Raw genomic sequence first — 113,145 nt, forward strand, 5'->3', positions numbered from 1 at the left:
AGCACACGTGGGGCACGGCTGTCGGTGCTGGTGCTGAACGCCGGTGCGCGGCGCCGGAGGGAGCTCCGGAGGGTCGGCTCGGCTCCAGCAACTCCGTTCAGCAGTCGCGGAGTTCGGGCGACTGGTTCAGCAACTGACCCCGCACGGAGGTGAATCGGGCCAGCCGCCGGTCGGCGGCCGGGTCGAGCGGGAACACCGCGACCCGGTGGCAGTTCTGGAAGGCGAGGCGCACACCGAAGTGACGCTCCAGCGAGCCGCGGATGGCGTCGCTTGCCAGCGCGCGCAGGAGCTGGCCGCGCGCCTGCTCGTCCGGCGGCGGCGTCTGGTTGTCGGCGAACTCGCCGCCGTCCGCCTCCAGCCGGTCCACCAGTGAGCTGATCATCCCCCACGCGTAGGGCAGGGACGTCCGGACGCAGTCGACAAACGCGGCTTCGTCGACCTCGCCTCGCTCGGCCTGTTCGAGGAGGGCCGGTGAGACGTCGAGCGACATGAGGTTCTCCTCTCGCGGCCCCGCCGGGACGGACGGGACCTCATGGATGGGACAAGGGGAAATCGCGACAGAGCGTGTTCGCACCGCGACCCCCCGCGTCAACGGTATGCCGCGCAAGGGGTCCGCACCAGGAGATTGCACATACAACCGGCCATGCACGGGCGCCGGGGGTGCGGCGGTTTCCCCCGTAAAGGGCCTCCGGTCCGGGGCCGAATCGCGCCGGCGGCCCCGCTTCGAGTAGCGTGGCGCACCATGCGTCTCGTCATCGCCCGCTGCTCCGTGGACTACGCGGGGCGGCTCACCGCTCATCTGCCCTCCGCCCCCCGCCTGATCCTGGTGAAGGCGGACGGCTCCGTCTCCATTCACGCGGACGACCGGGCCTACAAACCCCTGAATTGGATGTCCCCGCCCTGCTCCCTCAAGGAGGGCGACGGCGATGTGTGGACGGTGGAGAACAAGGGCGGCGAGAAGCTCATCATCACCCTTGAGGAGATCATGCACGACTCCTCGCACGAGCTCGGCGTGGACCCGGGGCTCATCAAGGACGGTGTGGAGGCGCACCTCCAGGAGTTGCTCGCCGACCGGATCGAGACACTGGGCGAGGGCTACTCGCTTATTCGGCGTGAATACCCCACTGCCATTGGCCCGGTGGATATCTTGTGCCGGGACGCCGACGGGCAGACCGTCGCCGTCGAGATCAAGCGGCGCGGTGAGATCGACGGCGTCGAGCAGCTCACCCGCTATCTCGAACTCCTCAACCGGGACCCGCACTTGGCCCCGGTGAAGGGCGTCTTCGCAGCTCAGGAAATTAAGCCGCAGGCCCGGGTGTTGGCCACCGACCGCGGCATCGGCTGCGTGGTGCTGGACTACGACGCGCTGCGCGGCATCGAGGACGACAAGCTGCGACTGTTCTGACCGCCCGCTGAAGGCCCGTACGACGACGGCCCGGTACGCGATCCGTCCGCCCGGTGGGCGGGGGTGCGTACCGGGCCGTCGTGGCGTTGTGAGGCGCGCCGGGTGGGCCGGGTGGTGCGGGCGGGGCCGCTGGGTCAGCCGGTCGGGGCGCCCTGCCCGGTGGCCCCCTGGCTGGAAGCCGCCTGGCCGGAAGACGACGGTGCGGCGCCGGAGCCGTTCCCGGTGCTGGTGGACGGCGCCACCGCGGAGCTGCTGCCGGAGGGGCTCCCGCCCGTGGAGCCGCCGGACGTGGCACCGCCGGACGTCGAGCCACCGCTCGGGGAGCCACCGGACGTAGAACCGCCGGACGTGGAACCACCGGATGTGGAGCCACCACCCGTCGAACCACCGGACGTAGAACCGCCGGACGTGGAGCCACCACCCGTCGAACCACCGGACGAGGAACCGCCGCCCGTCGAGCCGCCGGACGTCGACGGGGTCGGATCGGTCGGGGTGGGGTCGGGGCTGTCCGTGGGGGTGTGCGAGTGGGTCGGGTGGCCGCTGGAGGACGTGCTGCCGCCGGTCGGGGAGCCGCTGCCGGAGGTCGGTCCGCCCGTCGGGGTGCCGGGGCCGGTGGGGGCGCCGGTGGTGCCGGGGGCGGACGGCGAGGTGGTGGGCCGGTGGCTCGGGGTGCCGGGGCGGGTGGTGCCGGAGCCGGTGGGCGGCAGTCCGGTGCCCGTCTCCCGGGCCGGCTGACCGGTGTCGTCGCTCGGGGTCGAGGACTGCTCGGTGGTGACCTTCTTGTCGTCCTGCGGGCTGGTGTTGTCGGAGGCCATGCCGAGGGTGACGACGGTGCCGAGCGCGGCGGCCAGCAGCACTCCGGCGCCGGCGGCGAGGAGGTTGCGGCGGCCGGTGCGGCGCAGGGCGTGCCGGACTCCGCCGGTGGCCGAACCGCCGCCGGCCGCCGCGGACTTGGCGCTCGCGCCGGTCGCCGCGGCCGGGGCCGCCGCCACGGGGGTCCGCGCCGTCTTGGCGGCCTTGGCGGCGGGCAGGGTGACGGTGGTCTCGCCGGGCGTGGCGGCCGCGGGGGCGGCCCCCTTGGGCCCAACGGCCTTGTGCAGCTTGGCCGTTGACACCGCGTCGGGCGACGACTCGGCGACCGGCGCGGCGGCCGTCTCATGGCCCGTGGGCGCGTTGGCCTCCTCGGGGGTCGGCGTCGCGGCGACGGGGGCGATCAGGGCCGTCGGGGCGTCCGCGGAGGCGGCCCGGGCGCGGTCGATGACCAGGGCGAGGGCCCGCCGCCCGGCGACCGCGCCGTCCCGGTCGGAGAGCACCCCGCGCAGCCCGATGGACGCCTCCAGTTCGGCCCGCGCCCGGTCGACGTTGCCGCTGCACAGCGCCAGCACGCCCAGGTCGTGGTGGAAGTACGCCTCCTCGGCGACCTCGCCGGCGAGCCGGGCGGCCTCCTGACCGTGCCGCAGGCTGCGTTCCCAGGCGCTCCAGTGCAGCGCGGCGGCGAACGCGGGCGCGGCGGTGCGGGCCAGCAGCACCGCGGCGGCCGGGTGGCCGCTCTCCCGGCTGCCGGTCAGCACGCCCATGGCGGCCAGCACCGCGTCGGACTCGGCGGCGGCCCGCTCGGGGGTGACCGAGGGGTGCCCGGCCCACCAGGCGTAGTGCTGGGCGGCGGCGTGCGCCCGGGCGGAGGCGTCCTCGGCGTAGCCGGCGGCGGTCAACTGGTCCTGGACGGTGGCCGCGAGGCGGTAGTGACCGCCGGCCGGGCTGATCAGGCCGCAGCCGAGCAGCTCGCCGAGGGCGGCGTCGGCCTGGGTGTCCTGGGTGAGGGCCGGCAGATGTGCCTGGTGCGGCAGTTCGCCACCGAGGGCGACCGCGAAGCGAAGCGCCTCTTGGGCGGCGGCGCCGAGCCGGGCGGCGAGCAGCGGGGCGGGCGCGGCGGCCTCCCCGAGGGCCGGCAGCGGGGCCTCGGGGCGCTGCTCCGGGTCCGCGGTGCCGTCCTCGGGGAAGAGGCCGTAGCCGTCGTCGAGGGCGCCGGGCGCGGTCCGGGCCTTGTCGCGCTGCCGCAGCAGGGCGGCGCCCTGGACGAACCGCAGCGGCAGCCCCTCGGACTCGAACCACAGGTCGGCGGCCCAGGACTTCTCGTCCCGGGTGAGCGGGCGGTCCACGGCGCGCTCCAGCAACCGGACGCCGGCGGCCTGGCTGATGCCGCCGACGAAGACCTCCTCGACGTGCGCGTCGGCGCTGGGGGCCGGCACGTCGGGGGTGGCGGCCAGGAGGAAGGCGCACTCGGGGGTGGCGTCGAGCAGCTCGTCGAGCGCCGTGCCGCCGAACTCCAGGTCGTCCAGGACGACGACGGCGCCGATCTCGCCGAGCAGGCGCAGCAGTTCGGGCCGTTCCGGCCGGTACTGCGGGGCCCGGTAGACGGCGGCGAACAGCGCGTACAGGACGTCGGCGACGCTGCGGTGGTAGCCCGACAGCCGGACCACGCCGTCCGGGGCGAGGTCGGCGACGCCGCCCGCGACGGCGTCCAGCAGCCGGGTGCGGCCGGAGCCGGCGGGGCCGGTGACGCGGACCGAGCGGCCGCGGGTGAGCAGCCGGATCAGTCGGGCGACGTCCTCGTCGCGCTCTTCGAGGGGGATCGCGTGGCCGGCGAAGGAGAGCGGTCCGGTGGGCGCCGGCGGCAGCGCGGCGCGGGCCGTCTCGGCGCGGTCCTGGGCGTCGCGCTTCTCCGGCGTGGCGGGGCGCTCACCGGGCGGGCAGGGCTGTATCTCGCAGCCGTCGACGGGGTTGACGGTGACCAGGTAGGGGCCGGTCACCAGCCGGACGACGCGGGCCGCGCCGTCGGAGCCGCCGGGCCGGCCGGCGGACTCGGGGACCGGCCCGGCCGGGCCGCCCTGCTCCCCGTACTCTTCGGGCCCCGGGTGGGTGTTCGGGTCCATGCTGCAAGCTCCCAGGATGTGCGTGCCGTCGGTGCTTCCGGCCGTCCGCACTCCCCCGGCTCCGGCGATTGTCCTCAGCCGTCGCGTCTGGTCCGGTGCCCCGCCGCGGATGATGACACACGGCAGGCAACCGAACCATAGACCGTTCCCCGACCCGGGGCACGGCCGGGGTACCACCTTGCCGGAAACGACCGCACATCAGGCACAATGCACGATTCGCCGGAATTGCCCGAGAATCGGCATCGACCCGTGCGGGCGCGCCCGTTGGTCCGTGACGACCACACCCGCACCCCCGACCTCACACCCGGGGAAGCGACTCCGCCTCGATCCCGCCCTCGATCGCGAGGATGCGGTGGAGCCGGGTGGCGACCAGGAGCCGCTGCATCTGCGGCGGCACCCCGCGCAGCACGAGCCGGCGGTTGTTGCGGCCGGCCCGCCGGTGCGCACCCATGATCACGCCGAGGCCGGTGGCGTCCCACGAGTCCAGCTCGGTCAGATCCAGCACCAGATCACCCCGACCGGCGTCCACGGCGGTGTGCAGGGCCGTACGGGCGTCCGCCGCGCTGCGGACGTCGAGGCGGCCCCCGACGACCAGCTCGGCGTGGTCGCCCCTGATGTGCATATGCGCTCCCCGATGTCATGGGTTGTGGTGCATTGTCGTCTACCGATCTGACTGCCTCTCCCACGGCGAAGTTGCCGTCTGTGAGCGAACCGATACCGAAATCACCCCGCGGGGTGACCCCGTGGGAGTACGTCCCTGACGCGGCATCAGTGTGCGTAGAACCCCTGCCCGCTCTTGCGGCCGATGTCGCCGGCGTCGACCATGCGGCGCATGAGCTCCGGCGGGGCGAACTTCTCGTCCTGCGACTCGGTGTAGATGTTCTCGGTGGCGTGCAGCAGGATGTCGACGCCGGTCAGGTCGGCGGTGGCCAGCGGGCCCATCGCGTGCCCGAAGCCCAACTTGCAGGCGGTGTCGATGTCCTCGGCGGTGGCCACCCCGGACTCGTAGAGCTTGGCGGCCTCGACGACCAGCGCCGAGATCAGCCGGGTGGTGACGAAGCCGGCCACGTCGCGGTTGACCACGACGCAGGTCTTGCCGACCGACTCGGCGAACTCCCGCGCGGTGGCGAGGGTTTCGTCGCTGGTCTTGTAGCCGCGCACCAGCTCGCACAGCTGCATCAGCGGCACCGGCGAGAAGAAGTGCGTGCCGACCACTCGCTCGGGCCGCGAGGTGGCCGCGGCGATCTTGGTGATCGGGATCGCCGAGGTGTTGGAGGCCAACACCGCCTCGTCCTTGGCCAGTTTGTCCAGCGTCTGGAAGATCTCCCGCTTGACCTCGATCTTCTCGAAGACCGCCTCCACCACGAGGTCCGCGTCGGCGACCGCGTCCAGGTCGGTGGTGGTGGTGATCCGGGCCAGCGCCTGTTCGGCGTCGGACGCCGTCAACTTCCCCTTGGCGACGAACTTCTCGTACGACGCGGCGATGCCGCCCCTGCCGCGCGCCAGCGCCTCGTCGGTGACGTCGCGCAGTACGACGTCCCAACCCGCCTGGGCCGAGACCTGCGCGATACCGGAACCCATCAGTCCGGCGCCGATGACGGCCAGCTTCTTTGCCACTGCTGTCCCCTCACACCCTGTGCATTTGACGGTCCTGAGCGACGTTAGCGGTCGGCGACGATCGATTGGTCGCTAAGAGATGCGCGTCACGTCTCGAATGACGGACATCACACTCAGGGGGCGCGGCGCCCCCCGCCGGAACCCTCAGCCGGCCGCCCGCACCGGGTAGTTGAGGCCCCGTCCGGTCGCTCTCGCCACCCTCGCGCCCGGCAGCCCGAGCGCGTCCCGGAAGACCTCCGCGGGCGCCGCACCGAGGCCGGCCATCGACGCCACCGACCAGCGCGCCGGCACCCCGGCCCACGGCCGAGGTCGACGGCCCCGCGCACCCGCGCCCTCCCCCGACCCGCGGCGTAGTCTCACTCCTATGGTGAATCTGACCCGCATCTACACCCGTACCGGAGACAAGGGCACCACCGCGCTCGGCGACATGAGCCGCACCGCCAAGACCGACACCCGGATCGCGGCGTACGCGGACGCCAACGAGGCCAATGCGGCGATCGGGGTGGCGCTGGCGCTCGGCGCGCTGCCCGAGGAGGTCGCCGCGGTGCTGCTGCGGGTGCAGAACGACCTCTTCGACGTCGGCGCCGACCTGGCGACCCCGGTGGTGGCGGACCCGGAGTACCCGCCGCTGCGCGTCGAGCAGTCCTACATCGACAAGTTGGAGGCGGACTGCGACCGCTTCCTGGCGGACCTGGAGAAGCTGCGCAGCTTCATCCTCCCTGGCGGCAGCCCCGGCGCCGCCCTGCTCCACCAGGCGTGCACCGTCGTCCGCCGGGCCGAGCGCGCCACCTGGGCGGCGATGGAGGAGCACGGCGAGACCATGAACCCGCTCACCGCCACCTACCTCAACCGCCTCTCCGACCTCTTGTTCATCCTCGCCCGCACCGCCAACAAGGAGACCGGGGACGTGCTGTGGGTGCCGGGCGGCGAACGCTGAACCGACCCGCTGGGCACCGGCCATGACCCGTCACCAACGTGCCGGGACAGCACACCTAGCGCAGCGACTTCTCCCGGGGCCGGTCCGCCGTCTCCTCCGGCGTGGTCCGGCCCTTGGGGTCCTTCTTCTGCCAGATGAGGTAGGTCAGCGCGATCACCGCGTGGATCACCACGATGCGCAGGCTCATCGCCTGCCAGTGCCGCAGCGACGACACGTCCCCGTCCTGACCGACGTACCAGATGGCGCCCTGGAGCAGCGCGGCCGCCACCCCGGCCATCACCACCGTGCGCACCCACAGCTTCAGTTCGTGGACGAAGCGCTGCATGCCGTAGTGCTTGACGGGGCTCGGGCCGCCGGCGAAGCGGTGGGCGAAGTGCCCGTCGGCCCACTTGATCGTGTAGTGGCCGTAGGCGACGGTGTAGCCGATGTAGAGGGCGGCCAGGCCGTGCTTCCAGTCCGCACTCGCCCCGTTCTTCAGGTCGATCGCGGTGACGATCAGCAGCGCCAGCTCCAGCAGCGGCTCCAACAGCAGCACCGCCGCCCCGGTCCTGGGCATCCGCGCCAGATAGCGCAGCCCCAGGCCGACGGCGAGCAGCACCCAGAAGCCGACCTCGCAGGCGATGATCAGGGTGACGACCACGGCATGTCTCCTCTCCGGCCGCTCCGCGTCCCGGGCGGCCGTGGCGCTTTGGCTCAGCGGGGCGGTCCCTCAAAGGTTCGCAGCCGCCGGCGCCCGGTGCGTCGTCGGCGGCGACGATCCCGAGCTGCATCTTTCGATGTACGCGACCGGCGGGCGGGAGGAGGCGGCGCGGTGCACGGGCCCGGCCACCGACCCGCCCGCGGCGTAGCCGGACGCGGGCGAGGTGGCGGCGCCCGGCCCCGACGCCGTGTTTGATGGAGGAGTGATCGTCCACCATCCCGCCGCGCCGGGCCGGCCGCACCGCCTCGACGTCCTCATCGCGGCCGGCGGACTGTCCACCGGGGTGCTGCTGTGGGTCCTCGGCCTGCACGGCGGTCCCCCGCTCTTCGGCCTGCCCTCGTCGGTCACCCTGCTCGCGCTCACCGTCATGGCGGCGGCCGAACTCCTGCGCCGCACCGCCCCGTTGGCCGCGCTGACCCTCGCGGTGCCGGCGCTGGCGCTGGACGTCTGCACCGGCACGCTGATCGCCACCGTCCTGATGTTCACGGACGTCGTCTACGCCGCGGTGCTCTACGGGCCGCCGGCCGCCGCCCGCCGCATCCCGGTCCACTCGGTGCTGGTGACGGTGCTGGCCACGGCCGCGACCGCGGCGGCCTGGCCCGACCCGCAGGTGGTGCTGATCGGCATCGGCCTCGCGCTGATCACCGTGGCCCCCGCCTGGACCGGCGTGATCATCCGCGGCCATCGGGACGCCGCGCAGAACGCCCGGCTACGGGCCGAACAGACCGCGCTGCTGGCCGAGATGGACCGCACCCAGGCGGTGGCCGGCGAACGCGCCCGAATGGCCCGGGAGTTGCACGACCTGGTCGCCAACCACCTGTCCGCGATCGCCATCCACGCCACCGCCGCGCAGACCATCGACGACGCGTCGGCGACCCGCGCGGCGCTCGCCGTGATCCGCGAGAACAGCGTCCAGGGCCTGGCCGAAATGCGCCGCCTCATCGGGCTGTTGCGGGACCCGAAGGCCACCGCCTGCGAGGAGCCGGCCGCCACCCCCACCCTCGACGGCCTGGAGGCCCTGGTCGAACAGGCCCGCGCCAACGGCGTCGCCAGCAATCTGCGGTTCGTCCTGGACGACGACCGGAAACCGGCCGACCAGGGCGGCGAACGGCCGCCGGCGCCGGTGGAGTTGGCCGCCTACCGCATCGTCCAGGAGTCGCTGACCAACGCGCTCAAGCACGCCGCGCCCGGCACGGTCCGGGTGCGGGTCGCCGACGGCCCCGACGGGGCGCTCACCGTCACCGTGCGCAGCCCGTACGGTGAGCGTTCGGGCCCCCGCGCGCCCGGCTCCGGGGCCGGGCTGGTCGGCATGCGGGAGCGGATCGCCCTGCTGGGCGGGGAGTTCGAAGCCGGCCCGGAAGGCGGGCCGGACGGAAGAGTCTGGCTGGTCCGGGCCGCGTTGCCCGCCGCCGGAGAGGAAGAGCAACGATGACAGGCGCCGCCACCCAGCCGATCCGGATCCTCGTCGCCGAGGACCAGTCCGCCGTACGGGCCGGGCTGGTCCTCATCCTGCGCTCCGCGCCCGACATCGAGGTGGTCGGGGAGGCGGTGGACGGCGAGGAGGCGCTCCGCCTGGCCCGCGCGTTACGACCCGACCTGGTGCTGATGGACATTCAGATGCCGCGGCTGGACGGCGTCTCGGCCACCGGGCGGATCACCGCGGAGGGGCTGGCCGACGTCCTGGTGCTGACCACCTTCGACCTGGACGAGTACGTCTTCGGCGCGCTGCGGGCGGGGGCCGCGGGCTTCCTGCTCAAGGACAGCGACGCGGCAGCGCTGCTGACCGCGGTGCGCACGGTGGCGGCCGGCGAGGGGCTGATCGCACCGTCGGTGACCCGGCGGCTGATCGCGGAGTTCGCCCGCCCGCGCCCGGCGGGCCGACCGCCACGGGACCGCCAGACACCCGACCCGGCGGCGCTGGACGCGCTGACCCCGCGGGAGCGGGAGGTGCTGGGCTGCCTGGGCCAGGGGCTGTCGAACGCCGATATCGCGCTACGGCTGGCGATGGCGGAGGCCACCGTCAAGACCCACGTCAGCCGCCTCCTGGCCAAACTGGACCTCCGCAGCCGCGTCCAAGCAGCCGTCCTGGCCCAGGAGTTGGGGGTGGAGGCGCCGTAGGGGACGCCCGAACGGATCCCGTAGGGGGCGCCAGGCCCCCCTGCGGGGCCACAACGAAGCCGCGACGAAAGCTATTCCCACCGGGCCGCCCCGGCCCCACAGCCCGTCAAGGCACCGGGCCCTCAAGCCACCGGCCCGTCAAGCCACGTTCACCCGTTGCCCCGGAGGGGCCGCCTCCAGCCAGGCCAGGAAGCCGGTGAGGGCGTCCTCGCTCATGGCGAGTTCCACGCGGATGCCGTCGTGGGCGCAGGCCAGCACGATGGAGTCGGAGAGCAGGGCGAGTTCCTCCTCGCCCTGGGGAGTGCGGCGCTCCAGCACCTCGATCGCGGAGCGCTCCAGCACGCGGCGGGGGCGCGGCGCGTACGAGAAGACCCGGAACCACTCGACCCGGTCGCCGTTGTACCGCGCCACACCGTAGATCCAGCCCTTGCCGCCGGGCTCGACCTCCGGAGCGTTCCAGCGCAGGCTGCAGTCGAAGGTGCCGCCGGAGCGCTGGATGAGCCGCCGTCGCAGTCCGAAGACGAACAGCCCCAGCAGCACGAGCAACACGACCGCGCCGCTCACGAGCAGAGCGAGGACCATCTCGACCGACCTCCTCGCCGTGTATTCGGGAAACGCACCTGCATTGCCTCAGCCGCGGACCGCTCCGGAAGTCCGGGCAGCCCGCGGCTGAGGATCGATCTCGCCGGTGACGGAGCTCTAGTGAACGCCCGTCACCGCACGCAGCCGGACATCGGCGCGGCGCTCGGCGGCCGCATCGGCCTCCGACTTCGCCCGCTCCAGAGCCCGCTCCGCGCGCTGGACATCGATCTCGTCCGACAGCTCGGCGATCTCCGCCAGCAGAGACAGCTTGTTGTCGGCAAACGAGATGAAGCCGCCGTGCACCGCGGCGACGACGGTGCCGTCCCCGCTCTCACCGGTCGTGCGAATCGTCACCGGGCCCGACTGCAGCACGCCGAGCAGCGGCTGGTGTCCGGGCATGACGCCGATGTCGCCCGACGAGGTGCGCGCGACGACCAGGCTGGCCTCGCCGGACCAGACCTGCCGGTCCGCGGCGACCAACTCGACGTGCAGCTCAGCCACGATGGCTCCTCGGGTCTCCACCTGCCTGGTGTGGCAGATGTTGGGTCAAATACTAGTGGTCGTACGGACCGGGGACGGCCAGGCCGCCCCCGGTCCGGGAGCACGGGTCAGGAGACGCCAAGCTCCTTGGCGTTCTTCTTCAGGTCCTCAAGGCCACCGCACATGAAGAAGGCCTGCTCCGGGAAGTGGTCGAACTCGCCGTCGGCGATCGCGTTGAAGGCCGCGATCGACTCGTCCAGCGGCACGTCCGAGCCGTCGACACCGGTGAACTGCTTCGCCACGTGGGTGTTCTGCGACAGGAAGCGCTCGATCCGACGGGCGCGGTAGACCGTGAGCCGGTCTTCCTCGCTGAGCTCGTCCATACCCAGGATGGAGATGATGTCCTGGAGGTCCTTGTACTTCTGCAGGATCGACTTCACGCGCGAGGCGCAGTTGTAGTGGTCCTGCGAGATGTAGCGCGGGTCCAGGATCCGGGACGTCGAGTCCAGCGGGTCGACCGCCGGGTAGATGCCCTTCTCCGAGATCGGACGCGAGAGAACGGTGGTCGCGTCGAGGTGGGCGAAGGTGGTCGCCGGCGCCGGGTCGGTCAGGTCGTCCGCGGGGACGTAGATCGCCTGCATCGAGGTGATCGAGTGACCACGGGTCGAGGTGATGCGCTCCTGGAGGAGGCCCATCTCGTCGGCCAGGTTCGGCTGGTAACCCACCGCGGAGGGCATCCGGCCGAGCAGGGTCGAGACCTCGGAACCGGCCTGCGTGAAGCGGAAGATGTTGTCGATGAAGAACAACACGTCCTGCTTCTGGACGTCACGGAAGTACTCGGCCATGGTCAGGCCGGCCAGCGCGACGCGCAGACGGGTGCCCGGCGGCTCGTCCATCTGACCGAAGACCAGCGCGGTCTTGTCGATGACGCCGGAGTCGGTCATCTCCTCGATGAGGTCGTTGCCCTCACGGGTGCGCTCGCCGACACCGGCGAACACGGAGACACCGTCGTGGTTGTTGGCGACGCGGTAGATCATCTCCTGGATGAGCACCGTCTTGCCGACGCCGGCGCCGCCGAACAGACCGATCTTGCCGCCCTTGACGTACGGGGTCAGCAGGTCGATGACCTTGATGCCGGTCTCGAACATCTCGGTCTTCGACTCAAGCTGGTCGAAGGACGGGGCCTTGCGGTGGATCGCCCAGCGCTCGGTGACGTCGGCGGTCGCCTCGGGCTTGTTCAGGATCTCGCCAAGGGTGTTGAACACCTTGCCCTTGGTGATGTCACCGACGGGCACGGTGATGCCGTTGCCGGTGTTGGTCACCGGGGCCTGGCGGACCAGACCGTCGGTGGGCTGCATGGAGATCGCCCGGACCAGGCCCTCGCCGAGGTGCTGCGCGACCTCCAGCGTCAGGGTCTTGGTCTTGCCCTTCTCGGCCGGGTCGATGACCTCGACCGTCAGGGCGTTGTAGATGTCCGGCATCGCGTCGACGGGGAACTCCACGTCGACGACCGGGCCGATGACCCGCGCGACGCGGCCAGTGGCCACGCCAGCAGGAGCGGTCGGCTCAACAGTGGTGGTCATAGTTGTCAGTCACTCCCCGCGGTCGCGTCGGCCAGTGCGGCACTGCCACCGACGATCTCGCTGATTTCCTGGGTGATTTCGGCCTGGCGGGCCGCATTGGCAAGCCGCGAGAGCGACTTGATGAGCTCTTCGGCGTTGTCGGTCGCCGACTTCATCGCGCGCCGGGTGGCGGCGTGCTTGGAGGCGGCGGCCTGCAGCAGCGCGTTGTAGATCCGCGACTCCACGTACCGCGGCAGCAGGGCGTCGAGGACGTCCTCCGGCGACGGCTCGAAGTCGTAGAGCGGGAGGATCTCGCCCGTCGACTTCTCGTCGGACGCGTCGGCCGCACTGTCCAGGGACAGCGGCAACAGACGGTCGTCCAGCGCGTTCTGCGTCATCATCGAGATGAACTCGGTGAAGACGATGTGGAGTTCGTCCACTCCGCCGTCCGCGGTGTCCTGCTGGACGGCCGCGATCAGCGGAGCGGCGATCATCTTAGCGTCGGCGTACGTCGGGCTGTCGGTGAAGCCGGCCCACGACTCCACGACCTTCCGCTCGCGGAAGCCGTAGTAGGACACGCCCTTGCGGCCGACGACGTAGGTGTCGACCTCCTTGCCCTCGGCCTTGAGCCGCTCGGTGAGCTGCTCCGCGGCCTTGATGACGTTGGAGGAGTAGGCGCCGGCCAGACCGCGGTCGCTCGTGATGAGCAGCAGCGCGGCCCGGGTCGGCTTCTCGACCTCGGTCGTCAGCGGGTGCTGGGTGTTCGAACCCGTGGCAACCGCGGTCACCGCGCGGGTCAGTTCACTTGAGTACGGCGTCGATGCCGCCACCTGACGCTGCGCCTTGACGACGCGCGAGGCGGCGATCATCTCCATCGCCCGAGTGATCTTCTTAGTCGCGGAGACGGAGCGGATGCGACGCTTGTAGACCCGGAGCGAGGCTCCCATGGATCAGGTCCCTTCCGTCGTCACTTGCCGGTGGCGGGGGTGTCCTCGCCGAGCAGCTTGCCGTCCGAGGTCTCGAACTGCCGCTTGAAGGCGTCGACCGCGTCCGAGATGGCACTGATGGTGTCGTCGGACATCTTGCCGCCCTCGCGGATGCTGGTCAGCAGGTCCTTCTTCTCCCGGTGGAGGTGGTCGAGGAGCTCGCGCTCGAAGCGGCGGATGTCCTCGACCGGGACCTCGTCCATCTTGCCGTTGGTGCCGGCCCAGACGGAGACGACCTGGTCCTCGGTGGGCATCGGCGCGTACTGGTCCTGCTTGAGCAGCTCGGTCATGCGCTGACCGCGCCCCAGCTGGGCCTTGGAGGCCGCGTCCAGGTCGGAACCGAAGGCGGCGAACGCCTCCAGCTCGCGGTACTGGGCGAGGTCGACGCGGAGTCGGCCGGAGACCTGCTTCATCGCCTTGTGCTGGGCCGAACCGCCGACGCGGGAGACCGAGATACCGACGTTGAGCGCCGGCCGCTGGTTGGCGTTGAACAGGTCCGACTCCAGGAAGCACTGGCCGTCGGTGATGGAGATGACGTTGGTCGGGATGAACGCCGAGACGTCGTTGGCCTTGGTCTCGACGATCGGCAGACCGGTCATCGAACCGGCGCCCATCTCGTCGGAGAGCTTGGCGCAGCGCTCCAGCAGACGCGAGTGCAGGTAGAAGACGTCACCCGGGTACGCCTCACGGCCCGGCGGGCGGCGCAGCAGCAGGGACACGGCGCGGTAGGCGTCGGCCTGCTTCGAGAGGTCGTCGAAGATGATCAGGACGTGCTTGCCCTGGTACATCCAGTGCTGGCCGATGGCCGAACCGGTGTAGGGGGCCAGGTACTTGAAGCCCGCCGGGTCGGACGCCGGGGCGGCGACGATGGTGGTGTATTCGAGGGCACCGGCCTCTTCCAGCGCGCCGCGGACGGACGCGATGGTGGAGCCCTTCTGGCCGACGGCGACGTAGATGCAGCGGACCTGCTTCTTCGGGTCGCCGGAACGCCAGTTGTCGCGCTGGTTGATGATGGTGTCGACGGCCAGGGCGGTCTTGCCGGTCTGGCGGTCGCCGATGATCAGCTGACGCTGGCCACGGCCGATCGGCACCATCGAGTCGACGGCCTTGTAGCCGGTCTCCATCGGCTCGTGGACCGACTTGCGGACCATGACGCCGGGGGCCTGCAGCTCCAGGGCACGGCGGCCCTCGGTCTCGATCTCGCCGAGACCGTCGATCGGGTTGCCCAGCGGGTCGACGACGCGGCCGAGGTAGCCCTCGCCCACGGCGACCGAGAGCACCTCACCGGTGCGCTGCACCGGCTGGCCCTGCTCGATGCCGCTGAACTCACCGAGGATGACCGCACCGATCTCGCGCTCTTCCAGGTTCAGCGCCAGACCGAGCGTGCCGTCCTCGAACTTCAGCAGTTCGTTCGCCATCGTCGAGGGCAGACCCTCGACGTGTGCGATGCCGTCGCCGGCATCGCTGACCGTCCCGACCTCTTCGCGCGAGGCCGCGTCCGGCTTGTACGCCTGGACGAAGTTCTCCAGTGCGTCCCGGATCTCCTCCGGCCGGATCGTGAGCTCCGCCATCTGGGTTCCCTGCTCTCCTTGTTGGGCCCGAAGTTACGTGCGGTGTCCTGGGGGCGTCTCCCCCGGACCGTTTCCGCTTACGGCCCAACTCGGGCCGCCGTCATGCTTGTGCTGTTTTCCGGGGCGTCGTCCGGACCGCGGCCGGACCTGTCGGTCCGGCGGGTCCGGTCTCCCGCCGCCGGGTGTGCAGCTCTTGAGTTGGTGGCTTAGGTCAGCCGGCCATCCGCCGGGACGCCTCGTCGAGGCGCTCCGCGACGGTCCCGTTGATGACCTCGTCGCCGATCCGTACCTGCACGCCGCCGAGGACATCGGGGTCCACGTCGAGGTTCAGGTGGATCTGCCGGCCGTACAGCTCGGCCAGTGCGGCGCCGAGGCGCTGCCGCTGCCCTTCGCTGAGCGGCACCGCGGAGGTGACCACCGCGACCATGCGGTCCCGGCGGGCCGCCGCCAGCTTGGAGAGGGCGTCGAGCCCCGCCTCCAGGCTACGGCCCCGCGGCTGTGCGACAAGACGGATCACCAGCCGCTCGGTGACCGGGTTGGCCCGGCCGCCCAGCAGCGTGTGCAGCAGTTCCGTCTTGGCGGCGGCCGTGGCGCTCCGGTCCGTCAGCGCACGGCGGAGCTCACCGCTCCCGGCGATGATCCGGCCGAACCGGAACAGCTCGTCCTCGACGTCGTCCAGGCGGCCGTCCCGCTGCGCCGCGACGAGGTCGGCGCTGAACGCCAACTCCTCGATCGCGTCCGGCAGGTCACGCGAGCGCGACCAGCGGGAGCGGACCATGCCGGTCACCACGTCGAGGGTGGCCTCGCCGACCTGGCCGCCGAGCAGCCGCCGGGCCAGCTCGGCCCGCGCCTCGCCGGGCTGCGCCGGGTCGGTGAGGACCCGACGCAACGACACCTCGCGGTCGAGCAGAGCGGTGACGGCAGCCAGCTCCTCGGCGAGCTTCGCGGCGTCGACGGAGGTGTTGTCCGTCAGCGCGTTGAACCGCTCGCGTGCGGAGGCGAGTGCCTCGCGGCTCGCTCCATTCATCGGCCGGCCTCAGCCTTCGTCGCGTCCGATGCCGACTTCTCCTCAAGCTCGTCGAGGAAGCGGTCGATGGTCCGGCTCTGTCGGGCGTGGTCCTCAAGGGACTCGCCGACGAGCTTGCCGGCCAGTTCGGTGGCGAGCTTGCCCACGTCCTGGCGCAGCGCCTGGGCGGCTGCCTTGCGGTCCGCCTCGATCTGGGCGTGACCGGCGGCGATGATTTCCTCACGCTGCCGCTGGCCCTCGGCGCGCATCTCGGCGATGAGCGTCGCGCCCTGCTCCTGCGCCTCCTGGCGCAGGCGCGCGGCCTCGTGGCGGGCGTCGGCGAGCTGGGCCCGGTAGTCCGCGAGCACCTGCTGCGCCTCGGCCTGAGTCGCCTCGGCATCCTCGATACGGCCTTCGATCTGCGCCCGGCGCTCGTCCAGAACCTTGTTGATGTTCGGGAGGAGCTTCTTGGCGAGGAAGCCGAAGACGATGAAGAAAGCGATCAGGCCGATGACCAGCTCTGGAATCGGCGGGACGAGGGGGTTCTCAGGAACCTCCGCCGCCAAGTTCAGGGCGTTCACATCAGTGCCTTCCGTCTGAATGGATAGTCGATGGGTTCCGTTTACTTGTAAACGAAGCCCATGACGATGCCGATCAGGGCGAGAGCCTCACAGAAGGCGAAACCCATGATCTGGTTGGTGCGGATCAGGCCGGCGGCCTCGGGCTGGCGGGCCAGGGCCTGGGTGCCGTTACCGAAGATGATGCCGACGCCGACGCCGGGGCCGATCGCGGCGAGGCCGTAACCGATGGCGGCGACGTTGCCGACGACCGTGGTCTTGGCGGAGTCGCCGGCGGCGGCGAGGTGGTTGGCCATCTCGAGAGCAGCGGACATGCCGTTACTTCCTTCTCGTTTCACGGACCGGTGGGGGTTGGCCACCGGACAGCTGTTGGGGTGGGGAACCGGGGTGCTCAGTGGTGTTCGGCGAGCGCGCCCTGGACGTAGTTGCAGGCCAGAAGCACGAAGACGTACGCCTGGACGGCCTGGATGAACAGCTCGAAGGCCGTCATCAGGATGGTCATGATGAACGACGCGCCGGCGTACACGAAGCCGATGCCGTTGAGCAGGTACCAGCTGGCGACGGTGAACATCAGGATCAGCAGGTGCCCCGCGAACATGTTCGCGAAGAGTCGGACCGCGTGGGTGAAGGGCCGGATGATCAGGTTCGAGAAGAGCTCGATGACCATCAGCAGCGGGAGGACCCAGCCGAGCGACTTGTCATAGCCGGAGAAGTTCTTGAAGGCGCCGACGAAGCCGTGCTTCTTGAAGGTCAGGAAGACCCAGAGGATGTAGACGATCGCCGCGAGGCCCGCGGGGAAGGCGATCACCGACGTCACCGGGAATTGGGCGACGGGGATGATCGACCAGAGGTTCATGATCCACACGAAGAAGAACAGCGAGACCATGAAGGGGACGTACTTGTCGCCCTCCTTCTTCCCCAGCGCGTCATAGACGAGCCCGCGACGCACGAAGTCATAGCCCGCCTCGCCGATCATCTGCAGCTTGCCGGGAACCACCTTGGCGCGGCCGAATGCAGCCCAGAAGAACCACACCACGACGACCGTGCTGAGCAGGGCCAGCAACATCGGCTTGTTGAACTCGAAGCCACCGATGGTGAAGAGCGGCTCGAAGACGAAGTTATGAAGCCCGGGGGCATCAAAGCCGCACCCGGAAAAGATGTGGCAGTCGGTCTCGAAGGCGAGCATCGTTTCAGCACTCACCGCGAGCTCCTTCAGCGTGGCGCATGGGTACGGCAACCTCGTTGTGTCGGCGCGGCGTTGAACCACGGAGCGGCACTGGACTGGTGTTACGGATTAGGGGGCGGCTGGTCGGCGCTAGGCCGGTCCGGATCACAGGCATTGGCCGCGAGAACTTCCCGTTCCTTCTCGGGGACCCCGGGAGCTCAGCCGCCTGCGCCAGCTGCGCCGCAGTTGGCACCGGACGATAGCAGGCCGGCACGAGGCCATTTATCTCGGCCCTACGTGTCACGTCGGCGACCCCGCCGTCTTGGCCGTCTTGGCCTCCGCGGAGTCGGGGTCCACGTACAGAATCTTCGCCTTCATGTGGCCGCGGGTCTGCGCCGCGATCCATACGAGGGTGGCAGCGAGCAGAGAGAACGCAAATGCCTTGGTATCGAAGAGAGTTGTGTCCTTGAAGGCGATGAGGAACACCGCCACGAACAGGATCTGCACGGTGTACAGCAGCAGCCCCATCATCTGGAACAGCTGCGGCAGCTTCTTGGCGGTCTGCTGCAGGACGACGAGCCCGGCCCCCATCACCAGGATGACCAGCAGGGCGCCGAAGACGGCGCCGAGCGCACCCGCGGCACCCGCGACCACACCGCTCACGGCAACGGCGAGAGCGCCGGCGGCAACGGTGGGTACGGCGGCGTGAAGAAGTAGTCGGGCGTCATTCGACTGCATGGTGGCGCTCCGGCATGGGATGGGGGTGGTGTCGTCAGGGACGAGCGTAGACCCGGCCGGCGGAAGAACCTTCAGGCCAATGGACCGTCGCACTACGGTCCTTCGGCTCTATCGCCGGGTTTCGTGAACGGTATCACAAACTATTTGATGAGGTCTTTACCTGGTTCGTGTGGATCCTGTCACACCTGAGAGTGACTCTGCACATTGGTGCACTGACGAACCGTCGGCTGTCTGGTATGGGGTCAACCGTCCCGATTCCTGACGCACATTCGGGCGACCACGAGGGGCCTCAGCGATGACTCCCCGCCTTACGACGGTCCACGAAACGTGACCGGTCGCCGATCGCCGTGGCGCCGTGAATCCCGGGCGGAACGGTCGAACCACGCTCCTCCCCCGGCTCGTCCGCGGCCGCGCTCCCGGCCGTGCCACCGGCCGCGCCGTCCACGGCCAGCGCCTCCCGGACGACCCGGCGGTAGCGCGGCGGGACCAGCCGCTCGGCCCAGATCGGGGCCCGCGGGGTGAAGCGCGGCAGCAGGAGCAGCACCAGGCCGACCGCGCTGAGCAGCACGATGCCCAGGACGATCCACATGCTGGCGTCGTTGGCGGAATAGGCCACCGCGCCGAACGCGATCAGCGCGGACCAGAAGTACATGATCAGCACCGCGCGGCTGTGCGAGTGGCCGATCTCCAGCAGGCGGTGGTGCAGGTGCCCGCGGTCCGCGGCGAACGGCGACTGGCCCTTCCAGGTCCGTCGCACAATGGCCAGAATCAGATCCGCGACCGGCACCGCGATGATCGTCAGCGGCAGCAGCAGCGGGATGTAGACCGGCACCATCGCGTGGGTCGCCTCGCGCAGACCGCCGGCCTTCTGGTTGAGCAGGTCAGGGTCGACCTGGCCGGTCAGCGAGACCGCGCCGGCCGCCATCACCAGGCCGATCAGCATGGACCCGGAGTCGCCCATGAAGATCCGGGCCGGGTGCATGTTGTGCGGCAGGAAGCCCAGGCACATGCCCATCAGGACGACCGAGAACAGGGTGGCCGGCGCCGCCGCCTCGATGCCGTAACCGAACCAGAGCCGGTACGTGTACATGAAGAACGCGGCCGCGGCGATGCAGACCATGCCGGACGCGAGACCGTCCAGGCCGTCCACGAAGTTCACCGCGTTGATGGTGATGACGACCAGCGCGACGGTCAGCAGGGTGCCCTGCATCGGCGTCAGCGCGACCGTGCCGATGCCCGGGACCGGGAGGTAGAGGATCGTCAGCCCCTGAAGGACCATCACACCCGCGGCGATCATCTGGCCGCCCAGCTTGACCAGGGCGTCCACGCCCCACTTGTCGTCGAGCACGCCGAGGATCCAGATCAGCGCGGCGCCCGACAGCAGGGCCCGCGGCTCATTGGTCTCGAAGACGCTCTTGAGGTTGGTCAGGTGCGCGGCCACCAGCAGCCCCGCGCACAACCCGCCGAACATCGCGATCCCGCCCAGTCGCGGGGTCGGCTCGCGATGTACGTCCCGCGCACGGATCTCCGGTACCGCACCGGCCGCGATCGCGAACTTCCGCACCGGACCGGTCAGCAGGTAGGTCACCGCGGCAGTGACGCACAGCGTCAGCAGGTATTCACGCACGGGCTGCCCCATAGAGATAGCTGGCCATCACAGCCCCACACCTTATGCGTGTCCGGCCACTGGCCGTGAATACGGGCGCATGCCGGAGAAGACGACGGGCGCCGCCAAGACGGTTCCGGCGCCGCCCGCGCTCAGTCCTGATCCGGATACGGCGGGAACCGGCCAACCAGCCCGGCGATCGCGGCGCGCACCGCGCCGTCCTCCCGCAGCGCCGCCCCGATCAGCTCCGCGACCCGGTGCATCTCGGCCTCGCCCATCCCCTGCGTCGTCACCGCGGCGGTGCCCAGCCGGATCCCGGTCGGGCAGGTCCCGGACCCCGCGGGCGCCTGGGCGCCGGGCAGCGCGCAGGTGTCCAGCACGATGCCGGCGGCCGCCAGCCGGCCGCGGGCGGTGCGCGCGTCCAGGCCCAGCGGGGCGGTGTCCGCGGTGATCAGATGGGTGTCGGTGCCGCCGGTGGTGACCGTCAGGCCCTGCGCGGCCAGCCCGTCGGCCAGCGCCCGGGCGTTGCCGACGACCTGTTGGGCGTAGCCCCGGAACGCCGGCGTCGCGGCCTCCGCGAACGCCACGGCCTTGGCGGCCACCGCGTTCATCTGCGCGCCGCCCTGGGTGAACGGGAACACCGCGCGGTCGATCCGCTCGGCCAGCCGCGCCCGGCACAGGATCATCCCGCCGCGCGGCCCGCGCAGCACCTTGTGGGTGGTCGCGCACACCACGTCCGCGTACGGCACGGGGCTGGGCGCCGCCCGGCCGGCGATCAACCCCATCGGGTGGGCCACGTCGGCGATCAGATACGCGCCGATCTCGTCGGCGATGTCGCGGAAGGCGGCGTAGTCGATGTGCCGCGGATAGGCGATCGAGCCGCAGACCAGGGCCTTGGGGCGGCGCTCTCGGGCCAGTGCGCGGATCGCCTCGTAGTCGAGCAGGCCACTCGCCGGGTCGACGCCGTAGCCGGCGAAGTCGAACCACCGGCCGGAGAAGTTGGCCGGCGAGCCGTGGGTGAGGTGGCCGCCGTGCCGCAGGGACATCGCCAGGACGGTGTCGCCGGGGCGCAGCAGCGCGGCGTAGGCGGCCAGTACGGCCGAAGAGCCCGAGTGGGACTGGACGTTGGCGTGTTCGGCGCCGAAGAGGGCCGTGGCGCGCTCCACCGCGATCCGCTCGGCGAGGTCGACGATCTCGCAGCCGCTGTGGTGCCGGGCGCCCGGATAGCCCTCGGCGTACTTGTTGCCCAACGGGGAGCCGAGGGCGGCCAGGACGGCGGGCGAGACGAAGTTCTCGGCGGCGATGAGTTGCAGCCCGTCGCTCTGCCGGCCGCTCTCCGCCAGCAGGACGCCGGCGATCTCCGGGTCCTGGCGCAGCAGCGCGGCGAAGTCGGGAGAGCCGGGCGGCCGGGTGACCTCGTCGTGGGCGGCGGCCCGGGCCCGCTGCTCGACGGTCTCGGCCGCGGCGACGGCCCGGGGGTCGGCGGCCGGGGCGCGGCCGGCCGGGGACGTGCGGCGGGATGACGCGGTGGTGGCGGGCATCGCTGGCTCCGGGCCTCGTACGGGACCAGGGCACGTCGCACGTGCCCTCGGGGCCGTCCGGCCCTAGCCCGGCAGGCCCAATCCCAATGTAGGCGCGGCTCAGGGATCGGGCGCGGCGTGCCGGGGCCGATCGGGTCCCGGGGCCGGTCAGGGGGCGCAGAGGGGCCGTCAGGGCCGTTCCCGGGGTGCCTGGGCGCCGCGGGCGCGCCGGCTGGTGCGCGGGCGCGCTGGGGCAGGCCCTACGCCGGCGCCGGGACTCCGGTGAGGGCGGTGACGACCGGGTCGAGCGCGCTGTTGATCTCGTCGCCGATGGAGCGGAAGAACGTGATCGGTGCCCCGTAGGGGTCGTGGACCTCGTCGGACTCCGGGTTGGGCGCCAGCAGCCAGCCGCGCAGCGCGGCGGCCGCGCCGACCAGCGCGCGGGCCCGCTCGACCAGCCCGCCGTCGGGCAGCCCCGGGTCGGGCGCCGGCAACGTGGCCGGATCTATGGCGCGAACCAGTCGGTTGAACTCCTTCAGCGTGAAGGTGCGCAGCCCCGCGGAGTGCCCCATGGAGATGACCTGTGCGCGGTGGTCGCGGGTGGCGGTGAGCACCAGGTCGGCCCGGATGACGTGCTCGTCGAGCAGCTCCCGGCCGATGAAGCCGGCCGGGTCCGCGCCGTAGTCGGCGAGCACCGTCGCGGCGTGCGTCTCCATCGGGGCGCCCTCATGGCCCCAGGTGCCGGCGCTCTCCACGAGCAGCCCGCAGCCGCGGACGGCCTGTGACGAGCCGAGCCGCTCCTGGAGGGCGTGCCGGTGCAGCCGCTCGGTGATCGGCGAGCGGCAGACGTTGCCGGTGCTGACGTGGAGGATGCGGAAGCAGCGCGGGTTCTCCACCGGGACCGAGAAGGTCTCGGCGCCTCGTCCCGCTATGCCCCGTCCCTGCGGCGGCGGCATCAATGCGCCACCTCAAGCTCGGGTACGACCTTGCGCAGCTCCTCGACGCTGATCGCGCCCTCGCGCAGCAGCACCGGCACCCGGCCGGTGACGTCCACGATCGAGGACGGCACGGCGGCGGGCGTCGGGCCGGCGTCGAGGTAGACCGAGACCGAGTCGCCGAGCATCTCCTGCGCGGCGTCGCAGTCCTGCGGGGAGGGGTGGCCGGTGAGGTTGGCGCTGGAGACCGCCATCGGGCCGAACTCGGTGAGCAGTTCGATGGCGACCGGGTGCAGCGGCATCCGCACCGCGACCGTGCCCCGGGTCTCCCCCAAGTCCCAGGTCAGCGACGGCTGATGGCTGGCCACGAGGGTCAGCGCCCCCGGCCAGAACGCGTCGACCAGCTCCCATGCCTGCTCGGAGAACTCGGTGACCAGGCCGTGCAGGGTGTTGGGGGAACCGACCAGGACCGGGGACGGCATCCCCCGGCCGCGGCCCTTGGCCTCCAGCAGGTCGCCGACGGCCTCCGGACTGAAGGCGTCCGCGCCGATGCCGTAGACGGTGTCGGTCGGCAGCACGACCAGCTCGCCGCGCCGCACGGCCGAGGCTGCCTCACGCAGGCCGGTCGCGCGGTCGGTCGCGTCGCTGCAGTCGTATCGCCGTGCCATTAGCGGTCCTCCTCGTGCGGAACGGTTACGCGGAACGAATAAGCGGATGCATCGCCTGCATCGGGCGCCGGGGTGGGGCGGCTCATGGCGTCGCCCGGCGCGCGGTGGCGAAGCGGGGCCGGTTGTTGAGGTCGGGGTGGTCGGCCGCGTCCGCCCAGCCCAGCTCCTCGTTGAAGATCCACGGCACCTGCCCGCCCTGGGTGTCGGCGTGCTCGACGACGACCACGCCGCCGGGCCGCAGCAGGCGGTGCGCGGTCCGTTCGATGCCCCGGATGGTGTCCAGGCCGTCCTCGCCGGAGAACAGCGCCAGCTCCGGATCGTGGTCACGGGCCTCGGGGGCGACGTACTCCCACTCGGTGAGCGGGATGTACGGCGGATTGGAGATCACCAGGTCGACCTGCCCGTCCAGTTCGGGGAGCGCGGTGAGCGCATCGCCGTGGTGGAGAACGACGCGGGACCCCTCGACGTTCTTGCGGGCGTAGCCCAGGGCCTCATCGGAGAGCTCCACGGCGTGCACCCGCGAGCGCGGCACCTCCTGCGCCAGGGCGAGGGCGATCGCCCCCGAGCCGGTGCAGAGGTCGACGATCAGCGGCTCGACGACGTCCATGGCGCGCACCGCGTCTATCGCCCAACCGACCACCGACTCGGTCTCTGGGCGGGGCACGAACACCCCCGGCCCGACGGCCAGTTCGAGGTAGCGGAAGAACGCCCGACCGGTGATGTGCTGGAGGGGTTCGCGCGCCTCGCGGCGGGCGACGGCCTCCCAGTAGCGGGCGTCGAAGTCCGCGTCGGGGACCGTGTGCAGCTGGCTGCGCTTGACGCCGTGCACATGCGCGGCCAGTTCCTCCGCGTCGAAGCGCGGGGAGGGCACGCCGGCGTCGGCCAGCCGCTGGGTGGCCTGGGCCACCTCCGCGAGCAGCAGGTTCACTGGTCCTCCAGCCGATCGGTCCTCAAAGGTCTTGCGGTCTTACTGGGCGGCGGCGAGCTTGGCCGCCGCGTCGGCGTCGACGCACGCCTGGATGACCGGGTCCAGCTCGCCGTCGAGCACCTGGTCCAGGTTGTACGCCTTGAAGCCCACCCGGTGGTCCGAGATGCGGTTCTCCGGGAAGTTGTACGTGCGGATGCGCTCCGAGCGGTCGACGGTGCGCACCTGGCTGCGCCGGGCGTCCGACGCCTCCTTCTCGGCCTCCTCCTGGGCCGCGGCCAGCAGCCGCGAGCGGAGGATGCGCATCGCCTGCTCCTTGTTCTGGAGCTGGCTCTTCTCGTTCTGGCAGGAGACCACGATGCCGGTGGGCAGGTGGGTGATCCGGACCGCGGAGTCGGTGGTGTTGACGGACTGGCCGCCGGGCCCCGAGGAGCGGTAGACGTCGATCCGCAGGTCGTTGGCCACGATCTCGACCTCGACCTCCTCGGCCTCCGGCGTGACCAGCACGCCGGCCGCGGAGGTGTGGATCCGGCCCTGCGACTCGGTGGCGGGCACCCGCTGGACGCGGTGCACCCCACCCTCGTACTTCAGCCGCGCCCAGACGCCCTGGCCGGGCTCGGTGGCCCCGCCGCCGCCCTTGGTCTTCACCGCGACCTGGACGTCCTTGTAGCCGCCGAGGTCGGACTCGTTGGCGTCGAGGATCTCGGTCTTCCAGCCGACCCGCTCCGCGTACCGCAGGTACATCCGCAGCAGGTCGCCGGCGAACAGCGCGGACTCCTCGCCGCCCTCGCCGGCCTTGACCTCCAGGATGACGTCCTTGTCGTCGCTGGGGTCACGCGGGACGAGCAGCAGCCGCAGCTTCTCGGTGAGCTCCTCGCGGGCGGCTTCGAGGTCCTTGACCTCACTCGCGAAGTCCGGGTCGTCGGCGGCCAGTTCGCGGGCCGTGTCGATGTCGTCGCCGGTCTGCTTCCACGCGCGGTACGTGGCGATGATCGGGGTCAGTTCCGCATAGCGCTTGTTGAGCCGCATGGCCTCGCGCTGGTCCCCGTGGACCGCGGGGTCGGCCAGCCGCTTTTCGAGGTCGGCGTGCTCGCCGACCAGTTCCTCGACCGCCTCGAACATCGTGTGTTCCTCTGCTGACTGCTGGTGTGGCTTCCCGGGGCGCTGCGCCCCGTTGCCGCGGTGCGGCGGGCCGGCCCCTCGGCCGGGGGGCAGAGGGTACGGACGACAAAGACGCCGGTCCGGTCCCCCTTGTCCAGGGGCGACCGGAGACCGGCGCCTTGCGGGTCGCTACTTCTTGGCGGCCTTGGCGTTCTTGCCGAAGCGGGCCTCGAAGCGGGCCACGCGGCCGCCCGTGTCCAGGATCTTCTGCTTGCCCGTGTAGAACGGGTGGCACTCGGAGCAGATGTCGGCGCGGATGGTGCCGCCGGCGACGGTGCTACGAGTGGTGAAGGAGGCGCCACAGGTGCAGCTGACCTGGGTCTCGACGTACTCCGGGTGGATGTCGCGCTTCAAGGGATTCTCCTAGGTTCGGGAGTGGCACCGGGTCGTGGCACGGATTGCGTCACGTGAACCGGGGCCGACGGTCCAGTTTGCCAGCACTGGCCGTATCTCCCAAAACCGGGGTACGGCCGGTGCTATTCCCGCACCCGTCCACCCGGCGTTCCCCGGGCGGACGCGGCGCGGGCGACGGCTACTTGACGTAGCGGGACGTGCCGCCCTTGTCACCCGCCGAGCCCTTGAGGGCGGCCTTGGGGATGTCCTGGTCCTGGCGGAGCGCGTCCCACACCTGCCGGCTCTTGGTGGTGAGCGGCAGTACGCGGTCGGGGTTGACCGGGTCGAAGGTCACCGGGAGCGTCGCCATGGCGATGTTGTCGGTGGAGATGCCGCCGAGTTCCTTGGCCAGACCGGTCAGTGCGGTGACCGAGTTGAGGTCGGTGTCGGTGGTGACGGCCTTGGTGGCGGTGTCGGCGACGTCGTAGAGCTTGCCGGGGTTGGAGAGCACGCCGATGCTGCGGACCTGCTTCAACAGGGCCTTGATGAAGGTCTGTTGGAGCTGGATGCGGCCCAGGTCGCTGCCGTCGCCGCCGGGGACGCCGTGCCGGGTGCGGACCAGGCCGAGGGCGTCCTCGCCGCCCAGGGTGTGGGTGCCGGGCGTCAGGTGCAGATGGCTGTACTTGTCGTTGATCGGCTTGGTGGTGGTGATCGGCACCCCGCCGAGCGCGTCGATGAGCTTCTTGAAGCCGGTGAAGTCGACCTCGACGAAGTGGTCCATGCGGATGCCGCTCATCGACTCGACGGTCTTGACGGCACAGGCCGGGCCGCCGACCTCGAAGGCGGTGTTGAACATGGCGCGCTGCTGCCCGGGGACGGCCTTGCCGTCCTTGGTGGTGCAGTCGGGCCGGGCCACCAGGGTGTCGCGGGGGATGCTGACGACGCTGGCCTTCTTGTGGCCCTTGAAGACGTGCACGACCATCGCGGTGTCCGAGCGCGCCCCGCCCTCGTCCTTGCCGTAGGAGGCGTTGGCGCCGGAGCGGGAGTCGGAGCCCATGACGAGGATGTCCATCGAGCCGTTGTCGATGTTCTTGGGCCGGTCGCGGCCGAGGGCGGCGTTGATGTCGACGCCCGTGAGGTTGCCGTTGAACTTGAAGTAGAGGTAGCCGACCCCGGCGCCGCCGAGCAGCACCACGCCGACCAGTGCGCACAGGGCGCGGGTGAGGATCCGGTGCCGCCGGCTGGGGGTCTTGCGCCGCCGTCCGGTGCCACGTATGGAGCGCCCTCCGCTTCCGGCCGTTCGCCCGGTCCCGTCGCTCTGCGCCATCTGTTCTCAGTCCTTCGTCGGTCGACTGCGCCTCGCCGTCTCCCTGCCGTAAGCGGTGGATTGCCTAGTCAGACGGGGGGCCGACCGGAAGGGTTGCACAGCCCAATATGAGCGTTTTCTTAGAAGAACCGGGCGGCGCTCGACGACACGGGGCCCGCGGCACGGCCCTCACCAGGGGTTTCGTCGCGCGGCACACTCCGGCGTAAACGCCGCGGGAACTGTCGATCTGTGCGAAAGGTCTCAAGCGGGTCACGACCCCGCGCGGCGCAGGTCACACCGGAACGCACCGGGCCCCCACACCCGCGAAGGGTGAGGGGGCCCGGTGGAAGTGCGGCGCGGCCGCGGGCGTCAGTCGTTGCCGTTGCCCGTGGTCGGCGTCGTCTTCTGGATCTGGAGCAGGAACTCCGCGTTGGACTTCGTCTGCTTCATCTTGTCCAGCAGCAGCTCGATGGCCTGCTGCTGGTCCAGCGCGTGCAGCACCCGGCGCAGCTTCCAGACGATGGCCAGCTCGTCGCTGCCCATCAGGATCTCTTCCTTACGGGTGCTGGACGCGTCCACGTCCACCGCCGGGAAGATGCGCTTGTCGGAGAGCTTGCGGTCGAGCTTGAGCTCCAGGTTGCCGGTGCCCTTGAACTCCTCGAAGATCACCTCGTCCATCCGCGAGCCGGTCTCGACCAGCGCGGTGGCCAGGATGGTCAGCGAGCCGCCGTCCTCGATGTTGCGCGCGGCACCGAAGAAGCGCTTCGGCGGGTAGAGCGCGGTCGAGTCGACACCACCGGAGAGGATGCGGCCGGAGGCGGGCGCCGCGAGGTTGTACGCGCGGCCCAGGCGGGTGATGGAGTCCAGCAGCACGACCACGTCGTGGCCGAGCTCGACCAGGCGCTTGGCGCGCTCGATGGCGAGTTCGGCGACGGTGGTGTGGTCCTCGGCCGGGCGGTCGAAGGTCGAGGAGATGACCTCGCCCTTGACCGACCGCTGCATGTCGGTGACCTCTTCGGGACGCTCGTCGACGAGGACGACCATCAGGTGGCACTCGGGGTTGTTGCGGGTGATCGAGTTGGCGATCGCCTGCATGATCATGGTCTTGCCGGTCTTCGGCGGCGCCACGATCAGACCGCGCTGGCCCTTGCCGATCGGCGTGACGAGGTCGATGATCCGGGTCGTCAGACCGCCCGACTCGCCCTCCAGGCGCAGCCGCTCCTGCGGGTAAAGGGGCGTCAGCTTCCCGAACTCGGCCCGCTGGCGGCCCTGTTCGGGCGCCATGCTGTTGACGCTGTCCAGTCGCACCAGGGCGTTGAACTTCTCGCGCCGCTCGCCGTCCTTGGGCTGCCGGACCGCGCCGGTGACGTGGTCACCCTTGCGCAGGCCGTTCTTGCGGACCTGGGCGAGCGAGACGTACACGTCGTTCGGGCCCGGCAGGTAACCGGAGGTCCGGATGAACGCGTAGTTGTCGAGGATGTCGAGGATGCCCGCGACGGGGATCAGCACGTCGTCCTCGGCCAACTGCGGCTCATTGGCGAAGTCGTCGCGGCCACGACGCCCGCGGCGGTCGCGGTAACGGCCGCGCCGACCGCGCCGACCGCCCTCGAAGTCCTCGTCGTCGCCGTCCCGGCGGTCCCGCTGACGGTTGCCGCCCTGGCCGCCGCCATCGCCCGCGTCGCCCTTGCGACGGTCGCGGTCACGGTCGCGGTCGCGGTCCCGACGGCCCCGCTCGCCCTTCGGGCCGCGGTCCTGGCGGTCCCCGCGGTCCTGGCGGTCGGCGCCCTTGGCGGGCCGGCCCTCGCCGGTCTCCTGCGGGGCGGTGTCGGTCTTGGCCTCGGCCTTGACCGCGGTGGCGGACTCGGCCTTGGCGTCGGTGCCGTCCGGGCTGCCCGCGGGGGCGGTGGCCCGGCGCCGGCGGCGCTCACCGGTCGGCGCCTCCTCGGCGGCGGCGCCGCCCTGCGGGGAGGGCTGACCGGGGATGTCGATCTGCTGCTGCGTCCCGGCCTTCTCCGTCGACTTGGTCGACTTGGCGGCCTTCTCGGCCTTGGCGGGCTCGGCGCTCTCCTCACCGGTGCGGGCCTTGGAGGTGGCCCGGCGCTTGGGCTTGGTCTCGGCCTCGGCGGCGGGCGCTTCGGCCTTGGTTGCGGCCCCGGAGCCGGCGGCCTGCCGCTCCTTGATGACCTCGATCAGCTGGCTCTTGCGCATCCGCGCGGTGCCCTTGATACCGAGGCCCGAGGCAATCTGCTGCAACTCTGCCAGGACCATGCCCTCAAGGCCGGTGCCGGAACGGCGGCGCCGCGTGCTGGCAGGCGCGGCGGGAGCGTCCGTGGCGGGCGTGGCGGCACTGCCGTCGGTGCGCGCGCCCATCAGATCGGTGGTGTCGCTCACGAAGGGTCCTTCCCTGGAGCGGGCGTCGGCCTGTCTGGCTCGGCGACCGGTTGTGCTGTCCGGCCGGTTCCTTGGTCTAACGGACCGGGCCGGGGCGGTGGTCCCGCCTGATTCGGCGGAGAAATCAATTCATGGCTCCGGCGTGAAGATCTGGGATGTGACTTGTGTCGTCACGCCGATTCCGGAGCGTGCTCACGTCTGCTCAGGACAAAGGCTCCAAGCAGTTTGGGAGGCTCCCGGAAGAAATGGTCCCGATAGGGGACACGAAGCACCGCGCCACACTGGCGTCGAGTACTGACTTGAGGTTAACACTACCGGATCCAACAAACATTCCCCCTCTCCAAGACCGGCGATCGTCGATCACTCGGTGTGATCACCCGGCGAGCGGCAGCACGCAGGTGCCCGCCACGTCGAGGGTCAGCCGGTTGGCCGCCCACCCCTCTCCCGCCAGCGCCGCGACCTTGTCGGCCGCCGCTTCTTCGACCAGCGCGAGCACCGTCGGGCCCGCACCGGAGATGACTGCGGGGACGCCGTCCGCGCGCAGTCGGTTCACCAGGCCCATGCTCTCCGGCATCGCGGGGGCGCGGTAGTCCTGGTGAAGTCGGTCCTCGGTCGCGGCGAGCAGCAGCTCGGGGCGCCTGGTCAGGGCCTCGACGAGCAGTGCGGCACGACCGGCGTTGGCCGCGGCGTCCACGTGCGGGACGGTGCGCGGCAGCAGTCCGCGGGCGGTCTCGGTGAGCACCGGCTTCCCGGGCACGAAGACCACCGGAACGATGGAATCGGCCGGATCCATGCGGATCGCCCGCGCGGTGCCGGTGTCCGTCCAGGCCAGCGTGAACCCGCCGAGCAGGCAGGCGGCGACGTTGTCGGGGTGGCCCTCGATCTCGTTGGCGAGCTCCAACAGCGCGGCGTCGTCCAGCTTCTGCTCGCCGCCTATGGTCACCGCGCGGGCCGCGACGATGCCGGCGCAGATGGCGGCCGAGGAGGAGCCAAGGCCCCGGCCGTGCGGGATGCGGTTGGCGCAGACGATCTCCAGGCCGCGCGGCTGCCCGCCGAGCAGGTCGAAGGCGGTGCGCATGGCCCGTACGAGCAGATGGCTTTCGTCGCGCGGCAGCGACTGCGCGCCCTCGCCGGCGATGTCGACGTGCAGACCGGAGTCGGCGACCCGGACCACGACGTCGTCGTACAGCCCCAGGGAAAGTCCCAGGGCATCAAAGCCGGGGCCGAGATTGGCGCTGGTAGCGGGGGTGCGCACCCGGACGGCGGCGGCGCGGAACGCGGGACCGGCCATCGCTCGATGACTCTCCTTGATTGATGCTGCGGTACTGCCCCGGAGCACGACTCCGCGGCGCCTGGGCGCCCGGACGGCTCGTGGGGTCTGTTCTGACCTGCCCTGCACACCACTGCGTTATGCCGTGGGGAGGGGAGTTGGGTGCCAGCCTATCGAAGGAAGGTTCTGTCGCGACATAGGGCGCACAGGAGGCGCACGATGCGTGTCGCGCGCCATCACATGCCTCAACGGCGCCTTTGCAGCGTTTGCCCGGGGCTTTGCGCAATGTGCGGTTCGGGGGTGGGCGGGCGGCTGGTCGGCCCGCCCGCCCCCGAACGTCTGCGCAGGTCCCGGGGGTTGTCCGGGAGGGTCAGGCGAGGCCGAGGCGCTCGGCCGCGGCGTCGGCGTCGATCGGGACCGTGACCGGCTGCGGTGCGCCGGCGACCGCCCAGTCGGGGTCCTTCAGGCCGTTGCCGGTGACCGTGCAGACGATCCGCTGGCCGGGGTCGACCTTGCCCTCCTGTGCGGCCTTGAGCAGACCGGCGACCGAGGCGGCCGAGGCGGGCTCCACGAAGACGCCCTCCTGCGCGGCCAACAGGCGGTAGGCGGCCAGGATTTGACGGTCCGTCACGTCGTCGATGAAGCCGCCGGACTCGTCCCGGGCGCGCTCGGCGAACTCCCAGGAGGCGGGGTTGCCGATGCGGATCGCGGTGGCGATGGTGTGCGGGTCCTTGACGACCTCGCCGCGCACGATCGGGGCGCTGCCGGACGCCTGGAAGCCCCACATCCGCGGGGTGCGGGCGGCGACGCCGTCGGCCGCGTACTCCCGGTAGCCCTTCCAGTAGGCGGTGATGTTGCCGGCGTTGCCGACGGGCAGGACGTGGATGTCAGGGGCGTCGCCGAGCATGTCGACGATCTCGAAGGCGGCGGTCTTCTGGCCCTCGATGCGCACCGGGTTGACGGAGTTCACAAGTGCGACCGGGTACTTCTCCGACAGGCCCCGGGCCAGCGTCAGGCAGTCGTCGAAATTTCCGTCGACCTGGAGGATCTTGGCGCCGTGCACCAGCGCCTGGCCCATCTTGCCGAGCGCGATCTTGCCCTGCGGGACCAGCACCGCGCAGACCATCCCGGCCCGGACCGCGTAGGCGGCGGCCGAGGCGGAGGTGTTGCCGGTGGAGGCGCAGATGACGGCCTTGGCGCCCTCTTCCTTGGCGCGGGTGATGGCCATCGTCATCCCGCGGTCCTTGAACGACCCCGTGGGGTTGGCGCCCTCGACCTTGAGGTGCACCTCGCAGCCGGTGCGCTCGGACAGCACCTGGGCGGGGACGAGCGGCGTGCCGCCCTCCCGGAGGGTCACGACCTCGGTCGTGTCGCTGACCGGCAGCCGGTCGCGGTACTCCTCGATGATGCCGCGCCACTGCCTACTGGTGGCCACGGTGGAATTGGCAGACATGGGTTCCTCTACTCCCCTTCGACCCGCATGATGCTGACGACGCCGCGGACGGTGTCCAGCTCGCGCAGCGCTTGGACCGTCGACGACAGGGCCGCGTCGGTCGCCCGGTGGGTGACGACGACGAGGTCCGCCTCCCCGTCCTTGCCCTGCTGGCGGACGGTGTCGATGGACACGCCGTGTTCGGCGAAGACCGTCGCGACCTGCGCGAGGACGCCGGGCTTGTCGGCCACGTCGAGACTGATGTGGTAGCGGGTGACGACCTCACCCATGGGGCTGACGGGCAGCGCGGTGTACGCCGACTCCCCCGGCCCGGTGGCTCCGGCGAGCTTGTTGCGGCAGACCGCGACGAGGTCGCCGAGGACCGCGGAGGCGGTCGGCGCACCGCCCGCGCCCGGCCCGTAGAACATCAACTGGCCGGCCGCGTCGGCCTCCACGAAGACCGCGTTGTACGCCTCGCGCACGGACGCCAGCGGGTGCGTCAGCGGGATCATCGCCGGGTGCACCCGGGCGGTCACCGAGGCGCCGTCCGCGGCCCGTTCGCAGATGGCCAGCAGCTTGACGGTGCAGCCCATCCGCTTGGCGGAGGCGATGTCCGCGGCGGTGACCTCGGTCAGCCCCTCGCGGTGCACGTCGTCGATGGTGACGCGGGTGTGGAAGGCGATGCCGGCGAGGATCGCGGCCTTGGCGGCGGCGTCGAAGCCCTCGACGTCGGCGGTCGGGTCGGCCTCGGCGTAGCCGAGCGCGGTGGCCTCGTCGAGGGCCTCGCTGTAGCCGGCGCCGGTGGTGTCCATCTTGTCGAGGATGAAGTTGGTGGTGCCGTTGACGATGCCGAGGACGCGGTTGACCTTGTCGCCGGCGAGCGACTCGCGCAGCGGCCGCACCAGCGGGATCGCGCCGGCGACCGCCGCTTCGTAGTACAGGTCGGCGTTGTGCTTCTCGGCGGACGCGTGCAGCGCGGCGCCGTCGGCCGCCACCAGGGCCTTGTTGGCCGAGACCACGCTCGCGCCGTGCTCGAAGGCGGTGGTGATCAGCCCCCGGGCGGGCTCGATCCCCCCGATCACCTCGATGACCACGTCGATGTCGCCGCGTTTGACGAGCGCGGTGGCGTCGGTGGTGATCAGCTCGGCCGGGACGCCGGCCCGCACCTTCTCCGGGCGGCGGACGGCGATCCCGGCGAGCTCCACGGGCGCACCGATGCGGGCCGCGAGGTCGTCGGCGTGCGTCGTCATGATGCGCGTCACCTCTGAGCCGACTACACCACAGCCCAGCAGCGCCACCTTCAGCGGACGCGTACGCATCATTCGACCTCGTCTTTTCTTCGATCCAGCGGTTTCATGCTTGGTCACGCACCAGTTTCCTGGTCATGGACCAGTCTCACGCACCGGACGGCGCTTTCCGCCCCGCGTCCGGATGCCGAGACATTTATTTCATCAGGGGCCCGGTCCCCGACGATCCGCCCCTACCCGACATCCAACCGCAGGAGATCTTCCTCCGTCTCCCGCCGGACGATCACCCGGGCCGCACCGTCGTTGACCGCCACCACCGGCGGGCGCAGCGCGTGGTTGTAGTTGCTGGCCATGGAGCGGCAGTACGCGCCGGTCGCCGGCACCGCGAGCAGGTCGCCCGGCGCCACGTCGGAGGGCAGGAAGGCGTCCTTGACGACGATGTCGCCGCTCTCGCAGTGCTTGCCGACCACCCGCGACAGCATCGGCTCGGCGTCGGACGTCCGGGAGGCCAGCACCACGCTGTACTCCGCGTCGTACAGCGCGGTGCGGATGTTGTCCGACATCCCGCCGTCCACGGAGACGTAGGTGCGCAGCCCCTCCAACTCCTTGACCGTGCCGACCTCGTAGAGCGTGAAGGCGGTCGGGCCGACGATCGCCCGGCCCGGCTCGACGGAGATCCGCGGCATCCGCAGCCCGGCCGCCGCGCACTCCCGGCCGACGATCCCGCGCAGCGCCTCGGCGATCTCGCGCGGCGCCCGGGGGTCGTCGGCGGAGGTGTAGGCGATGCCCAGGCCGCCGCCGAGGTCGATCTCCGGCAGCTGGACGCCGTGCTCGTCGCGGACCTCCGCGAGCAGCTCCACGACGCGGCGGGCGGAGACCTCGAAGCCGGCCATGTCGAAGATCTGCGAGCCGATGTGGCTGTGGATGCCGATGAGTTCGAGGCCGTCCAGCTTCAGCGCGCGCCGGACCGCCTCGGCGGCCTGGCCGCCGGCCAGCGCGATGCCGAACTTCTGGTCCTCGTGCGCGGTCGCGATGAACTCGTGGGTGTGCGCCTCGACGCCGACCGTGACCCGGATCTGCACCCGCTGGCGCTTGCCGAGCCGCTCGGCGATGTGCGCGACCCGGGCGATCTCCTGGAAGGAGTCCAGCACGATGCGGCCCACCCCGGCCTCGACGGCCCGGGTGATCTCCTCGGTGCTCTTGTTGTTGCCGTGCAGGGCGATGCGCTCGGCGGGCATCCCCGCGTCCAGCGCCGTCGCCAGTTCTCCGCCGGAGCAGACGTCGAGGTGGAGGCCCTCCTCGTGCAGCCAGCGCACGATGGCCCGGGACAGGAACGCCTTGCCGGCGTAGAAGACGTCGGCGTCCGGCCCGAACGCGTCCTTCCATGCCTGGCAGCGCGCCCGGAAGTCCGCCTCGTCCAGGAAGTAGGCCGGCGTGCCGAACTCCTCGGCGAGCGCGGTCACGGACAGCCCGCCGACGGTCACCGCGCCGTCGGCGTCTCGCGCCACGGTGCGGGACCAGACCTGCGGGTCAAGGGAGTTGAGGTCGGCGGGCGGCCCGGCGTAGTGCCCCTCGGGCAGTACGTCGCCATGCCGGGGGCCTGCGGGGTGCGCGGAACGGCTCATAACGGAAACGGTCCCCTCAAGATCGTTCAGAGGTGCTGATCGGGACGGCCACCGTTGCGGTTCGCACGACGTCGGACGCATGCATCGGAGGTCTCCGGATTCAGACGTGTTCAGGAGCAGAGATGCCGAGCAGGTGCAGGCCGTTCCCCAGCACCGTCCCCGTGGCCTCGGCGAGGGCCACCCGGGCGCGGTGCACGGCCAAGGGTTTCTCCCCGCCGACGGGCAGCGGCCAGAACTCCTCCTGCCACCGCAGATAGGCGTCCGCGGTGGCTTCCAGATGGCGCACCACGCGATCCGGCGCGCACCGTCGGGCGGCGGTCGCGGTGGCGGTCGGGTACGTGCCGAGGCAGGTCTCCAGCGTCCGGAGCGTTGAGGCGTCCTGCGGGGGGCGGTGGTCGGCCGCGGTCCCGTCGGGCGCCTCGCCGCGGACGTCGCCCGGCTCGCCGGCGAAGCCCAACTCGGCGGCGTTGCGCACCATTGCGCGGGTGCGCGCGTGGGCGTACTGGACGCGGAACCGCGGGTTGTCCTCGTGCTGCACCGGCCGCTCCGGCGGCCGCACCGGGTCGTGCGCGGCGGGCCGCAGCAGCGCCCAGCGCGCCTCGTCGCTCCCCAGTCGCGCGACCAGAGAGGCCAGTTCACCGTCGAGGCCCGGGGCTCCGCCCGCCCCCGCCCCCGCGTCCGCGGCTCGGCCGAGCCGCGCCAGCACCTCGCCGACGACCCTCTCCCGGGCCCGCGCCCACTGCCCCACGAAGCGCGCCGGGCCACCGGGCCGGCCGGGCCCCGCGGCCCCCGGCGCCGGGGGCTCGCCATAGCGCTCCCCCCGGGCCAACACGTCCGCGACGAGGCCGGCCGCGGCCGCGCCGCCCAAGTGGAAGTTGAGGAACCCCGGCCCGGCGATCTCCACCCGCGCGATGCCGTCTTGCCCGGTCAGCCGCCGCCGCAGGATCTCGGCGACCTCGCGCGCCGGCAACCCGGCGGGGCCGGCCAGTTGCAGCGCGACGTTGGAGGCGTACTCCCCGCAGCCGGGACGGGGCGGCGGCTGCACCACGATCCGCGCCGGCACGGACACGGAGAGCTCCCGCTCCGCAACGGCCCCGCGCACGGAGCACAGGACGGTACGGGAGAGCTCTTCCGGGGTCACAGCACCAGCGTATGGGAGGAGGGGGGTGCCCACGCGAACGGGTTTCGCCCTGTGGACTGCCGGCCCGCTCCGCCGCCCGTTCCCCGCCCGACGACCGGGACGCGTCCGGCTCCGTCGCGCGTCATCCGGCGGCCCGATCGCCCCCGGCGCCCGGCTCACCCTCGCTCCCCCACGCGCCCCCGCCCGGGCGCCCGTTCTCCGCTCCCCCGGCGTCCTCCGCGAGGCCGCCGTACCCGCGGCGCTCCCGCCCCTCGCGCACCAGCATCCCCACCGTGCGCACCAGGTCCGTCGGCTCGAACGGCTTGGCCACATACGCGTCGATGCCCACCGACTCCCCGTTGTCCACCTCACCCTGGGAGCAGGCGCTGACGATGGCGATCGGGATGTCCCAGGTGCGCGGGTCGGAGCGCAACCGCGCCGCGGTGTGCAGCCCGCCCAGCCGCGGCATCATCACGTCCAGGGTCACCACGTCGGGTCTGACCCGGTGGACGACATCCAGACACTCGGCACCGTCAGCCGCGGTCACCACCTCGAAGCCCTCCAGCTCAAGGTTGACCCTGATCAACTGCCGGATCACCTTGTTGTCATCGACCACAAGGATCCGACCGGACAAGCCAGGCACACCATGAGACTAGGCGCGCCCCTGCTGCTGCGTCCCGGTTTTGCCCACTTCCGCCCTCGTGCGGGGGACGTTTCAACGACCGCCGTCGACCGCCCGCCCGCATGCGCTACGGACGCCGTTCCTCCCTTGCCCGGGCCCCGCTCCCGGCCCTGACCACCGGAACGTTCATGACCACCCCGGCGGAGCTGGTAGTGTTCTACCCGTCGCCGCAACGAGCGGCAAAGCCCCCGTAGCTCAGGGGATAGAGCAACGGCCTCCGGAGCCGTGTGCGCAGGTTCGAATCCTGCCGGGGGCACTTCGCTTCGACCGATGCGAGAGCGCGATTGGTCAGCGCAGCTGCCAAGAGGAAGAGCCGGATCCAGTCTCGCTGGGTCCGGCTTTTTCGTTTGGGTCGGGACGGACGGTTGTGGTGCGTCGTGAACGCCCGGCCGCCGTCGCCGTGTTGGCCAACTGGGGCCGGTGTTGCGGCTCTTGGCGGATGCGCGGGGAATTCGCGGGCGGCGCGGGCGAGTTGGTGGGGGCGCCGTTCCGGGCGCGCGGTGCCGGCCGTGGTGGTGGCTACGGTGTCACAGCAGATAACAGACGATGATGCATTGACCAGGAAGCTAAATTGCCTGGGAATTCAAGGTGTTCGGGGGTTTGAATCCCACACTTGACAAGGGCAGTCGGAAATCGCCTAATGTCGCTTCGACTCATCGAGTGGACTGGATGACGCGCTGCCATCGTTTGGTCTGCCGATTCCGGGGCTTACGGGTATAGGGAACCAGTCGCATGCGGTGGAGGAGGCGTCGCCAGGAAGGCGGGAGGCCGGTCAACCACCGTGCCGTGCGCAAGGAAGCCCGGCGGATCGTCGAGGAGATGCCCGTTCCCCGACCGTTCGACCTCGACGGGCTGGTGGCGAACATCGCCGCGGCGCGCGGCCGCAGCATCCGGCTGGTGCCGCTGCCGGACCGGCTGTTGGGGAGCACCGGGTTGTGCGGGCTGTGGCTCAAGCACGAGACCCTGCCGCTCGACCTGATCCTGCACGTCGAGAGCACCACGCGCTTCCACCGCGAGAAGATCATCCTGCATGAGTTGGGGCACCTGTGGTGCGACGACGCCGACGGGGTCACCTCGCAGGTGCTGGACCGGGTCGCCGGCGATCCGTCCGCCGAGCTGGTCGACCGGCTGATCGGGCGCGGGCAGGCGGCCGCCCGCCGGCGCTACGGCACCCGCGAGGAGGCCCGCGCGGAGACCGTGGCGGACCTCATCCACCACATCGCGTACAGCGACGAGTTCATCGAGGACGGTGCGCTGCGCGCGCTGGACGACACCCTCACCCATCCCGGCAGGAGCCCCCGTGACTGATGCGATCGCCTACACCATCGTGGGCCTGCTGCTGGTGCAGGCCCTGTGGCGGGCACCCGCCGCGCTGCGGGGCCGGGCCCGGGAGCGCTCCCTGTGGGGCACGTTCACCGCGCTGGCGCTGGCCTGGTTGATGCGCACCGCGCTCGGCAGGTTCCTCGTCGACCACATCGGCGTGGCCGACCTGGCGACGCTGCTGAAGCACACCATCACGATCGCGGCGATGTGCACGCTGCTGCGGTACCTCACGGCCGTCGACGCCGGGGAGCTCGCCTCGGGCGCGGAGCCGAGCCGTCGGGTTCGGATCACCTCGGCGGTGCACCGGCACGCGGGGTGGGCGTGCGCGCTCACCATCGCCGTCATGGCCGGGGTCTTCCTCTTCTGGCTGCACCGCACCGAGGTCCCCACGTCCCCGTACTTCATGGAGCGGCACGCCGGGGAGGCCGGACTGGCCGTGTACATGGGCCTGTTCTACGTCTATTCCGGCGCCGTCACCGCGCTGTGCGGATACCAGTGGGGCAGCAAGGCCCGGCACGCGCCGCGCCGCACGCTGCGCGTCGGGCTGTGGCTGATGGCCGTCGGGATGGCCGTGGCCACGCTGTACTGCGCGGTGCGCGCCGTCTGCGCGGTCTGGAACACCGTCAGCCCGATGCCCGAGGGGCCCGCCGCCGTCCAGGAGGCGGTGACCGACACCCTGTTGTACGGGGCCTTCCTCCTGTGGGCGATCGGTGTGATCGCCCCGACCATCCACGTCGCCGTGCTGCGCTACCGGACCCTCGCGGCGATCCGACGGCTGCACCGGCTCTGGCGGGACCTGGCGTTCGTGGTGCCCGACCTGGTGCTGTACCCGCCGAGCCGCATCCTGCCGGGCAGCCGGCTGGCGGCGCCGCTCAACACGGCGCGGGACATCTTCGCGCACGACGCGTCCCCGCAGATCCGACTCGGCCGGTACGTCACGGAGATCCGGGACGCGATCCACGAACTGCGCCGGCGCGCGCCGGAGGATCTGTACCAGCACGCCACGGAGTTGGCGGCGGCCGAGACGGCCGGCCGGCCCGCGGACGCCGTCGCCGAGGCGTACTGGATCCGGGCCGCCATGGCGAGCGCCGACCGCCCCGTCGGCTCGCCCGTGCCGTTCCCCTCCGGCCGCGGGGAGAGCCTCGCCGCGGAGGTGCCGTGGCTGCTGACGGTGGCCGACGCCTACGCGAGCGCCAACCCGACGGCCACCGTCCGGCTGCTGGGCGCGGCGACGCCGGCGTGACCGGCGGACGCCCCACCGATCTCGGTCCCACCAACCGTCGTTCCACCAACCGCCGTGCCACCAACCGGCGATCGACCCACTGACCATCGACCACCTTCCGGTCGGCCGGCTTCCAGTAGCCTCCGGTCGACCAACGACAGATCCAGGAGTCACCCATGAGCGCTGCTCACGCCCGTGTCGGGGCCTCGGCCGGGGCCGTCGTCACCGACGAGGACGGCCGCGTGCTGATCGTGAAGCCGACCTACAAGCCGGCCTGGAACCTGCCGGGCGGGCGCATCGACGAGGGCGAACTGCCGCGCGCGGCCTGCGCGCGCGAGCTGCGCGAGGAGTTGGGCGTCGAGCCGGCGGTCGGTCCGCTGCTGGTGAGCGCGTGGGTGACCGTCCCCGGCCGCGGCTCGCACGTCTACTACGTCTTCGACGGCGGCACGCTCACCGGCGCCCAGCAGGAGTCGATGGTGTTGCAGTCCGAGGAGCTGGCCGAGCACCGCTTCGTGGCGCCGCGGGAGATCGGGCCGGAGCTGATCCCGGCGCCGATGAGCGTCGCCTGGGAGGCGGCGTTGGCCGCCCGCGAGGACGGGCAGCAGCGCTATGTCGAGGTGACGGCGGGCTAGGGACGGTCCGACGGAGGCGGGGGGTCCGGGAGTTCGGTGCGCCGGATCTCCTGGAACATCTCGCTGATGTAGTCCATGAGTTCGGCCGGCACGCCGCCGTCCCGGCCGCGCGCGGCCATGCCGGTGAAGCCGTCCTTGACCAGCCGTATCCCGCTGACGATCCGGTCCACCTCGCGGTCGTGGCTGGAGAAGAAGAGCTCGGGGGCGTCCAGGGCCAGGGCCAGCGCCTTGAGGGCCTCGGGCGGGGCCTCGGTCACCGCCCCGGAGTGCAGCTCGGCAACGAGCCGTTCGGAGAGCACAGGTTGGCCGAAACGCTCGTTCCCGCGGGCGGCGAGCTCGGCGTGGGTGGGGCGGGCGTCGGGCTTCGAGAGCCTCAGCAGGCCGGCGATCTTCTCCGCGATGGTCCGCGGCTCCTGGCCGGCGGCGGGCCCGGTGGTGGGCTCCGCCGCGCTCTCCGTGGCCGGCTCGGCGGCCGGCTCGGCGGCCGGCTCGGCGGCCGGTCGGGACGGGGGCTCGGGGAGCTCGTGGCCGAACGAGCGCTCCTGCGCGGTCAGGAGCGCCTCGACGCTCACCCCGTAGGCGGCGGCCAGGGGTTGGACCAGGGCGTCGGCCAGGCGTCTGCGGCCCCGTTCGGCGTTGGCCACCGCGCCGGTGCTCTTGGTCTTGGTGATGGCCTTGGTGTCGCGCTGCGCATAGCCGGCGTCGGCGCGCAGATCGGCGAGATCGGGGAGGCCGTCCCGGGGGAACAGCTCGTCGAGCTCCGCTCCCAGGGCGCGGGCGAGCGCCGGCAGCTTCTCCGGGGGCGGCGCGCTGTGGCCGGTCTCCCAGCTCGCCACGGCCGTGTCCCGGACGCCGACCGCCTGTGCCACCTGGCACTGGACTAGCTCGGCGGCTCGGCGTACGGCGCGTACGCGGCGACCGTCGAATCGACGAGCGGGCATGGCAGTTACTCCTGGGCGACGGGCTTGGATTCGATCTACGAACTCTAGTCACCGGCGCCTGAAACGACGACTTGATCGGTTCACTGAATCGGGATAACTTCAATCTAGCCGACGCGAGGTTCGGCCGGGACGCCACCCGGCTCCCGCCGCACTCTCCTCGTCGGTCGCACCGGTTGGACCGGGCCGAACTCCGCGCAGTGGCGCGGCGGATGGCCGGGTGAGGGGCAGGGCAGGCAGCGCGCACGGGGGAGGCGCTGCCCGCCTTGTCCCCAACTGGCGTTTTCGCCCTACGCCTCGACGCCCGTGAAGCGCGCAAGTCACCCGCGGCTGCGGGCACTTGGCGACGCGCGCCGCGCCCGTCGGCCGGCGGCCCGGCTTCGCGCCGCCCCACAACACTGATCCCTTGACCGGCGTGCTGCCGGTCAAGGGATCTTTCGTTGCCCGGGGTTGGGGCGCCGGGGAGCGGGTCCGGGCCGCTCCCCCGCGCGGCGGGTGGGCGCCTGTCAGCCGTCCACCCGAACCGGCAGCGAGTCCAGGCCGTAGACGATCGACAGCTTGCGGAAGGCCAGGTCCTCAGGGCGGGCGGCGAGGCGCATGGTGGGGAAGCGGCGGACCAGGGCCGGGTAGGCGGCGCGGAGTTCCATGCGGGCGAGTTCGGCGCCGACGCAGCGGTGGATGCCGTAGCCGAAGGCGAGGTGGGAGCGGGCCTTGGCGCGGTGGGGGTCGAACTGCTCCATGTCGGGACCCAGTTCGCCGTCGCGGTCGGCGCCGCTGAGGGAGCACAGCACGACGTCGCCGGCGGCGATCCGGACACCGCCGACCTCCAGGTCCTCGCGGGCGAAGCGGGGGAAGGCGACCTGGACGACGGTGAGGTAGCGCAGCAGCTCCTCGACGTAGGCGTCGACGACGTCCTCGCCGTCCTTGAGGGCCGCGAAGTGCTGCGGGTCCTGGAGGAGGACCAGGGCGCCGAGCGCGAGCATGCTGGCGGTGGTCTCGAAGCCGCCGGTCAGCACGCCGTCGGCGAGGCCGGCGAGCTCCTCGTCGGAGACCGAGTCGCCGTGCTCCCGGATGATCATGCCGAGCAGGCCGTCGCCGGGGTTGGCGCGCTGCTTCTTGACGACGTCGCGGAAGTAGGCGAGCGATTCGGATATGGCGCCGAAGGAGGCGTTGGCGCCGCTGAAGAGGTCGAAGCGGGCGGCGCTGAGGCGCTCGAAGTCGTCGCGGTCCTCGTAGGGGACGCCGAGGAGCTCGCAGATGACCAGGGAGGGGATGGGGAGGGCGAAGTGGGCGACGAGGTCCACCGGCTCGCCGTTGCGGCCGGCCTGCTCCATGGCGTCCAGGCGCTCCTCGACGATGTCGTGGATGCGCGGGGTGAGCCGGCTCAGGCGGCGCATGGTGAATTCGGGGGTGAGCAGCCGGCGGAGGCGGGTGTGCACCGGCGGGTCGGCGAACCCGAGGCCGCCGGGGTTCTGTTCGGCGCCGGCGCCGGCCTTGCCGACGAGGTTGGTGAAGTCGGAGCTGAACGCCTGGCCGTTGCCGAGGACGGCCCTGGCCTCGTCATAGCCGGTGACCAGCCAGACGTTGGCGGCTATCGGCACCGGGAGCTTGCTGATGGGCTCGCGCTCGCGGACCGCGGCGAGGTCGGGGACCGGGTCGAGCCCCTCCCTGCGCAGCGGCATCAGGACGGAGTCCGGCAGGAAGGACATGCGGGAGAGGTCGAAGCCCTTCTTCCGCGTTCTCGCCAGGTAGAGGCGGCCGGCCCAGGCGAAGATCCGGGAACGGAGGGTCGTCATGGCGCTCATACTGCCTTTCGTCGCGGGGGACGGTCACCCGCGCTCGGCCGCCCCCGTGGGCCGAAACGGCGCGGGACCTTCACTGGCGTGCTCGGTGTCGTACGCCATAGCCCCTCGCGTGCGGCGCCATGGCACAGGTCCATGGCGTCGACCGGTGCGTTCGGTCGCCCGCATCAGCGTGACGAGCTCGGCCTTCTGCTTTTCGTTCTGACCGAGTTTACAAACTGCCGTTGGAGTCGGTCGCGGATCGGGCGCGCCCCGCGCCCTGTGAGGTCCCTGATTCTTCCCCTAGGGGACGGCGAGCACTTTCGGCCACCCGTGTCCCGGTCGTATTCCGTCCGTGTTCCGTACGGCGGGAGGGGTTGACAGGGTGGGCGACATGACCGAATTGCACCGTTTTGCTTGCTACGTTGCCGCTGTGGATGTGGCGGACGGGGCGGATGCGGCGGAGGTGCGGGCGGGGAACGCGTCGGCGGCGGCGCCCCGGCCCAAGAGGCGCGGCGTCGAACTGGCCCTCCTCGTAGGCGCGGTGCTGATCAGCTTCTGCGGCTACCTGGTGGTGGGGCTGGCGCGGGCGCACGCGGTACCGGGCGGGGCGCTGCGGTACGCGGCGGGGCTCGGCGGGCTGGCGCTGCTGGCCCACCTGGCGGTGCGGTTCGGCGCCCCGTACGCGGACCCGCTGCTGCTGCCGACCGCGGTGCTGCTCAACGGGCTCGGGCTGGTGCTGATCTTCCGGCTGGACCTGGAGACGGTCCACGACCACGCCGCGCCGGCCCAGTTGGTGTGGTCCACGGTGGGCGTGGCGCTGTTCATCGCGGTGGTGGCCGGGCTGCGCGACCACCGGGTGCTCCAGCGCTGCGCCTACGGGTGCGCGGGGCTGGCGCTGGCCCTGATGGTGGCGCCGATCTTCTTCCCGGCCGTCAACGGCGCGCGGATCTGGATCCGGGTGGCCGGATTCTCGCTCCAGCCGGCCGAGTTCGCCAAGGTGTTGATCACGGTGTTCTTCGCGGCGTACCTGGCGACCAACCGGGAGGCGCTGGCGCACACCGGAAAAGGAGTGTGGCGGCTGCTGCTACCGGCCAAGGGGGTACCCCCGGCTCGAACGACGTTGAGAGCCTGGGGGCGGGTGCTCGGCCCGGTCGTCGCGATCTGGCTGGTGAGCGTCGGGGTGCTGGTCCTCGAACGGGACCTGGGCACCTCGCTGCTGTTCTTCGGCGTCTTCATCGTGCTGCTGTATGTCGCTACCGGGCGGACCGGGTGGATCGCGGTGGGGGTGCTGCTGGCGGCGGCCGGGGCGGCGGCGGTGGGCGTGCTGGAGCCGCATGTGCACGGCCGGGTGGCGGACTGGCTGCATCCGTTCGCCGGGATCGCGGCGGGCCGGGGGCCGGGGCAACTGGCCCAGTCGCTGTTCGCGTTCGCCGCGGGCGGGACGCTGGGGACGGGGCTGGGGCAGGGGCACTCGTCGCTGATCGGGTTCGCGCGCAAGTCCGACTTCATCCTGGCGACGGTGGGCGAGGAGCTCGGACTGGCCGGGCTGTGCGCGCTGTTCCTGCTGTACGCGCTGCCGGCGGTCTGCGGGTACCGGGCGGCGCTCGGGCTGCGCGAGGCGTTCGGCAGCCTGTTGGCGGTGGGGCTGGCGGTGCTGCCGGCGCTCCAGGTGTTCGTGATCGCCGGCGGGGTGATGGGGCTGATCCCGCTGACCGGGATGGCGATGCCGTTCCTGGCGCAGGGCGGTTCGTCGGTGGTCACCAACTGGATCATCGTCGCGCTGCTGGTGCGGCTCACCGACCGGGCGCGCGGACCGCGGTCGACCGCCCCCGTCCGGCCGCCCCGGCCCGCCGTGGACGCCGTCGGGGCGGCCCGGTGATCCGCGGCATCCGGCACACCGCCGCGTTCTCCTTCCTGCTGCTGGCCGCGCTGTTGGTCAACGCCGTCCGGGTGCAGGTCTTCGAGGCGGACGGCTACACCGCGAACCCGGCCAACCGGCGGCCCGCGATCGCCCGGTACGCCCAGCCGCGCGGCACGCTCGTCGTCGGCGGCCGCCCGGTCACCGGCTCGCGGGACAGCGGCGGCCGGCTGCGCTACGAGCGCACCTACACCGACGGCCCGCTGTACGCGCCGATCACCGGCTTCGCGTCACAGACGTACGGCACCTCGCTGTTGGAGCGCGCCGAGGACGGCATCCTCGCCGGGACCGACCCGCGGCTGGCCGGCTTCCCGTGGTGGGACCGGCTGATCCGCCGGCGGCCGCCCGGCGGCCGGGTCGAGACCACCGTCGATCCGGCGATGCAGCGCGCCGCGTACCGCGGGCTGGCCGGCCGCAAGGGCGCGGTGGCGGCCGTCGAGCCGCGCAGCGGGCGGGTGTTGGCGCTGGTCAGCTCGCCCTCGTACGACCCCGGCGAGCTCTCCGGGAACGGCCGCTCGGTGTCCGCCGCCTGGCGCCGGCTGAACGGGGCGGCGGACCGGCCGATGCTCAACCGGGCGCTGCGGCAGACCTATCCGCCCGGTTCCACCTTCAAGGTCGTCACCGCGACGGCCGCGCTGGAGTCCGGCCTGGTCAAGGACCTCGACGCCCCGCTGGACGTGCCCGACCCGTACACCCTGCCGGGCACCCGCACCCAACTGGGCAATCCGACCGACGGCTGCGAACACATCGGCCTGCGGGAGGCGTTCCGGCTCTCCTGCAACACCGTCTTCGCGCGGCTGGGCGTCGGCGTGGGGCTGCGCACGATGGCCCGGACGGCAGCGAAGTTCGGCTTCGGCGCCGGGCTGCGGCTGCCCTCCCCCGTCGCACCCAGCACCTTCGACACGGATCTGGACCCGGCGCAGCTCGCGCTCTCCGCCATCGGCCAGTACGACACCGCGGCGACCCCGCTCCAGATGGCGATGGTGGCGTCGACGGTGGCCAACGACGGCCAGTTGACGCCCCCGTACCTCGTGGAGCGGGTGACCGACGCGCACGGGGTGACGGTCGGCACCGGACCCCGGGGCCCCACCCGGCAGGTGATGAACCCGGCCACCGCGCAACAACTCCAGGAGCTGATGACCGAGGTCGTCGAGCACGGCAGCGGCCACACCGCGGCCATCGACGGATACACCGTGGGCGGCAAGACGGGGACGGCCCAACACGGGGTGCGCAACGAGGGCACCCCGTACGCCTGGTTCATCGCCTGGGCCCGCAACCGCGAGAGCCACGAGCCGACGGCGGCGGTCGCGGTGGTCGTGGAGGACGCGGAGGCCGAACGCGACGACATCAGCGGCGGCGGCAGCGCCGGTCCGATCGCCAAAGCGGTACTGACCGCCGGCCTGCGGTAAGCAACGGAACACAACGGCCGGCCCCCACGTACCAGTTACGTCACCGCGCCCAACTCACCCGATATGTCCACGAGTCGGGGTGGGTGCGCGAGTTCCACTGTCTCGCTGGACTTACATGGTGGTTATTTCTTCGCCCTGGACAGCAGAGACGAATGCCGACCAGGCACCAGGTTGGAAGACCAGCGCCGGGCCGTGCGGGTCCTTGCTGTCACGGACGGGGACGACGCCGGGCACATTGGCGGCAACCTCGACGCAGTTACCGCCGTTGCTGCTGTAGGAGGACTTGAACCAGCGGGGGGAGTCGGTCGTCATGGGGTGCCCTTTCGTACCTCATTGATCACGTCCACCGATGCCGCCTGGGGCAGAGCTTCGGCCTGCAACTGATGGTAGGCCGTCAACAACGGCAGCACGGCTGCCGTATCGCGCTCCAGATGCCCCCGCAACTGGGACTCCGCGTACGCGACCACGGACAGGTCCGACATCGTCAGTAGGTTCATCGGGAGGTTGAACGACCGCCGCGCCCCTATCTCAAAGGGTGACACCTGCAATACCCAGTTGGGGAGAGAGGCGACTTCGATCAAGCGCCGAAACTGAGCTTCCATCACCTCGGTACCACCGACCGCATGGCGAAGGCAGCTCTCATCCATCACCACAAGCACCATGGGTGACCGGGAGCGCACCAGCGCGGCCTGCCTCCTCGCAAGGAAGGAGACCCGCTCCTCTGCTTGTTCGGGCGTGATGGCTCCGCGCTGCACGTCGCCGTCTGCCACCGCCCGCGCGTACTCCGGTGTCTGCAACAGACCGGGGACCAGTCCGATCTCAAACAGCCGGATCTCTGCCGCCTTGCCCTCGTACTTGACGTACTCCGGGAAGCCCTCCAACAAGTTGCCGTGCTTGATCTGCCGGTACTCGCGTTCGAACGAGGCGTCCGTTCCGACCAGCCCAAGCGCCGCGTCAACGCCCTTGGAAAACCGGAGGGTTGGAGGCTTCCGACCATTTTCGACGGCGGAAACGTGCACGCTGGAATAGTCCGTGCGGCCGGCAAGATCCTCTTGGGTCCAGCCGCGCGCTTCCCGCAGGCTGCGTAGACGCGCTCCGTAGGCCGCCTCGGGTGATGCATCCGGGTTCAACTCGTTTTTGTTTATGGCCTGTTCGCCTATCTTCCGTCCACCACCAACACGTTGAACGCTTCCCAGGTCTGAGCCACGATGAACCTCCCCGGTAGCGGAAGCGCTACTGAGAGCAAAGGAGGCGAGCATGTGTGCCACCCCCGCACCGGCACGCACGGTCGAAGAGTTGTGCAAGCGCCTGAGCGACGCGCTCAAGTCGGCCGGATTCCCTGATGGTGAACCGGTCGTCGCCACCATCAAAAGGGCCAGCGGCGCCCTGGTGGAGAAGGTCGCGCCCCCGCCGCTGTCCGACTCGGACACGGAGCGGCTGTGCCGGATCCTGGAGGCGGCCCGGCGATGAGTGAGCAGCCGAAGGAGAAGGGCTCCACCAAGGACTTGCGCGAGCGGGCCGCCGAGGAGAATCGCCGTTCGTCGTACGGCTCGGACGCGGGCAAGAACACCGGCCGGAAGTGGTAGCGCGGCGTCTGCTCCCCTGCCCTTCCCTCACACACTCCCGTCCCGGAGGGCGGGTACTCAGCACCATCAACGAGGAGGTAACGACATGAACGCATGGTGGTTGACGATGGCGACCGGCGGAAACCCGCAGGACGACAGCGACAGCGGCAACAAGCACGGCGATGGCGGCTCCGACGAGGGTGGCAACACCAACGACGGCCAGGGCCCGGCGGACGGCAAGTGACCGAGCACGAACTCAAGGAGGCGGGCCCCAAGCGGCTCGCCTCCGCGCTCATGGAAAAGGGAGCGCTGACAAGCGATTGGTTGCCCGCCTTTGAGGCGGTGCCCCGTCACCTGTTCGTGCCTGACACGATTTGGCCGGGTCGGGCGGGCATGAACCGCCAAGACGACCGCGTGGCCCGGGCCGAGCAACCCGACGTGTGGTGGGAGGCGGTCTACCGTGACGCACCGATCACCACTCAGTGGGACGGCGGGGAGTACACGGGCCCGAAGAAGGGCCGGACCCCGACCAGTTCCAACTCCATGCCGACCATGGTGTTTTCGATGCTGGACGCGCTGAGTGCTGAGGCCGGGCACGCGGTGTTGGAGATCGGCACCGGAACGGGATGGAACGCGGGTCTCCTGTCGCACCGGTTGGGCTCCGATCACGTCGTGTCCGTCGAGGTTGACCCGGCGACGGCCGAGGACGCGCGAACGCGCCTGAACTTGGCGGGGTTTCACCCGCTGGTGCATGTTGGCGACGGGGCGGCGGGCTACCCGGAGCGGGCCCCGTTTGACCGCGTGGTGGCGACGTGTTCGGTCGGGTCGGTTCCTCCTGCCTGGCGGGCGCAGACGGCCACTGGGGGCGTGATCGTGACCCCGTGGGGGCCGACGTACGGCGGGGAGGCGATAGCGCGTCTCACGGTCGCTGAGGATGGAACGGCATCCGGCCCATTCGTAGGGTCGTCGGCGTTCATGCGGATCAGTGCGCAACGCAAGCAACTACCGCCGACCAGCGCCTACTTGGGTGGATCAGGGTGGCCCGGCACTGGCGCCCGGTCCGAGACCACGCTTTCCCCGAACGACGTGGGTGACTGGGTGCACATGTTCGCCATCGGCGTGCAGGTGCGGGACTTGTTCTGTCGCGTCGAGTGGGGCGACGGCGGGGCCTACCGGCTGTGGCTCATGGACATGGGCGTTACCTCGTGGGCAACGGCCGGCTACCAGAAGGGCTGCGAGAGGTTCCCAGTCGTCCAGTCGGGCCCCCGCCGGCTGTGGGACGAACTAGAGGCCGCGTGGCGCTGGTGGGACGACCACGGCCGCCCCGGTTTCGAGCGGTTCGGACTCACCGTGGACGACGACGGCGAGCGGGTGTGGCTCGACTCGCCAGACAATCCGGTACCCGGCCGACCTGCCACGCAGTGACGGCCCCGAAGCCCCGTCTGGGCTCGTCCCCGGGCGGGGCACTCTCAGGCCCGTGACAGAAGTACCGGTTTCGAGCTTCGGACCACCCCCGCCGTGGGGGTTTTCGCCGCAGTTCGCGCCTACGGCACGTATCCGCTGCGCGGGGCGGGCCGAGTTGCCTTGTCCGCTGCGCGGGGCTTTTGGGTGCGGTGACGGTCCTCCGGGGTGGGGGTGCCAGACTGCTTCGCTTTACGTCTGGCACCCCCACCCCTCCGGCCCGTCCCCTCCCGTGGGTGGGTGGGAAAAACGGGTGGGTGCCACGTCCGCCCGGTGGGCCAACTCGGGTCGCTGAGTCAACTCAGGCCGCTGGTCAACTCCGGCCGGTGGGTCAACTCGGGACGTTGGGTTGAGTGGTGACCGTCAGAGGACGGGCGGCCTCAGCCACCGGGCGGTGACCGTCAGGGGACCACAAGGATCAGCCCCCGCCCAGGGAAATCCACCCCTCAACGGGAGGGGACGGGTCGGAGGGGGCGGTATGCCAGACGTAAAGCGAAGCAGTCTGGCATACCGCCCCCGGAGGCCCGTCACCGCAGCCGACAGCCCCGCGCAGCGGACAACAAGCCCCCGCCGCAGGCGCCACGGCGGGACAGCCAACAACGTGGGGCACAGCCGGCCGCAGGCAACGGCGGGAGAGCCGACAACGTGGTAGGCGGCCCCCGAAGGGGGACCCCTAGGGGATGTCACAGCTCGGCCCCAAAGGGCCGTAGGCCCACTGACGCGGGCCACCCGCTCCGCGGGACCAGGTACGTTCGGGAGCGTGGCTGGATTCAGGATGGGTCGCGGACGGGACGCCCGTCCCGCGCAAGACGGACAACAGGCGGGGCCCCAGGGGCCGCCCGGGTACGGGCCACCGGCGACGTACGGGCAGCAGCCCCCGCAGCCCTCGCCCCCGCCCACGCCCCCGCAGGGCTCGTGGCCCTCGGCGCCGCAGCCGTACGGCGGCCCGGGCCAGCAGGGACGCCCGCAAGGGCACGGGCAAGGGCCCCAGGGCGAGCCCGAGTACTTCGGCGACGGCGCCGGCGGCGCCTACGCACCGTACGACTCCCAGCACAACGCCCCTGGTCACACCCAGCAGTTCAGCGTCGGCGAGGCGCCGGACGCCTACGGCACGTACGGGGACGGCTACGGGCCCGGCGACGCGCAGTACGCGGCGGGCGGCACCTACCGGGCCGGGCAGACGTCCGCGCCCCCGGCCGGCCCCCGGCTGCCGTGGAAGGAGCTGCTGCCCGGCATCGTGCTGCGGCCCACGCCGACGTTCTGGCAGATGCGGGACCACCCGCTATGGGGCCCGGCGCTGATCGTCACGTTCCTCTACGGCCTGCTCGCGGTCTTCGGTTTCGACAAGGCCCGCGAGGACGTGCTCAACGCCACGTTCAGCAACAGCATCCCGTGGGTGCTGATCACCGCGGTGATGTTCATCGTCGGTGGGCTGATCCTGAGTGCGGTCACCCACACCATGGCCCGCCAGCTCGGCGGCGACGGCGCCTGGCAGCCGACCGTCGGCCTGGCCATGTTGATCATGACGATTCCGGACGTTCCGCGGCTGCTTTTCGCCATGTTCCTGGGGGGCGACAGCCCCCTGGTGCAGGTCCTGGGGTGGGCCACCTGGCTCGCCACCGGCTATCTGCTGACGTCCATGGTCAGCAAGTCGCACGACCTGCCGTGGCCCAAGGCGCTGGGCGCCGCCGCGATCCAACTGGTCGCGCTGCTGGCCCTGGTGAAGCTCGGCACCCTGTAACGGGCGCGCGGCACGATCCGGCCCACGAAGAGACCGCGAGAGACCGAGAGACCGCGGAAGAGTCCACGGCTGAGGGGCCCGCCCCGGGAGAGACACCTCCCGGGGCGGGCCCCTCGGCCGTATCGACCTCGTGGACGTTCACGCGAAGCGCTGCGCCGCCGAGCCGTCGCACTTCTGGAGCCGCAGCGGGTCCTTGGCGGCGCCCAGCGTCAGGCAGAGCGTCGGCGCGGCGGTCGGCCGGAGCGTGCCGCCGTCCCGGGTGAACTGCTGGTTGGCCGCGCCGGAGCAGCTCCACAGGATCAGCCCGGCCCCGGCCTCGTAGCGGGCGCCGGGGACGTCCAGGCACCGGGCCTGGGTCAGCTCGACGTGCAGCGACTTGTGGTCCGGGTCGTACCACCAGCCCTGGTTGCGCTGGCCGTTGCAGTCCCAGCCGCCGACCGCGGTGCCGTTGCGGGACAGGCCGCCGGTGGCGTCCACGCAGGCGCCGGTCGCGGCGTTCTTCAGCGGCCGGTAGGCGTCGTCCCAGGCGCCGGCGTACAGCGTGGGCTGCCCGGTGTCCGCGGGGTCGGCGCAGGACGCCTCGCGCAACTGCGGCGCCGCGTAGAGCTGGGTCAGGCAGGACGCGAACGCGGCATGCCCGCGGGCGTTGGGGTGGAACGACTGGCGGACCGAATTGGCGTCCGGCGGGAAGGGGTTGGCGACGTTGACGTACAGCCCGCGGGCCCAGGTGTTGGCCATGCACACCTCGTGGCCGTGGAAGAGCCGCGAGGAGTCGAGGTAGGTGACGCCGGTGTCCTGGGCGATCTTGCGGACGCCGCGCTCGAAGGCCGGCACGGCGGCGTTGCGGCCCCAGCCGGCGTCCGAGGTGTAGCCGGTGCAGCCGCCCGGGAGCTTGCCGGGGAAGTGCGGGTTGTCCTCCACGTCCGGCCCGATCGGGCTCGGGTACGACATCACCACCAACCGGTAGTCGCCGTCGGCGTATCCGGCGCCGCGCATCACCGTGCGCAGGTCCCGCACGGTCGACTCGACCTTCGGCACCAGGCCGTCGACGCGCGCCTGCCACCCCGGTTGGTACGTCGGCTCGCAGGTCCCCTGGAGCAGGAACCAGTGCTTGACGCAGTCCGTCATCACCGGGCCGAACTGGAGGTCGTCGTTGGCGCCGGCGACCAACAGCACCATTTTCAGCCGGGTGTTGCGGGCCGCGATCGCCAGGCTGTCGCTCTGCACCAGCTCGTCGGGGTACTGCTTGCTGCCGCCGATCTTGATGTTGCCGGTGTACGCGCCGGAGCAGGCGACGTTGTACGTCACGTCCGCCGCGATCCCGGTGCGGTGGATCGCCGAGTCCGGTGACCGGTGGCACCAGTTGGTGGGCCCGTCAGTGCCCGGCTCGTACGTCCCGACGCCCTCGCCCGAGATCTCGCTGTCGCCCAGCGAGATCAGCGAGGTCTTCCGGTCGGCGAGCGGCCGCACCGCGGGGTCGCCGTACAGCTTGGTCGCCTGCTGTGCCCGGACCCGTTCCAGTTCCGGCGACAGGGGGGCAACGGCCCGGTGCCCGGCCGTCGTTCCGGCTTCCGCCGTCGTGGGCCTCGCCCCGACGGCGCTCGCGCCGCCGGCCGTCACCGTGAACGCGGCGGTCAACACCGCCGCCGACAGCGCCACGACGGCCCGCAGCCGCCGCCCTCGTCCGCGTCTCGCTGGCACCATGGGCCTCCCCTCCGGTCTGCTGTTACCGCCGGTTTCTACTCGGAGGTAGTGACCGGCGGAACACCCGGGACGGAACTGGCCGAAAGGCGCGCCACAAACGCCACAAACGCCACGAGCCCGCGGAAAACGCGGGCTCGTGGGAAGGCGGTGCGGCGACCGTCAGGCGTCGAGGATCTGGCCCTCGCGCCGGACCACCGGCGGCTCGACGCTCCACGGGAAGTTGATCCAGTCGTCGGTGCGCTTCCAGACGTACTCGCACTTCACCAGCGAGTGCGGCTTCTCATAGATCACCGCGCTGCGGACCTCGGCGACGGTCCCCAGGCAGAAGTCGTGCACCAGCTTCAGCGTCTTGCCGGTGTCGGCGACGTCGTCGGCGATCAGCACCTTCTTGTCCGAGAAGTCGATCGCGTTCGGCACCGGCGCGAGCATCACCGGCATCTCCAGGGTGGTGCCCACCCCGGTGTAGAACTCGACATTCACCAGGTGAATGTTCTTGCAGTCCAGCGCGTACGCCAGACCGCCGGCCACGAACACCCCGCCCCGGGCGATCGACAGCACGATGTCGGGCTCGTACCCGTCATCCGCGATGGTCTGCGCCAGTTCCCGGATCGCTCCGCCGAACAGCTCGTACGTCAGGTTCTCCCGCACGTCACCCACGACTCTCTTACGACCTTCTCTTCGTCTCCGGGGCCCGCACCGACCCCGCCTCGCACCCTGGTGAGGTGCCTCACACCTGCGTACGGTGGAAGTTCTTGAACGACCGGGACGGGGTCGGACCTCGCTGCCCCTGATAGCGCGAGCCATAACGCTCGCTGCCGTACGGGTGCTCCGCCGGCGACGTCAGCCGGAACATGCACAGCTGCCCGATCTTCATGCCCGGCCACAACTTGATCGGCAGCGTCGCCACGTTGCTCAGCTCCAGCGTCACGTGCCCGCTGAACCCCGGGTCGATGAACCCGGCGGTGGAGTGCGTCAGCAGCCCCAGTCGCCCGAGGCTGGACTTGCCCTCCAGCCGCGAGGCGATGTCGTCCGGCAGGCTGATGACCTCGTACGTCGAGGCCAGCACGAACTCACCGGGGTGCAGGATGAACGCCTCGTCGCCCTCCGGCACGACCTCGCGGGTGAGGTCGGGCTGCTCGACGGCGGGGTCGATGTGCGGGTAGCGGTGATTCTCGAACACCCGGAAGAAGCGGTCGAGCCGCACGTCGATGCTGGACGGCTGCACCATCCCCTCGTCGTAGGGGTCGATGCGCACCCGACCTGCGTCGATCTCGGCCCGGATGTCCTTGTCTGAGAGAAGCACGCAGACGAGGATACGCGCCCGCGCACACCCCTTTGCACGACGAGGGCCCGGCCCCCACCGGGGACCGGGCCACTCCTGTCTCATGTCGACGTCACACCCGGAGATCACCGCCGGCCTCAGGCCGCCGGCCTCCGCCGCGACCTCGCGACCGCCGCTACCGCTTCGCGTGCTCCACCGGCACCGCGTGCCGCAACCGAGCACAGCGCGGGCAGCGCAGCAACCGTCCGGGACCGAGCCGGTCGGTGGTCTGCATGGGGAACGAAGCGGTGCTGAACACGTGCCCCTCGGCACAACGTACGACGGTGCGCTCCATCAAGTCCCTCTCCCAACTGCCTGGACAACAAAAGCCACATTAGGGGATGAACTGGATGGACTCGCAGGCGGCACTCCGGTGCCCCACCGTACGCCTCAACTCCCTTCCCCCGCACCCGCATCCCGCCCCGTGGCGCCCACCGGAACGCCCCGAAATCCGCCCTGCCACACAGCCCTTGGACATGCCAAATGCACCGCGGCGCGGTGATGGGGTAGAGTGTGCGGCGACGCTCCGCCTTCAGAAGTTCGGCGGTGTTACGCGGGTGTAGTTTAATGGTAGAACATGAGCTTCCCAAGCTCAGAGCGCGGGTTCGATTCCCGTCACCCGCTCCATAACGAAGGCCCAGGTCGGAGACCTGGGCCTTGTTTGTTGTCTAGACCATTTTTGGGCCGCGTGCCAGATGCGTGCCACAAGGGGCCGATTAACGCGCCGAGTTGACACCCGCAAGGCCCCACTGAGCGATCCGATCGGCCGTCATCTCGAATCCCGAGACGCAATTTCTGTGGCCTGCATCACGTTGCACTGGGCGGCCTGCAACGATGCAGTCGCAAACTCCCTTGTGTAGCTGAGTTTTTGACCGAGCCAGTGAGCGAACGAGCTGGCCCCGGGGGAGGGTTGGAGGTGACATGCAGGGGAAACGGAGCTCTCTCACCACCGGGGCTTTCGCGGGAAGTGGTACGTGAGTTGAACTGGCGGCCTCGCGTGATCTCCTGTTGCGCAGTCGTCCATTTCTGCGATCACGATCCATGACGGGCTTCGGTTCTCGCCCGTGCCTGGGCTCCGGGCTGGCCAGGCCACAGCGCGCAGCTTGGGGTGTCCCTGGTGAGCGTGGGGCCAATCGCATACGACGAGGTGCTGGCAGAGCGGGTCAAAGAGCGGCTGGAGCCCGAGGGTGTGACCGCGAAGAAGATGTTCGGCGGCCTCACCTTCCCCCTGAACGACAACGCGTTGGCGAACCTGTACGAAGAGGGTCTGATGGTGCGCGTCGGGCCCGACGGAATGGATGAGGCCCTGTCCAGGGGCAAGGAGCAGACGGGCTGGGTAGTCCTGGCAGAGGACACCCTCGACGATGACATCCCCGATGAGTGGCTGAAGTGGGCCATAGAGGTCACCGCGGAGCTTCCACCCAAGAAGTAACCCTGCCTGCCCGACCGCCTGCAGTGCCGGGGCCGGTGCTCACTGGGCCCCGGCACCGTTCCGGTTGAGGGCGCGGGCGGCACGCAGCAGGCGGTTGCCCAACTGTTCCAGGTGCCCGGCGAGTTCGGGGCTGCCCTCAATCTGTGACAGCATTCGCGACCCGGTATCGCCCATCACGACCACTCGCACCCGCGGGCCGCTCAAACCGCTCACCCGGGCCAACTCCACCACGCACAGGCCGAGTCAGGGGCTCAGTCACGCCCTGGCATCGCCACGGCCAAGACCGGCACGACAAAGGCCGGGCCGACTACTCGGCGACCCGGCCCCTGCTCCATAGGCTAAGGGCCTACGCCGGTACGGGATCCCCCAGGATTCCGCGGAGGACCGTGCCCGCAGCAGGCGAGGCTTCGTTCACCTGCCTGAGCGCTTCGCCATTGAGATACCGGTAGCTCTGCGGCGGGTGGAAGGTGCCGGCGGCCCGCAGGGCGCTGAGCGGCACCGGCTCCTCGAAGGGCCGGGGTTCTTCAAGTGTGAGCCCGCTGGCCTGGGTAGCTCCGCTCATGTACGTGTCGAACTCCCGTCGGCTGATGCCGGTTTGGGCCCGGTGGGCGCGCCACACCTCCTGTGGGGAGCCGACACTGACCGCCGCGATGCGCGCCAACCCCACCAGGGCCATCGTGGGCGCGGTGGCGTAGAGGACGACGGTGGTGCCAGGTGGCGCGGCGACGCGCTGACGGCGCACCTCGACCGTCTTGCTGCCCGCCAGGATCGCGGTAGCGAAGCGGGGATGTACGGACAGCAGCATCGCGCGGTCCAGATCGTTCACGTCCCTCGGTGTCCCTCTTCGTAGACCGCCTGGAACAGCTTGTTGCTGATCTTCGACAGCGACATCAGCGAAAACTGTAGTCCCAGGCTTCCGGCTAGTGAGTTCAATCGCCGCAGCGGCACCACCCTCGGGAAGATCTCGGTGTCCGAAAACCTCAAAGCCATGGCACGGCCTGAAGCATCCTTGCGAGCGATATCGCGTACCTGCTCTCGACCATATACGCCCAGGTGTTCGAATTTCGAGTGCAGGGCATCCGGTTGGTCGATCACCACCTCGTCCAACCGCGAGCAGCCGACCACCATTTGGCCCTCCTCATGGGAGGAGCCCTTGCTGACGTACCAGAGCAGCCGCGCCGGGACGCTCTCACCGCGACGCCCGGAAGAGCGGTAGTAGACGTGTTCTCTACTGATCCCCAGCTCATCGGAGCGTGGCAGCAGCGTCGCCGGAACGTTGAACAGCTCGGTGGACCAACGGGGTTCGATCGGCACGAGGAAGGACGGCAGCTGGGAGTCCATCACTTTCGCCGGCCACCAAACCCGCTCAACGACGCCCGCAACCCCCGCCGGCAAGTCGGCCTGAAGTGCCGTCTCCGCACGGCCCAGCTCGCGTGCCGCCTCGCCGGCCACGGCTTCCACCTCACGGGCGGTCCCGCAGGCATCGACCAGGAGGGACGCCAGCCCGCCCTCGTGCTCGAAGAAGCCGTCGTCGCCCGCAGCTGCCTTGGCTGCGGGCGACGGAAAGGGATCCGAGACACGAACGACTTGCGCCCCGCAGTCCCTCCCGAGTCGTTTCAGCAAGAACAGCATCTGGCGCGCGAGCGTCTCCTCCAAAGCGTGCGCCGCGGTGCGCAGGACGGGCACGGTCAGGGTCCGCCCGTCCATCGCCCATACGTAGAGGGCGACCGGGCGCCCCTGTCCGTCACGCAGCAACTCGCGGTGCCATACGACCGTGTCCCCGGCCAAGGTTTGCAGACGCCGGGCGAACCCCGAACCGCTGTCGTCTCCCGACTGGTTGAAGAACGCTATGAGTTCGGCTTCCGCCCCGGGTGCCACCTCGCCGGCACGGAATTCCGTGCCCATGAGGTCGGCCGGCCGGTACATCTGCGCCTGTCGCAACTCGTCCACATGCATGGTCACTACCGACGGTGTCACCACCTTCACCCTGGCGATGTTCCAGGCGACATCGGCCAGTTGCCTCAGCACTGGATCCCGGGTCACGAGAACCTGCAGGCCGGCGCACGATGTCTCGGCCACGTAGTGCAGGCGGCGCAACAACTCGGTGTCGCCCGGCAGGTCGTTGCCCCCTACGACGGTGCGGGCCGCCTGCAGCAGCTCGCGGCTCCGTACCGCGACTGCATCCGCGTCCGGGGTGACCTGGCGCAGCCCCTGCGAGGCTGCCCTCTGGTGTTTGCGCTCAGTGGTGTCCGCGATGTCCCTGAGCTCATGGTGCAGTTGGGGCGTGCAGGCGATTTCGACGAGGTCCGTCAACCAGCCGGCCTCAAGGGCCTGTGACTCCGCCGCTTCGCCCGCAGGTACCCTCCCCCGTAGGTCGGCGAAGACACCGTGGTCCACGGTCACGACCAGCAGCGCTTCGCTTTCCATGCCGGAGAAGAGGTCCAGGTGGCCGTGGTCCAACCACCAGCCGTCCAGCGTCTCCCCGTCCCGGCCGCGGCCACGGACCTCGCCACGCGGAACGAAACCCAGGCTCGTCCACATCTCGCTGAGGCCGTAGTCACGACGGCACTTCGCCTTGATCCCGAGCCGGTCCCGGTGCCGGCGTCGTATCTCTTCCACCAGCAGCCGCGCCGCACCTTTCCCGCGGTGTTCCTCCGCGACGCACAGGTGCGCGAGCCGCACATACGGGCTCCGCTTCGGAAGTCCGAACAACGCGTAGCCGATCACCACACCGTCGTCGACCGCGACGAGCAGACCCCCCTCACTCGCATGTGTCCGGTACGCGGGCGGCGTGAGCAACCCCAGCGTCTTGGTATAGCGGTCGCCCAACGCCACGGCCGCATCGACTAACTCCGCTTGCGCCTCCGCCACAGGCACGATCTTGATCGCCACGCGTCCCCCTCCGGAAGAACTTGCCACTGGCCAGTTCAGCTGTCCTGTCTGTACATACAGGGGAAGCCGCCCTGGGCCAAGACCGCCTTCGATCAAGACCGGTATGGGAGACAGGTACGGCAGGGCTGGGCCGACGGTCGTCGGCCCAGCCCTGGTCTCCGGTCACGCCCCTTTATCGCTCAGCCAACGCGCCCGCCTCCCCTGGTTCCTCACCAGCTCCGGTCGGAACGACAAGGCGATGAACGGTGGCCAACTCCCCGGACTGCTCCTCGCGTTCTGCCGCCTGCTGGCGCTGACGGCGTACATCGGCGTCCATGTCAGAGGCGATCTTGCGCTGGTGCCTCTTCTTGGAGTGCTGGTAGATGAGCTGGGCCCGCTCGCTGGAATGGCCGGCGCGGACCATGAGGTCCTTGAGCTTGGCTCCGGTGTCGGCGGCCAGGGTGTTGCCGGTGCCCCGCAGGTCGTAGAAGCGGAAGTCGTCGGGCAGGCCGGCCTTCTTCCGCGCCTTGCGGTACTTGCGTCCGAAGGTGGACCGGCGGAAGGGCGCGCCGCGCTCCCCGACGAAGACCAGGCCCTCCGGGCCCGGCTCGGCGAACCACTCCAAATGCTGGCGGAGATCGGTGAGCACGAACCGGGGCAGCACGATCTCCCGTTTGCCGGCACGGGACTTGAGGTCGCCGATGACCCGCTTGCCCGTGGTCAGTTCCGGGGCCGCGCGCTTTACCCAGATCGTCCCCTCGTCCAGGTCGACGTCCTTGCGCCGGAGCTCAGCGAGTTCCTCCGGGCGCATCGAGGCGAACGCGCCGAGGAGGATCATCAGCCGCCAGCGCAGCCCGATGGCCTCGGCGAGGTCGAAGACCTGCTCGACGGTGGCGATCGGACGCTCGTCGGCCTCCTCCCTGCCCCCGCCCCTGATCCGACACGGGTTGCGGCGGATCAGCTCGTCGTCGACCGCGGTCTCCGTGATCGCCTTGAGGAGGCGATAGGACTTGGCGACCGTGGTCGCGCCCGTCGCCGTCAGACGCTCGGCCCGCCAGGTCCGCACCTTCGCCGCGCTGATCTCGTTGACGTCCAGCTCACCGAAGGTGGGCTCTAGGTGCAGGCGCAACAGCCTGCGGTACAGCTCGTCCGTGGTCGCGGCGAGGCCGCGCTCGTCGATCCACTTCGTGGCGTACTCAAGGAAGTTGACCTCACCGGCGTGCGGGTCGACCCAGTCGCCGCGCGTCTGGTCGGCCTCGGTCTGGGTGAGCCAGATCTCCGCGTCCGTCTTGGTCTCGAACGTCTCCGGCGCCGCGCGCAGGTCTCCGTTCGTATCCGGGTAGCGGGCCTGCCAGCGCCCCGAAGGGAGCCGGCGGACGGACCCGTAGCGCCGCTTCTGCGGCTTGCGCTTGCGGGCCATCAGACCGCCAGCCGGTAGCCGGAGCGGGAGCGGGGCTGGCGCACCGGCTCTACGGTGCGGGCCGCGATGTACGCGTCGAGCGCACTTTGTGGGATGCGGACGTGGCGTCCGACCTTGACGTAGCGGATGCGCCGCTCGGCGATCAGCCGGCGGGGGAAGCGCTCGCTGGTGCCGAGGAGTTCGGCGACCTCGGGCACGCTCAGCAGGGGGGCTGCGTGGTTGTTCACCTCCCCCGTCGCGCGCGAGGGCGAAGGCAGGGCAGGGGGTATTGCGGGGTGGCGCAAGGATGGTCCTCGTCTGGCGGGCGCGGGGCGGCAACCCCGGCCTGGCCGGTGATCGTGGGATGGGCGGTGGTGGGAAGGTTCCGGGCGGGCGGTGGTCGCAATGCCTGTGGCCCCTGGGGGGAGGTCAGCGGTCGGAGCCGGTGCTGGTGTCGGTGTCGTCCGGTTCCGGTTCCGCCGGGGGTGCCTGCTGCACGAAGCCGGGGGGCTGCATGGAGGCCATGAGGTCCTCGGCGATTGCGTTCGAGACGAGGACGTCGGCCTCTTCCCGAAGGTCGGGGTGCTCCGCGAGGTAGGCGTCGAGTGCGTCGCGGGCCTCGGCGGCGGCGCGGTTGGCCAGACGCATCTCGCGGTAACGGAGCCGGATGTCCTCAATGAGTTCCATCGCGCGGGCGTGAGCGGCCAGTCTCGGCGGACCGACGAGGTTTTCGAGGGAAATGCCGAAGAGCTCGGCGAAGCCGATGGCCTCGTCGAGATTGACCCGCCGCTTGCGGTTCTCGATGCGCCACACGGCGGACGGGTTGATCTCGTAGCCCGCTTCGTTCAGCCGGTCCGAGACCGCATTGGTGCTCCAGCCGCGGGCCTCCCGCTCCAACTTGATCCGTACGCCGACGTTCTCCTCGCCTCGGAGCACCAGAGGTTCACCGGACGCCTCGTGGTCTTCCACAGCCAACCCTCCTTCGTGACGTAACAAGGCACTGCGATTTGCAGCACCCCAAAAGAGTAGCATCGTTTCTGCGCGATGCAGAGCTCTTCTGCGATCAGCAATATGGCTGGTACAATAGATGCCCTGAGCCCGCTTCGGGCCCAGGAACGCGAAAAGCCCCGGTGCGCTAACACCGGGGCCGAAGCGAAGTCCCCACCACCGCCCATCCCTGAACGATCTACCGGTCAGGCCGAGGTTGCCGCCTCGATGGCCTGCCGTGTGAGGAGCTCTATGCCCCAGAGTACGTGCCGGCGTACCTTCCCCGCACCCCTGTCGTGCCGCCCGTCGGCGAAGGCGGGGCGATAGGCATGGCACGCATACGCACCATCAAGCCGGAAGCCTTCGCCTCCGAGTCCCTCGCCCAGGTCTCCGTGACCGCCGAGCGGACCTTCTTCGGCCTGCTCACCCAGGCCGACGACCACGGTCGGTTCCGCGACCAGGCCGCCGTCATCGCCGGACTGCTGTGGTCCCTTCGCCCCGAGCACGGCCCCATGGGTGTCGAGGACGACCTCACCCAACTCGCCGGCGCGGACCTGATCTGCCGCTACGAGGGCGCCGACGGCAAGCGGTACCTGCACATCGTCACCTGGAGCCGCCACCAGAAGATCAACCGGCCCAGCGGCGTCCGCACCCCCGCCTGCCCCCACCACGACGGAGCACCGCGCAGCGAGCGCAGTGAGCCCTCACGGCCAATGCAGGGAGCCCTCACGCCCTCCTCCGTGACACCTCACGGAGACCTCACCGACAGCTCACGCGAAATGCGCGAGCCCTCCGTAACACGCGGCGAAACCGCAGGTCAGGAGGGTGTCAGTGATCCCTCAGTGAGGGGGCAGGGAGGACTCACCGCGCCCTCCGTGAGCCCTCATCGTCCGGATCTAGGACCTAGGATCCTGGATCTAGGATCAGTACCTGTGGGGGCCGCAGGCGGCCCCGCGCCGGACACCGTCTCGGCCAAGCAGCTGATCGGCGAATTCGTCGGCTCGTGCGCCCACCGCCCGCCCGAGAAACTCCTCGGCCATCTCGGACGTGAGGTCAACCAGCTCCTCGGCGAAGGCATCGCCCCCGACCACGTCCGCGCGGGACTGGAGCGCCTGCGCGTCAAGGGCCTGAGCCCCAGCGTGCTGCCCAGCCTCGTCAACGAGGCCATGAACGCCACCCAGCCCGCCCGCGCGGCACATCATCGCCCCTGGACCAACCCCACCGACGTCGAAGCCGCTTACGGGGGTGAGCTGTGACCACAGTCGCAACCGCCACAGACACGGCAGCCCGTGAGCCGGAGCGCGCCGGTGCCATCGCCACCCGGCTCCGCGCGATCCTCGACAGCCGGGGCGTCGATCTCGACGCGGCCACCGCCGAGGAACCGGCTGCCGAGCCGGTGACCGCGCTGGAGCTGGCCGACGCCCGCATCCCAGCCCGCTACCGGTGCGCCCTGGCCGACCACCCCGAAGTCACCGCCTGGGTCGAGGAGATCACCCGTGCTGGCCGTAGGGGGCCCGGCGGCGCCCCCGGCATCGCGGAGGGCCCGTCGCTGCTGATCGCCGGCCCCACCGGCACCGGCAAGACCCACCAGGCATACGGCGCGGTCCGCTCCCTGCTCGCCGCCGGCGTCCGGCTGCGTTGGGAAGCCACCACGGCAGCCGACCTCTACGCCGGCCTGCGCCCACGCCAAGGCCACGACCCCGAACGCACCCTGTGGTCCCTGGGTCGCTGCCCCCTGCTCATCCTCGACGACCTCGGCGCGGCCAAGACCTCAGAGTGGACAGAGGAGTTGACGTACCGGCTGATCAACCGCCGCTACAACGAGATGCTCCCCACCCTGGTCACCACCAACCTGCCCATCACCGAGCTCCGCGACGCCGTAGGCGACCGCGTCGCCTCCCGCCTCGCCCAGATGACCACCCGCGTCATCCTCAACGGCACCGACCGCAGAAGGCAGCCCACCGCCTGTTAACAGGCCCCTGCGCCCTGCCTTCTTCGCCCCACATTTCCACCCCGCCAGCACCGCTCCCGTCCACCGGTGCGGCGGACTCTCCGGAGACCCACATGCCCCACCTCGCCCTAGCCGCCCCCACCCCAAATCCCGTGCCGCCGGCTGCTGATGAGCGCCGCGCCACCGGCTGGGACCGCGCCGCCATCACCGCCCTCGGCGCCGCAGGATGCGCCCTCTCCTACGACGCCCTGCAGCAGATGGCCACCGCCATCCACGTCCGCGGACTGCTCACCTACCTCTTCCCCCTCGTCATCGACGGGTTCATCGCCTACGGCGTCCGCGCCCTGATCATCCTGCGCGCCGCCCCCTTCCGCTCACGGCTCTACGTCTGGGCGCTCTTCGGCACTGCCACCACCGCCAGTATCTGGGCCAACGCCCTCCACGCCGTACGCCTCAACCAGCAAGCCACGGAGGCGGGTTTGCGCCTCGGCGACCTCACGGTCGGAGTGCTCTCCACCCTCGCCCCACTCGCCCTGGCCGGCGCCGTCCACCTCCACATCCTCATCGCCCGCCACACCCCAACCTCGGCAGCCCCGTTTTCTACCTGCACGGAAGTGGTGCCGCCGCACCCCGGTGACCGCACGGAAGTCAGCCGTCCCCACCCGGAGGAGCCCACGGAACTCCCGGAACCTCAGGCCGAGGCCGACGCCCCAGAGCAGGCTCCGCAGTCCGGCGCTACGGACGGCCCCCGCTACGGGCGGCCCCCGGCCGCGGAATTGGACGTCCTGCTCGACATCGCACGCAAGGCAAGCGACGCGCACGGAAAGCCCTCCCGCACGGTGGTCCGCGATGCCATCCACGAAGCCAAGCTGACCATCGCCGAAAGCCGGCTCACCCAAATCATGAAGATCCTCCGGGCCGAGGCCGACCGCCCCACGGATCAAAGCCACACCACCTGACCGGATATCCGGTCAGGCCAACCGACCGCCCAACGGGCCAACGCCCACCGCCAAGGAACCAGAGGCCACCCCTCGCCCATACACGCCACCCCCGGTTGTGGTGCCCCCGTTCCGCTCATCAGCGGTCACAGCCATCCCCCGCCCCATCCCGCCCGCCGGAGAACCACCCCACATGCACACCCCGAACCCCGAAAACCCCACCCACCACGACCGCGCGCACACCTCCACCCCTGCCCCAGGCGGAGCAAGCTGTAGCGTTGGACCGTCCAAAGGCCGGTCCAACGCGCTTGCCCCCGCCCCAGGGGTGGCGGCGGAGGCCCAGCGCCAGGAAGCGCAGGACCAGCAGCTCGCGACCGAGGGCGGCCACGAGCGGAAGGTGAAGCAGGGGCGACGCCGCTCCCGTCAGCCCCGACAGCGCTCCGTGCGCCTGACCTTCCGCGCCAGCACCACCGAAGCCACCGACATCCAAAACGCCGCCGACGGCAAGGGCGTCTCCAAGGCCCGCTTCATCGCCCAGGCCGTCCACGCCGAACTCCACGGCCGCCCTGGCCTCGACCGGGACGAGGCGCTCGACCGCCTCGAAGCCGCCCGCATCCAACTGGTGCGCGCCGGCACCAACCTCAACCAGATCGCCAAGGTCCTCAACTCCGGTGGCGACGCCCTCCACATCGCCCGCGTCGCCGACGCCGTAGCCCACGCCGCCACCGAAATCCGCACCGCCGCACGGACGTTGGTGAGCTGAACCGCCTTGGTCCCCGACGTCTCCCGCGGCAGCCGCACCATCGGCCTGCTCCACTACCTCTACCGAACCAGCGACATCGAAGCCCACATCGACCCCCACCTCGCCGCCGCCTACGACCCCCACCTCCCCGACCCCGGCCGCGACCCCAACGCCACCTTCAGCGACCTGGCCGCCGACCTCGACCTGTGGGTCAACGCCCTCGGCGACAAAGCCCCCAACAAGCACGTGTGGCACTGCCCCGTCCGCACCGCCCCCGGCGACCCAACCCTGTCCGACGACGAATGGGCCACCGTCGCCCGCCGCATCCTCGCCGCCACCGGCATCGCCCCCGACGGCGACGACCAAGCCTGCCGCTGGATCGCCGTCCGCCACGCCCCCGACCACATCCACCTCGTCGCCACCCTCGTCCGCGCCGACCGCACCCGCCCCCGCCACCACAAAGACGGCACCCGCGCCCAAGCCGAATGCCGCAAGATCGAGAAGGAGTTCGGCCTACGCCGCCTCAAGGAAGGCGACGGCACCGCCGCCCAACGCCCCACCACCGCCGAACGCCGCAAAGCCGAACGCCTCGGCCAGGACGGCGCTTCACGCGAGCTGCTACGCGAACACGTCCACCGCGCCCTGGCCGGCGCCACCAACGAGGCCGAGTTCTTCGACCGGCTCGCCGCCGAAGGCGTCCGCATCAAGAAGCGCCTCGCACCCTCCGGCGACGTGCTCGGCTACTCCGTCGCCATCGTCGGCGACCGCAACAAGGCCGGCGAGCCCATCTGGTACTCCGGTTCCAAACTCGCACCGGACCTGTCCCTGCCCCGCATCCGCAAGCGATTCACGGCCAGCGCCGAGATGCCCGAGCCGCCCGCAGTTCTGGAACGCAGTGGCGCCACGGCACCGGCCCGCGCCCGCCACTTCGCCGCCCAGGCCACCGGTGAGGCCCTCGATACGTTGGCGTCCGGCGACGACGGCGCAGCGGCAGCCCAGTTGATCGGCGTCGGGGAAGTCCTCGACGCCCTCGCCCAGACCTCCCTCGGGAGCACACGAACCGAACTGCGAGAAGCAGCACGGCACTTCGAGCGCGCCACCCGCTCCCACATCCGCGCCAAGGACGCAGAGATGTACGCCCTGCGCCGCGCCGCCAACCAGGTCGTCCATTCCGGCACCGCCTTCGGCCACGGGCCAGATGGCGCCGCCACCGCCCTGGTGCTCGACATCGTGATCCTCGCCGTCGTCGCCGCAGCCCGGTGGCACGCCGCCCGCAACCACGCCCAGCAAGCCGAGGCCGCACAACGCGCCGCCGACCACCTCCGCGCCGCCTACCAGGTCACCGCCGCAACCCCGTTGGCTGCCATGCGAGCCTACGGCCAGCGTCTCCCCGCCCCGGTACGGCAACGGCAGACGAACGCCGTCCGCACCACCCTCCCCCACCTCGCCGACCGCCTCCAGGCCGAACCAGGCTGGCACGCCCTGACCGCCGTCCTCGACCAAGCCGAACGCGCCGGCCACGACGCCACCACCCTCCTGACCAAAGCCGCCGCACAACGCGAACTCGACAGCGCCGACTCGATCAGCGACGTCCTCGTCTGGCGGCTACAACACCTCGGCTACATCACCCCGCCCGCCTCGCCGCCTCGATCGCAGCGCCCCAGGAGTGCGTCCGCTCCGGTTTCCGCGACATCCACCGTCGCGCACCAGCAGACGAGCCGGGTCCGGCGACGATGAGCGCGCTTGTTCCGCCTCGTCTCCGCCCCCGGTCAGCCGGCTAGGGCTTCCCCGAGCCGGTTGTGGGCACCGCCTACAAGCGACTGGTGCAGGACCTCAGCGCGTGTTCGGACCAGGCCGTCCCGGTATGCCTGGGGCAGTCGCTGCCAGACGTCGGCGGCCATGTCTGCTGCCGCGGTGGGGTCTCCGTCGGCGTTGAGGCATGTTGCGGCGTCCATGGCCAGCAGGGCGCGGGTCATGACGGAGGGGGAGCGGGTGAGGGCGAGTGCGGCTTGTTGCTCGGAGCGTGCTTCGCGGGTGCGTCCCATGAGGGTGAATGCCTGGGAGAGGTGGACGTGGTGTTTTTGCGTGGGGTAGCCGAACCAGGTGTCGGCGGCCTGCGTGGTGTCCAGGCGCTCGGCGATGGAGCGGGCGTCGGCGATCGCGCGCAGGGCGCCTTGGTGGTCTCCGGTGGAGGCGAGGGCTCGGGCGGTGACGGCGGCGGCGAGTGCGGCTGAGGCCGTCGGGGTGCGGCCGGCTTCGGCGCGGGCGCGGATGGCGAGGTCGGCGGCGGCTTGCGGGGCACCGTAGTTGAGGGGGACCATCGCGTGCCGGGCCAGGCTCCAGGCCATCATGTGGCGGTCGCCCGACTCCCGCGCGGCTTGTTCTGCGGTGGCGAACCAGCCGATCGAGTCCCGTTGGTCACCGCGGTCGTGCTGGATGATCGCCACCAGGCCGGTGATTCCCGCCGCCGTTCGGGCGAGGTCCGCCCTGGCGGAGGCCCGCATGGGTCGGCTGAGCACGTCCCGTAGAAGTTCGAGGTCGCCCTTCATCTGGGCGAGGACGGCGCCGGGCGGGCGGCCGCGGTAGCCGCCTCGATGGCGCTCGAACGCTCCGGCCAGGTAGTCGAGATCGCCTGAATCGGAGTCGGAGAGGCCGGCGTTGATGCCCGCGCGCGCCTCCGCGATCCCCGGCAGGGCGACCGCTCCCGTCGCCCCTGCTGCCACACCGAGAAACTGCCGTCGTTTCACCGCCGCACCCTCCTCTCCGTCTCCACCACTGCGTCGCTGCAGTCGACGCCAGCGCCGACTCGCTGCCACCGCGCGGACGATCTCCTCCACGGTGCACCCGTAGACCGCCGCCAGCAGCTCGTGCCACACCGGCGTCGGCAGACGGCGTTCGGTCTCCCAGCGCTTGAGGTTCTCCGGGTCGAACCACTTGCCGTCCTGGGCCTCTTGTAAGGCCAGGGCCTGCTCTTCGCGCGTGAGCCCGGCGGTCTCCCGGAGTCCTCGCAGCATGGCGCCGATGCCGTCTGGTGCCATCATGCCCGTCCCCCAAGCGTCTGACAGTCGTGAGCCCGAACCTGGCCCCCCAAAGCGGCCCCCTACGGGAAAACGCACCCCTCGCTGGCACCGGAACGGTCTGCGCACGGGGAGTTGACTGCTCCTCAGCGAAGCAGGCGAACGCCCGGCGTTCAATCCCTCCCCGCCTCGCGGCCTTCAGCTTCCACGTCCGGTCCGTTGTCTGTCGAAGGGGCCCGTCATGCGCGTACACAGCCGAAGTTTCTTCCTGGTCCGTGATCCGACCGCCGTGCCGATCGGCCGTCGCCACGTCAAGGGTTTGGCGGAAAAATGGGGGCTCCGCCTCGACGAGTCTGCCGATACCGCACTGAGCGTCGTCGCGTCGGAGCTGGTCACCAACGCCGTGCGGCACGGCACCGGCGCGATGCTGACCCTCACGCTGTCCGCCAACCTCAGCCGGCGTCGCCTCCTGGTCGAGGTCTACGACGGCTCGCTCATCCTGCCCGTTCCACACCGCGCGGGCACCGAGGACGAAGCCGGGCGCGGAATGGCACTCGTCGGCAGCCTTTCACTCCGCCACGGCGCCAAGCGGACGACCTGCGGCAAATGCATCTGGGCCGAGCTCGCCCTGCCAGCACAGCGGATCGCCCGCCGGCGGCTCGTCTTTCACCCACGGCAAGCAGCCCGAGCCGTCGCCCGCCGGCTGGGCGCGGCCCGCCGGCTCCCGATGGCCGTCCGAGCAGCAAACCGTGCTCGCCACGGTCGCCACGGCCGTCACACAAGTCTCCGGCCCGCTTCGGCCAGTAATTCCGAGGCCAGGGCCGGCCAGCAACACCCATCGCACATTCCGAACGCAGAAGGAGCACTTCCATGCCCGACCAGCTGAACACGGCCCCGGCCGAGGGGGAGAACAACGATCTGGTGGCCGTCGAGATCGGCGACGCCGTCGAGCTGACCGAGGGCCAGGGCGGCGGCCACAGCGAGGACAAGCGCCGCGCCTACAACTGACCCACGTGCGTGCGTTGCCGGCCCCATCCTGAGGGCCGGCAACGCACCGGCACCCGACTTCCTGGAGGAACCGGTGATCTTCGGTGGCTTCAGCAGCCCACGGACGCTCCGCCCCTGGCCGACCGAGGCAGAGCCCGTCGCGGCCGGGTCAGCGACATGGCGTCTGGGCAACGGCCCTGCCCGCTCGGTGTCCGACGACAGCGGTCGGCGGCACGTCCTCATCCTGGGACCGTGCGGTGCCACCAGCTCCGAGACACAGCGCCTGATCGACGCCCCACTGCCGGACGACATCGCATGGCGCTGGCCCGGTTCGTACGTGGTCCTCGAAGAGACCCAGGACGGTGTCAACGTCTACACCGACCCGGCCGCCGCCTACCCCGTCTACCTCACCGCCTACCAGGGCACCTGGGCGTGGTGCACCTCCGCCCGAACCCTGGCATCGCTCATCGGGTCCGCTGTGGACGTCCAACGTCTGGCGTGCGCGGTCTTCGTGCCGTCCGTGCCCGCTCTGGCCGGCACACGAACGTTCTTCGACGGAATCCGGCAGCTCCCGCCCGGCAGTCGCGTCGTGTTGCCCGCCGACGGCGGCCCCCAGAGGTGGACGACCGTGTGGCGCCCCTCTCCCGACACCGACTCCGCCACGGCGCCGTCACAGCGTCTGCGCTCCGCACTGACCAACGCCGTGGCACTCCGAGCGGCACACGACCCCAACCTGTCGTGCGACCTGTCCGGAGGACTGGACTCGACCTCCGTCGCGGTCCTGGCGGCACACGCGGTCGTCCCGCCTCGCCGCCTCGACGCCGTCACCATCCACCCCGAAGGCAACACCTCCGGCGCAGACCTGCGTTACGCACGCCTGACCGCCAAGGCGTACCCCAGCCTCTTCGCCCACCACCTGCTGCCGATGACAGCAGAGCACCTGCCCTACACCCGCATCACCGCCACGCCAGCCACCGACGAGCCGGCCCCCTCCACTCTCACGCAGGCCCGCCTGATCGCCCAACTGGACTGGCTGCGTGCCGAACTCGGCACCCGTACGCACCTGACCGGCGACGGCGGTGACAGTGTCCTGTTCCAACCGCCTCTCCACCTAGCCGACTTGCTGCGTCACGGCCACTGGAAGCGCGCAGTTGGGGAGGCGTTCGGCTGGGCCCGCCTCCGGCACACCCAGGTGCCAGCCCTCCTGCGCGACGCCGCCAAAGCCGCCAGGACCAGCCGCCGCCAAGCCCTGGCCGACCTCGCCCAGGCCGTCGGCACCCGCAACCGCAACGATCACGGCTGCGTCCGCTGGTTCCCCCTCCTGTCCTTCCCCACCTGGGCCGAACCACCAGCCCGCCACCTCCTGACCCAGGCAGCCCTCCAAGCCGCCGCCACACCGGACCCGCTGCCCGGCCTCGACGCCGCCGTCCGGTCCCTGATCGACGAGATCCGCGAGGTCGCCCGCACCGCAGCCGCCGACGCACAACTCGCCGCCACCCACGGCATCGACCTGCACAACCCGCTCCTCGACCCGGCCGTGATGGACGCAGTACTGAGGACCCCGATCAGCCAGCGCCCACCGATCCACGCCTACAAACCCCTGCTCAGCCGCGCCATGACCGGCTTACTCCCGCCCGCCGTCGCTGCCCGGACCACCAAGGGCAGCTTCGACGCCGACCACTACACCGGCCTCCGCGCCAACCTCCCCGACCTCCGCGCCCTGGCCCACGGACACCTCGCCGACCTCGGCCTCATCAACCCCACCGCGCTCGACCGCGCCCTGCGCGAAGCCGCCGCCGGCATCCCCACACCCCTCGCCACCCTCGAACAAGCCCTGACCGCCGAAGCCTGGCTGACCGCCCACCACCGCAACCCCGCGCCCCTGTGGACGACCGAGTCCCTCCGGAGTACGCATGACTGACCCACCCCGCTTCGTCACCGCCCCCGAACACGTCCGAGCCCTGGACTTCGACCACGTGCTCGTCCTCATCAACTACCGCACCAGCAACGTCCAATGCCTCTTGCCCAACGCAGCGAAGCTCTGGCACGACGCAGCAACCACCGGACAGCTGACAACCCTCCCGCCCACCCTCAGCACACGACTCCTCGCCACCGGCTTCTTACGCCCCTCCGCAACCCCCACCCCCTGGCCGGCACCCCTCCCCGCCAAATCCGCACCCGCAAGCTGGGGCAGCGCAGAGCACACCGCCGGAACGATCCACCCCGCCCCCAGCCCCGGCACCCTCACCGCCACTGCCGCACTCGCCGCAGTCCTCGCCCTCACACGGCTCGGCCCCCGCAGCACCGCCCTGCACCGCATCACAACCGTCCTGGCGAGAGTCGCGTCAACCTGCCGCCACCCCGCTACCCACGATCAGGCGGAGGCAGCCGTCCGCGCCGTCCGCCGGGCCGGCTGGTACTCACCATCGCGTACCGCCTGCCTGGAGGAATCCGCCGCCACCGTGCTGTTCCTCGCCTCACGACGCCTGTCGGCCACCTGGTGCCACGGCGTCGCCCCGGACCCCGTACGACTCCACGCCTGGGTACAAACTGACGACGGCAGTCCGGCCGCCGAACCACCCTCGACGCACGCCTACACCCCGGCACTCACCATAGGAGGCCACCATCAGCACCAGCTCTGACCCGATCCTGTGGATCGGCACCGACACCTGCGCCCTCGGCCCCTACCGCGCCGACCTCGTGGAGACGTACTGGCGCTGGGAACAGGACCCCGCCCTCCTGGTCGGCTACGGCCGCCAGACACCCGAATCCCTCGCATCACGCACCGAGGGCATGACCCACCAACTCCGCGGCGAGAACATCCGCTTCACCATCTACGACCGTACCTCCGGCGAACCCGTACCCGTCGGCGTCGCCACCCTCCTGCCCGACCACGCCGTCCGCACCGCCGAATACGTCATCATGCTCGCCCCCGAAGCCCGCGGACGCGGTCTCGGCACCCAGGCCACCCGCCTCACCCTCGACTACGCCTTCCACATCACCAACCTCCGCATGGTCTGGCTCAAGGTCCTCGCCCCCAACACGGCAGCCATCCGCGCCTACGAAAAGGCCGGCTTCCGCACCGTCGGCGCCCTCCGCGAAGCCGGCTACTGGCTCGGCCAGGTCTGCGACGAACTCGTCATGGACACCCTCGCCAAGGAGTTCACGGTTCCTTCTCGTGTTTCGCCCCTGCTGGCCGGCTAGGCACACGGCCATCAGCAACTCCGTCCGACCGCAAGAGCCATGCCCATGACGGACGAAGGTGGGCATGGCGCCTACGAGCTGCGGCAAGCGCCCACTCGTCACGGGCGGCCCTTGCCTCCTTAGTGGTCGGCTCCGGAAGCCCTACGGGTGTTGACCCCAGAGCCGGTGTCGTGTGTGGCGTTCGGTCAGATCTCCAGGGGCAACGTAGGGGGCGCAGGCGCAGTCGGCCGATGGCGTCTTCCTCGTGTCGGCTTCTTGAACCGAACGGGCCTGGGTGCCGTCCTATTAATTCCCAGGCGAGTAGGGGGAGTTGAGATGACGGGTGTTGAGGTAGCCGTCAGGGTCTTATTCGCCTCGGCTGTGTAGAAGGCCAGGCACGTGGCCGGGCGGGCCGATGCAGAGGTCGACCGGGCGCTGGACTCGCGCGAGGCTGGGCGAGCAACCCGCACTCCTGGAGCTGACCGCCGAGGCCGCAGAGCAGGCCGAAGAAGCCGGAACGGAGGAGGCCGCCGTGCCCTCCGGTCCCGTCCGGTAGCGGATGCAGCGCGTACTTACGGACGCGGCCGAGCACGACGCGGACTTCGCCGCAGCTCTGGAGCGCGCAGTCCAGCAGGTGCAGGATGCCCGTAACAGCACCGCCGGTCAGGCGACGGCGGAAGGCGCCGGAGGCGTAGCCGTCAACGGCACCGCCCAGAGCGGGGGAGCAGCCGCCATGACCAAGCAGCCACACTTCATCGCGCCCACCGATGGGCAGGTCATGTCGATGGTCGCAGTCTTGGCGCGGACCTGTCCCCGGGCAGGTCTTCGACGTGCCGGGTTGTTGATCAGCGGGAACGACACCGGCGTGAGAGCCCGCGTGTGAAGTACCTCCAGTATCTTGGCCGTACTTCGGTCGGCGGTCCGCGAAGGCGTGCGTGACCAGGAACTCTCCTGACGAACGTGATTCCGACCCCGTCGCCGCGAGGAGTACGGTGAAGTGACGAGGTCACCTCGCCAGGCGGACGCACCTCCCCGGAAGGCGGGCGAACACACATGACCGACGCCGGTACTCCCCCCGTACCGCACGTTCTGCCGGACGCGGTCCACCAGGCCGTCAGACCGGGGACGGCTCTGTTGAGGCTGGTGACCACGCACACCCGTGAGCAGGTTCTCGACGGCGCGTGGTGGCCGCGTTCCCGCGACATCGGCGCTGAGCTCCCCGCTCTGGTCGCCGCGCTGACCGAGCATCTCGGTCCCGTCTTGCGCGTTGGCCTGGACGCGGATGCCTGGGAAGAACTGCCGACTCGTCTGGTCATCGACGAGCGGGTCGTCCACATCGACTCGTTCCCGGTCGGTGACGACACCGTCCTCATCACCCGGGGCGACCAGGACCACTTCTCCCTGCTGGTGGTCCCACCGCACGCGACTCCTGAAGCAGCCCGCGACGCCATGGCCAGGGCCGTCCGGACGGGCAACGTCGCCCCGGCCGAGCAGATCCTCATCGACACCGGTACCCGTCGGGCACACCCCGTTCCCGTGGAACAGCCTCGAACGGACCGCGAACGCGGCGAGCGGTGAGGGAGCCGTCGAGGCTTCGGCACCAGGACGAAGGTCGCCGTGCGCCGCCGCGCTCCATTGCGCCCGGGTGGTACGGAACCATTGGGCGCTCATGCCCGTAGCCTTGCGGGATCGCCATCGGGCTACCGCTCGATGGGTCGGCACCACATGGCGGGTGCCGAAAACTGGAGGCACCACGTGCTGATCGCTCAGCGTCCCTCTCTCACCGAAGAGGTGGTGGAGGTATACCGCTCCCGGTTCGTGATCGAGCCGCTGGAGCCGGGGTTCGGCTACACCCTCGGCAACTCCCTACGTCGCACCCTCCTCTCCTCGATCCCCGGCGCTGCCGTCACCAGCATCCGGATCGGCGGTGTGCCGCACGAGTTCACCGCTGTGCCGGGCGTCAAGGAGGACGTGACGGATCTGATCCTCAACGTCAAGCAGCTCGTCGTCTCCTCCGAGCGCGACGAGCCGGTCACGCTGTACCTGCGCAAACAGGGCCCCGGTCTGGTGACCGGCGCCGACATCGCCCCGCCGGCCGGCGTCGAGGTGCACAACCCCGACCTGGTCCTGGCCACGCTGAACGGCAAGGGCAAGCTGGAGATGGAGCTGACCGTCGAGCGCGGTCGCGGCTACGTCTCCGCCGTCCAGAACAAGCAGGCCCACCAGGAGATCGGCCGCATCCCGGTCGACTCGATCTACTCGCCGGTGCTCAAGGTCACCTACAAGGTCGAGGCGACCCGTGTCGAGCAACGTACCGACTTCGACAAGCTGATCGTCGACGTCGAGACCAAACAGACCATGCGCCCCTGCGATGCGATGGCCTCGGCCGGCAGGACTCTGGTCGAGCTGTTCGGCCTCGCCCGCGAGCTGAACGTCGACGCCGAGGGCATCGACGTGGGGCCGTCCCCGACGGATGCCGCCCTGACCGCCGAGCTCGCACTGCCGATCGAGGAGATGGAACTCACCGTCCGTTCTTACAACTGCCTCAAGCGCGAGGGCGTCCACTCCGTGGCCGAGCTCATCGCGCGCAGCGAGGCGGACCTGCTCGACATCCGCAACTTCGGCGCGAAGTCGATCGACGAGGTCAGGGTGAAGTTGGCCGACATGGGCCTGGCCTTCAAGGACAGCCCGCCCGGTTTCGACCCCGTCGCTGCCGCGGACGCCTTCGGCGCCGACGACGACACCGGGTACGTCGCACAGCAGGGCGCGGGGTAGTGCTTCACGGTGTGGTAACTGAGCTCTGCCTCGACACACGGTGTCCGCCGCGGTCAACGACGTCCGCGACAACGGCCCACACCTCCCGGACGGGTCAGCGACGACCACACCGGGCCGACGTCTGGCGTTAGACGGGCAGTGGCGAACGGCGAGCCGGACGACGCCTGCGAGGAAGAGATCCATCCCGAGCTTGTGCGATCTTTGCAGGGCTGTGATTTCGGACAGTTTTGAGTGGTATGCGCTCGTGTGGGACTCGTCGTCGATGCCTGCGATCGATGCGAAGTTCGACGGCAAGCGGATGGTCGTTGGTGCACCCAGGAGTATCTGAAAGAGCTGGTTGAGCAGTACGAACACTGCCCGTTCGCCGACGCGGAGCTGCGGGCGGGGAAGATCGGCAGGGCGATGCAGCAGCATCCGGAGGGCATCAGCGAGGAGGACCTGGTCAAGGAAACCGGGCTGGACCTGGGCCAGATCGAGGCCGGAATTATGTGGCAGAACGCCGAGTTCGTGCGCTGGCACCGGCAGTTCGGTGAACCGGATGGGCCCGACGCCCCACCAGGGTAAACAGATGGCGTGGTAGCAGATGAGGCGTCATGCGACGAGTGCCGGCGGACGATTGCCGAGGGAAGCCAGATGCGGACGGCGGTGCCGGATTCCTCAGCTGTCTACGTCTATGACCTGGGAAACGACGGTCGGCGGTCGGTCACCGCGTGCTCGGAAGACCATCTGACGGTGCTGCGGGAGCGTTATGCCCGTCGGCCGTTCATCGAGGAAGAACTGTGGGTCGGCAAGATCGCCCGGGTGCTCGATGAGCATCCCGACGGGCTCGGGATCGACCGGCCGGCTGGGGCCGTTGGGCTGACGGTGAGGCAGGTCGAACAGGCCCTTGCATGGCAGAGCGCTCGGTTCGATCAGCAGTGCCGGCATCTGAGGTGACCTGCGGGGCAGGGCGGCGATGGTGGTCTTGCATGTTGCTAGTGCCGCATCAGGATGGTGCGCACCGCAACGTTGTAAGGGTGGACAGCAAAAATACCTTTCCGCCCGCGGAGATGGCTCTCAGATCGAGGCTTCCGCCGGCTGGCAGTCGGCGCTTCGTCGCCAACTCGACGGTGGCGAAGTTCAGGCCAGGACTGAACGAAAACACCTGGTGGTCGCTTTCTGGGAGTATCCTTCAATTACCGAGGGAATTTCGCATATGAGCCTCCGAGCTCCTGTCTCCCTCGGTGATTCACAGCGTCGGGCCGGTGCATACGACCCGGGACAGGTTCGTGTCATGACCGCGACCGCTCTTGACTCGACTTCGGCCGAAGACCGGGCCTCTTCGCCGCCTCCGCGTCTTGCGCTGGCCCCTTCCCGCACTCCTGGTGCTCTGCTGGACGGTGCCTGGTGGCCTCGCTCCCGCGACCTGACGGCAGAACTCCCCGCGCTGATAACCGTGTTGGACCCGCTATGGGGGCGCATCACCCATGTGACGGTGAACCCGACATTCTGGCCGGCCATCCCCCGCCGGGTGCCCGTCGACGGGCATGTGGTGCGAGTGGGCTGGTTCCAGGCCGAGCAGGACCCCCACAAGCTGTTACTGCTGTCCTACACCGCCGGCCGCTGGGACCTCCTGGTGATTCCGCCGCAGACTGACCCGGCCACCGCCGCCTGGCTAATGACCGCGGCCACCGGCCCGCTGCGCACTCTCACGGCGAGCGCTCTGGTGGAACGGGCGGAATCCCGACGCATCGTGGCAGAAAGCGATCGGGCCGGCGAAGAGGTCTGGGATTCCGAGGGCGGCCACGGCGCCCGCGTGCTCGCCCAAGATGGTCCGACGTAGAGCAGAGCGCACCGCTCTGAACGGCCCTGGCGAAACCCGCTGGAGCTGTCCTTCCCGGCGCAACACGTGAGAGTGCACTTCCCGACTTCGGCGTCACACCTGCCGGCGAGGTGCTATTCGGTACTGCCGTGCCACTTTCCGGCGACGCGGAACCAGAGCCCTGGGGCGTAGACCGCATCGACTACGGCGGCTTCCCCCTTCCCCACGCGCAGGATCCTCAATGCGCCGCTCGGAATCACGTCGTACTCGTAAGTGGCCGGCGATTCGCCGTCGGTGACATCGCCGTAGGAGATATCCGAGGCCGTCGGGTCCGCGTATTCCTTGGGGGGCCGGTTCTCCACCAGCTTTATGAACACGCTCATGTCTTGATGGTAGATCCATCGCGGTCGGCCCGCCCTCGGTCCGTCAGGGAAACTGCCACGCCTGGCTTTGTTCACGAGTTTCGAAACTCGTGAACAAAGCCACACGCCGGCGGACAGCGTGACATGCCGCCTGTGGAGCAATGAATCGGACCCCTTCGGCTGCCATTGCACGCTGCTCCCATCGATCACCGCCGTGTCGGGAGTTCATGTGCGCACACCCCTCCAGGGAGTTCTTGAGAACGTCCCGCCTCGTACGGCCTGCGCCCCCGCGGGCATCCCCCCTACCGGCTGCCGGCGAGGGCCCGGCGATGGCAGACGGTGAATGCCGGCCCCGTAAGGGAGGCCCGGGCCGGTCGGAAGGGTTCGGGGAGCGGCTGGTGGGGACGTTGCTGGACCGGGGGCACGAGTCGCCGCCACACCTGCTCGCTCCGCTGATCGCAAAAGCGGTGGGCCGTCTCGGCGGCCGCGATATCGCGATCCTCCTGCAGGACTACGGGCAGTTGCTGCTGGTGCCAGTGCCCGGCGAGGGGCTGCTGGCCGGTGCACCGCAGTCGATCGACGATTCCGACGCCGGCCGGGCCTTTCTGGAGGGACGTCCCGTCGAGGTGGAACAGGCCGACGGTGTGCGGGTCCACCTGCCGCTGCTGGACGGCGGGGACCACGTGGGCGTCATGGCCGTCACGCTGGACAGCGTCGATGACGACGACCGACGACTACTGCGCAGGATCACCGCTCTGGCCGCCGACATACTGGTGACCAAGCACGGTTACACCGATCTGTTCTTCCGGGTCCGGCGCAGGGAACCGATGAGCGTTGCCGCGGAGATCCAGTGGTCGGTCCTGCCGCCACTGGCGATGTCCGTACCCCGGGTCGCGGTGGCCGGGATGTTGGAGCCCGCGTACGACGTAGCGGGCGACAGCTTCGACTACGCCCTCAACGACGACATCCTGCACGTGGCCGTGGTCGACGCGATGGGCCACGGCCTGGACGCCGCCACGATGGCCACGGTGGCCATCGGCGCCTACCGCCACGCCCGGCGCATCAGCATCGGGCTGTCCGAGATCTACGCGTTCATGGACCGGGCGATCGCCAGCCAGTTCGGCCCCGACCATTTCGTGACCGCCCAGATGATGCGGCTCAACACCACGACCGGGCACCTTCAGTGGGTCAACGCGGGCCATCCCGCGCCCCTGCTCATCCGCCGGCAGCACGTCGTCCGACGGCTCCACAGCCCGACCACCCTGCCGGTCGGCTTCGGCGGTCAGGAACCCCGGATCACCGAGCTGGCCCTGGAGCCGGGCGACCGCGTCCTGTGTTTCACCGACGGATTGATCGAGGAACACACGACCGGCGGGGAGGAGTTCGGCGAAGAGCAACTCATCGCGTGGGTGGACCGTCTCGCGCGCACCGGGTCCGCCGTGCGGCCCATGGCCCGCTCCCTCTCCCACGCCCTCATGCGGGAACGGGGCGGAATCACCACGGACGATGCGACCCTCCTCCTGATCGAATGGCGCGGCTGACGGCGCCGCACGACGCCACGGACGATCACCGGAGCACCAATGCGCGGCAGGGTACCCACGCGGAAAGATCGAGTGCCGCCGTGCCTCCCGTGCGGTGGTCACCCCGGACCAAACACCCGATGGCGACAAATAACCCTGGCGGGGCGGCAGTTACGCGCCCTCTGACTGCTCCCGAAGGTCGTGGTGACCTATGGACGCCGGGCTTCTGCGGGCGACAGGAAGAAACTCGGCAACGAGAGAACCCTCAGCCGTGCCACTCCCGGGCCATATCCGACGGACGACAACAGGTAGGCGGCCACAGGCAACTACCGTGCCGTGTTGCCTACGAGATGGCCGGGCCGGCAGCTCGTCGATCCGACCATCGCCGCTCCACCCAGGCGGATCCCACAGACCTCAACGCGTTGCTGGATGTGCTCGCGCTTGGCATCGCCAACAGCAGCTGGCGCAACAGCTGCGTTGAGAACTGGCACGCCGGGGGGCGACTGGCCTGGCGATGTGGTGCGCAGGGAGCAGCACCCGACCTCCCGCGGTTCCTACCACGATCCCTCGTTGCCGTTCGCAGACCCGGCATCCCCGCTTTCTAAGCCCCCCCCCCCCGCTGACCGGGGAGCTGAGGTGATCGCGGGTCCAAAAGGTCCGCGGCGCCTGCGACCTCCGCCAACACGCGGGCGAGTTCGGCCAGTACCTGCCGGGAAGCCCGCAGCTCCCCGCGGAGCTCGGCCTCGTGTTCCCACTGCTGCTCGTACTGCTGTGCAGCCATGCCGGCCGGTCGCGCGGCTTCGTGTGCCGCGAGGGTGGGATGCCAACGGGTCAGGAGGGGGCGAACCACCGTGTTGAGGACCGTGACCGCGAGAGAGCCGAAGGTGATCTGCCCCTGCCGGCTGCGCGGGGCGACGTCGGGGCCGTAACGGCGCAGAATGTCGCGCGTGGTGGTGAAGAGCGTGTAGTGCGAGGTCAGGGCTTCCCTCAAGACCCCCTCCGCCGGGCCGAGCTCGACCACGCTCACCCGGGTGATCAGTTCGACGTAGAGTTCCCAGGCCGCCTTTCGCTCGGCGTCGTCCGGCCGCCAGGTGCCGCTGATCTCCCCGACGAACGGCACGGTGAACTTGACGGCTACCTCGGCTGGTCGCCTGCCTAAACCCTTCCTCCTCGGCACGCATCCCCCACGTCGTGTCGCACCCACGGTCTGGGGCGCAACGATACTGGATGGGATCACCGTTCGGGCAGGTCGTCTCGGGCAGCGCAAGAGAAGGGGCTGGAATGGATCGGCACGCGGGCGAGGAGGACTGGGACGTCTTCATCAGCTACAGCCGGTCTGATGCTGACCTGCTGGAACTCCTGACCCCTGCTCTCCGTCGCCGTGGTTTGCGTATTTTCGTAGATGACACCGCTGTTGAGGACTTCGCCGGGATCACCTCCACCATCTCGCACGCGCTTGCCCGGTCGAAGGCCCTCTTGGCCATCTACTCGAAGGAATACCCACGCCGTCGTGCGTGCCAATGGGAGTTGACCTATGCCTTTCTGGCAGGGCAGCGGGAGGGGGACCCGCGTCGGCGCATCCTGGTGATCAATCCTGAGCAGTCCGCCGACCACGTACAGCCGCTGGAATTGAGGGACGCCCGGCATTGGCCCGGTATCAGGGACGAGGGCGTTGCGGAGCGCCTCGCCGATCGGGTCGCCGCGTACGTAGGGGGGTTGACGAGACCGCTTGGTTGGACGCCTGACCGAGCGAAGCCGCGCTGGCTGCCGGCCCCGATACCGTCCGGGTCTCGCCATTTCACCGGTCGGCTGGCCGAGCAGTGGCATCTGCACACGGCGCTTCACCGCCACCTCGCGCCGCTCGTCTCGCAGACGGGCCACGGGCGCACGGCAGTTGTCCGGGGAATGCCTGGAGTCGGGAAGTCGCTTCTGGCCCAGGAGTACGCGCTGCAGTTCGCCTCCTCGTTTCCCGGCGGTATCTACTGGTTCGACCTGCACACAGCCGCTGGCACCCCACCTCAACGCGTCCTGGAGAGCTACTTCCATCAAGTGCAGACGGTGGGTTCTGCACTCGGGTTGGAGACACGTCGCACCTCCTTGCACGAGTTGCTCAGCCATCTCGCCGTCACACTGGAGAAACAACAGGAGCCTTGCCTATGGGTGCTCGATGGTGTCCCAGACGGCCTTTCACGTGAGCAACTCGCGCTGCTACACGGCCCGCACATGCTCGCCGCCACCCTGCTCACCACGCGCTCGCGGCACTATGGTTCCTCCGGAGAGCCGCTCGACCTCGGCCCGCTTCCCGACGCCGACGCCTACGATCTCCTCACCTCACGCCGCCGTCCCGCAGACGCGGCGGAACGCCTGGCCGCCGACGAGGTCATCCGCGATCTCGAAGGCCACCCCCTGGCGCTGGATCTCGTTGCCGAGCGCATGGCCCACGAGGATCTTCCACACCTGCGTCGACTGCTGCACAGCAATACGACAGACGTGCTGCTGCGCTGGGAGCGTGCAGCAGTGCCCAGTCCTGGTCCGGAGCACACGCCGCGCTCCTCGACGCTCCTGCCGCGCAGCATCAAGGCGCACAGTTCCGCCAACGACATCCTCAGGGTCCTCGCCCTCGTCCACCCGGCGCCCCTCGCCGATGCCCCGTTGCAGCAGACTCTGGCGCTTGTCGATACTCTTCGGCCGCCCGAAGCCGCTCAACGTGTGACAGAGGGCATCGACGCTCTGGTAGGTGACGGCATCGTTCGTCCATCCGCTCCGAATGCCCGCGTATGGAGCGTGCATTCACTTGTCGCCCGTGCGGTGCGGCGCCATGACGAAGACTCCACCAGACAGGAGGATCTCCGTCAGGCCCTCCTCCACACCCTGGTGCAGTCGTGGCCGGCTCCTATCCTGGAAAGCCGAACCAATCCGACCACAGCGCAGGAGCATCCCGTGCCTTCCCAGTCGCCGGTCTCGCCCAACGACGTCGAGCGGGCAGTAGCTTTCGACCTGCAAGTCGAGCTCTCTCTGCGCGTTGGGGTACAGCCCCTGGCCGATGGACAGGGCTCTCTCAGAGAGGCCCTGACCTCCCTCCACTCGCTATTCACCACGGCACGCGACGGCCTCCACCGCCTCGGCCCGAATGCCTCGGCCTCCCAGCTTCCCCAACTCGTGGCAGCCCTCGTGAACAACCACCTTCGGCCTTTCCTAAGCACATGGCACCCGGCGCTGGAAGTCCACGAAGCAGCCCGGCCAGCTACGACGAGCACCATCGAGCATGAACGCCGTTGGGAACACGCCGCCAACATGCGCAACGCACTGTCGGCTCTAAGAGAACCACTCACCGAGCTCACCAGCGCGCTCGGCGAACTCTCGGGAGCCGACCTGCTGACCGCCGTGGAGTAGACGACGTGTCCTGCGCCACCCGCCCACTCGCGCGAACGCACAGCTGACTCGTCGCCACGCCGGCAAGGTCCCTGCAGGTGCTCTACGGACATGGGATGACGCCGCGTCCTTTTCTTTCCTCTCTAGCTGCTGGACCGCAGATTGCAGCGTAGTCATCATCCGTACCGTTGAAAATCGTGCGCTCAATACACTTCCGCAATCCAGCGGTCAAGAAGGATCAGGCGCTCGTTGAGCGTCCCCACCGTGGCATGCTCAATACTGGCTTCGCAGAATGTCGAATTAAGTTTTCGGTGAATATTCCGGTGCGGATTTTTCGAAATTACTGCGAGGCGCCCCACCTTGCGGTTGACGATATTTCGAAGTTCTTTCTTGCGCTCAGCGAGTGTTTGCTCCGCTACGGCCGGCCATGGCCTTCCATCACCGATTCCTGTGCCATTCAGCCGGAGCAGTCGGACGATTGATGAGGGTTCGGTACCTACGGGCAACCCAGCCTGCTGACCAAGGCGGCGGGCGTGTAGAAGTAGGGGTTCGCCGTACCGCTCGCCGCTGTTAATGGTGAAGGGGTGAACAGACTCAGATGAACCGATAACTTCGAGAGTGCGCGGGTCGCGGGTACGGTCGGCAGGACAATCGCTTTCACCTCTGTTGTGGCGGCGCCTGACCTCGTCCTCCTCGGCACGAAGAACATGCTTGACGGTGAGTTCGATCTCTGCGGCAAATTGAAGGATTGGCTGGACAGAGGGGACGAAGACCCTTGCGCACAGGTCATCGTTATCGCCTCGGCGACGGATGCACCTGCCGACGACCTGGCGAAAGAATAGCTGTGTGCGGATGCGTGAAGCGTAGACAATCACGCCCAAGCGGGGAATATCGACACCTTCAGCAACCATTTGCGCTGCCACGATCCAACGAGAGGAACCAGCAGAGTAGTCAAAAATACTCTTGCTCGCGCGTGGACAGTCAGAAGTCGCAACAGTAACCGCCTCGCCGGTAATGTCCTCCAGAATGGCGGCATACGAGCGGGCGACCTTCTGATTCGAGGCGACAACCAACCCGCCAACATCTGGCACGTCTTGCCTGATGAGGGAAAGTTCGTCGTTTGCCCTACGAAGCGCTGATGGGATCCACTCTTTGTCTGGAGCTAGCGCTGCGGCTAGTGCATGGGAAACCGTATTTGCATCAGTTTCAGATAGTTTCTTGGCGCTTGCATGTTCGGACGCGAAACGCCAACGCGCTTCTCCATCCAAGGCTGGGAACACTACAGGGCGAACGACTTCCTGATCCTGAAGGGCCATCCCATAGTCGTAGTTAACGCCGGCGACCACTCGTCGATTTTCGTCATAACGAAGAAATGGGATGGGCTTGGCGTCTGTCCGGAAAGGAGTGCCTGAAAGCATCAGGCGCCGGTAGGCGCCACCAAATGCCTCAGATAGGGCAGGGCCCCAAGACAGGTTATCTGAATCGCCAGCGTGATGCACCTCGTCCAGGATTACCAAGTATGGCGCCTGATACAGTCGAGATGATTTACTATCCATGCTCACCGTATCGGACCAGGCTTGAGGATTTTTGGCGACTGCATGGTAGGTCGTCACTGGTCCGTCGTAGTCACAGGCAGCGACCTTCTTGGCGTTCTTGAAATCAGGGTCTAGCTGAATTCCAATTCGGGCGGCCGCCTTCGCCCACTGCCCCTTAAGATGGCCTGTCGGAACGACGGTGACAATCCCGGAGATTTCTCCGAGATCCATCATGGCTTGGGCTGCCAGGAGAGCGAACGCTGTCTTTCCGGCCCCGGGAGTCGCAACCGCAAGAAAATCCTTATTACTCCCCAGGAACTTTCGCAGGCCGTCGTCCTGCCACTGCCGCAACCGCAATTCAATTCCTCTCCGCCTAGCCATCTACCGGAGTTGGGCTGGGGTATTAGCGCACGAAACCGAAGACAGAGGCATGCAACTTTGTGACGCCGTGTGGCGCCGAGTTTGTGAGCACCATGCGGTCGACACGGTGGCGCTGCACGCACCTTGTTTGCTACCGATACCCGAGGCGCCGCGCCCGCGAGCCAGTGACACGACCCCGCTGGCACCTGAGCCGTCCCCACTGGGGACGCAACGAGCGGACGCGTGTTAAGTCACCACCTTCACCAGTTCGTGTCCCGGCTCCTGACCTCTTGTCGCCGCTAAGCCCCTGGTTTGTGTGCAGTCGCATCGGGCCCGACAAGAGGTCGGCGGGCTCGCCTGCGCGTGAGCGGACGTCGCAGTGCAGGGCGTTCCGTACCGGATCGCTCGACATGTCGTACCTGAGCTGATCAGGGGGAATCGGACTGGCAGGAACCTGGCGGGACCACCACCCATCACGGCCCCGCCAGGACTCTTAATACGGTTGTCCCGGGCTGTGACAGTCACGTGTGCTCGGTGGCTGTCGGTGCCTCTCGATAGCGTCTGCTCATGGCACTACAACCCTTCTGGGCAGCACTCGTCGACGCCCCCTCGCTCACCGCCAATCAGCAGATGGCCATCGCCAACGTTGTTGCCGTCCGAGGGGCCCCGGCGACAGCCGCGCGCTTCTTCTCCCGGCCGGACACGACCAACGACGTGCGCAATGCGCTCATTGAGAGGGCGCACGACAGACAGGTACTCAAAGCCATCCTGGCCACACCGGCCGTCGCGACGGAGCACCTACTGGCAGTCGCCGAGAAGCTGGGAGCGGAAAAGGTGCTCCTTGAGGTGGCGCGCACCCGCTGGGACCTACCAGAAGCCCAACTGCTTCTCATTCAGCAACTGGACCACTCCGCCGCTCGACGTGTGGCCGAGGAATGGCAATTCTTCGGCCAGGACGTGCGCATAGCACTCATCGATGCCGCAATCCGCGATCAGCCGCCACAGCCTGACGAAGATGCTCTCTCCGACAGTCGCCAAGAAGCTGAATACGATGCATGGCGGGCAAAGGTGCAGTCGTGGCACGACGACATCTGGGCACTGCTCTCCGCCGAACCGGCCCAAAGTCTTTGGCCTGAGCTGGTCGCCCGAGAGCCAGATGACGAGGGCCGCCGGATGGTCACCAACATGCTGCTCAACCGGGCGAAGAACCTCAACGACCGCATGCTGCTGGCCTGCCTCCGGACCGCCTATCCCGACCCCGCTCCAGAAGCAGATGACGACTGGGCAGAGTGGGGAGCCGGATTGGAGCTTGCGAGGCTGGCCAAAGTCACCGCTCGCCATCCGCGCGCCCTACTGCTCCATGGGGCCATTCTACGCACCCGCACCGCCACGGCAGGGGCAGCCGTCATCACCCATGTCCGGAAGGAGGGCATATACAGCGCCAGCTGGTCGACCTTCGAGAGTCTGGCCGCGGCGTGCGTCACCCCAGACCTGTTGCGGGACGCAGCCGAATGTCTCTCGGAAGCCACCATGCCTTCTTGGTACGGGAATCGGCGGCCCGATGCCGATTGGATCACTGCGCGGAGCAAGGCAGCCGACGCCTTCGCGAACAACCCGCTCTGCCCGGTCGACGCCCTCGTTACCCTGGCCCCACTGCTGGGACCGGCGACTGCCGCCAGGTTCGTCGAACACCCCGACCTCAGTGTTCGCGAAGCCGCTGAACAAGCGGTCAGCGTGGTGGCCGAGCGGGTTGCGCCCCCGAAACCCCGTCCAGCGGGCCGCAAGCAACCTGCGCGCCCAACAGTTCCCTCCGACGATGAGCTGAGCGGCCACACCGACCCTCGCTCGGAGCTTGCCGGGTTTCTGCCGCTGAAGGGCCCCGCGGCTTACAAGCGTGAGGTGGCACAGGCGATCTTGGGCTCCCGATTCGCCGACGCGGACTTGCTACGTGAACTGCCGGCCCCCCTGACGCTTCCCAGCGCCTCGCACGCCTCCGCCATCGCCGGCCTCCTGCAAGCCGAGCTGGGTGATGACGCTCACGCGTGGCATGCCTTCGGCAGAGAGGTAACACGACTGCCCTCCAACGCCACCAAAACACTGGGCGCACTTCTCGAAGAAGTACGAAGCAGCTCAACTTCGCTCCATGCTCGTAGGGGCGGGTGATTCGCACCGGCCGCCTCCCTCGACAGCCGCGCACACCTCCCTCCACCCGCAAGAAGCACTCTTCGCGCGAGCAATTCGCATACGTCAAGGTGACCGCCCAGTGGCACTCGGCGGTCCAACCACAACGGAAAAACGCCCTCCCAGGGCCGCGTCGATCACCGTGCCAATGTCATGCCAGATCGAGCGGTAAACGGCGGTCACCAAGGGGTAGGGGTTGCATCAGGCACACCCTTGAGTTGCGATATAACCGCTGGCCAGAAGGTGTGAGACAGCCAAACGCCCCCTGATTCCCAAGCTCAGAGCGCGGGTTCGACTCCCGTCACCCGCTCCATAACGAAGGCCCAGGTCGGAGACCTGGGCCTTGTTCGTTGTCTGGACCATTTTCGGGCGGCGTGCCATTCGCGTGCCATAAGGCGCCGATTAGCACGGGGAGTTGGGCACCCACACGCCGCGCCCTCAGTCGTCGATGTTTCCACTACCTGCCTCAGCGTTTCGCCCACGAGACAGCGGTAGCCCTGTGGCCCTGGCCTGAGCAGCGCCGCTCCTGTACTCGTCGAACTACCTCCGCCTGGCGCTGGTTTGGGCCTGGTGAGCGCGCTACACCTCCCGGGGTGGGCCGACACTGGCAGCCGCGATGCTCGACCGCCCCACCAAGGCCATGGTGGGGCGGTGGATGGAGGACGACGGTGGCGCCAGGTGGCGCGGCAACGCGCTGGCGGCCTACCTCGACCGGCACGCTGACCGTCAACTAGTGCACGGGTGAGTGTGATTGGGGCTACGAGAGGGGTGCCGGGCCCATGCGGGCCCAGCACCGGATCGGGTGTCCCTGTGCCGGAATCGGTGTTCCGGACGAGGGACTCCTTAGTGGGCTTTAGCCAGGGCTTTGAAGAAGTTGCCGAAGGTTTCGAGGCTGCGAGTGCCGACCTTCTTCGTGAAGACGCTGACCGTGTCCTCGATGCCGACCTCGGACATCGCTTGTACGACGGCGGGGTTGACGGTGTCGGCCGGGGCGGAGCCGGCTGAGCGCACCTCGACGTGGTCGCCTGCGAGGTGGGTGAGGAAGGCCGCGGCCATCTGGGAGCGGCCGGCGTTGTGGACGCAGACGAACAGCACGGACGGCGGGGCGGTGTCAGGCACGGGTGGTTTCCCCTTGCGGTACGGCGAGGGGTGAGGGGTAGAAGCGGCGGGCCCACAGGGCGACGTAGACGAGGCCGATGAGGACCGGTACCTCGATGAGGGGGCCGACGACGCCGGCGAGGGCTTGTCCGGAGGTGGCTCCGAAGGTGGCGATGGCGACGGCGATGGCCAGTTCGAAGTTGTTGCCGGCGGCGGTGAACGCCAGGGTCGTGGCGCGCGGGTAGTCCAGCCCGACCGCACGCCCGAGCGCCATCGATCCGGCCCACAGCACGGCGAAGTAGACCAGCAGCGGCAGGGCGATGCGGGCGACGTCGAGGGGGCGCGAGGTGATGGCGTCGCCTTGCAGGGCGAAGAGGACGACGATCGTGAACAGCAGGCCGTAGAGGGCGAACGGGCCGATCTTCGGGAGGAGTTGGGACTCGTACCAGGTGCGGCCCTTGGCGCGTTCGCCGAGGCGGCGGGTGAGGTAGCCGGCGGCGAGCGGGATGCCGAGGAAGATCAGGACGCTGCGGGCGATCTCCCAGACGGAGACGTTGAGTCCGGCCTGTTCCAGGCCGAGCCAGCCGGGGAGGGCGGAGAGGTAGAACCAGCCGAGGGCCGAGAACGCGATCACCTGGAAGACCGAGTTCAGTGCGACCAGGACGGCGGCGGCTTCGCGGTCGCCGCACGCCAGGTCGTTCCAGATGATGACCATGGCGATGCAGCGGGCCAGGCCCACGATGATCAATCCGGTGCGGTACTCGGGCAGGTCCGGCAGGAACAGCCAGGCCAGCGCGAACATGACGGCCGGGCCGACGAGCCAGTTGAGCAGCAGGGAGGGAAGGAGCAGGCGGCGGTCGCGGGTGACGGTGTCGAGGCGGTCGTAGCGGACCTTGGCCAGGACCGGATACATCATCACCAGCAGGCCGAGCGCGATCGGCAGTGAGACGCCGGTGACGGTGACCTTGGCCAGCGCGTCCCCAAGGCCCGGCACCACACGCCCCAGGCCCAGGCCGACCGCCATCGCGGCCAGGATCCACACGGCGAGGTAGCGGTCGAGGAAGGACAGGCGGCCGGCCATCCCCGTCTCGGGAGCGACGGCGCTCACGAGCAACCCCCGGTGGTCTCGGCGGGAACGGGCAGGGGCTCGCCCGCGGGGCGGGTGAGGATGCCGGCGAGGCGGTCGGTCATCTGAGGCAGCAGCCAGTAGTAGACCCAGGTGCCGCGCCGTTCGCAGTCGATCAGGCCGGCCTGCCGCAGCAGCTTGAGGTGGTGGGAGATCGTCGGCTGGGAGAGGTCGAAGGCGGGGGTGAGGTCGCAGACGCAGACCTCGCCCCCGGCCCGGGAAGCGATCATCGACAGCAGCCGTAGCCGGACCGGATCGCCCAGCGCCTTGAACACCTTCGCCAGTTCTGTGGCCTGCCCCTCGTCGAGGGGGGCCGCCAGCAGCCCCGGACAGCAGACGTCGACCGCGCCGTCCTGGTCCAGCACCTCAAGCTCTTGATTCGACATACGTCTATGTTGACGTTCTTCGATTCAGAGCGCAACCTTGCATCGATAGATTTCAATGCAATCCCTTGGAGGCATGCCATGTCCCGTGCCCAGCTCGCCCTGCGCGTCAGCGACCTGGAGGCGTCGATCACCTTCTACTCGAAGCTGTTCGACACCGAACCCGCCAAGCGCCGCGAGGGCTACGCCAACTTCGCCATCGCCGAGCCGCCCCTGAAGCTCGTCCTGATTCAGGGCGAGCCGGGACAGGAGACCCGACTCGACCACCTCGGCGTGGAAGTCGACTCCACCGAGCAGGTCACCGCCGCAACCGACCGCCTCAAGGAGGCCGGCCTGGCCACCTTCGAGGAGAACGACACCTCCTGCTGCTACGCCCTCCAGGACAAGGTCTGGGTCCACGGCCCCGGCAAGGAGCCGTGGGAGGTTTACGTTGTAAAGGCTGACGTTGACACGCTCGGCAAGAGCGTCGACCCGAACGCGGGCCTGGCCGGCCACGGTTGCTGATAGCTGGCCCTGCGCCTCGCCTTCGCCACGCCCGGTCGCCACGGCGCCGATGCATCGTGGCAGGGTGGTCGACTGGGCGAACCGCCTGGTCAGCCACCCTCCATGCGTGAGCGATGCGTGAGCGGACGGCGTGGCAGAGCTCGTCCGGCGCTGGACCTCGTGTCAGGGAATGTGTCTCTGACCAGGAAAAACCGGACTGCGGTGGACCAAGTAGCAGCGTCGATCATGAAACCGCCGGGACTTTTAATCCGCTGGCCTCAGAAGTTTCCCGAAAGCAGTGAACACGGGACCACGGAGCTCCTGTTCACGTCGTTGCTTCACCCTCGGCACCCGCGTACGGGTGGACGCTCCGTCCCTCGTTGAACGGGGTGAACCAGTCCCTGATCCCCATCGGTGCGATGCCGAGGTGAGCGACATCGGGGTCCTCGTCGATGCCGTCGGCGGCCGGCTGGTAGAGCCATTCGTGGTCGAAATCCTCGTAGACCTCGTGGGCGAAGGCTTCCCAAGCGGCTTTGACCCCGTCGTCCAAGAGACCGTAGGTGTCGAGGGTCACCTCGGCCTCGGCCAGGAGCAGCTTGAGGATGAGTTCCTCGGCGACGCAGCTCAGGTGCTCGAAGTCCGGGCGCGTGAGGCGGGCGGTGAGGTCGACGGCCTGGACGAGGAGGCGGCGCGCGAAGTTGGCCGTGTAGTGGACGGCGAACTGTGCCGGGAGCTGGTCGAGTAGCCAGAGCGGATCGTCGCACTCGGCGACGTTGTCGTGCTCCTCAGCGAGCGTTTCCGCGTCGTCGAACAGCTGGTCCACCAGGATGTCGATCGCGTACACCAGCGCGCCGGCGGCGAGCTCCGCGTCCGCACGTTCGACGTAGGGCTCCTCAACGTCATCGTCTTCGTCGTCATCGGAGCGGTAGCCGAAGGACTCCAGCCCGAATGACTGGAGCCGGGGCGCAAGTGCCCGTACCTTGCCCCGCATCGCCTCCACCTCTTCGGCACTGAGGCCAGCGAACTCAGCAGAGGCCGCCTCGGCGTGCCGGGCCGCGCGTTCCGCGGGGTCGACAGGCGGGGCGTCCGGACCCTCGGCGGCATCAAGGCTCTGCTGAGCCAGCTCGGGATGCAGCTCGACCTCGCACTTCTCGATCCGCCACTCGGAGAGGAGCTCGGAGCGCTCCAGCAGCTCACCGACGACCTCGCGGACGGCGTCCTCGGCAAACTCCAGGGCGGGGGCATCCACGAAGATCGCCAGCAAGGCACCACCGGGGTAGACGCCGACGGAGGAATCCAGCAACTCGACTTCCATGCCGTCGGGTCCCTCGATGGCCTCGACCGATCCGAGCCCCTTCTCGAAGAGGGAGCCAACTCCCTCACGCTGTAAGGGATCCAACTCGGGTGTGCCCTCAGGGAGGACGGTGTCCACGCTCACTACATATGTCACAGGATCATGGTGCCTCAGCGGCACCTTCGCACGGAGGGGGTTCCGTCCCCTTCGGCACCTACGGGCGCTCCGCGAGCTCGCCCTTCGCACCAGCAATCCCGCGGGTACGCAGCCAGCTTCGCCCAGCGCCGATGGCCTCGTGCGCGGCCCGCACCACGTCACAAGGAGCAGAATGGCGACCTCCTCAAGGCACCGTGCCACTCGCGTGCCAGACAGAGCGGTAAATCATGGTCAACAAGAGCCAGTTCTGCCCTTGAGGCGCGCACCGAGTCAGGGCGTTTCCCCAGTTCAGCAAGATATCCGGCGGCAAAGGCCCCCTGATTCCCAAGCTCAGAGCGCGGGTTCGATTCCCGTCACCCGCTCCAAGCGAAAGCCCCAGGTCGGCGACCTGGGGCTTAGTTATTGTCTAGACCATTTTTGGGCCGCGCGCCAGTTGCGTGCCACAAGGGGCCGATTAACGCACCGAGTTGACGCCCGCAAGGCCCCGCCGAGCGATCCGATTGATCGTCATCTCGAATCCCGAGACGCATTTTTTATGGCCTGCGTCACGTTGCACTGGGCGGCCTGCAACGATGCAGCCGCGAACTCCCTTGTGTAGCTGGGTTTTTGACTGAGCCAGTGAGCGAACGAGCTGGCCCCGGGGGAGGGTTGGAGGTGACATGCAGGGGAAGCGGAGCTCTCTTACCCCCGGGGCTTTCGCGGGAAGTGGTACGTGAAGTTGAACTGGCGGCCTCGCGTGATCTCCTGTTGCGCAGCCCTCCATTTCCGTGATCACGATCCATGGCGGGCTTCGATTCTCGCCCGTGCCCAAACTCCGGGCTGGCCAGGCCACAACGCGCAGCTTGGGGTGCCCCTGGTGAGCGTGAGGCCCTGGCATACGACGAGGTGCTAGCGGAGCGGGTCAAAGAACGGTTGGAGCCCGAGGGCGTGACCACGAAGAAGATGTTCGGCGGACTCACCTTCCCCCCGAACGGCAACGCGTTGGCGAACCTGTGTGAAAAGGGTCTGATGGCACGCGTCGGGCCCGACGGAATGGATGAGGCTCTGTCCCGTCCCGGCACCAAGCAGCTGGTGTTCAGGGGCAAGAGCAGACGGGCTGGGTAGTCCTGGCGGAGGGCACCCTCGACGATGACGTTCTGGATGAGTGGCTGAAGTGGGCCATGGAGGTCACCGCGGAGCTTCCGCCCAAGAAGTGAGCCTGCCTGCCCGACCGCCTGCGGTGCCAGGGCCGGTGCTCACTGGCCCCGGCGCCGTTCCGGTTGAGGGCTCGGGCGGCGCGCAGCAGGCGGTCGCCCAACTGTTCCAGGTGCCCGGCGAGTTCGGGGCTGCCCTCAATGCTCTCGTCGGGGCCGAGGAGCTGTTCGGCGATGCGGCGGAGATTGTCGGCGGCGAGGTCGAGGGTGCTGGTGTGGTCGTCGAGGCGCTCGGCGACGTATGCGGCCTCGTTACGGGCGGGCATCCTGCAGGGGAGGACGCGGGTGGCGAGGCACTGTCAAATCCTGTGGACTGACCAGACAGCCCAATGGCCGTTCGATCAAGCAAGAGGCTTGCGGTAACGGACGTACTCGTTCTGCCGTCGTAGAACCGGTGCGGATTTGCCGTGCCCGTGAACAGTCGGGCGGTCGTTGCACCTTGCTGGCGAAGGCTCCGCAGACCGTCCAGCAGCAGGACCCGGCCGATTCCGAGGCGTCGCTGTCCCGTTCGGACACTCAACTCTTCTACCTCGCCCACGGTGTGGTTGTGACGGCGGATGGAGCAGAGGGCGACGCCGACCATTGTTCTGCCCGTTCCAGGCAGCCCTCCAGCACACCGGGTCGGCGGTGTCGCGAAGTTTTGGAAAGGCCATCGCTGAGTGAAACCGGTGTCCGCATACGAATCAACGACCGTTCTCCAGGCTGCACGGCAGTGGCGTGTCCCGATCGGCCCTGTCCGTATCCCGGCTGGCAGTTCACTGCCCGGCTCGGGCACCTGCCGCAGATCGCCCAGCTCCAGCTCGACCAGGCTGAAGACACGTCGGTAGCCGGCTGCGCGCAGAAGTGCCGTGGCGTCCCGCTCGGAGGCCATGGCGTTCGCGCCGATCACTGCCGTCCGCGCCGTTCCATGCTGTTTGACGAGCTGTGGCCCTGGCGTTCAGCAACACTCCGGAGGTGTTTGACCGCGTCGGCCCGCAGTTGTTCGGGGTGTTCCCGCTGATCGTGATGTTCATGGTCGCCTCCGTCACCACGCACGCTCCGCGAGCGCGTGACCGGCATCCTGGAGCGGCTGCTGGCCACACCGCTGCACAGGGTCGAGCTGCTGGCGGGGTATCTGCTCGACTTCGGGGCGCTGGCAGCGGTGCAGCACCTGCCCGCCCTCGTTCTGCCGCAGTTCCTGCTGTGCGGGTTGTTCGCTCCCCTTGCAATGATGCTCGCGCCGCTGGGGTTTGTGGCCCGGGCTATGCCGATGACCTACGCCGTCGACGCCGGTGTCCGTGCCGCCCGCCAGGCACACCCGTCCGTCGCGCTGACGGGCAACCTTAGACGGCGAGGACGAGGAACCTGGCTACCGCCGGGCAGCGGAGCCGTCCGGTGGGTTCGTTGGCGCGGCCCAGGATCTGGTGTTGCCAAGGGTTCGGAGACGGGCTGTTGAGGGCCGTCCGTCGGCGAGGAAGACCACCCCATCCGCGTACGGGGTGGCGACCGGGTCGTGGGTGACCTCGCTGCAGCGAACGCACCGATCGACGTCGTATGCCTTCAGTACTCGTGGCCGGGCGGCCGTCGCCGTGTCGTGGAATTCGTCGTCATCTGCCCTGTTGCGAACCCGGTCGGGTGTGGAGGGCCTGACAGAGCCACGGGGGCCGGAGGAGTGGGGGTAGGGACGCGGCCTCGTGCTTTCCGGGTGCTTTCCGGGCCTCGGAGGTCACGCGATCGCCGCGGGCGCTGGCGCATCCGGCCGGCTTGCCCGCACGGTGGAGGTGCGAAGAGATCCGGTGCGGTGCATCGGCACATCACTGATGGGCGGACGGGAACTGTGGCGGACAAGGCAGCCATGACGACGGCCGATGACGGGGCGACGGCCCGGGAGGCCCTGACCTGTCTGGTGACCGGAGCCAGCGGCTACGTCGGTGGCCGGCTGGTGCCGGAGTTGCTGGGCGCCGGTCACCGGGTGCGCTGCCTGGTCCGCTCCCCTGACAAGCTGCGTGACCATCCGTGGTCCGGCCGGGTGGAGATCGTCCCGGGCGACGTGACCGACGCCGGGGCGGTGGCGCGGGCGATGGACGGTGTGGACGTGGCCTACTACCTGGTGCACGCGCTGGGCAGCGGGCGCGGCTTCGAGCGTACCGACCGCGCCGCTGCCCAGGTTTTCGGCGAGCAGGCCCGGCAGGCCGGTGTGCGCCGCCTGATCTACCTCGGCGGGCTCCATCCCGCGGGAGTCCCGGAGTCCCGTCTCTCTCCGCACCTGCGCTCCCGTGCCGAGGTCGGCCGTATCCTGCTGGACTCGGGCGTGCCGACCGCCGTCCTGCGCGCCGCCGTGATCATCGGCTCTGGTTCGGCCAGTTTCGAGATGCTGCGCTACCTCACGGAGCGGCTGCCGGTGATGATCACTCCGCGCTGGGTGCGCACCCGCATCCAGCCGATCGCCGTGCGGGACGTGCTGCGCATCCTGGTGGGCTGCGCCGGTCTGCCCCCCGACGTCAACCGCACCTTCGACGTCGGCGGTCCGGAGGTGCTCACCTACCGGGACATGATGCGGCGCTACGCCGCTGTGGCCGGCCTGCCTCGGCGGTTGATCCTGTCCGTGCCCGTCCTCACCCCCGGCCTCTCCAGCCACTGGGTGGGCCTGGTGACGCCGGTGCCGGCCTCGATCGCCCGCCCGCTGACGGAGTCCCTGCGCCACGAGGTGGTCTGCCGGGAGAACGACATCGAACGGTACGTACCCAGCCCGCCCGGTCACCCGCTCGGCTTCGACCGCGCCGTCTCCCTGGCGCTGCAGCGCGTCCGCGACGCACAGGTCACCACCCGCTGGTCATCGGCCTCTGTGCCGGGCGCGCCCAGCGACCCGTTGCCCACCGACCCGGACTGGGCGGGCGGCAGCCTCTACACCGACGTGCGCGAACGCGAAGCCGAGGTCACGCCGGAGGCGCTGTGGGGCGTCATCGAGGGCATCGGCGGGGAGAACGGCTGGTACTCCCTTCCGCTGGCCTGGGCAGTGCGCGGTTGGCTCGACCGTCTCGTGGGCGGTGTGGGGCTGCGCCGGGGCCGGCGTGACGCGCGCCGGCTGAGGGTCGGCGACTCGCTGGACTTCTGGCGGGTGGAGGAGATCGAGCGCGGCCGACTTCTGCGACTGCGCGCCGAGATGCGGCTTCCCGGGTTGGCGTGGCTGGAGATGCGGGTGGACGGCGACGGGCCCGTCCACTACCGGCAGCGGGCGGTGTTCCATCCCCGCGGACTCCTCGGCCAGCTGTACTGGTGGGGCGTCTCACCGTTCCACGCGGTCGTCTTCGGCGGTATGGCCCGCAACATCGTCCGCGCCGCGGCCCGAGTCCAGCAGGAGCGCGCGCGATCCTCGGTGACGGCCGCGGCCGACGGGTCCTGCGGCACGGACAGTGCCCCCCTCACCGGACCTCCCGAACCACCGGAGAGAAGCTGAAACCCATGCCCGCCTCGGTCGTCCTCTTCACCTGCGACCTGCGTCTGCATGACCACCCGCGAGGGGTACGTGAGCAGACGTTTTCGGCGCACTGTGGGCGGCGTGACGACTCCCGCAGTCGTGCGGAGCATGCCCCAGCGGCAGTTCCGCACGGACCGGAATCCCCCAACGCTCCTCGCACAGGGTTTGCGACAACCCTTCTCCCCGGCAATCCACGGCCCCCAGCCGGCCCCGAACATCCGAGTCGACCTCACGCACGGCCCGTATCGAGCGACACCGCAGCCGCCCGCGAGCCGTCGTGCCACTTCCGTGCCAGATGGTGCGGTAAACAGCGGTCAGCAAGGGCCGAAGAATCGATCGAGCGCACCTCCTCAGCAGCGGCGTCTCCGCAGGTCAGGATGGCGCCAGGCCCCCGAAGGCCCCCTGATTCCCAAGCTCAGAGCGCGGGTTCGATTCCCGTCACCCGCTCCACAGCGAAGGCCCAGGTCGGAGACCTGGGCCTTGCTTGTTGCCTGGACCATTTTCCGGCGGCGTGCCATTCGCGTGCCACAAGAAGCTGATTAACGCGGGGAATTGGACATCAGCGCGCCCCAACCAGGGCCCGCCTGCAACGGTGCATCCGCGCACCATGCTGGCCTCGCCGCACTTAGCCGACAACGAAGGCCAGGCCGCCCCCGCCGCCCCGGCCACCGGCTGCAAGCCCTGACTTACGCCGGCATGGGCTCTCCCAGGGTCCCGCGCAGGACCGTGCCCGCGGCCGGCGATGTTTCGACTGCCTGCCTCGCTGGCCTGAACGCGTCGCTCATGACTCGTCGAACTCGCTTCGGATGATGTCGGTTTGGGGCCGGTGGGTGCGCCCCGGCGTCACGCCCGGGACCCTGCGGTTGTCCAGGACGGCCCGTGAGTGTGATCTGCGGATCCAGCGATCAAGGGCCGAAGCGCAGATTCAATTTCAGGGAACCGCATCTCCGGGCAGCGCCGGTCACCGCCCCAGAGCCACATGCTCCCCAAGTCCCCAGCGCAGTGGGCACGTTGGCCGTCCGAGGAAGGGCGGGGGCGAGACGTTCGCCGCCCGCGAGCCGAGAAAGATCACAACGGTGATGCGATCAAGTGCCCCATTTATGACGTTTGCGGGGATTCTGGGGCGGCAGTCGATCGGCCGTCGAAGCGGTTTCCCGGCGTTGCGTCGATTGGGGAAATCAGGCGAGCGGCGTCAGCATGGGACCCCTCGCCTCCGGCCCTCGCTGGGCCACCGTGCGGGCTGTCCCCCCTCACCGCCCCGGAAGGATCACATGCGAGTCCGTGCCCTCCGTGACCTGGCCGCACTCCCGTACGCGCACCACCTTGAACCCTTCACCGGCGAGCTCGAACAGGCCGGCGCCTACGAATGGCTGCACTTCGACGGCTCCGCCTTCCCTGACGCGGAAGCCGGCAGTTCCCTCTTCAGTCAGTCGGCGTTCTCCTCGGCCACCTTCGACCGCGGTCGCCTGCGGCGCTCCCGTTTTGACGAGGTGTGGCTGCACACCGTCCGCATGGTCGGCACCCGTCTCGCCGAGAGCACCTGGCTGGACAGCGAGTGCATCGCCAGCGTCTTCGCCGGCACCGAGATCCATGGCAGCGAGATGCGCCGCATCGTCTTCCACCAGTGCAAGTTCGACTCGGTCAACCTGCGCGCGACCTCGCTCAAGGATGTCGTCTTCGTCGACTGCCTGCTGCGTGACGTGGACTTCGGCGGGGCGCAGCTGACCGACGTGAGCTTCCCCGGCTCGACCCTGGACCGGGCACGGTTCGACCGGGCCACACTGACCCGGGTGGACCTGCGCGAGGCCACCGCGCTGGGCATCGCCTCCGGGATCGGTGCCCTGAGCGGCGCGACGATCAGCACGGCCCAACTGTTCGACCTGGCGCCCGTCCTGGCGCAGCACATCGGCCTCACCGTGAAAGACCACTGACAGCACCACCAGGGCCACTGCCGACGGCGCCCGCGTCACCATCACGGCTCCGGATTGCTGTGCGGCCGAGCCCCGCCGCTTTCCACGAGGCGGGCTCAGCCGTCGTGCTTTCCCATGCGTCCGCCCTCGGCAGGCCGCGGGCGCGGGAGTCAGTCGCGCCAGTAGTTGTTGGCGGCGGCGATGGTCTGGAACTCGATCGCGACGACCCGCGCGGCGTCGATGAGACTGTCCGGGGTGGAGGAGTAGTTGGGGCGGCCTCCTTTGAGGATGTCCAGGTCAGGCTGGATGTTGTGGATGGTGTGCCGGGCCAGCGTGAGCGCGAGGGCGCGGCCTTCTTCCGGGTTCTTGGTCATCAGGGAACCGCCGGGAACCAGGACCATGTCGTCGTCGGATACTCGGTTCATGCCGCCCAGTGTCACTGGCCGATCGGGCACTGCTCCGGTTCGACACAGGCCAACCACACCCTCGGTGTCCCACGGCACCGAGGGGCAGAAATGCCCCATGCCGCGGTGCCCGCACACAGTGCACTGCCACGGGGCAACCGGCTTTCCCGAAAGCGCGTTGCTCTTCGCATGGCAGAGAGCCACCGGGTCACGGAAGCGAGCCAGGGCCGCAACTGGCGAACAAGGCCGCCATCGTCGCTCGCGTGCATGCGGTAGGCGGTCGGCGTGCCAGGCATCGTCGAGCGCATGACCAGTGTCGCTGACGCGCCATAAGGACACCTTTGAACTCCGCCTGCAGCGGCTTTTGTTAACGAATCAAATGCTTTAGAGGTGATTTGGTATGCGAATCGAAGGTATGCAAGCCTATGTCGGCCGGAATTCTTCATTCCGGATATTGGTTTGCCGCTGCCTGTGCCGGCCCCGTGAGGCTTCGCACCGTCAGGTGCAGCGCGCCAAGTGGCCGGCAACCGGGGTCCGGTGACCGGCAGAAGGTCTTCCAACAGACAGGGGATGTGGTCCAGTGCGAATCCGGGACGGCCATGTGGTGTCCGTGCGGAGCGAGATCGACGAGCTCTGGCAGCGCCGGGACGAGGCAACGCTGCACTCGGCAGAGGCCGTTGCCGCGGTCGACTCGGCGATCGACCTGCTGGACCGGGGGCACGTGCGGGTGGCCGAGTTGGTGGACGGGGAGGTCATCGTCCACGAGTGGTTGAAGCGCGCGATTCAGCTGCTGTACAAGCAGGCGAAGCCCGGCGTCACGCGGTTCGGTCCGTTCGAGTGCGCCGACAAGATCCCGTTGAAGTCCGCGATCGAGAGCTCGGGTGTGCAGGTTTCGCCCGGTGCGGTCATCCGCCGGGGCAGTTACCAGGAGCCGGGCGTGGTGGTGATGCCCAGTCACATCGGGATCGGGTCCTACGTCGGCGAGGGCACGCTGGTCGACTCCTGGGTGGGGATCGGGTCCTGTGCCCAGGTGGGCAGAAATGTGCACCTGTCGGGCGGAGTTGGTCTCGGCGGAATGATCGAGCCGCCCATGGCCAAGCCGGTGGTGATCGAGGACGACGCGTTCATCGGCGCCCGGGCGATGGTCTACAGCGGAGCCCGGGTCGGCGAGGGTGCGCTGCTGGGCGCCGGTGCGCTGCTGACCGACACCATTCCGGTGATCGATGCAGCCACCGGCGAGGAGCTCAGCCGGGGTGAGGTTCCGCCATGGACCGTGGCCGTTCCGGCCAGCCGACCGCGGGAGTTCGACGGCGGCACCTTCGGTCTGCCGTGCCTGCTGGTGATCAAGCGCCTGAAGAAGGGCCAGCGCCATGACAAGGCCAAGCTCAATGACGCGGTGCGTGCCCAGCCGCTGACGCTCTGACGGCTCTCGTCCCCACCCCCATCAGGCTTCGCCCTGGGCCTCCACCAGGCGATCAACTACCCAGCACTTCCCAGGAGTTCCGACCCGTGCGCGCCACCGGCATCACCCCGATCCTCAACCGTCACCCCGAGCTCGCGGAGCTGACGTCGAGAATCACGGCCTTCCTCGACACCCATCTGCCCGCACCAGTGTGCGAGGGGGAACAGCGGCCGGACTGGCTCGCGTTGCGCGAGCAGGCGGCACAGGCGGGGCTCACCGGGTTCGACGTCGAACGGCAGGAGCTGGGACGGGTGGCCCAGGGGACGGCCATGTTCCTCGCCGGACAGCGAGACTGCGATGCACGCGAGGTGTTCAGCAGCGGGCACGCCGCCATGGCGCTGCGCTACGGTGCGCCGGATCTCGTCCAGCGTACGCAGGAACTCGCCCTCTCCCAGGGGAGGTTGGCTGGTGTGGCGTCCAGTGAACCCCAGTCCGGATCGGATCTGCGTGGCTTTCGGACCGTTCTGATCGACCACGGCGACCACCTCGTGCTGTCGGGCACAAAGGGGCTGATCAGCCGGGTCGAGGAGGCATACGGATTCGTCGTCTTCGGCAAGCTCGTCGGTCGTGACGAGGCGGACACGGTCGACCTGCGCGAGGTCCCGCTGTCCGCGGTCTGGGTCCCCATGGACACCAAGGGCGTCCTGATCGAGACCACCGACCCGCTGGGCATGCGGGGATGGAGCTTCGGACACCTGCATTTCGTCGACGTCCGCCTGGACAGGTCCCTGCTGCTCGGCGCGCCCGGCGACGGCCGCCGGATCTTCGATACGCACTTCGCCGCCTGGCGGCTGATGATGTCCCTCGTCTGCCTGGGCGCCGCCTCGGCGGCGATCCAGGAGGCCGCCGACCGCACCCGCAGGCGCACGGTGGGCCGTACCCCGCTGGCCGCCATCCCGTCCGTCGCCGCCCGCCTTGGCACCGCCGCGTCCGAGGTCGAGGCCGCCACCGCCTGGTGCTTCGCGCTGCTGGAGCGGATAGACCAGGGCGAGATCGACACGGCCGCCTGCTCGGCCGCCAAGGCGCTGGCCACCGACGCCGCCTACCGCGCCGTGGACCTGGCCCTGCAGCTGCACGGCAGCGAGGGCTACACCCGGCGCACCCCGATGGAGAAGCGCCTGCGGGACATCCGCGGACTGCGGATCGCCGACGGCCCGAACGACACGCTCTACAGCGTCCTCGCGCACTCCCTGGTGACCGGCGATCAGCAACCGGCAGACCATCGACCGCTCGCCCGCCACTGACCGAGAGGCGCGCACATGCCCACCCCGGCACAGCCCTTCCGTACCGAAGTCGAGCAGATCCTCGACACCCTGGACGCCGCTCCCGGGCGAGTCGTCCTCACCCACCAGCACCGACGCATCACCGCCGGCGAACTGCGTGATCTCACCCACCGCTTGGCGTGGGAGCTGCGCGCACAGGGGGTCGATCGCGGCCAGACCGTCACCCTGCTCACCGGCAACCTGCCGGCGGCCATCGCCGTACGCTACGCCGCCGGTCTGCTCGGCTGTCGCCTGAACCAGCTCTACAACAAGCTGCCGACGAGCACCCAGGCCGTCATGGTCCGCGACGTCGAGACCCACACGCTCATCACCGATCCCGGCCACGCCGAACGCGCCGCCGACATCACCGCCCGGGCCCCGGTCGAGCGCCTCCTGGTACTCGGCACCGCACCCACGGGCGCGGACCTCCTGGCCCTCGCCGCCCGTCGGCCAGGCGCCCCCTTCCCCTGCCGGGCACGGCCTCAGGACATCCGCACCATCCGCCACTCCGGCGGCACCACCGGCCACTCCAAAGGGATCTGCATCAGCTACGGCCAGGCCCGGCCGTTCGGCCCCGACCTGCCCGTGGACCCCGGCGAGCCGCCGAGGCTGCTGGTGTGCACCACCCTCGCGCACGCCGCCGGCCTGATGGCGGACAAGACCCTGCGTCACGGCGGCAGCGTCGTCCTGCACGACGACTTCGACCCGGCAACCGTTCTCGCCGCCGTGGAACGCGAGCGCATCACCGACGTGTTCCTGATGCCGCCGCTCCTCTACCAGCTCATCGACCACCCGCACGCCCGGCGCGCGGACACCTCCAGCCTGCGCCGAGTGACCTACGGAGGCTGCCAAGCCTCCCCCACCCGACTCGCGGACGCCGTACGACGCCTGGGCCCGGTCCTGGTCCAGCTCTACGGCCAACACGAGACCGGGATCGTCACCGCCCTGGACACCCAGGACCATGACCCGGCCCGCCCTGAGCGACTGCGCTCGGTCGGCAAGGCGCTGCCCGGCTGCGAAGTGGCCATTCGGGACACGGCCGGCCGAAGCCTGCCGACCGGACAGGCCGGCGAGGTGTGCGTGCGCTCCGACACCCTGATGCAGGGCTACTGGAAGCTGCCCGAACTGACCGCCGCGGTGCTCCGCGACGGCTGGCTGCACACCGGTGACATCGGCTACCTGGACGAAGACGGCTATCTGACGATCGTCGACCGCCTGAAGGACATGATCAACACCGGCGCCGGCCACGTCTACACCTCCGAGGTGGAGGAGGTGCTCAACTCCCACCCCCACGTACGGCAGAGCGCCGTCTTCGGCGTCCCCGACACCGACGGCATCGAGCGCGTGCACGCCGTCGTCGTCCCTGCCCCCGGCACCCGGCCCGACACCGGCCCACTACGCACCTTGGTTCGCCAACAGTGCGGCACCCTCCACGAACCCACCCGCATCACCCTGAGCGACACCCTGCCTCTGACCGACGCCGGCAAACCCGACAAGAAACTCCTGCGCCGGCAGGTGCGCGAACTCCCTTAGAGCCGACCCGACTTCGTCTCCGTTCTCAGCCCTCGGCCGGCACGCCAGCGCGACCAGAGCGCTGGCCCACCTCAGCCCTGTTGGCGCGCCGGGTTGGGGCGGCAGCCCTTCTTGAGCAACTCGATCACCTCGTAACCCGGACTACGAGGCGCGATCTTCGTAGCCTGCACAAGGCATTGAAGCAGTCTGCGATAACACGCCCTCAAACAGTCCTTCAGCCGGCGCTTCTCGTTGGCAGGAACTTCCGTACACCACGACCTTCCTGACACTCCCCGCCGTCGTCGCGCACAGGGTCCCTCCCCAACCAGGTTTCCAAGGAGCCCAGTTAGCCAGCCCGCCGAATGCGCACCACCACGTCCGTCGAGGAGACGGCGCTACCAGGGCCTGAGGTGGCCCGCTTCGAGACACAGCGGAAGAAAGCCCAGCTCGGGGGCGCAACCCCCAGGCTGGGCTTTCTTGTTGGCCGGGGTGGGTGGGGCTCGGTGTGCCGCGGTGGGTGGCAACTCGGGTGGTGGTGAGGGGTGTTGGGTGGGGCGGTGTCGGGGGTCAGACGGACTTGGTGACGCGTAGGAGTTGCCAGATGGCGGTGAGGCTGGCGCGGCCGTGGAAGGCGAGGTACTCGGGGAGCACCAGGTCGGGGCCCCATTTCTCCTTGTAGGAGAGCTGGCTGGCGGAGGGGTAGACCTTCTCGCCGCGCTCGGCCATCAGGCGCATGAAGCGCGTGGTCAGGCCGCTGGCGCCGGTGACCTCGTGGTCGGCCGACAGGCCGACGAACGGGGTGAAGCCGAAGTGCAGCCACTCGGCGCCCTCGGCCCGGAAGGTCTCCATGGCGTGCTGGTTGAGGGCCTCCATCACCCCGGGCGGGGCGGTCGCCCGGCGGCGGCTGAGGTCGTGCAACCAGCCGGGCCGCGCACCGTACGCCGGCGAGTAGGAGATGTAGCCGATCGCCGTGCCCTCCAGGCGTCCCAGGAGCAGCCGGCGGTGCGGCTGCGCCGGGCCGCCGCGCTCGCCGACCAGGAACTCGATCTCCTTGACGTGGCGGCCCTTGGAGCGCAGCCACTCGCGGTCGATGTCGGCGAGCTCCGCGGCGACCTCCTCGTGCTCCACCTCGGCCACCTCCAGACCGCTCCGCTTCGCCTTGGAGATCTTGTTGCGCAGCTTCATGAACTTGCTACCGCGCAGCGTGTGGTCGGGCAACCGCAACGCGTACGAGGAGCCGACCTGGTTCACGGTGAAGCCGCACCGGGCGTACAGCTCCGCGTCGGCGCGCTGGAGTTGGACGGCGACCACCCTGCGCCGGGCGGCACGGGCGAAGTCGAGGAAGGAGCGGAGCAGGGCCTCCTGCGCCTCCTCGGGGGCGAAGGCGCCGCCGAGTTGGATCAGATAGCGGCCGGCCGCGCGGTAGGCGATCACTCCGTCCACCGACGGGTCGGTGAAGTAGGCGTTGCCGTCATTGAGTGCGAGGAAGGCGCTGGGGTTGTCAGCGTGCGTCCGGAGGGCCGCGACCACTGACTCGCGGTCGATCCTCTGGTGGACCGTGGTCATCGGATCCCCCTGTCGTCGGGAAAGCGGCGGCGAACTCCCGGCCGATGGTGGCCGATTCCGCTCTCATCGGCCTGACACGTCGGTCTCAGGTCCGTCTCCGCGGTTTGTCAGGGCGTGCTGTGACAGTCGGGAGGCGAGGCACCGACCTCGGACATTTCTTCCCGACCCCCGCGGTCGGGGGCGGGAGAGCGGAGGATCTGCGTGAGCAGTGCCCGTACGACGCCCCGGGCGTCGCACCATGAGGACGCCGTCGGCGCTGTGGCGGGCGGCGGTCTGCTGACCTACACCTCGCTGGTCGACGGCAAGAGCGTGCCGAGCGACCAGTGGGTGTACGTGGTCGACTCGGACGCGCTGCTGAAGGACGCGTTCTCAAGCCTGACCCTGAAACGGAAACTGGAGAGCGGCCGGCTGGCCCCCGAGGAGGCGCCCGGGGACAGCATCGTCGGCCGGGTGGCGCGGGCCGATTCCGAGACCGTGGCGCAGGCCGTCGAGGCGGCGTCGCGCGCGAGCGTGGAGTGGAACGCGTTCCCGCTCGACGTGCGGCTGGACCAGTTCGGCGCCCTGCTGCACCGCCGGCTGGCCGAGCAGGCCGACCGCACCATCGAGATCCTGCTGCGCGAGGGCCACCCGTTGGAGCTGGCCCGGTGGCAGGTGTCCGGGGCGCTGGAGTGCTTCTCGCCCGAGTCGCTCGCCTTCTACCGCAGCCAGATGCTGCACGAGAGCCGGCACGGGGAGCGGCGGATCTCCGTGCGCCGGCGGCCGGACGGCGTGGTCTGCCTCAACCCCCCGCAGAACGCCCCGCTGTCGAGCGCCCTGCTCGGCGTCACGTCCCTGATGGCCGGCAACTCCCTGGTGGTCCGCGCCCCGCGCAGCGCTCCGTTGGGGGTGATGTACGTGCTGCACGAGGTGGTCGCCCCGGTCCTCGCCGAACTCGGCGCCCCCAGCGGCACGTTGAACGTGGTCTGCGGGGACCCGGCCCCGATGCTCTCGGCCTGGCTCGACAGTCCGCTCGTCGACGACATCATGTACTTCGGCAGCAGCGAGGCCGGCGTCCGCTTCCAGGAGCGCTGCGTGGCGGCGGGCAAGAAGCCGATCCTCGAACTCGCCGGCAACGACGCGGTGGTGGTCTGGAAGGACGCCGACCTGGAGTACGCCGCCGAGGCGCTGACCGAGAGCTTCTACGGCTCCGGGCAGTTGTGCATGATCCCCAATCAGGTCCTCGTCCACCCGGACGTCGTGGAGCCGCTGGTGGCGCTGCTGACCGAGAAGGCCGCGGGCGTCCGGGGCGGCTCGGTCCGGGAGGAGGGCGTGCTGCTCACCCCCGTGCTGCGCAACGAGAAGTTCTTCGCCGCCCTGGACGACGCCCTGGCCGGTGGCGCCGAACTGGTCTGCGGCGGCCACGCGATGCAGGACGACGGCACCCGCAACTCCTCGGGCATCTTCCTGGAGCCCACAGTGGTGCTGGTCCGGGGGTTGGCCGGGGCCCGGGAGATCCAGGCGGTGCGCCACGAGACGTTCTTCCCCCTGCTGCCGGTGATCGCCGCCGAGCCGGCCCCCGACGCCGTCCTGCTGGACCGGTTCGTGGAGTTCGTCAACAGCAACGCCTACGGGCTGCGCAACTCGGTGTGGGCCCGCGACCCGGAGGTGGTCGACCAGTTCGTCACCCGGATCACCAAGGGCGGCCTGCTGAAGGTCAACGACTCCCACATCGGCTTCCTGCCGGGCCTGCCCACGCACGGCGGCACCGGACTGACCGGCGGCGTGTACGGCGAGGCCAACTACCCCATCCTGCGCACCTCGCACATCCAGGGCGTGAGCGTCTCCGGGGGCGGCATCCGGCCCAGGGACGCCGTGTTCGGCGCCTGGCACGCGATGCGCGGGGCGCCCGCGGGGACGCCGGACGCCTGACAGCGCCATCGGCCGCGTCGCCGGCGGCCCGTCCCAACGGGCCACCGGCGACCGGCGGTGGCAGACGAGACAACTGACAGAGCAGAGAGAGACCATGCGCCCACTGGAAGCGGCACGTGCTGCTTGTGAATCCTTCCTGCCCGGCCTGCTCGACCGCCTCGCCGACGTTCCGCTGCCCCAGCTGGAGGCACCGGGCAGCCCGGCCCTCGGCCACTTCCGCGCCTGCGGCGGGCCCGCGCTGGTGATCCCCAAGGAGTACGGCGGGTTCGGCGCCGACCCGTTGGAGGCGATGGCGGTGACCCGGGCGCTGGCCGCCCGCGCGCCGTCCCTGGCCGTGGCGACCACCATGCACCACTTCTCGGTGGCCACCCTGTTCAGCCTGGCGGCCAGCGTGCGCAGCAGCGGCATGGAGTGGGCACTGCTCGAAGGGGTCGCGGAGCAACGGCTGTTGGTCGCCTCCGGCTTCGCCGAGGGGCGGCCCGGCCAGGGCATCCTGTCCCCGACCATGACGGCCCGGAAGGCCGAGGGCGGCTATCTGATCGACGGCGCCAAGAAGCCGTGCAGCCTGGCCCACTCCATGGACCTGCTCACCGCCAGCGCCGCCCTGCCCACCGACGACGGCGGCTCGCAGATGGCCGTGCTGCTGATCCCGCGGCAGACGGACGGGTTGACGGTGCACCCCTTCTGGGCGAGCCGGGCCCTGGCGGGCGCCGAGAGCGACGAGGTGCGGCTGACCGACGTCTTCGTGGACGAGCAGTTGCTGATGCCGAACACCGCGGACCCCGGTGAGCTGGACGACCTCCAGACCGTCGGCCTGATCTGGTTCGAACTGCTCATCTCCAGCTGCTACTTGGGCATGGTCAGCGCGCTGGTCGAGCGGGCCGTGGACGGGCGTCGGGGCACCGAGTCGGACCGGGCGCGGGCGCTGATCCGCCTGGAGACGGCGGCCCAGCTGCTGGAGGGCGTGGCCCGCCGGGTGCGGGACGGCGAGACCGGCAACGGGGCCCTCGCCCAGGCGCTGGCCGCCCGCTACGGCGCGCAGGACGCCCTGGGCGACGCCCGTGACCAGGCCGTGGAACTGCTCGGCGGCACGGCGTTCATGGGGTCCTCGGACGTCTCCGTGCTGGCCGCCGCCTCGCACGGCATCGGCTTCCACCCGCCGTCCCGCACCAGCTTCACCGGCCCCTACCTGGAGCACGTGGCGGGCGCACCGCTGCGGCTGGCCTGAGGAGACCCTCGTGACCGTCACCCCCAGCACCGACACCACCCCGGCGTCCCCGGCCCGTTCAGCGGCTCCCGGGCCCCGTCCCCTCCCCGGCCGTGAGGAACTCGGCCGGCTGTACCGCGCGCACATGAACCAGGGCCGGGCCACGCTCGGCGAGATGTTCGGCGGCCACGTCGAAGTGGAGTCGCAGGGCGCCTGGGTCACCACGGCCAGCGGGGACCGCTTCCTCAACTGCGGTGGCTACGGCGTCTTCCTGACCGGCGCCCGGCACCCCACGGTGATCCGGCACGTCACCGAGCAGTTGCACCACCACCCGATCGCCACCCGGCTCTTCCTGGAGCCGCAGGCCGCGCTGGCCGCCGAGGCGCTGACCGCCGCCGCCCCGCCCGGGCTCTGCCGCGTCCACTTCGCCGGCTCCGGCGCCGAGGCGGCCGAGACCGCGCTGAAGATGGCGCGCACCAAGGGCCGCCACCGCCTGGTCGCCACCGTGGGCGGCTACCACGGCAAGACGGCCGGCGCCCTCAGCCTCACCGGCAACGACGTCTTCCGCACCCCGTTCCAGCCGCTGCTGCCGGGGACCACGCATGTGCCGTTCGGCGACGCCGAGGCCCTGGAGGCGGTGCTCGCCGAGGCGCCCGGGGAGTCTTGCGTCTTCGTCGAGCCGGTGCAGGGCGAGGCCGGCGTGATCATCCCGCCGGACGGCTATCTGCGCGCGGTGCGGGACGCCTGCGACCGGCACGGCGCGCTCCTGGTGCTCGACGAGGTGCAGACCGGCCTCGGGCGGCTCGGCACCTGGTGGGGCGCGGACCGGGAGGGCGTCAGCCCCGACATCATGCTGGTCGGCAAGGGACTCAGCGGCGGCGTCGTGCCGGTGTCGGCGGTGCTGGCGACCCGCGAGGCGTTCTCCGTCTTCGACCGCGACCCGTACCTGCACACCTCCACCTTCTCCGGTGCCCCGCTCGCGATGGCCGCCGCCCGCGGGGCCCTCGCGGCGATCCAGGAGGACGACCTCGTCACGCGGGCCCGCGAACTCGGCGACGAACTGCTGCCGGAGCTGCGCCGGATCGCCGTGGGGCACTTCGGGGACGTCGTGCGCGAGGTGCGCGGCCGGGGACTCATGATCGGCATCGAGTTCGCCGAGCCGGGCCCCGCCGGGGACCTGCTGATCGAGCTGATCGCCAACGGGGTGATCGCCAACCACTCCCTCAACTCCCACTTCGTGCTCCGCCTCACGCCGCCCGCCGTCCTGGTCCGCAGCGATGTGGACTTCCTCTACGAGAGCTTCGACCGGGCGTGCCGTGCACAGGCGGACCGCTACCCATCCGCCGCAGGAGGCAGCAAAGACCATGCGTAACGCATCCGTAGTGCTCCGCATCGAGGGCATCGACCCCGAGACCGTCTTCGAGCGCATCCACGACTTCGCCCGCTACCCGGAATTCACCGACGTGGTCCGCAGCGTGACGGTGCATCAGGTGTCGGCGCAGGAGGAGACCAGCGACTGGGAGGTCTACTTCCGCAACGGCATCCTGCGCTGGACCGAGTCCGACCGCTTCGACCGGGCCGGCCTGGTCATCGCCTTCGAGCAGGTCGACGGCGACTTCGCCGAGTTCACCGGCAGCTGGCGGATCGGCACCGACGGGCCGGACAGCCTGGTCGACTTCTCCGCGGACTTCGACTTCGGCATCCCCAGCCTGGCCGGGATCCTGGACCCGGTGGCGCAGCGGGTCTTCAAGGAGACCATCACCCGGGTCGTCTTCGGCCTGTTCGAGGGCCGGGTGTCCGTGGTCGGCGACGACGCCGTGGCCCGGGCCGTCGCGGCGTCCGCCGCCCCCGTGCCGAGCGCCAGGGTGCTGGGCTGATGGACGCCAAGAACTTCTTCGAGACGCCCACCACCTCCCGGCTGGTCCGCGCCGAGTACGGGCTCGGTCTGGTGGTGGCCGCCGCCTTCTTCTTCGCCCACCTCGACGAGGTCCGCTGGCTGCCGGCGATCGGGCTCTTCGTCTACATCGACCTGATCGGGTACCTGCCCGGCGCCTTCGCCTACCACCGCAGCCCCGACAAGCAAGTCTCCAGGGTCTACTACGTCCTCTACAACGTGATGCACAGCCTGGTCACCCAGGGCCTGGTGGTCCTCGCCTGGATCTGGCTGTTCGGCGCCGAGTGGGCGCTGCTGACCGTGTTGATCCATCTCTTCGGTGACCGCGCCCTGTTCGGCAACTTCCTCAAGCCGTTCGGTGTGCGCTTCGAGCCCGAGGCACACCCGGCGTACGCCGCCTTCCGCGAGCGCTACGAGCGGCCCGAGGCGCCCTCGTCCCTTGGCGCGGCGGCCGGGGTGCCCGCCGCCCGCCACTGACCGCGCAAGCCGCCGCCCGCGCTCCCACCAGGGTCCGCACGGGCCGGCCGTACGACATCAAGGAGCCTGTCATGAGTAACGTCTACGACCGTCTGGTCAAGCTGATCGCCGAGGGGTTCGGGTTGGAGCCCGGCGAGCTGAAGTCGGACGACACGCTGGGGGGTCTGGAGATGGACTCGCTCGCGCTGGTCGAGCTGACCGTCGCCGTCGAGGACGAGTTCGGGGTCGCGCTGACCAACGAAGAGGTCGGCCCGGACGCCACGTTGGCCCGGGCCGCCGAGTGCATCGAGCAGAAGATGGACCCGGCGTGACGGGGGAACGGAACGGGGGCCGCCGGCGGTTCGACGCGGCCGTCACCGGACTCGGCATGATGACCCCGGCCGGGAAGGGGACCGCCGCGTCCTGGGAGGGCATCCGGCGGGGCGCCGGCACGGAGGCCGTCCGGGTGCCCGAACTCGTCGGCATCGCCCCCGAGTTCGTCTGCCAGGTCCCCGACTTCGACCCGGTCGCCGTCGTGGGCCGGCGCCGGGCCGGGCAGTTCGACCGCTCCAGCCTGCTGCTGTTGGCCGCCGCCATGGAGGCGGTGGCCGACGCGGGCCTGGACCCGGGGACCTGGGACGGCACCCGGGTCGGCGTGGTGATCGGCAACGGGATCGGCGGCGCCGAGACCTGGGAGACCCAGCACCGGCGGCTGTTGGAGCGGGGGCCGCGCCGGGTCTCCCCCCGGCTCATCCCGATGCTCTCGCCCAACATGGCCGCGGGCTATGTGTCGTTGGAGTTCGGCGCGCGCGGCCCGTCGCTGGTGACGGCGACCGCCTGCGCCTCGGGCACGACCGCCATCGGGACCGCCCGTGAGCTGCTGCGGTCCGGGGCCTGCGACGTGGTGATCACCGGGGGCGCGGAGGCTCCGCTGACGCCCTCGCTGGTCACCGGCTTCCACCAGATGGGCGCGCTCTCCGGACGCGGCGACGACATCCGCGGCGCCTCCCGTCCCTTCGACGCCGACCGGGACGGCTTCGTCGCCGCCGAGGGCGCCGCCGTGCTGGTCCTGGAGCGGGCCAGGGACGCCCGGGCCCGCGGGGCCCGCATCCGGGCGATGGTCAGCGGCTATGGCGCCTCCGCCGACGCCTACCACCCGACCGCCCCGGACCCACAGTGCACGGGCGCCGCGCTGGCGCTGCGGGCCGCGCTCCGGGACGCCGGCATCGGCCCGAAGGAGGTGGACCACGTCAACGCGCACGGCACCGCGACCCGGATCAACGACGCCACCGAGGCCCGGCTGATCCGCCAGGTCCTGGGGGACCGGCCCCTGGTCACCTCCGTCAAGGGGGTGACCGGGCACTCGCTCTCCGCGGCCGGGGCGATCGAGGCGGCGGCGTCCGCCCTCACGCTCCAGGACTCCTTCGTCCCGCCGACCGCCAACCTGGAGAGCCTCGATCCCGAGATCGAGCTGGAGGTGGTGGCCAAGGAGGGCCGGTGGACGCCGGCCGAGGTGGTCGTCAGCAACTCCTTCGGCTTCGGCGGGCAGAACGCGGTGTTGCTGCTCACCCGGGCCTGACCCGCGCCCGCCGGTCCGCCATCATGTCCGCTGACACCACACCGCCATGACGGGCCGAACCGAACGCCGGGCAGCCGGCGGGCACTTCGCCCCGGGAGGGAGCCGACGGATTCGATGGAACGTCGCTGGGAGATCGAGGAGAGCGTCTTCATCGAGGCCGCTGTGGAGCAGGCGTACGCCGCGGTGGCCGACGTGCGGTCGATGGGGCGGTGGAGCCCTGAGTGCCGGGCGGTGCGCGGGGTGCCACCCGGCCCGGTCGGCGTCGGCGCCCGCTTCCTCGGCTTCAACCGCAAGGGCGCCTTCGTGTGGTTCACCTCGTGCCGGGTGACCGGCGCCGAGCCGGGCGAGGTCTTCGCCTTCCGGGTGAGCACCTTCGGGCTCCCGGTGGCCCTGTGGGGCTACCGGTTCGCCGCGGAGGCCGGCGGCGTCCGGGTGACCGAGTTCTGGCAGGACCTGCGCACCGGCCGGCGCGGCGCGCTCGCCGCGCTGCTCGGCCGGCTCTTCACCGGCACCCGGCCCGACCGCCGCCACCTCGCCAACCGGGCCGGGATGCGCGCCACCCTCGGCCGGCTCAAGCAGGCGCTGGAGAGCCGGGAGAACCGGGAGAACGGGGAGAACCGGGAGAACCAGGGGAACCGGGAAGTCCGGGAGAACCGGGGCCGCTAGCGCCAACTCCCGCTGTTTTACGGCGCGTTCGGCCGCCGAGCGCCCGCACCACCGCCGCCGCCGTCACCGCGTGCCCCCGGCTGTTCAGCGCCGTACCGGTGCTGCCCCACACCTCGGCCCCCGCCCCCGAAGGGCCGGCCGAGAGGTCCACGTGCAGGGCCCCGTGCCGCAGGGCGAGGGTCCGCGACTGCTTGGTGCGGGCCCGCTGCCGGGCCCGTACCTGTGCCGCGTCGGCCCCCCGCGCGGCGGGCGCGTGCGCCAGGTCGAAGGGGTCCACCACCAGCACGTCGTAGCCGCGCTCGCGCAACGGGGCGATGATCCGGACGAGTTCCGTCCGCACCGCGCCGGCGTCGAGGCCGGGCCGCAGCAGATCGTGGCCGGTCAGGTGGACCACCGCCAGGTCGCCGCCGAAGGCCAACGCCTGCGGCAACTGCCGCGCGCGCACCTCGGCGGCCCCCCGCGCCCGGCCGCCCAGCAGATCGAGGCAGGCCGCCCCGGGCGCCACCTCCCGCAGCGCGCCCGCGACCCGCGCGCTCCACGGGGTCCCGTCGTAGCCGACGACCCGCTCCGGGCGGCGCCCCGACCGGCCGTCGCCGAGCACCACCATCCGGCGCCAGCGCGCCCCGGCCAGCAGCCGTCGCGCCTCGCCCGCACCGAGACAACGGGGGTCGTCCCGCTCCCCGTTGGCGGTTGTCGGTGGTTCCAGCACCAGGCTTCTCCCTCGTCGCGGCCGTTCCGTGCCGGGCCGACCCGCGGGTCGGTCCGGCGCTGCGCGACTCCCTCTTACTCCTGTCCCGCCCGTGGATGCCAGTGATCCGGGCATCTCAGGACCGTCTCAGCCGAATGTCAGGGGGGCTCGGCAGAATCGTGTTCACCGGCGAGCGGGCAGGCAGTGCGCACCTCGCCGAGAGGAGAGGTACCCGAAGCGGCCCAACGGGGTGCCGGGGCAACCTGGTTCGGGCGCAAGCCCTCGCAGGTTCGAATCCTGCCCTCTCCGCATCGGCCCTCCGGGACGGACCGCCAAGGCCCCGTCCCGGAGGGCCGGAACGCGCCACGGTCCCGCCGCCGGCGCACCGGGACGACGACGGCCACGGCCGGACCCGTCCGCCGGTGCCCCTGCCGGCCGGGAACCCCGGCGGCCCTTCTCGCGCCGTCGGCCAGGGACGCGCGCCAACCCGCAAGCCGCGAAGGGATCCCGGATGATCGGCTCGCTCCTGAAGAAACCCCTGGAAGTCGTCGAGGCGAACTTCCGGCAACCCAACGGCACGGCAGGGCAGCTCGTCGGCCACCTGATGACCCTCCAGCACCGCTCGTTGACGGTGTGGGCGATCGAGCACATGGCCGTGCGCCGCTCCCAGCGGGTCCTGGACGTGGGGTGCGGCGGCGGAATGGCGGTGCGACTGCTGTCCGAGCGGACGCCGCAGGGCTTCGTCGCGGGCGTCGACTACTCGATGGACATGGTCAGTCAGGCCGTGCGGCGCAACGCCGACGCCATCGCCCGCAACCGCGTCGAGATCCGGCACGGCGACTGTGCCGCGCTGCCGTACGACGACGCCAGCTTCGACCACGTGAGCGCCGTCGAGACCTTCTACTTCTGGCCCGACCCGATGCGCGGCCTCGCCGAGGCACACCGGGTGCTGCGGCCGGGCGGCCAGGTGGCGATCACCCTGGAGATGAGCCGGGAGGCGGCGGCCGACCCCTCGCTGCTCCAGCGGTTCTTCGGCCGACGGTTCACCGAGCGCTCGGAGCGGGACGGGCTGCACATCCTGTCCGGCGCCGAGCTGGCCGAGCAGCTGACCAAGGCCGGGTTCAGGGACGTCCGGTTCGTCGCCGAGCCGCGTCGCTCGCTCGGCTGGGTCTGCGCCCTCGGACGCAAGTGACGGGCGCGGAGAGGACATTGGCGATGACATCGGGGCAACGAACCAACCCGCCCGCGCCGGAGGCCGACGGCCTGCCGCTGCTGGGCAACGTGGTGGACTTCCGCAAGGACATCCTGGACGCGCTGCACCGGGGCTGGCAGGCACACGGCGACCTGGTCCGCTACCGGCTGGGCTCGGTCGTCGTACACGGCGTCTCCAGCCCGGAGTTGGCCGGGGAGGTGCTCACCGACAGCGCGACCTACGGCAAGCTCGGCCCGGACAACCCGCTCCGGCTGATCCTCGGGGAGGGGCTGCTCACCAGCGACGACCACGAGAGCTGGATGCGCAACCGCCGCATGATGCAGCCGATTTACTCCAAGCAGGCGCTGTCGGGGATGTACCGCGCCATGGTGGAGTCGGTGGCCGAGCAGCTCACGCACATGGCCCGGGCCTACCCGTCCGGGGCCGAGGTCGACGTGCACGGCGAGATGATGCGGGTCACCTTGGACATCGTCAGCCGCTGCATGTTCAGCACCGACGTCAGCCGTACCCGCGACAAGCTCAGCCCCGAGGCCGTGGACGTGGCCGTCAACTACGCCTTCGACCGGCTGCAGAACCCGTTCAGCCCGCCCACCGCCTGGCCCACCCCGCGCAACCGGCGCTTCCAGCGGGTGATGGAGGGCCTCGACGGGATGATGTACGGCCTCATCGAGGAGCGCCGGGCGGCCGGCGTCCCCGAGGGCGGCGCCAACGACCTGCTCGACATGTTGCTCGCCGCCCGGGACGCGGACACCGGGCAGGGGATGACCGACCGCGAGCTGCGCGACGAGATCATCACCACCTTCGCGGCCGGCCACGAGACCACCGCCGTCACCCTCACCTGGGCCTTCTACCTGCTCTCCCAACACCGACAGGTGCTGCACCGGGCGCAGGAGGAGGTGGACCGGGAAATCGGGGACCGGATGCCGTCCGTGGCGGACCTCCAGCGGATGCCGTATCTGCTGCAGATCTTCGAGGAGGCGCTGCGGATGTACCCCTCGGCGCCCATCGTGCCCCGACTGACGCTCAAGGACACCGTGCTCGGCGGCCACCACGTGCCCAAGGGCTCCCGGATCATGGTCGACCTGTTCAACATCCATCGCCACCCGGCCCATTGGGACGATCCGGAGCGCTTCGATCCCGACCACTTCACCGCGGCGAACAAGAAGGGCCGGCACCGCTTCGCGTACCTGCCCTTCGG

General features: G+C 70.1%; 104 protein-coding genes, 3 tRNA genes and 2 pseudogenes (1 of these 109 running past the window's edge). 54 read left to right on the forward strand and 55 right to left on the reverse strand.

Going from position 1 to position 113,145, the window contains the following annotated elements; all coding sequences use genetic code 11:
- Positions 1–97: 97 nt before the first annotated feature.
- Entirely contained in the window at positions 98–490 is a 393-nt protein-coding gene (locus ACFVFQ_RS05770) for an SCO5389 family protein (RefSeq protein WP_274913240.1), read from the reverse strand.
- Between the two features lie 252 nt (positions 491–742).
- Here ACFVFQ_RS05770 and nucS point away from each other — a divergent pair, with 252 nt between their 5' ends.
- Complete coding sequence (gene nucS / locus ACFVFQ_RS05775) at positions 743–1,405, forward strand: endonuclease NucS (RefSeq protein WP_383409260.1); 663 nt, start codon at positions 743–745, stop codon at positions 1,403–1,405.
- Positions 1,406–1,539: 134 nt separating this feature from the next.
- Here nucS and ACFVFQ_RS05780 read toward each other — a convergent pair whose 3' ends face one another.
- From ACFVFQ_RS05780 to ACFVFQ_RS05790, 3 genes are all read right to left on the reverse strand, one after another.
- Entirely contained in the window at positions 1,540–4,338 is a 2,799-nt protein-coding gene (locus ACFVFQ_RS05780) for an ATP-binding protein (RefSeq protein ID WP_383409266.1), read from the reverse strand.
- Positions 4,339–4,636: 298 nt separating this feature from the next.
- Positions 4,637–4,960: an STAS domain-containing protein gene (locus ACFVFQ_RS05785; protein WP_383409269.1), complete on the reverse strand. Its 324-nt coding sequence runs from the start codon at positions 4,958–4,960 to the stop codon at positions 4,637–4,639.
- A gap of 146 nt (positions 4,961–5,106) precedes the next feature.
- On the reverse strand, positions 5,107–5,955 hold the full coding sequence (locus tag ACFVFQ_RS05790) for a 3-hydroxyacyl-CoA dehydrogenase family protein (protein ID WP_383409272.1): 849 nt from the start codon (positions 5,953–5,955) through the stop codon (positions 5,107–5,109).
- Between the two features lie 364 nt (positions 5,956–6,319).
- Between ACFVFQ_RS05790 and ACFVFQ_RS05795 the strand changes: the two genes are divergently transcribed.
- Complete coding sequence (locus ACFVFQ_RS05795; protein ID WP_383409275.1) at positions 6,320–6,892, forward strand: cob(I)yrinic acid a,c-diamide adenosyltransferase; 573 nt, start codon at positions 6,320–6,322, stop codon at positions 6,890–6,892.
- Positions 6,893–6,947: 55 nt separating this feature from the next.
- Here the strand turns inward: ACFVFQ_RS05795 and ACFVFQ_RS05800 are convergent, their stop codons facing one another.
- Positions 6,948–7,532: a hypothetical protein gene (locus tag ACFVFQ_RS05800; protein ID WP_383409278.1), complete on the reverse strand. Its 585-nt coding sequence runs from the start codon at positions 7,530–7,532 to the stop codon at positions 6,948–6,950.
- A gap of 262 nt (positions 7,533–7,794) precedes the next feature.
- On the opposite strand from ACFVFQ_RS05800, the gene ACFVFQ_RS05805 reads away from it, so the two are divergent.
- Positions 7,795–9,024 carry a sensor histidine kinase gene (locus tag ACFVFQ_RS05805; RefSeq protein ID WP_383409281.1) on the forward strand — a complete coding sequence of 410 codons (1,230 nt, stop codon included), beginning with the start codon at positions 7,795–7,797 and terminating at the stop codon, positions 9,022–9,024.
- A complete protein-coding gene (locus tag ACFVFQ_RS05810) occupies positions 9,021–9,710 on the forward strand; it encodes a response regulator (RefSeq protein ID WP_383409284.1) in 690 nt (229 codons plus the stop codon). The genes ACFVFQ_RS05805 and ACFVFQ_RS05810 overlap by 4 nt, the downstream gene beginning before the upstream one ends.
- Before the next feature lie 138 nt (positions 9,711–9,848).
- On the opposite strand, the gene ACFVFQ_RS05815 is transcribed toward ACFVFQ_RS05810, so the two are convergent.
- The 25 genes from ACFVFQ_RS05815 to ACFVFQ_RS05935 form a co-directional block, all read right to left on the reverse strand.
- Positions 9,849–10,292, reverse strand: coding sequence for a DUF2550 domain-containing protein (locus ACFVFQ_RS05815; RefSeq protein WP_383409287.1), 444 nt, complete (start codon positions 10,290–10,292; stop codon positions 9,849–9,851).
- A gap of 117 nt (positions 10,293–10,409) precedes the next feature.
- A complete protein-coding gene (locus ACFVFQ_RS05820) occupies positions 10,410–10,793 on the reverse strand; it encodes a F0F1 ATP synthase subunit epsilon (RefSeq protein ID WP_136742616.1) in 384 nt (127 codons plus the stop codon).
- Between the two features lie 107 nt (positions 10,794–10,900).
- Complete coding sequence (atpD, locus tag ACFVFQ_RS05825; RefSeq protein WP_383409292.1) at positions 10,901–12,355, reverse strand: F0F1 ATP synthase subunit beta; 1,455 nt, start codon at positions 12,353–12,355, stop codon at positions 10,901–10,903.
- 5 nt (positions 12,356–12,360) lie between these two features.
- Positions 12,361–13,281, reverse strand: coding sequence for a F0F1 ATP synthase subunit gamma (locus ACFVFQ_RS05830; RefSeq protein WP_383409295.1), 921 nt, complete (start codon positions 13,279–13,281; stop codon positions 12,361–12,363).
- 20 nt (positions 13,282–13,301) lie between these two features.
- A complete protein-coding gene (gene atpA, locus ACFVFQ_RS05835) occupies positions 13,302–14,891 on the reverse strand; it encodes a F0F1 ATP synthase subunit alpha (RefSeq protein ID WP_383409298.1) in 1,590 nt (529 codons plus the stop codon).
- Between the two features lie 211 nt (positions 14,892–15,102).
- The gene (locus ACFVFQ_RS05840) at positions 15,103–15,918 is read right to left on the reverse strand and encodes a F0F1 ATP synthase subunit delta (RefSeq protein ID WP_383409301.1); all 816 of its coding nucleotides are present in this window, start codon (positions 15,916–15,918) and stop codon (positions 15,103–15,105) included.
- Complete coding sequence (locus ACFVFQ_RS05845; RefSeq protein WP_383409304.1) at positions 15,915–16,478, reverse strand: F0F1 ATP synthase subunit B; 564 nt, start codon at positions 16,476–16,478, stop codon at positions 15,915–15,917. The genes ACFVFQ_RS05840 and ACFVFQ_RS05845 overlap by 4 nt, the downstream gene beginning before the upstream one ends.
- Positions 16,479–16,519: 41 nt before the next feature.
- Positions 16,520–16,789: an ATP synthase F0 subunit C gene (gene atpE, locus ACFVFQ_RS05850; protein ID WP_274913260.1), complete on the reverse strand. Its 270-nt coding sequence runs from the start codon at positions 16,787–16,789 to the stop codon at positions 16,520–16,522.
- Between the two features lie 77 nt (positions 16,790–16,866).
- Positions 16,867–17,661: a F0F1 ATP synthase subunit A gene (gene atpB / locus ACFVFQ_RS05855; RefSeq protein WP_383409855.1), complete on the reverse strand. Its 795-nt coding sequence runs from the start codon at positions 17,659–17,661 to the stop codon at positions 16,867–16,869.
- Between the two features lie 279 nt (positions 17,662–17,940).
- Positions 17,941–18,378 (reverse strand): hypothetical protein, encoded by a 438-nt coding sequence (locus ACFVFQ_RS05860; RefSeq protein WP_383409309.1) that lies wholly within the window; start codon positions 18,376–18,378, stop codon positions 17,941–17,943.
- 289 nt (positions 18,379–18,667) lie between these two features.
- Entirely contained in the window at positions 18,668–20,017 is a 1,350-nt protein-coding gene (locus ACFVFQ_RS05865; protein ID WP_383409313.1) for an MraY family glycosyltransferase, read from the reverse strand.
- 119 nt (positions 20,018–20,136) lie between these two features.
- On the reverse strand, positions 20,137–21,525 hold the full coding sequence (glyA, locus tag ACFVFQ_RS05870; RefSeq protein WP_383409316.1) for a serine hydroxymethyltransferase: 1,389 nt from the start codon (positions 21,523–21,525) through the stop codon (positions 20,137–20,139).
- A 239-nt stretch (positions 21,526–21,764) separates the two neighbouring features.
- On the reverse strand, positions 21,765–22,460 hold the full coding sequence (locus tag ACFVFQ_RS05875; RefSeq protein WP_383409318.1) for a protein-tyrosine-phosphatase: 696 nt from the start codon (positions 22,458–22,460) through the stop codon (positions 21,765–21,767).
- Entirely contained in the window at positions 22,460–23,107 is a 648-nt protein-coding gene (locus tag ACFVFQ_RS05880) for an L-threonylcarbamoyladenylate synthase (RefSeq protein WP_383409321.1), read from the reverse strand. Before ACFVFQ_RS05880 ends, ACFVFQ_RS05875 begins: the two co-directional genes overlap by 1 nt.
- 82 nt (positions 23,108–23,189) lie before the next feature.
- Positions 23,190–24,035: a peptide chain release factor N(5)-glutamine methyltransferase gene (prmC, locus tag ACFVFQ_RS05885; RefSeq protein ID WP_383409324.1), complete on the reverse strand. Its 846-nt coding sequence runs from the start codon at positions 24,033–24,035 to the stop codon at positions 23,190–23,192.
- A 39-nt stretch (positions 24,036–24,074) separates the two neighbouring features.
- Positions 24,075–25,154 (reverse strand): peptide chain release factor 1, encoded by a 1,080-nt coding sequence (gene prfA / locus ACFVFQ_RS05890; RefSeq protein WP_383409327.1) that lies wholly within the window; start codon positions 25,152–25,154, stop codon positions 24,075–24,077.
- A 168-nt stretch (positions 25,155–25,322) separates the two neighbouring features.
- Positions 25,323–25,547 (reverse strand): 50S ribosomal protein L31, encoded by a 225-nt coding sequence (gene rpmE / locus ACFVFQ_RS05895; protein ID WP_248015100.1) that lies wholly within the window; start codon positions 25,545–25,547, stop codon positions 25,323–25,325.
- 178 nt (positions 25,548–25,725) lie between these two features.
- Positions 25,726–26,853: an LCP family protein gene (locus tag ACFVFQ_RS05900; RefSeq protein ID WP_383409332.1), complete on the reverse strand. Its 1,128-nt coding sequence runs from the start codon at positions 26,851–26,853 to the stop codon at positions 25,726–25,728.
- Between the two features lie 348 nt (positions 26,854–27,201).
- Entirely contained in the window at positions 27,202–29,223 is a 2,022-nt protein-coding gene (rho, locus tag ACFVFQ_RS05905) for a transcription termination factor Rho (RefSeq protein ID WP_383409340.1), read from the reverse strand.
- Between the two features lie 373 nt (positions 29,224–29,596).
- The gene (gene thrB / locus ACFVFQ_RS05910; RefSeq protein WP_274913275.1) at positions 29,597–30,514 is read right to left on the reverse strand and encodes a homoserine kinase; all 918 of its coding nucleotides are present in this window, start codon (positions 30,512–30,514) and stop codon (positions 29,597–29,599) included.
- Positions 30,515–30,863: 349 nt separating this feature from the next.
- Positions 30,864–31,946, reverse strand: a complete 1,083-nt coding sequence (gene thrC / locus ACFVFQ_RS05915; RefSeq protein WP_383409349.1) for a threonine synthase — start codon at positions 31,944–31,946, stop codon at positions 30,864–30,866.
- A gap of 8 nt (positions 31,947–31,954) precedes the next feature.
- A complete protein-coding gene (locus ACFVFQ_RS05920; RefSeq protein ID WP_383409352.1) occupies positions 31,955–33,247 on the reverse strand; it encodes a homoserine dehydrogenase in 1,293 nt (430 codons plus the stop codon).
- Between the two features lie 158 nt (positions 33,248–33,405).
- Positions 33,406–34,797 (reverse strand): diaminopimelate decarboxylase, encoded by a 1,392-nt coding sequence (gene lysA, locus ACFVFQ_RS05925; RefSeq protein WP_383409355.1) that lies wholly within the window; start codon positions 34,795–34,797, stop codon positions 33,406–33,408.
- Between the two features lie 100 nt (positions 34,798–34,897).
- Positions 34,898–35,938, reverse strand: a complete 1,041-nt coding sequence (gene nrtL, locus ACFVFQ_RS05930; RefSeq protein WP_383409357.1) for an ArgS-related anticodon-binding protein NrtL — start codon at positions 35,936–35,938, stop codon at positions 34,898–34,900.
- 121 nt (positions 35,939–36,059) lie between these two features.
- Positions 36,060–36,560 carry a PleD family two-component system response regulator gene (locus ACFVFQ_RS05935; RefSeq protein ID WP_383409362.1) on the reverse strand — a complete coding sequence of 167 codons (501 nt, stop codon included), beginning with the start codon at positions 36,558–36,560 and terminating at the stop codon, positions 36,060–36,062.
- 223 nt (positions 36,561–36,783) lie between these two features.
- On the opposite strand from ACFVFQ_RS05935, the gene ACFVFQ_RS05940 reads away from it, so the two are divergent.
- The 4 genes from ACFVFQ_RS05940 (at position 36,784) to ACFVFQ_RS05955 (ending at position 39,776) form a co-directional block, all read left to right on the forward strand.
- Positions 36,784–36,855 (forward strand) — tRNA-Arg (locus ACFVFQ_RS05940).
- 530 nt (positions 36,856–37,385) lie between these two features.
- Positions 37,386–37,907: a hypothetical protein gene (locus ACFVFQ_RS05945; RefSeq protein ID WP_274913282.1), complete on the forward strand. Its 522-nt coding sequence runs from the start codon at positions 37,386–37,388 to the stop codon at positions 37,905–37,907.
- On the forward strand, positions 37,900–39,165 hold the full coding sequence (locus tag ACFVFQ_RS05950) for an MAB_1171c family putative transporter (RefSeq protein WP_383409365.1): 1,266 nt from the start codon (positions 37,900–37,902) through the stop codon (positions 39,163–39,165). The genes ACFVFQ_RS05945 and ACFVFQ_RS05950 overlap by 8 nt, the downstream gene beginning before the upstream one ends.
- Positions 39,166–39,320: 155 nt before the next feature.
- Positions 39,321–39,776, forward strand: coding sequence for an NUDIX domain-containing protein (locus ACFVFQ_RS05955; protein ID WP_383409368.1), 456 nt, complete (start codon positions 39,321–39,323; stop codon positions 39,774–39,776).
- Here the strand turns inward: ACFVFQ_RS05955 and ACFVFQ_RS05960 are convergent.
- Both ACFVFQ_RS05960 and ACFVFQ_RS05965 read right to left on the reverse strand, forming a co-directional pair.
- Positions 39,773–40,717 (reverse strand): helix-turn-helix transcriptional regulator, encoded by a 945-nt coding sequence (locus tag ACFVFQ_RS05960; RefSeq protein WP_383409371.1) that lies wholly within the window; start codon positions 40,715–40,717, stop codon positions 39,773–39,775. The two genes, ACFVFQ_RS05955 and ACFVFQ_RS05960, sit on opposite strands and share 4 nt — an antisense overlap.
- Before the next feature lie 503 nt (positions 40,718–41,220).
- Entirely contained in the window at positions 41,221–42,519 is a 1,299-nt protein-coding gene (locus ACFVFQ_RS05965) for a cytochrome P450 (protein WP_383409374.1), read from the reverse strand.
- Positions 42,520–42,961: 442 nt separating this feature from the next.
- On the opposite strand from ACFVFQ_RS05965, the gene ACFVFQ_RS05970 reads away from it, so the two are divergent.
- Together ACFVFQ_RS05970 and ACFVFQ_RS05975 are read left to right on the forward strand one after the other, a co-directional pair.
- Complete coding sequence (locus ACFVFQ_RS05970; RefSeq protein WP_383409858.1) at positions 42,962–44,377, forward strand: FtsW/RodA/SpoVE family cell cycle protein; 1,416 nt, start codon at positions 42,962–42,964, stop codon at positions 44,375–44,377.
- Positions 44,374–45,825 carry a penicillin-binding transpeptidase domain-containing protein gene (locus tag ACFVFQ_RS05975; RefSeq protein WP_383409377.1) on the forward strand — a complete coding sequence of 484 codons (1,452 nt, stop codon included), beginning with the start codon at positions 44,374–44,376 and terminating at the stop codon, positions 45,823–45,825. The genes ACFVFQ_RS05970 and ACFVFQ_RS05975 overlap by 4 nt, the downstream gene beginning before the upstream one ends.
- Before the next feature lie 111 nt (positions 45,826–45,936).
- Here ACFVFQ_RS05975 and ACFVFQ_RS05980 read toward each other — a convergent pair whose 3' ends face one another.
- Positions 45,937–46,137: a DUF397 domain-containing protein gene (locus tag ACFVFQ_RS05980; RefSeq protein ID WP_383409379.1), complete on the reverse strand. Its 201-nt coding sequence runs from the start codon at positions 46,135–46,137 to the stop codon at positions 45,937–45,939.
- Entirely contained in the window at positions 46,134–46,970 is an 837-nt protein-coding gene (locus tag ACFVFQ_RS05985; RefSeq protein WP_383409863.1) for a Scr1 family TA system antitoxin-like transcriptional regulator, read from the reverse strand. Before ACFVFQ_RS05985 ends, ACFVFQ_RS05980 begins: the two co-directional genes overlap by 4 nt.
- A gap of 112 nt (positions 46,971–47,082) precedes the next feature.
- Between ACFVFQ_RS05985 and ACFVFQ_RS05990 the strand changes: the two genes are divergently transcribed.
- From ACFVFQ_RS05990 to ACFVFQ_RS06005, 4 genes are all read left to right on the forward strand, one after another.
- Positions 47,083–47,295 carry a hypothetical protein gene (locus tag ACFVFQ_RS05990; protein ID WP_383409382.1) on the forward strand — a complete coding sequence of 71 codons (213 nt, stop codon included), beginning with the start codon at positions 47,083–47,085 and terminating at the stop codon, positions 47,293–47,295.
- 201 nt (positions 47,296–47,496) lie between these two features.
- Complete coding sequence (locus ACFVFQ_RS05995) at positions 47,497–47,634, forward strand: hypothetical protein (RefSeq protein ID WP_383409385.1); 138 nt, start codon at positions 47,497–47,499, stop codon at positions 47,632–47,634.
- Positions 47,631–48,815, forward strand: coding sequence for a methyltransferase domain-containing protein (locus tag ACFVFQ_RS06000; protein WP_383409388.1), 1,185 nt, complete (start codon positions 47,631–47,633; stop codon positions 48,813–48,815). The genes ACFVFQ_RS05995 and ACFVFQ_RS06000 overlap by 4 nt, the downstream gene beginning before the upstream one ends.
- 811 nt (positions 48,816–49,626) lie before the next feature.
- On the forward strand, positions 49,627–50,592 hold the full coding sequence (locus ACFVFQ_RS06005) for a Yip1 family protein (RefSeq protein WP_383409866.1): 966 nt from the start codon (positions 49,627–49,629) through the stop codon (positions 50,590–50,592).
- Between the two features lie 138 nt (positions 50,593–50,730).
- On the opposite strand, the gene ACFVFQ_RS06010 is transcribed toward ACFVFQ_RS06005, so the two are convergent.
- The 3 genes from ACFVFQ_RS06010 to dcd all read right to left on the reverse strand — a co-directional run bounded on the left by ACFVFQ_RS06010 (position 50,731) and on the right by dcd (position 53,599).
- A complete protein-coding gene (locus tag ACFVFQ_RS06010) occupies positions 50,731–52,296 on the reverse strand; it encodes a ricin-type beta-trefoil lectin domain protein (RefSeq protein WP_383409391.1) in 1,566 nt (521 codons plus the stop codon).
- Between the two features lie 159 nt (positions 52,297–52,455).
- The gene (locus ACFVFQ_RS06015) at positions 52,456–52,953 is read right to left on the reverse strand and encodes a phosphoribosyltransferase (protein WP_383409394.1); all 498 of its coding nucleotides are present in this window, start codon (positions 52,951–52,953) and stop codon (positions 52,456–52,458) included.
- 70 nt (positions 52,954–53,023) lie between these two features.
- The gene (dcd, locus tag ACFVFQ_RS06020) at positions 53,024–53,599 is read right to left on the reverse strand and encodes a dCTP deaminase (protein ID WP_383409397.1); all 576 of its coding nucleotides are present in this window, start codon (positions 53,597–53,599) and stop codon (positions 53,024–53,026) included.
- 571 nt (positions 53,600–54,170) lie between these two features.
- On the opposite strand from dcd, the gene ACFVFQ_RS06025 reads away from it, so the two are divergent.
- Together ACFVFQ_RS06025 and ACFVFQ_RS06030 are read left to right on the forward strand one after the other, a co-directional pair.
- A tRNA-Gly gene (locus ACFVFQ_RS06025) sits at positions 54,171–54,244 on the forward strand.
- A 490-nt stretch (positions 54,245–54,734) separates the two neighbouring features.
- On the forward strand, positions 54,735–55,049 hold the full coding sequence (locus tag ACFVFQ_RS06030; RefSeq protein WP_383409399.1) for a TfoX/Sxy family protein: 315 nt from the start codon (positions 54,735–54,737) through the stop codon (positions 55,047–55,049).
- Positions 55,050–55,395: 346 nt separating this feature from the next.
- On the opposite strand, the gene ACFVFQ_RS06035 is transcribed toward ACFVFQ_RS06030, so the two are convergent.
- The 5 genes from ACFVFQ_RS06035 to ACFVFQ_RS06055 all read right to left on the reverse strand — a co-directional run bounded on the left by ACFVFQ_RS06035 (position 55,396) and on the right by ACFVFQ_RS06055 (position 60,288).
- Entirely contained in the window at positions 55,396–55,875 is a 480-nt protein-coding gene (locus ACFVFQ_RS06035) for an ASCH domain-containing protein (protein WP_383409402.1), read from the reverse strand.
- Positions 55,872–57,941, reverse strand: coding sequence for a GNAT family N-acetyltransferase (locus ACFVFQ_RS06040; RefSeq protein WP_383409405.1), 2,070 nt, complete (start codon positions 57,939–57,941; stop codon positions 55,872–55,874). Before ACFVFQ_RS06040 ends, ACFVFQ_RS06035 begins: the two co-directional genes overlap by 4 nt.
- 172 nt (positions 57,942–58,113) lie before the next feature.
- Positions 58,114–59,340 (reverse strand): tyrosine-type recombinase/integrase, encoded by a 1,227-nt coding sequence (locus tag ACFVFQ_RS06045; RefSeq protein ID WP_383409408.1) that lies wholly within the window; start codon positions 59,338–59,340, stop codon positions 58,114–58,116.
- The gene (locus ACFVFQ_RS06050) at positions 59,340–59,567 is read right to left on the reverse strand and encodes a helix-turn-helix domain-containing protein (protein ID WP_383409411.1); all 228 of its coding nucleotides are present in this window, start codon (positions 59,565–59,567) and stop codon (positions 59,340–59,342) included. Before ACFVFQ_RS06050 ends, ACFVFQ_RS06045 begins: the two co-directional genes overlap by 1 nt.
- Positions 59,568–59,748: 181 nt before the next feature.
- The gene (locus tag ACFVFQ_RS06055; protein WP_383409414.1) at positions 59,749–60,288 is read right to left on the reverse strand and encodes a helix-turn-helix transcriptional regulator; all 540 of its coding nucleotides are present in this window, start codon (positions 60,286–60,288) and stop codon (positions 59,749–59,751) included.
- Positions 60,289–60,635: 347 nt separating this feature from the next.
- On the opposite strand from ACFVFQ_RS06055, the gene ACFVFQ_RS06060 reads away from it, so the two are divergent.
- From ACFVFQ_RS06060 to ACFVFQ_RS06080, 5 genes are all read left to right on the forward strand, one after another.
- The gene (locus tag ACFVFQ_RS06060) at positions 60,636–61,562 is read left to right on the forward strand and encodes a hypothetical protein (RefSeq protein ID WP_383409417.1); all 927 of its coding nucleotides are present in this window, start codon (positions 60,636–60,638) and stop codon (positions 61,560–61,562) included.
- A complete protein-coding gene (locus ACFVFQ_RS06065) occupies positions 61,559–62,278 on the forward strand; it encodes an ATP-binding protein (protein ID WP_383409420.1) in 720 nt (239 codons plus the stop codon). Before ACFVFQ_RS06060 ends, ACFVFQ_RS06065 begins: the two co-directional genes overlap by 4 nt.
- A gap of 92 nt (positions 62,279–62,370) precedes the next feature.
- Positions 62,371–63,216, forward strand: coding sequence for a DUF2637 domain-containing protein (locus ACFVFQ_RS06070; RefSeq protein WP_383409423.1), 846 nt, complete (start codon positions 62,371–62,373; stop codon positions 63,214–63,216).
- Positions 63,217–63,520: 304 nt separating this feature from the next.
- The gene (locus ACFVFQ_RS06075) at positions 63,521–63,958 is read left to right on the forward strand and encodes a plasmid mobilization protein (protein WP_383409426.1); all 438 of its coding nucleotides are present in this window, start codon (positions 63,521–63,523) and stop codon (positions 63,956–63,958) included.
- Positions 63,959–63,964: 6 nt separating this feature from the next.
- On the forward strand, positions 63,965–65,674 hold the full coding sequence (locus ACFVFQ_RS06080) for a relaxase/mobilization nuclease domain-containing protein (RefSeq protein WP_383409429.1): 1,710 nt from the start codon (positions 63,965–63,967) through the stop codon (positions 65,672–65,674).
- A 32-nt stretch (positions 65,675–65,706) separates the two neighbouring features.
- Here ACFVFQ_RS06080 and ACFVFQ_RS06085 read toward each other — a convergent pair whose 3' ends face one another.
- A complete protein-coding gene (locus tag ACFVFQ_RS06085) occupies positions 65,707–66,978 on the reverse strand; it encodes a helix-turn-helix domain-containing protein (RefSeq protein WP_383409432.1) in 1,272 nt (423 codons plus the stop codon).
- Between the two features lie 217 nt (positions 66,979–67,195).
- Here ACFVFQ_RS06085 and ACFVFQ_RS06090 point away from each other — a divergent pair, with 217 nt between their 5' ends.
- From ACFVFQ_RS06090 to ACFVFQ_RS06140, 11 genes are all read left to right on the forward strand, one after another.
- On the forward strand, positions 67,196–67,840 hold the full coding sequence (locus ACFVFQ_RS06090; RefSeq protein WP_383409435.1) for an ATP-binding protein: 645 nt from the start codon (positions 67,196–67,198) through the stop codon (positions 67,838–67,840).
- Positions 67,825–67,962, forward strand: coding sequence for an albusnodin family lasso peptide (locus ACFVFQ_RS06095; protein WP_383409437.1), 138 nt, complete (start codon positions 67,825–67,827; stop codon positions 67,960–67,962). Before ACFVFQ_RS06090 ends, ACFVFQ_RS06095 begins: the two co-directional genes overlap by 16 nt.
- Positions 67,963–68,035: 73 nt before the next feature.
- Positions 68,036–69,862, forward strand: coding sequence for an albusnodin/ikarugamycin family macrolactam cyclase (locus ACFVFQ_RS06100; protein WP_383409440.1), 1,827 nt, complete (start codon positions 68,036–68,038; stop codon positions 69,860–69,862).
- A complete protein-coding gene (locus ACFVFQ_RS06105; protein ID WP_383409442.1) occupies positions 69,855–70,583 on the forward strand; it encodes a lasso peptide biosynthesis B2 protein in 729 nt (242 codons plus the stop codon). Before ACFVFQ_RS06100 ends, ACFVFQ_RS06105 begins: the two co-directional genes overlap by 8 nt.
- Positions 70,584–70,596: 13 nt before the next feature.
- Entirely contained in the window at positions 70,597–71,145 is a 549-nt protein-coding gene (locus tag ACFVFQ_RS06110; protein ID WP_383409869.1) for a GNAT family N-acetyltransferase, read from the forward strand.
- Positions 71,146–71,683: 538 nt separating this feature from the next.
- Entirely contained in the window at positions 71,684–72,007 is a 324-nt protein-coding gene (locus ACFVFQ_RS06115; protein WP_383409445.1) for a hypothetical protein, read from the forward strand.
- Positions 72,008–72,177: 170 nt separating this feature from the next.
- Entirely contained in the window at positions 72,178–72,702 is a 525-nt protein-coding gene (locus ACFVFQ_RS06120; protein ID WP_383409448.1) for a DUF5994 family protein, read from the forward strand.
- Positions 72,703–72,879: 177 nt separating this feature from the next.
- Complete coding sequence (locus ACFVFQ_RS06125; protein WP_383409451.1) at positions 72,880–73,899, forward strand: DNA-directed RNA polymerase subunit alpha; 1,020 nt, start codon at positions 72,880–72,882, stop codon at positions 73,897–73,899.
- A gap of 246 nt (positions 73,900–74,145) precedes the next feature.
- A complete protein-coding gene (locus ACFVFQ_RS06130; RefSeq protein WP_383409454.1) occupies positions 74,146–74,463 on the forward strand; it encodes a hypothetical protein in 318 nt (105 codons plus the stop codon).
- Between the two features lie 69 nt (positions 74,464–74,532).
- Positions 74,533–74,835: a hypothetical protein gene (locus ACFVFQ_RS06135; protein ID WP_383409456.1), complete on the forward strand. Its 303-nt coding sequence runs from the start codon at positions 74,533–74,535 to the stop codon at positions 74,833–74,835.
- 337 nt (positions 74,836–75,172) lie between these two features.
- Positions 75,173–75,721 (forward strand): DUF5994 family protein, encoded by a 549-nt coding sequence (locus ACFVFQ_RS06140; protein WP_383409459.1) that lies wholly within the window; start codon positions 75,173–75,175, stop codon positions 75,719–75,721.
- A 113-nt stretch (positions 75,722–75,834) separates the two neighbouring features.
- Here the strand turns inward: ACFVFQ_RS06140 and ACFVFQ_RS06145 are convergent, their stop codons facing one another.
- Positions 75,835–76,083, reverse strand: coding sequence for a hypothetical protein (locus ACFVFQ_RS06145; protein WP_383409462.1), 249 nt, complete (start codon positions 76,081–76,083; stop codon positions 75,835–75,837).
- 308 nt (positions 76,084–76,391) lie between these two features.
- On the opposite strand from ACFVFQ_RS06145, the gene ACFVFQ_RS06150 reads away from it, so the two are divergent.
- A complete protein-coding gene (locus ACFVFQ_RS06150; protein WP_383409464.1) occupies positions 76,392–77,603 on the forward strand; it encodes a PP2C family protein-serine/threonine phosphatase in 1,212 nt (403 codons plus the stop codon).
- A gap of 580 nt (positions 77,604–78,183) precedes the next feature.
- On the opposite strand, the gene ACFVFQ_RS06155 is transcribed toward ACFVFQ_RS06150, so the two are convergent.
- A complete protein-coding gene (locus tag ACFVFQ_RS06155; RefSeq protein ID WP_383409467.1) occupies positions 78,184–78,702 on the reverse strand; it encodes a hypothetical protein in 519 nt (172 codons plus the stop codon).
- A gap of 161 nt (positions 78,703–78,863) precedes the next feature.
- Between ACFVFQ_RS06155 and ACFVFQ_RS06160 the strand changes: the two genes are divergently transcribed.
- Complete coding sequence (locus ACFVFQ_RS06160; RefSeq protein WP_383409470.1) at positions 78,864–80,975, forward strand: TIR domain-containing protein; 2,112 nt, start codon at positions 78,864–78,866, stop codon at positions 80,973–80,975.
- Between the two features lie 182 nt (positions 80,976–81,157).
- Here the strand turns inward: ACFVFQ_RS06160 and ACFVFQ_RS06165 are convergent, their stop codons facing one another.
- Positions 81,158–82,840, reverse strand: coding sequence for a DEAD/DEAH box helicase (locus ACFVFQ_RS06165; RefSeq protein ID WP_383409473.1), 1,683 nt, complete (start codon positions 82,838–82,840; stop codon positions 81,158–81,160).
- Positions 82,841–83,416: 576 nt separating this feature from the next.
- Here ACFVFQ_RS06165 and ACFVFQ_RS06170 point away from each other — a divergent pair.
- Both ACFVFQ_RS06170 and ACFVFQ_RS06175 read left to right on the forward strand, forming a co-directional pair.
- Entirely contained in the window at positions 83,417–85,012 is a 1,596-nt protein-coding gene (locus tag ACFVFQ_RS06170; protein ID WP_383409476.1) for a hypothetical protein, read from the forward strand.
- 634 nt (positions 85,013–85,646) lie between these two features.
- Positions 85,647–85,775 carry a hypothetical protein gene (locus ACFVFQ_RS06175; RefSeq protein ID WP_383409481.1) on the forward strand — a complete coding sequence of 43 codons (129 nt, stop codon included), beginning with the start codon at positions 85,647–85,649 and terminating at the stop codon, positions 85,773–85,775.
- Positions 85,776–85,927: 152 nt separating this feature from the next.
- Here the strand turns inward: ACFVFQ_RS06175 and ACFVFQ_RS06180 are convergent.
- The 3 genes and pseudogenes from ACFVFQ_RS06180 to ACFVFQ_RS06190 form a co-directional block, all read right to left on the reverse strand.
- A pseudogene (locus ACFVFQ_RS06180) lies at positions 85,928–86,149 on the reverse strand (phosphotyrosine protein phosphatase); the annotation flags it as partial.
- The gene (gene arsB / locus ACFVFQ_RS06185) at positions 86,142–87,209 is read right to left on the reverse strand and encodes an ACR3 family arsenite efflux transporter (protein ID WP_383409872.1); all 1,068 of its coding nucleotides are present in this window, start codon (positions 87,207–87,209) and stop codon (positions 86,142–86,144) included. The pseudogene ACFVFQ_RS06180 and the gene arsB, both read right to left, overlap by 8 nt.
- A 23-nt stretch (positions 87,210–87,232) precedes the next feature.
- Positions 87,233–87,640, reverse strand: coding sequence for an ArsR/SmtB family transcription factor (locus ACFVFQ_RS06190; protein ID WP_383409484.1), 408 nt, complete (start codon positions 87,638–87,640; stop codon positions 87,233–87,235).
- 78 nt (positions 87,641–87,718) lie between these two features.
- Between ACFVFQ_RS06190 and ACFVFQ_RS06195 the strand changes: the two genes are divergently transcribed.
- The gene (locus ACFVFQ_RS06195) at positions 87,719–88,141 is read left to right on the forward strand and encodes an ArsI/CadI family heavy metal resistance metalloenzyme (protein WP_383409486.1); all 423 of its coding nucleotides are present in this window, start codon (positions 87,719–87,721) and stop codon (positions 88,139–88,141) included.
- A gap of 304 nt (positions 88,142–88,445) precedes the next feature.
- Here ACFVFQ_RS06195 and ACFVFQ_RS06200 read toward each other — a convergent pair whose 3' ends face one another.
- The 3 genes and pseudogenes from ACFVFQ_RS06200 to ACFVFQ_RS06210 form a co-directional block, all read right to left on the reverse strand.
- Complete coding sequence (locus ACFVFQ_RS06200) at positions 88,446–89,552, reverse strand: hypothetical protein (protein ID WP_383409489.1); 1,107 nt, start codon at positions 89,550–89,552, stop codon at positions 88,446–88,448.
- 1,093 nt (positions 89,553–90,645) lie between these two features.
- A complete protein-coding gene (locus ACFVFQ_RS06205; RefSeq protein WP_383409492.1) occupies positions 90,646–91,029 on the reverse strand; it encodes a hypothetical protein in 384 nt (127 codons plus the stop codon).
- A 75-nt stretch (positions 91,030–91,104) separates the two neighbouring features.
- A pseudogene (locus tag ACFVFQ_RS06210) lies at positions 91,105–91,688 on the reverse strand (GNAT family N-acetyltransferase); the annotation flags it as partial.
- Positions 91,689–91,811: 123 nt separating this feature from the next.
- Between ACFVFQ_RS06210 and ACFVFQ_RS06215 the strand changes: the two are divergent.
- The 3 genes from ACFVFQ_RS06215 (at position 91,812) to ACFVFQ_RS06225 (ending at position 96,151) form a co-directional block, all read left to right on the forward strand.
- On the forward strand, positions 91,812–92,198 hold the full coding sequence (locus ACFVFQ_RS06215; RefSeq protein ID WP_383409495.1) for a hypothetical protein: 387 nt from the start codon (positions 91,812–91,814) through the stop codon (positions 92,196–92,198).
- Positions 92,199–92,597: 399 nt separating this feature from the next.
- Positions 92,598–94,199, forward strand: a complete 1,602-nt coding sequence (locus ACFVFQ_RS06220; RefSeq protein WP_383409498.1) for an SDR family oxidoreductase — start codon at positions 92,598–92,600, stop codon at positions 94,197–94,199.
- Positions 94,200–95,491: 1,292 nt separating this feature from the next.
- The gene (locus tag ACFVFQ_RS06225; protein WP_383409501.1) at positions 95,492–96,151 is read left to right on the forward strand and encodes a pentapeptide repeat-containing protein; all 660 of its coding nucleotides are present in this window, start codon (positions 95,492–95,494) and stop codon (positions 96,149–96,151) included.
- A gap of 149 nt (positions 96,152–96,300) precedes the next feature.
- On the opposite strand, the gene ACFVFQ_RS06230 is transcribed toward ACFVFQ_RS06225, so the two are convergent.
- Positions 96,301–96,555, reverse strand: a complete 255-nt coding sequence (locus ACFVFQ_RS06230) for a hexameric tyrosine-coordinated heme protein (RefSeq protein WP_383409504.1) — start codon at positions 96,553–96,555, stop codon at positions 96,301–96,303.
- A 559-nt stretch (positions 96,556–97,114) separates the two neighbouring features.
- Between ACFVFQ_RS06230 and ACFVFQ_RS06235 the strand changes: the two genes are divergently transcribed.
- The 3 genes from ACFVFQ_RS06235 to ACFVFQ_RS06245 all read left to right on the forward strand — a co-directional run bounded on the left by ACFVFQ_RS06235 (position 97,115) and on the right by ACFVFQ_RS06245 (position 100,791).
- Positions 97,115–97,957: a 2,3,4,5-tetrahydropyridine-2,6-dicarboxylate N-succinyltransferase gene (locus ACFVFQ_RS06235; RefSeq protein ID WP_383409506.1), complete on the forward strand. Its 843-nt coding sequence runs from the start codon at positions 97,115–97,117 to the stop codon at positions 97,955–97,957.
- Positions 97,958–98,043: 86 nt separating this feature from the next.
- Complete coding sequence (locus tag ACFVFQ_RS06240) at positions 98,044–99,240, forward strand: acyl-CoA dehydrogenase family protein (protein WP_383409509.1); 1,197 nt, start codon at positions 98,044–98,046, stop codon at positions 99,238–99,240.
- A 15-nt stretch (positions 99,241–99,255) separates the two neighbouring features.
- Positions 99,256–100,791 (forward strand): AMP-binding protein, encoded by a 1,536-nt coding sequence (locus ACFVFQ_RS06245; RefSeq protein ID WP_383409513.1) that lies wholly within the window; start codon positions 99,256–99,258, stop codon positions 100,789–100,791.
- 546 nt (positions 100,792–101,337) lie between these two features.
- On the opposite strand, the gene ACFVFQ_RS06250 is transcribed toward ACFVFQ_RS06245, so the two are convergent.
- Positions 101,338–102,336: a bifunctional lysylphosphatidylglycerol flippase/synthetase MprF gene (locus ACFVFQ_RS06250; protein ID WP_383409518.1), complete on the reverse strand. Its 999-nt coding sequence runs from the start codon at positions 102,334–102,336 to the stop codon at positions 101,338–101,340.
- Between the two features lie 201 nt (positions 102,337–102,537).
- Here ACFVFQ_RS06250 and ACFVFQ_RS06255 point away from each other — a divergent pair, with 201 nt between their 5' ends.
- From ACFVFQ_RS06255 to ACFVFQ_RS06290, 8 genes are all read left to right on the forward strand, one after another.
- Positions 102,538–104,244: an aldehyde dehydrogenase family protein gene (locus ACFVFQ_RS06255; protein ID WP_383409525.1), complete on the forward strand. Its 1,707-nt coding sequence runs from the start codon at positions 102,538–102,540 to the stop codon at positions 104,242–104,244.
- 94 nt (positions 104,245–104,338) lie between these two features.
- On the forward strand, positions 104,339–105,472 hold the full coding sequence (locus ACFVFQ_RS06260) for an acyl-CoA dehydrogenase family protein (RefSeq protein WP_383409527.1): 1,134 nt from the start codon (positions 104,339–104,341) through the stop codon (positions 105,470–105,472).
- 124 nt (positions 105,473–105,596) lie between these two features.
- A complete protein-coding gene (locus ACFVFQ_RS06265) occupies positions 105,597–106,823 on the forward strand; it encodes an aspartate aminotransferase family protein (protein ID WP_383409875.1) in 1,227 nt (408 codons plus the stop codon).
- Positions 106,816–107,328: a type II toxin-antitoxin system RatA family toxin gene (locus ACFVFQ_RS06270; RefSeq protein ID WP_383409531.1), complete on the forward strand. Its 513-nt coding sequence runs from the start codon at positions 106,816–106,818 to the stop codon at positions 107,326–107,328. Before ACFVFQ_RS06265 ends, ACFVFQ_RS06270 begins: the two co-directional genes overlap by 8 nt.
- Entirely contained in the window at positions 107,328–107,822 is a 495-nt protein-coding gene (locus ACFVFQ_RS06275) for a hypothetical protein (protein ID WP_383409534.1), read from the forward strand. The genes ACFVFQ_RS06270 and ACFVFQ_RS06275 overlap by 1 nt, the downstream gene beginning before the upstream one ends.
- A gap of 71 nt (positions 107,823–107,893) precedes the next feature.
- Complete coding sequence (locus ACFVFQ_RS06280) at positions 107,894–108,133, forward strand: acyl carrier protein (protein WP_383409537.1); 240 nt, start codon at positions 107,894–107,896, stop codon at positions 108,131–108,133.
- The gene (locus ACFVFQ_RS06285) at positions 108,130–109,380 is read left to right on the forward strand and encodes a beta-ketoacyl-[acyl-carrier-protein] synthase family protein (RefSeq protein ID WP_383409540.1); all 1,251 of its coding nucleotides are present in this window, start codon (positions 108,130–108,132) and stop codon (positions 109,378–109,380) included. The genes ACFVFQ_RS06280 and ACFVFQ_RS06285 overlap by 4 nt, the downstream gene beginning before the upstream one ends.
- A gap of 114 nt (positions 109,381–109,494) precedes the next feature.
- Positions 109,495–110,046, forward strand: a complete 552-nt coding sequence (locus ACFVFQ_RS06290) for an SRPBCC family protein (RefSeq protein WP_383409544.1) — start codon at positions 109,495–109,497, stop codon at positions 110,044–110,046.
- Here ACFVFQ_RS06290 and ACFVFQ_RS06295 read toward each other — a convergent pair.
- Positions 109,952–110,755 carry a hypothetical protein gene (locus ACFVFQ_RS06295; RefSeq protein ID WP_383409547.1) on the reverse strand — a complete coding sequence of 268 codons (804 nt, stop codon included), beginning with the start codon at positions 110,753–110,755 and terminating at the stop codon, positions 109,952–109,954. The genes ACFVFQ_RS06290 and ACFVFQ_RS06295 overlap by 95 nt on opposite strands.
- Positions 110,756–110,956: 201 nt before the next feature.
- Between ACFVFQ_RS06295 and ACFVFQ_RS06300 the strand changes: the two genes are divergently transcribed.
- From ACFVFQ_RS06300 to ACFVFQ_RS06310, 3 genes are all read left to right on the forward strand, one after another.
- Positions 110,957–111,043: transfer RNA gene (locus ACFVFQ_RS06300), tRNA-Cys, on the forward strand.
- A 202-nt stretch (positions 111,044–111,245) separates the two neighbouring features.
- On the forward strand, positions 111,246–111,926 hold the full coding sequence (locus ACFVFQ_RS06305) for a class I SAM-dependent methyltransferase (RefSeq protein WP_383409549.1): 681 nt from the start codon (positions 111,246–111,248) through the stop codon (positions 111,924–111,926).
- Positions 111,927–111,949: 23 nt separating this feature from the next.
- Positions 111,950–113,145, forward strand: partial view of a cytochrome P450 gene (locus ACFVFQ_RS06310; RefSeq protein WP_383409552.1) — the 5' portion only. The gene runs 232 nt beyond the window's last position; 1,196 of the gene's 1,428 nt are visible here — the first part of the coding sequence; the start codon lies at positions 111,950–111,952; the stop codon falls past the right edge of the window.

The organism is Streptomyces sp. NPDC057743 (genome assembly GCF_042798755.1).
Lineage (GTDB): Bacteria > Actinomycetota > Actinomycetes > Streptomycetales > Streptomycetaceae > Streptomyces.

Coding starts and splice junctions, on each gene's coding strand:
- ACFVFQ_RS06090 (WP_383409435.1), top strand. CDS start 67,196: ATGCGCGTACACAGCCGAAGTTTCTTCCTGGTCCGTGATCCGACCGCC.
- ACFVFQ_RS06135 (WP_383409456.1), top strand. CDS start 74,533: ATGCGGACGGCGGTGCCGGATTCCTCAGCTGTCTACGTCTATGACCTG.
- ACFVFQ_RS06250 (WP_383409518.1), bottom strand. CDS start 102,336: ATGACCACGGTCCACCAGAGGATCGACCGCGAGTCAGTGGTCGCGGCC.
- ACFVFQ_RS05860 (WP_383409309.1), bottom strand. CDS start 18,378: ATGCAGTCGAATGACGCCCGACTACTTCTTCACGCCGCCGTACCCACC.
- ACFVFQ_RS06145 (WP_383409462.1), bottom strand. CDS start 76,083: ATGAGCGTGTTCATAAAGCTGGTGGAGAACCGGCCCCCCAAGGAATAC.
- ACFVFQ_RS06005 (WP_383409866.1), top strand. CDS start 49,627: ATGGGTCGCGGACGGGACGCCCGTCCCGCGCAAGACGGACAACAGGCG.
- ACFVFQ_RS06270 (WP_383409531.1), top strand. CDS start 106,816: ATGCGTAACGCATCCGTAGTGCTCCGCATCGAGGGCATCGACCCCGAG.
- ACFVFQ_RS05965 (WP_383409374.1), bottom strand. CDS start 42,519: ATGAGCGCCATGACGACCCTCCGTTCCCGGATCTTCGCCTGGGCCGGC.
- ACFVFQ_RS06120 (WP_383409448.1), top strand. CDS start 72,178: ATGACCGACGCCGGTACTCCCCCCGTACCGCACGTTCTGCCGGACGCG.
- ACFVFQ_RS06010 (WP_383409391.1), bottom strand. CDS start 52,296: ATGGTGCCAGCGAGACGCGGACGAGGGCGGCGGCTGCGGGCCGTCGTG.
- atpE (WP_274913260.1), bottom strand. CDS start 16,789: ATGTCCGCTGCTCTCGAGATGGCCAACCACCTCGCCGCCGCCGGCGAC.
- ACFVFQ_RS06175 (WP_383409481.1), top strand. CDS start 85,647: ATGCTCGACCGCCCCACCAAGGCCATGGTGGGGCGGTGGATGGAGGAC.
- ACFVFQ_RS06260 (WP_383409527.1), top strand. CDS start 104,339: ATGCGCCCACTGGAAGCGGCACGTGCTGCTTGTGAATCCTTCCTGCCC.
- ACFVFQ_RS06225 (WP_383409501.1), top strand. CDS start 95,492: ATGCGAGTCCGTGCCCTCCGTGACCTGGCCGCACTCCCGTACGCGCAC.
- ACFVFQ_RS05980 (WP_383409379.1), bottom strand. CDS start 46,137: ATGACGACCGACTCCCCCCGCTGGTTCAAGTCCTCCTACAGCAGCAAC.
- ACFVFQ_RS05955 (WP_383409368.1), top strand. CDS start 39,321: ATGAGCGCTGCTCACGCCCGTGTCGGGGCCTCGGCCGGGGCCGTCGTC.
- ACFVFQ_RS06290 (WP_383409544.1), top strand. CDS start 109,495: ATGGAACGTCGCTGGGAGATCGAGGAGAGCGTCTTCATCGAGGCCGCT.
- thrC (WP_383409349.1), bottom strand. CDS start 31,946: ATGTCTGCCAATTCCACCGTGGCCACCAGTAGGCAGTGGCGCGGCATC.
- ACFVFQ_RS06085 (WP_383409432.1), bottom strand. CDS start 66,978: ATGATGGCACCAGACGGCATCGGCGCCATGCTGCGAGGACTCCGGGAG.
- ACFVFQ_RS06095 (WP_383409437.1), top strand. CDS start 67,825: ATGCCCGACCAGCTGAACACGGCCCCGGCCGAGGGGGAGAACAACGAT.
- thrB (WP_274913275.1), bottom strand. CDS start 30,514: ATGGCCGGTCCCGCGTTCCGCGCCGCCGCCGTCCGGGTGCGCACCCCC.
- glyA (WP_383409316.1), bottom strand. CDS start 21,525: ATGCCCGCCACCACCGCGTCATCCCGCCGCACGTCCCCGGCCGGCCGC.
- ACFVFQ_RS05815 (WP_383409287.1), bottom strand. CDS start 10,292: ATGGTCCTCGCTCTGCTCGTGAGCGGCGCGGTCGTGTTGCTCGTGCTG.
- ACFVFQ_RS06245 (WP_383409513.1), top strand. CDS start 99,256: ATGCCCACCCCGGCACAGCCCTTCCGTACCGAAGTCGAGCAGATCCTC.
- ACFVFQ_RS06205 (WP_383409492.1), bottom strand. CDS start 91,029: ATGCCCGCCCGTAACGAGGCCGCATACGTCGCCGAGCGCCTCGACGAC.
- ACFVFQ_RS06195 (WP_383409486.1), top strand. CDS start 87,719: ATGTCCCGTGCCCAGCTCGCCCTGCGCGTCAGCGACCTGGAGGCGTCG.
- ACFVFQ_RS05880 (WP_383409321.1), bottom strand. CDS start 23,107: ATGGCACGGCGATACGACTGCAGCGACGCGACCGACCGCGCGACCGGC.
- arsB (WP_383409872.1), bottom strand. CDS start 87,209: ATGGCCGGCCGCCTGTCCTTCCTCGACCGCTACCTCGCCGTGTGGATC.
- ACFVFQ_RS05960 (WP_383409371.1), bottom strand. CDS start 40,717: ATGCCCGCTCGTCGATTCGACGGTCGCCGCGTACGCGCCGTACGCCGA.
- ACFVFQ_RS06265 (WP_383409875.1), top strand. CDS start 105,597: ATGAACCAGGGCCGGGCCACGCTCGGCGAGATGTTCGGCGGCCACGTC.
- ACFVFQ_RS05865 (WP_383409313.1), bottom strand. CDS start 20,017: ATGGGGCAGCCCGTGCGTGAATACCTGCTGACGCTGTGCGTCACTGCC.
- ACFVFQ_RS05785 (WP_383409269.1), bottom strand. CDS start 4,960: ATGCACATCAGGGGCGACCACGCCGAGCTGGTCGTCGGGGGCCGCCTC.
- ACFVFQ_RS06140 (WP_383409459.1), top strand. CDS start 75,173: ATGACCGCGACCGCTCTTGACTCGACTTCGGCCGAAGACCGGGCCTCT.
- ACFVFQ_RS06170 (WP_383409476.1), top strand. CDS start 83,417: ATGGCACTACAACCCTTCTGGGCAGCACTCGTCGACGCCCCCTCGCTC.
- ACFVFQ_RS06070 (WP_383409423.1), top strand. CDS start 62,371: ATGCCCCACCTCGCCCTAGCCGCCCCCACCCCAAATCCCGTGCCGCCG.
- atpA (WP_383409298.1), bottom strand. CDS start 14,891: ATGGCGGAGCTCACGATCCGGCCGGAGGAGATCCGGGACGCACTGGAG.
- ACFVFQ_RS05875 (WP_383409318.1), bottom strand. CDS start 22,460: ATGCCGCCGCCGCAGGGACGGGGCATAGCGGGACGAGGCGCCGAGACC.
- ACFVFQ_RS06045 (WP_383409408.1), bottom strand. CDS start 59,340: ATGGCCCGCAAGCGCAAGCCGCAGAAGCGGCGCTACGGGTCCGTCCGC.
- prfA (WP_383409327.1), bottom strand. CDS start 25,154: ATGTTCGAGGCGGTCGAGGAACTGGTCGGCGAGCACGCCGACCTCGAA.
- ACFVFQ_RS05830 (WP_383409295.1), bottom strand. CDS start 13,281: ATGGGAGCCTCGCTCCGGGTCTACAAGCGTCGCATCCGCTCCGTCTCC.
- ACFVFQ_RS06105 (WP_383409442.1), top strand. CDS start 69,855: ATGACTGACCCACCCCGCTTCGTCACCGCCCCCGAACACGTCCGAGCC.
- ACFVFQ_RS06280 (WP_383409537.1), top strand. CDS start 107,894: ATGAGTAACGTCTACGACCGTCTGGTCAAGCTGATCGCCGAGGGGTTC.
- ACFVFQ_RS06060 (WP_383409417.1), top strand. CDS start 60,636: ATGGCACGCATACGCACCATCAAGCCGGAAGCCTTCGCCTCCGAGTCC.
- ACFVFQ_RS05900 (WP_383409332.1), bottom strand. CDS start 26,853: ATGGCGCAGAGCGACGGGACCGGGCGAACGGCCGGAAGCGGAGGGCGC.
- ACFVFQ_RS06150 (WP_383409464.1), top strand. CDS start 76,392: ATGGCAGACGGTGAATGCCGGCCCCGTAAGGGAGGCCCGGGCCGGTCG.
- ACFVFQ_RS05810 (WP_383409284.1), top strand. CDS start 9,021: ATGACAGGCGCCGCCACCCAGCCGATCCGGATCCTCGTCGCCGAGGAC.
- ACFVFQ_RS06220 (WP_383409498.1), top strand. CDS start 92,598: ATGACGACGGCCGATGACGGGGCGACGGCCCGGGAGGCCCTGACCTGT.
- ACFVFQ_RS05995 (WP_383409385.1), top strand. CDS start 47,497: ATGAACGCATGGTGGTTGACGATGGCGACCGGCGGAAACCCGCAGGAC.
- atpB (WP_383409855.1), bottom strand. CDS start 17,661: ATGCTCGCCTTCGAGACCGACTGCCACATCTTTTCCGGGTGCGGCTTT.
- ACFVFQ_RS06115 (WP_383409445.1), top strand. CDS start 71,684: ATGCAGCGCGTACTTACGGACGCGGCCGAGCACGACGCGGACTTCGCC.
- ACFVFQ_RS06230 (WP_383409504.1), bottom strand. CDS start 96,555: ATGAACCGAGTATCCGACGACGACATGGTCCTGGTTCCCGGCGGTTCC.
- ACFVFQ_RS05780 (WP_383409266.1), bottom strand. CDS start 4,338: ATGGACCCGAACACCCACCCGGGGCCCGAAGAGTACGGGGAGCAGGGC.
- ACFVFQ_RS05770 (WP_274913240.1), bottom strand. CDS start 490: ATGTCGCTCGACGTCTCACCGGCCCTCCTCGAACAGGCCGAGCGAGGC.
- ACFVFQ_RS05920 (WP_383409352.1), bottom strand. CDS start 33,247: ATGATGCGTACGCGTCCGCTGAAGGTGGCGCTGCTGGGCTGTGGTGTA.
- nucS (WP_383409260.1), top strand. CDS start 743: ATGCGTCTCGTCATCGCCCGCTGCTCCGTGGACTACGCGGGGCGGCTC.
- ACFVFQ_RS06275 (WP_383409534.1), top strand. CDS start 107,328: ATGGACGCCAAGAACTTCTTCGAGACGCCCACCACCTCCCGGCTGGTC.
- lysA (WP_383409355.1), bottom strand. CDS start 34,797: ATGAGCCGTTCCGCGCACCCCGCAGGCCCCCGGCATGGCGACGTACTG.
- ACFVFQ_RS05990 (WP_383409382.1), top strand. CDS start 47,083: ATGTGTGCCACCCCCGCACCGGCACGCACGGTCGAAGAGTTGTGCAAG.
- ACFVFQ_RS05795 (WP_383409275.1), top strand. CDS start 6,320: ATGGTGAATCTGACCCGCATCTACACCCGTACCGGAGACAAGGGCACC.
- ACFVFQ_RS06160 (WP_383409470.1), top strand. CDS start 78,864: ATGGATCGGCACGCGGGCGAGGAGGACTGGGACGTCTTCATCAGCTAC.
- atpD (WP_383409292.1), bottom strand. CDS start 12,355: ATGACCACCACTGTTGAGCCGACCGCTCCTGCTGGCGTGGCCACTGGC.
- ACFVFQ_RS05840 (WP_383409301.1), bottom strand. CDS start 15,918: ATGAATGGAGCGAGCCGCGAGGCACTCGCCTCCGCACGCGAGCGGTTC.
- ACFVFQ_RS06305 (WP_383409549.1), top strand. CDS start 111,246: ATGATCGGCTCGCTCCTGAAGAAACCCCTGGAAGTCGTCGAGGCGAAC.
- ACFVFQ_RS06190 (WP_383409484.1), bottom strand. CDS start 87,640: ATGTCGAATCAAGAGCTTGAGGTGCTGGACCAGGACGGCGCGGTCGAC.